This is a genomic window from Exiguobacterium sp. s39, assembly GCF_018618925.1.
In the GTDB taxonomy this organism is placed as follows: Bacteria; Bacillota; Bacilli; order Exiguobacteriales; family Exiguobacteriaceae; genus Exiguobacterium_A; species Exiguobacterium_A abrahamii.
The window spans coordinates 1,376,446-1,491,788 of sequence record NZ_JACSNA010000001.1; the positions used below are offsets into that span (position 1 = coordinate 1,376,446).

Consider the following 115,343-nt stretch of genomic DNA (forward strand, 5'->3'; position numbering starts at 1 on the left):
TTTAATGACCGGAATACCTCACGGATACGCGTCGTATCTTCCGTTAACGGTGCCATCGTCATCAGTCCGATGACACGAATCGCTGGATACTGACCGATTTCATGTAAGAACGACGGTACATCCTCAGGCGCGATGCCTTGCTTCGATTCTTCTCCCGAAACGTTGACTTGAATGAAACAATCAATGATTCGGTCCGTTCGTTTATTGATCTCTTCCGCCAAATGAAGACGGTCAAGAGAATGCAGCACGTCAATGGCATCGATGATCTGACGAACTTTACGCGTTTGTAGCGTACCGATGAAGTGCCATGTACAGGCGGTTCGTCCGAGCTCTGCCTGTTTTTCGAGCAATCCATCCGGACGATTTTCACCGAGATGGGTCACACCTGCTGCTAATAATTCAGAAGCAACTTGACTTGAGACTGATTTCGTCACGCCAATCAACTGTACCTGCTTTTCTGAAGAACTCTTTTCACTCGCTTGTTTCATTCGTTTCGTAACCTCTTGTACATTATCAAGAATTGACATCCAATGACTCCTTTACGATCAAACTTGCAAAGCGACCACCGTGGTCGCCGTGGCGATAAGAGAAGTAATCTTCCGCCTGACAGTGTGTACATAGACCTGAGTCAAGGACATCACCCACTCCACAACGCTCAGCTAGCGCAGCGTTCGTTTTTTGTAGCGATAACATCGCTTTTCCATCTTCCTTGCGTATGTAAGGAGACTCATCGAGTTCAAGCGCATCGATTGCATCGATGACGGGTTGATCGACTTCGTAACAACAATCACGGATCGATGGACCAATGACCATTTGAATCGATGAACGACTCGCACCCGCACGTTCCATTTGCTTGACTGTTTCCTCGACGATATTGCCGACAGTTCCGCGCCAACCGGCGTGCGTATTCGCGATGATTCCTGTCGTCGGGTCACAGAAGACAAGCGGCACACAGTCAGCGAAGAGCATCATCAATAGAACATTCGAATCGGTCGTCACCAATCCATCTGTACCCGGAATCGCTGTTTCGTAATCCAAAGCACCGCGCCCAGAGTCAAGTGTCGTCACCTGTTCAACGTGATTTCCGTGAACTTGCTGTGCCCAAATCGAGTTCTCGAGAGATAGATCAAGCTGACGTGCGATGACTTGTCGGTTCTGGATGACACCATCGCGATCATCGTTGACATGTAACCCTAAATTTCCATTTTCATGAGGGGCAGCGAACTTCGTCGTAAAGGCGGCGCGTACGGTACCTGTCGGTGTATCCCATTTGATCCATTGTCCAAACATGTTCATGCCTCCTTTGATTTTAAAAAAAGAGGCGCCGCTTTCGCGACACCTCATCGTTTAGCAGTCGTGTCACTGGAACATCGATCAACGATTATTCCGGCGAAGGAAAGATGGAATATCCATCGTTTCTTCGACATCTGGCGCTTTAGCCGGTTCAGGATTCGAGCTGACAGGTGTCTCTTCGACTTGTGGTTTAGACTCCTCTGTTGGTGGTGGAGTCGCTTGTTTTTTCTTCAAGAGGTTTTTCATCATCTCTTGTGCAGATGGAATTTCGAAATCGAGTGGTTCGTTTTCGAATTCCGTTGCGATGACTGTGACGATAATTTCATCTTCTAGGTTATCGTTGATGACAGAACCGAAGATCAAGTTGACTTCCTCATCGGCTGCACTCTGAACGATTTGTGCGGCTTCCGTCACTTCGTACAAGCTGAGGTTCGCACTACCCGTGATGTTCATAAGGACACCTTTCGCGCCTTCGATCGATGTCTCAAGCAACGGACTCGAAATCGCTTTTTTCGCTGCTTCCGTCGCGCGGTGTTCGCCTGTTGCGACACCTACACCCATCAAAGCAGAACCTTTTTCCGTCATGATCGTCTTCACATCAGCGAAGTCAAGGTTGATAAGACCAGGTACGGCGATCAAGTCAGTGATACCTTGTACACCTTGACGCAAGACATTATCCGCTTCTTTAAACGCTTCAAGCATTGGTGTGTTTCGATCGACGATTTCAAGTAACTTATCGTTCGGAATGACGATCAACGTATCGACTTTTTCTTTGAAGTTCTGGACACCTGAAACAGCATGTTGCATCCGTTTACGTCCTTCGAACATGAATGGTTTTGTAACGACACCGACTGTCAATGCACCGATCTCTTTTGAAATCTCCGCGATGACAGGAGCTGCTCCTGTACCAGTTCCGCCACCCATCCCCGCTGTGACGAAGACCATGTCAGCGCCAGAAAGGATTTCCGTTAATTGCTCACGGCTCTCTTCCGCCGCTTTTTTACCGATTTCCGGATTGGCACCTGCACCGAGACCACGTGTCAATTTAGCACCGAGTTGTAGTTTTACGTCAGCTTGTGACATGTTCAATGCCTGCGCATCCGTGTTTACTGCGATGAATTCTACGCCTTGGACACCGTGTTCAATCATTCGGTTGACGGCGTTCGAACCGCCACCACCTACACCGATGACCTTGATTTTTGCTACTTGGTCCATCATTTCATCAAAATGCAACATAAAAAGGGCCCCCTAATATTTTTTACTCATTGGATTTTTTGTAGGCATTAACCAAAGAATTTCTCAAAGAAACTGCTGAATGACTTTTTCTCTTTTGGAGGCTGTTCACGTGTCGACCGTTCTTCTCGAACAGGTGTCGCTTGTTCGTTCATGAGCAGTGCATCCTGTTCACGTCCGTGTGCTACGACTTCCTTCTCTTCCGCTCGGTCGAAACCTGATTTCGATACGGCGCTTCTTGAAAGTACATAACGTAACATACCAGCTGCGACGGCATACTTCGGATGACGAATACCAAGACTAGCAGGTTGATAGACATTGACGCTCTGCTTGAAGATTCGTTTCCCGAGCTGGTCGATTCCCGGTAATGAAGAACTTCCGCCACACAAGATTAAACCGCTGTTCATATGAGCATATCCGGCTTGCGTCATTCGTTTTTGAATCATCTCGAAGATTTCCTCAAGTCGCGCTTCTAACACGAAACCGATTTCTGATTGTGGCTCGAAACGATGTTCCCCGTTGATCGTGACGTAAGAAACTTTCTCTTCCGGATCACCGAGTGCTTCAAGGGCAACACCGTATTCTTCTTTTGCGAGCTTCGCATCTTGATATTTACAATTCATCTTATACGTCAAATCACGTGTCAGATGATCGCCACCGTATGGCAACGTCGTCGAGTAGACGAGGTCATTCTTTTCATAAATGGAAAGTGTCGTCGTCTCATGTCCGATGTCGATGATTCCAACACCGAGTTCGAGTTCATCAATCGATGCTGCGATTCTAGATACCGCTAAACTCTCCAGCACATATCCAGCAAGCTCTAAACCAGCCCGTTCAATGGAACGTTTAATGCTATGTAGGATCGTCTTTGCTCCGATGATGAGCTTCCCTGTTACTTCGAGACGATAACCAATCATTCCTCTAGGATCAGTGATCTCCGTTTGCTGATCGACCGTAAACGTCTTTGGCAGAACATCGACAACACTGAGTTCGTTTGGAATTCGCATGACCATCGCAGAATGCAGAACATCTTTCACGTCATCATCCGTGATTTCATTGTCCTCACCTTTGATTGATGTCATCCCCTGGCAATCCTTCACTTGAATGTGTTCGCCAGAGATAGCAACATATACTTCACCAATTGGTTCACCAAGTGTACGTTCCACTTCCGTGACCGCTTGTTTAATGGCATGTACCGTTTGATCGATGTCAACGATGACACCTCGTTTAACACCCGCGGATGGTGCAGAACCTTCAGCAAGAACGTTCAGCGTTCCACCAAGTAGTTCACCGACGATGAGTTTCACCTCCGATGTCCCTATGTCGAGTGCGGCAATCGTACCTTTCGTTTCCATGGGAGTGACACCTCCACTTTCATAATACTAATCCTTTTTATTCCTAATTATATTCTAGGAACAGGACAGGCTTCTTCTCGTTTAAGTCTACACTATATAAATACTTACGAAAAGAAGTTATTGCCCGTCTTAGCGTTTGAATAGATTACGATTTGATGACGATTCGAACAATGGTCGACGAATGAAAACACACGTTTGTTTTTTTGTTCGTCAACCCTTTACGAATCTTCTATTTTTTCCCTTTATATGGTTTGAAATAGATACCGCCATCAATTGTAATTGTTCCCGTCTTTCCTTTCGGTAAGGCAGAAATGACCTTCACGTATTCATTCAAGGAATTTGAAAAGGCAGACGTACTGAGTAATACCGTATTCCCATCCGTCATGAATAACTTCAGACCGCCTTTGTCCGTCTTATCGTTTGCGACGATCTCGGAAATCCGGCTACGTACTTTCGGCTCGATTTTAACAAGTTCCTTCGTCAATCGATTTAATGACTGATCCGTGAATCCTGTCAAGATCGGAGCATCGAATAGTTCTTCCTTCGACTTTCCAGGAATGATCGTCCCGTCCGCAAGCACGATCCGGTCTCCCGGTTTATCCTTCGCGTAAGCAATCTCTTTCTCTTCCGTCACCGTCACGCGATATTGATGCAAAAACTGTTTTTGCATCGTCGCTTCTTGAATACCCGGAACCTTCTCGATTCGCTCAAGAACGTCTTCTTCCGATACATTAAAGGCGTGTGTTTCCTTCACCTTAATCCCGGACGCTTGCAAGATATCAGCAGACTTCACATTGACATTACCCTCGATATCAAATTGAGCAACCCGAGAATAACTCGATTGTAGATAAAAGACGACACCGACCAATAGACCAATCAGAATCAGGACATAAATGAGTCTTCGGTTGGCTTTTTTGCGACGTTGTTCACGGATATAAGGTATCTTATCCTCGAGGCTACGGACGTTCTCGTCCTCTTGTGGTCGTCCGACCGCTCTCCGTTCCCTCACGTCTCATTCCCCCTCTATACGTAACAGTTCATTTCCCTATCGGTCTTTTCCTGCAATAGTTTAGTTTTTTTGTGCCGTCAATCGTAACAATTCATCAACTAAGTCCCGTGAAGCGTTCGGCATACCGAGCGCAAGCGCCGCTTCAGACATCATTTGTTGTTGTGCTAACGCTTTTTCACATGCCTCAAACAACCGATCACCCGTTAGCTCTTGTTCACGAATCAATAGACTCGCACCTGTCTCGACGAGCGATGAGGCATTGACCTCTTGGTGATTTTCCGTCACGTAAGGACTCGGGATGAGCACACTCGGTAAGCCGAGTGTCGTCAGCTCTGCCAATGTGCTTGCTCCCGAACGTGAAATGACGAGTTGACTTGCTTTTAAGATGTTCGGTAAATCATATACGAATGGGCGAAGTTGAATGCGTTCTGGTACGGAACCAACGCGTGACATAATCGTATCGTAATGAATTTGACCAGTAACGAAGAGAAGCGACCAGCCTGCTTGCTCGACCTTTGGCATCATATCGACGACTGCTTCGTTGATTGCAGGTGCGCCACGACTACCGCCATAGATGACGACGAGAGGACGTCCTTCCTCAAAACCGAAACGTTGTCGCTCTTCAAGCGGATTGATGTTGAGCTCTGCCACTTCAGAAGCACGCGGATTTCCGATTAAAACCGTCTTCGCTTCATTCTTACCGAAGTGATGTCCAGACCCTTTAAAAGAGAGTGCAACACGATCCACATACCGAGCTAAAAATTTATTCGTGATACCAGGTAGACTGTTTTGTTCATGAACGAGTGTCTTGAAACCCATTTTTGCAGCCGTATACAATACCGGTCCACAAACGAATCCACCTGTACCGACGACGATATCCGGTTGGAACTGACGCAGTAGTCGACGAACACGCCGGACGCTCTTGACGAACCGGATACCGGTCTTGACGTTTTCGAACGACAAGGAACGACGGATGCCAGAAATCTCAATCGATTCAAATGGAATTCCCGCACGACGGACGATATCCGCCTCGAGACCATTTTCTGTTCCGATATAGAGGACCTCACACGGCATGCGTTGTTCGAGCTCCCGGATCATAGCGAGTGCCGGATAGATATGACCGCCTGTACCGCCTCCAGAGACGACGATTTTCATACTGTTGTTCCTCCTACTTCATGTACGGCACGAACGAAATGATCGCCGCGCTCTTCATATGTCTTGTATTGATCCCAACTTGCAGATGCTGGTGACAGAAGAATGATGTCGCCGGGTTGTGACACTTCAAACGCTACTTTCACGGCTTCATCCATCGCCTCAACGACGGTTGACGCATAGCCATTTTCTGACGCAAGCGTTCCGAATCGATGACCCGTCTCACCAAGTCCGATGACATGTTTGACATGCTTCATTGCATCGAGTAATGGTGTCAAATCCGCTCCACGCTCGAGTCCGCCACACAACCAGATGATGGGTGCCGTAAATCCGGACAACGCCGCTTCTGTTGCAACATTATTCGTTGCTTTTGAGTCGTTGTAAACTTTTCGACCAGCAATTTCACCGACGAACTGTGTCCGGTGCTCTACACCACCAAACGTCCGTAGAACATGTTGAACGTCAGATAATGCTAAGTTAAACGGTTCGACGAGTGTTAAGGCTGCGAGAACGTTCTCGACATTATGTCCACCGCCGAGAGCAAGTTCATCAACAGGTAAGATACTCGTCCCATTGATTGTCAACGTATCGTTCAGGACTTCTGCATACGCCGATTGACGACGAGAGAACAAGAGTGGCGTTACTTCAGCAGTCTTTCCGAGCGCATTGACGGACGCATCATCGGCATTCAAGACAAGACGATCCGTTTCTTTCATGTTCTTAAAGATCCGGGCTTTCGCTTCACCATACGATTCAAAATCACCATGATAATCCAGATGTGCCGGTGATAAATTCAAGAAGGCTGCCGTGTATGGTCGGAACTGCTCGATCCCCATCAATTGAAAACTTGATAATTCAATGACGATGATATCGTCCTGTTTCGCCTGACATGCGATTTCAATTGCCGGGAATCCAATGTTTCCTGCCAAATGTACACGCCGCGTACCGGTTTTCAACAACTCATGGACAAGCGTCGTCGTCGTCGTTTTCCCGTTCGATCCTGTAATGGCAATCCACGTCGCATCTGTTGCTTGATACGCCAGTTCTACCTCTGTCCAAACCGGAATGTCGCGTCGCAAGGCTTCTTGTAGCAGATCGATATGATACGGAATCCCTGGATTCTTGACGATCAAATCGATGTCGTCGAGTAGTGTGAGCGGGTGCTCACCGTAGACCGTCTTAACATCGAGTGATGCAAGCGTCGCTTGATCACTCTCGGACGGCGTTTTCCCGTCATTGACCGTTACCTCTGCACCAACACTCGCTAAATACCGAGCTGCTGCGATTCCACTTTTCGCCGTTCCGAGAACGAGCACTTTTTGATCATTCCATTGTCGTTGTTCCATTGTTGAATCGCTCACTTTCTCTCTTCTTTTTTATTACACGAATAGATAGGCGATGAATGCCATCAAACAGCTGATTCCTGCGAATGTACCGACGATCCGCCATTCGCTCCAACCGACCATTTCGAAGTGGTGGTGAATTGGGCTCATTTTGAAAATTCGTTTTCCTGTCGTCTTAAAGGAGATGACTTGTAGAATGACTGATAATGTCTCGACAACGAAAACGATACCGATTAAGACGAGTAGTAATTCCAGTTTTAAGACAATCGATAGACCTGCTAGTGCAGCTCCAAGTGCAAGTGACCCTGTATCTCCCATGAAGATCTTCGCTGGGTGCGCATTGAATAATAGGAATCCGATCAATGCACCGACCGCTGAGAAAGCAAAACAAGCAGCGCCTACTTCATCCGCGATAAACCAACTGTATAATCCGAAGAACAAGAATGTTGGAATCGCTGTGAACGACACGAGACCATCTAGACCATCCGTCAAGTTGACTGCATTTGAGAAGCCAACTAACCAGAACAAGGCAACAAACGGATAGACGATACCGAAATCAAGCTCAAACTCTGTAAATGGAATCGATAGATACGTCGCATCACTCGTGAATCCACCGCTCAACCAGACGAATAACAATCCGACGACGATTTGTCCAATTAATTTTTGTTTCGAATTCAGACCAAGGTTACGTTTCTTGACGACTTTGATGTAATCATCAATGAAGCCGATAACGCCATAAGCAAGTGTTAAAAACAGTAACGATAATTGTGTCGTCGATAGATCGCCCATGACGACTGCACCGAGAACGCTGACGATCATCGCAACAAGAATGACGATTCCACCCATCGTCGGTGTTCCTGATTTGACCTGATGCCATTGCGGTCCTTCTTCCCGAATTTCCTGACCGAATTTCAATTGGTGTAGAAACGGAATCGCCTTTGGCATAACGAGTAGTACAACAAGAAATGCAAGAATAAGACTGATGAATAATGTGATCATAGCAGACACCCTTTTTTCAAAAATTAGTTTTCGTTCAGATAGGTTAATATCCGTTCAAGCGCCATCCCACGTGACGCTTTCAATAAGACGATTGTTCGTTCTCCGAGCAGCGGACGCAATCGTTTTGCAGCATCTTCGACAGTTGCTGCGAATTGGATTTGAACAGACGGATCGCTGATTCCTTCCGCAATCCACGCGCCTTTCTCCCCTACTAGGATAGCATGCGAGACGGGTAACGCAATCCGCTTTCCGACCGAGGCATGTAATAAGCGTTCTTGGTCCCCTAATTCATACATATCTCCGAGGACGAGAACTCGTGTCGTATACCCTTCCAGCGCAGTAACCGTCTCAATCGCTGCATTCATCGATGTCGGACTCGCGTTATACGCATCATTGATGACCGCAGTCTCTTCAAAGAGTAATCGTTCCATCCGCATCGGTGTCAATTCAACCGCATCGAACCCTTCTTGAATCCGAGCGTCCGTCACGCCAAGTGCACGTGCTGTCGCAATCGCGTATGCTGCATTTCGGACTTGGTGTTTCCCTAGCACTGGTAGATGAAAAGCGGTGCCATCGTAAGTAAAGGCCGTCCCAAAGAGCGTTGCTTCCCTCGTTTCGATCCGGTACGTATTTCCGATCTGATAGCCGATCTTCTCTGCTTGAACTTCTGCGAGAAGTGGTTCGTCACCATCAACGAATAAATGACCACCTGGCTTGAGTCCGGATTGAATCTCGAGCTTCGCTTTGGCGATGCCACTGCGTCCACCGACTTGCTCCGCATGCGATTCGCCGATGTTCGTGACGAGCGCGATATCTGGCTCAGCTAGATTCGATAAGAATTCAATATCGCCAAATCCATTCATTCCCATCTCAAGTACAGCGACTTCCGTATCAGCCGGCATCATGAGGATCGTTAACGGCATTCCGATATCCGAATTGAAGTTTCCTTGAGTCTTATGTGTGTTGAACGTCGTCTTGAGTACGCTTTCGACCATGTCCTTCGTCGACGTCTTCCCATTTGATCCAGTGATGGCGACGACTTTTGGCGCAATCTGCATTAAGTATCGTTTTGCGATTTGTTGCAGGGCAACCAATGGTTCATCGACTTCCAAGAAAACGATATCGATGTCTGGTCGATCAATGCCTTTCTTCCATAAGGTGACGATCGATCCTCGGTTTTTTGCACCTTCAAGGAATCGATGACCATCGACGCGTGCTCCCTGAATCGGAACATAGAGACCGTCTTCTAGTTGTGCGCGTGAATCCGTTGCAAAATGACGAACGATACGATCATCTTTCACATCGAGATGCAACCATTCAGCGAGTTGCGTAATTGTTAACATGATATATACCTCCATTCGATGACAGCAAAAGAGGACGAATGCAAAAGTCAACGAATGACTCCTGTTCGTCCTCGTCTTCCTGTAGAAATCAGGAAACTTGCTCTACCGTTACTCTTTAGGTTCAGCTAGTTCGACCGTCAACTTTCCATTTTCCTTCACTAGTGTACCAGTTCGAGCCGATTGTTTGGTTACAAAACCTTTACCGATGACGTCGAGCTTCAAATCATATAAGCTGACAAGCTTTTTGACGTCTCGTTGCGACCAACCGGTCAAATCCGGCATCTTGAACGTATTTGATGTTTTCAGCAAGACACGTTCTCCGCTGACGAATTCCTGTCCACGGGATGGAATCTGAGAAACGACTTCAGCACCATCGCCCAGGATGATCGCAACTGCCTCTTGTTCTTTTGCTAGATCAGTAGCTTGTCGAGCACTCTTCTTGATATAACTTGGCGTGATCTTCGCTTTGACATCTACCGAATCCTTTTGCGTTTCCGGTTGGATGCTACGATACTGTAGTGCCGTATTCATGACACTTTTGAACACAGGACTCATGATGAGTGGGCCAGAGACGGATGATTCGTTTTTCGATGGACGATCGACCGCGATGTACATGATCAATTCCGGATCATCTTTGGGGGCCATACCGATGAACGAGTGAATGAATTGTCCTTGAATGTACTTTCCATTCTCAGAAATCTGAGCCGTGCCGGTCTTCCCAATGACTCGGTAATCTTTCAACTTATACATTTGACCTGTACCAAGCTTACTATTGACGACACCGTCGAGTGCTTCGCGTGTTGCTTTTGCCGCTTCAGCAGAAATCGGTTTACCGACGACTTCTGTTTTCGCTCGGTAGGGTGCCTTATCCGTATGATCCGCTTTTTGAATGATATGTGGCTTCACCATCTCGCCGTCTCCAGCGATTGCTGTCGCTCCTTGAAGCAATTGCATCGGCGTGACCGCAGTCGATTGCCCCCATGAGGTGATGAGCGCATTCAACGGTTTAGACAAGTCGGATTGACTATTTACTTCTCCCGAGATGTCTATACCCGTTCGTTGGTCAAAATGAAACTTCTTAAAGTAATCTTTATACCGTTCGATCCCAAGTTTTTCTGCTGTCAACTTCGAGAACATGACGTTTGAGGAGTGATAGACCCCTTCAATCATCGGAATGGTTCCCCAACCGACATCGTTATAATCCTTGATGACCGTTCCTTTGTAGTTATAACTACCCGATTTATACATCTCATTCGGACGGAAGACTCCCGCATCGATCGCCGCTGCGAGCGTAAAGATTTTCATCGTCGAACCTGGCTCGAATCGTGACGAGACGGCAAAATTCGTGAAATCTTTCATATCACGTAAATTCGGGTTGAACGATGGGCGATCCGCCATGGCGAGGATTTCACCCGTCTTCGCATCCATGACGATCCCTGTCGCATTTTTCGGTTTGTACGTGTTGTACATTTTTTGCATCTCTTTTTCAAGCGACTGTTGGATTCGATGATCGATCGTCAAATAGAGATTCGATCCATCCTTCGGTTCGTTCGAGATACGTGACGCACCTTGAATCAGCGGATTACCGCTACGATCCTTTTCAAAGACACGGGCTCCGTAGGATTCACTTAAAGCATTATCATACTGCTTCTCGATTCCCATCTGACCTTGTAAAGCGACTCGACCATTTTCCTCGGTGATCTTTTGAACGAATCCAAGTGTATCGGACAGGAAGATGCCGTTCGGATAGTATCGTTTCGGCTCTTCAATCATCCGGATTCCGGGAAGTTTCAACTTGTCGATCTTCTCTTTTTGATCGAGCGTCAAATCATTTCCTTTTTTTCCGAACTCAATTTGAGAACGGTCTTTGTTTTCAATCAGATAGGTCTCCAGTTCCTTCGTCGTCATCCCAAGAATCGGCGCAAGACCTTCAGCCGTCTTTTTAAAGTCGACGATCGTCTCATCTGGATCCTTGACACCACCAAGTCGATAAACGCCAATCAGATGATAGGATGGAATATTGATCGCAATCGGGGAACCGAGACGGTCGAAAATCTCGCCACGTTCTGCTCCAAGCGTTTCTTGAGACTCCCATCGTTTCTTTTCCGCATATGCAATCATATCTTCACCATGGAACTGTTTTGTCGTTGCTAAATACAAAAATCGGCCAATGAACACAAAAAAGAGAGTAGCAAATATCACCATGATAAAGGCTACTCTCCAACGGGATTTTTTCAGTGGATTCATTTAGGAATCACCTTGATGTTCCCTTTACGCATATCAAGACCCTGTTCTTTTGCAATCTTATAAATCCGTTCCGGAGAGCTTAAGTTCGTGACCTCTAGTTGTAAACGTTCATTTTCTTTTTGGAGTGATTGTGTGACTTGGTTCTCTTTTGCTAAATCACGGCTCACGTTATACGCTTCGTTATGCGTACTGATCGTCAAACTCCCAAATAACACAAGACCACCAATCATCGCACTGTATAAGAATTTTTCAAAGGGATACAAGCGATACTTCGGACGGACGGCGACGCGACGCGCGATATCTTCCGTCTTTCGTGGTTCCTGAACAGGTTGTTGACGAACGGGTTGAACCGTTTGGACCGATTTACGAAGTGGTTCTGCCATTGGAATGCTCCTCTCAAGTTTCTTTCATTTTTTCAGCAACTCGTAATTTTGCCGATCGGGCGCGACGGTTATCATCGAGCTCTTCAACACCAGCCGTAATCGGCTTGCGTGTGACGAGTCGGAGTTCCGGCTCCATTTCGACGGGAATCATCGGTAACCCCGGTGGAAGCTCGGGTAGTGATGATTTTTCTTTGATTGCTTGTTTACACATGCGATCTTCAAGTGAATGGAACGTAATGACACATAGACGTCCACCGACCCGTAATAAATCAATGGCTTGGTGTACTGCACGGTCAAAGACATTCAGTTCATCATTGACGGCGATCCGGATTGCTTGGAATGTCCGTTTCGCAGGGTGACCACCTTTACGTCGTGCTGGTGCCGGAATCGCATCCTTGATCAATTCGACGAGTTCGAACGTCGTCTCGATCGGTCGCTCTTCCCGCGCTTTTTCGATTTTGCGCGCAATCTGTTTCGAGAATTTCTCTTCCCCGTATGTAAAGAAGATACGTACGAGATCATTGTACGGCCACTCATTGACGACTTCGTAAGCAGAAAGTGGAGAAGATTGATCCATGCGCATGTCGAGACGTGCGTCGTGATTGTAACTAAATCCTCGTTCCCCTTCGTCTAATTGTGGTGAAGAGACACCGAGATCGAATAAGATGCCGTCCACTTTCTCGACGCCATGTGCTGCTAATTGCTCTTTCAGATAAGCAAAATTACTCTTTATTAAAGTAAAGCGACCTTCATACGCCGCGAGACGTTCTGCTGCATGAGCGAGGGCGACATCATCTTGATCAAATGCGTATAGATGACCTGTCGTCAATTGCTTGACGATCTCTTCGCTGTGTCCTGCTCCACCTAATGTACAATCGACGTAAATACCGTCGGGTTTAATCGCGAGTCCTTCGATCGACTCCCATTTCAATACTGTTTCATGCTCAAACATGTCCTGCCTCACCTTTCACTGTCCTTGAAGGACGTTACTCTTTTTCAATGTATCACATTCTCTCGTGAAAACGTTACGAAAATGAGACAGTTTCCTTGATTTATTTAACTTTTGTGTAATTTTCGCTAAAAAAACGAAAAAACCTGCTAGTTTCAGCAGGTTTAGAGGAAAATCTTCAGTTGATCACTCGTATTCGCTTCATAGGCTGTTCTTAAGTCCCGCACAAAATCAAGACCATGATGATTTAACCACGGTAGGACAGAATGAATCCGCTCTTGTGGCGCTCCATCAGGAAGAAGATGGTAAGCCGTCTCTTTATATTGCCGTGTCTGTCGGTCAAACTGACGTCGATCTTCTACCAGCAAACTAGCCATTGCTTGTTCGAGCTGTCTCTTGACCTTCTCACTCTTACTCGATGTCCGCAGTAGATTCTGTTCGAGCGAAAGGAATTCGGAGACGAAACTGTCTTTTAACATTGCTGCCGTCTGCATACGTCCTGTCATTTTCTCTTCTGAATAAACCGGAATCGGAACGCCTGATCGGACGATTTCTTCGAGCGACACCTCGAGTTTAGCAAGACGTTTTTCATCGCTACGACGCACGAGTAACCCACCCATGCGGGGAATCAATAACGGCATCGTCCAATTCAGATGATGAAAGAGCGGTCGTAAGCGTGTCCAGTATGCTAATTCTCCCGGACCCCCGATATAGGCAAGCGTCGGGAACAGGTAATCCTGCATCAATGGACGTGTGACGACACTGTTGGAGAAACGTTCCGGACTGGCGTACAGCAACGCGATCAATTCAAGCTCCGTATATTGCTTTCCTTGTTTCGTTTCGAATCCGTCTGCTGTCGGATACAGTAACTGACGACCGTGATCATCGACGAAAAGATGCGCCGCTTCCTCGTTCAAGAATGTATCCGGTAACTCTTGCGTCTGTGAAATACCATCCGTCAATGCTCGTCTAAATTCCGCATTGTCTTGAATCAACCGTTCAAAGAACGGAATCTCGAGTTCACGGACAGAATGTGTATCCGCATCAAAGAAGACGACATCAAAATCGATCAATTCACCGATCAATTGTGAGAAAAACATCCCATACGATGTACACGCTTCAACGAGTTGCTTCAGGCGCGCAACTAATTGTTTCGTATGAACCGTTTCTGGCATTGCTCGGAATGTCTCTTCGATGATTTCAAGAAGTGCTGCTTGATCAAAAGAGAGCCGACTGACCGAACGGGCAATCGATTCTGAAGGTGTGACAGCGATTTTACGCGTTTGATAATCCGCTGTCGGAACGTAAACATGGTTAATCTCATCAAAATCGTGATCTTCGGTCGCGAGCCAAAAAATCGGAACGACAGGCCGCCCAAGTGTCGTTTCCGCCTGCTGCGCGACCTTCAGACAGGTCAACAATTTATAGATCGCATATAATGGTCCGCCAAAGATACCCGTTTGTTGCCCTGTAATGACAACTTGAGCTTCACCCGTACGAAGCTTCGCGACACGTTCCCGCAAACGCTCCGTCATGTTCGGATTTTGGCGTTCGAGTTCGTCTGTCAGTGCCGCAAGATGCGGGTAGTGACGTTCTTCAAGCAAACGGCTCCTCGACGCTAAACCACTCTCTCCAAGGTGGTCGACATATGTTAAGAATTCTTCTCGTGAAGCACGATGCATCAACGAGTTATCATCGTATAAGGCTTCAAATGGTTGTACCTTCAAACAAAATCCCTTCTTTCTTACCTAACTGGTCAGCTGATGAACAGTTGACGAATACCGAGTACGAACAGTATGAAATGGACGGGTAATGCCAGCAAGATGATGATCCGCCAACTGTGGCGAATCATTTGTCTCAAATCAACATCAAGTTGACGAATTCGTTGCCAGAGTGCATTCAACGCAAACACCAACAACACGACGATGACGATCCACCCTAAGTAATTTGTTCCGGTCAAGGCAATCAATGCAACATGAATCGCATACAGAACGATGAATGTTCCAAAGTCGAGTGCAAATCGAACAGCCTTCCCATGTTTCCGAAATAGAAGTAGAAAGACGAGATACAACGCAATCAGGCTGAATAAAGGAAAAATGATGAAGACTGTCACTGCGGACCCTCCCTCTGTTTGATCTGTTCATAATAAAAAGATAAACGTGGCGTCGCAGTCGTCGCCTGACGTAATGCGTATCCAAGTATCGGTTCTACTTCCGTTCGTCGTCCATACTCAAGATCTCGTAACATGGAAGAACGATTTTTGCTCGTATTCTTCATGATCCGCTCGATTTCGGAATAAGTAATGTCATGGTGCGGGAAAATCGTCCGCATTTCGTCAAATAATTGACGGGCTTCTTCTCGATAAGGCATCTCTAATAAGGATCCATTCTCAACACCGTAATAAGCCGTCACTGGATTGATGACGACGTTGATGAACAGCTTCGTCAATAAAACGGCTTCCATATCTGACTCAAGTTCAAAGCACAGCTGCTTTGACGACAAGTTCACTACCTCTTGATTTCCGTAGCGGATGCGTCCTTTTCCAGTATGCTGGACTTCAAACGGTGCAGTGCGCATGGCACCATGTTCGACGACACCAAATAAGACATGCGGCAATTGCTCTTTCCATTTCAAATGATCCATTCCATTTTGCAGGAACATGACGGGACACGTCAGCCGTTTAAGGAATGGAATCACACTTTTTATATCATACGACTTTGTCGCGACAAACACCAAGTCTTCTGACTCGAGCCGATCAATCTTCCGGATCCGTACGAGACGACTCGCTTGTCCATCGCGAATGATTGGTCGTTCCTCATCTTGTTCTTGTCGCACATAAAGCGTGACTGCATGATCTTCCGATAAATAAGAGGCAAGCAATAACCCGATGGCACCCGCGCCAATGATTCCAACATTCATCTATTCATATCCCCTTTCATGAAAAAAGCGACCTTAAAACCGATTTCTCGATTCGAAGGTCGCTTTTATACCGATCAATCAGCTTATTTGCTGACGATTTCTTTACCTTTGTACGAGCCACATGCTTTACAAACGCGGTGTGAAAGTTTCATTTCACCACAGTTTGGGCACTCGACCATACCTGGTACACGGAGTTTGAAATGAGTACGGCGAAGACGTTTGCGTGTTTTCGACGTTCTGCGGAATGGTACTGCCATCGTTGTCCACCTCCTTGAAAAAATACACTCGCCTTTACTTCAGAAATCAGGAATCCTGATCTTTTTTAAAGAACTGAGCGAGACCCGCGAGTCGCGGATCGATTTTTGGTTCGGTTTCCTCTGGATCTTCTTCAGAAAGAATCGTCCAGCCTTCCCCCTCAACCAACTGATTCTCTTCATCATCCCCATGCACTTGCACTGGCACATGAAGTAAAATCAATTCTTGCACGAGCGGTCGAAGATCGACCGTATTCCCGATCGGCACGTTGATGTCATCTGCTTCGTTCGAAACAGCATCGACCTCGAGCAGGAATGGCTCGATGGATTCAATCTCGAATGGATAAGCGACGTCATTTAGCGTCCGGGCATCCGGAAGCGTCATTTCGCCGGTAATCCGAAGATTGAATATTAATTGATTCGATGTAAACGATGCATTTGCACGAACGTGCACAGGTTGCACCGCCCGGATATCCGGATGGAGGGCGACTAGCTCATTGAGCTCGATCGTCTCGTTAACCTGAAGTTGACCCAGATTGCGCAATTTATTCAATTGCATCAGGGACCATTTCATCCGAATCACCTCAATTGCAACAATATGAATTATAGAGAGGACATCTTGTTTTGTCAATGTTTTTTCTTTACACTGAAATCGCTAGAGAACGAACACTTTTGGACGTCTTTATCCATATTACCGCACTTAATTCGGTTTGCAAAGGAGAAAGTTTTCATGAGGATGACAGCTATCATTTCAGAGTACAATCCGTTTCATAACGGACACTATTATCAAGCGACGACAGCACGACGAGAAACGGATGCCGACGTCATCGTCGCCATCATGAGCGGGACGTTCATGCAGCGTGGTGAGCCCGCCTTTACGGATAAGTGGACACGTGCTCAGGCAGCCGTCGCGAGCGGTGCCATCGATCTCGTTCTTGAACTTCCCTTCTATTTTGCTGTCCAGCGTGCTGATCGCTTTGCACTCGGTGGTGTAACGATTGCCGAGACAATCGGCTGTCAGTCGCTTTCGTTTGGAAGCGAGTGCGGAGATATCGAACCTTTTCTCCATGCAGCAGCGGAACAGATCGAAGAGACACCTGCATACAAGCAAGCGTTACACGATGGATTATCAGCGGGTCTCTCTTCTGCTCACGCCGCCAGTCAAGCATTCAGGAGCGTCTCACGGACGCTTGATTTGACACAACCGAACAATACGCTTGGCTATTATTACGCTCGCGCCGCAAATACCCTATCGCTTCACACGACGAAACGGATTGGAAGTGGCTACCACGACTTATCCACCGGGGACATCATGAGCGCCACCGCGATACGCGCCCATCATCAGACACACGGTCAGCTGCTCGCACTTCCTGAACAGACCGAAGACGTCTTAGCAAGTGCCTCTTTCGCCAACTTCTCGCATTATTATCCATGGATTCGACAACGTCTACTAACGACTCCAGTAGCCGAGTTGATGCGAATCGCTGGGATCGACGCTTCGTTAGCACCACGACTCATCGAAGGGGCTAAACAAGCAACGACATTCGAGACCTTTCTGAATCACGTCAAAACACGCCGTTATACGCGGACGAGCCTGCAACGTGCCCTGATCTATCTGTTGACCTCAACGACAGCAGAGGAGGTCGCACGGATTGATTACGACCATATTGATTTCGTTCGTCCCCTCGCCTTTTCAGAACGAGGACGACAGGCACTCAAAACCATCAAAACGCGGACTACCGTCTTCAGTACCTTCACGAGTCATCCTTGGCTAACGAAAGAGAGCCAAGTGACAGCTGCATACGCACTGCCCTTGGCTCGCTACGACGCGTTGCTCGAACACCGTCGTTTTCCTTATTTTGCTGGAAGTTCTTCTAAATAATCAATCGCATCTTCGACTGTCTTGATCGGAACGAGCTTCATGTTCGTTCCGAGTTTTTTGATGGATGGTTTTGCTTCTTTGTAGTTCTCTCCTGCTGGCACGAACATGATTTCTGCTCCTGCCTCGTCAGCAGCGACGACCTTTTGCCATGCTCCGCCAATCGGTCCCACCTTGCCGCCTTCTTCAATCGTTCCCGTGCCAGCGATTTTATGCCCTTTCGCCAAATCCCCCGGCGTCAATTGATCATAAATTTCAAGGGTGAACATCATTCCAGCAGATGGTCCACCGACACCTTCGACCTGAAACGCAATATCAGGATCCGTCGTCACGTTTGAGATCGGAAGCGGTTCGTAAATACCTAGTCCGACTCGCTTGACCTCTTTAGATAACTGATCCACTCGAATCGTCGTCTTCTTGTCTTCCGATTTACGCGTGAACTGAATCGGAACAGCTGTTTTGGCTTTTTTCGCTTGAATCGTCTTCATGAAACCTTCAAATGACGTAATCGGTTTTCCGTCAACACTTGTAATCCGATCCCCTGCCTTCAGTTTCCCCTCGGCTGGACCACCGGGAATGACGCCGGAGACGTAGACCCCTTCGAAATCGACATCGACCTTTTGATCCGCCAATTCATACGCTTCGATCGTTGCGTTATGTTGCGCTTCTTCCATATACAGCTTCTGACGCGTTTCATACTGCGCGTCCGACTCGCCGTCGTACAGATAATCACTTACACTCGATGTTTCGGAGAACGGTAGAAATAAGCTTTCAATGAGAAAGTAAGGCGTGGCCCGGCGTTGTGCGATCGTCAGCATCATCAAATCTCCCGGTTCCTTGTCGCCTCCAGACACATCGATCAAATCTTCCGTCGACGTCGCGTCACCCGGATAGGAGATGAAATAGGGAAGCGGTACGAAAAATACGATCAAGGCAGCGATGATTGCTGCTAAGGCAGGTTTCCAAGCTTTCATCACAGTTCTCCTTTCGTATATTTCTGACGTAGCGCTTCTTCGACAGAAGGCGGTACGAGATCGGCAACGGAAGCACCATATTTGGCAGCTTCCTTAACGATCGAAGAACTCAAGAAGGAATACTGATTATTCGTCATCATGAATAGTGTCTCGATTTGATCATTCATCTTCTTGTTGATGGAAGCGACTTGCATTTCGTATTCAAAATCCGAAACTGCTCGTAGACCGCGTACAATCGCGGTTGCTCCGACTTCCGCCGCATAATCGACCAGTAGACCATTAAAGGAATCCACCTTGATTTGAGGTAAGTGCGATGTCACATCGGCAATTAACTCCATCCGTTCCTGGACAGAAAAGAGTGGTTGCTTCGAAGAATTATTCAGTACGGCAACGATGATCTCATCAAAAATCGGAACGGCACGCTCGATGATGTCTAAATGTCCGTTTGTGATCGGATCAAAGCTACCTGGGCAAATGGCGATTCGTTTCATTCGTGGTCTTCCTCCGCTTCCATGAATTCGTACAATGTAATCGAGATGACAGCGGAATAGCGAAGTCGACGCACGACTTCCAGTCGTCCGATCTGGTCCGGCAATTCAACCGCTGAGTCATGTTCACAGACGATGACACCGTTGTCCGTCAGCATATCGTGTTGCTCTATGTACGTGACATGTTCCGTCAATCGCTCTTTTGCATAGGGAGGGTCTAGATAAATCAACTTAAACGGCTCTTCAGATGCGAGTTCCGTTAAAGCGATCGCTACATCTTTTTTTAAAACACGTGCTTGGTCCGTATAGCGCGTCGTTCGTAAATTATCTTGGATCGTTTGGATCGCTTTATGGTGTTGGTCGACGAACACCGCCTCATCGCATCCTCTTGAAAGAGATTCAATCCCAAGACCACCGCTCCCTGCAAACAGATCCAGTGCTCGTCCTCCGTTGAAATAAGGACCGATGACGTTGAATAAGGATTCTTTTACCTTATCCGTCGTCGGTCGTGTTTGATCCCCTGGCACTGCTTTTAATCGTGTACCTTTCCGTTCCCCTGAAATGACTCGCATTTCCTTCATTCCTTTCAACAAAGAAGCGACGAGGATGTCCTCATCGCTCCATGGATTATGCTTCTTCTGGCATTTTACCTTTTTTGTTCGCGAACGTCTCCGTGATGAACGGTCGTTCTGAACGTTTGATCGATTCGACGAACGGGAGAGTCGAAATGACTTCCATCACCTGTTCATGCTGATCTAAATCGACATACAGATGAACGTATCGTTCACGTTTAGACGTAAAGTAGACGTTCCCGTAACGGCGTAATTGACGGGATGCTTTCATCGCATTGACATAGACGATGAGTCCCACTCGTTCCTTGATCACGCCAGCCTACCCCCTTCACCTTCGTTATCCGCTACAGCTACAGCTGCCACCGGTCGAACAACCTCCAGCGCATCCTTGATCGAAGAAAGGATTTCCCGTCGGTACTTTAATTTGCGGTGATACTTCTCCAGCGAGCTTCAGACTGATTTGTCCGAGTAACGTCTCGAGTTGTTTTTCCGCCTTTTTAAACTGCGCGACTTCCTCTTGTAAATCAAGTCGCCGTTTGACTTCATGGACCCTTTTCGTGATCGTCTGATAGTCAGGATGATACCGTCCGAATCGCTGTACGAGTTCGTAGTCCTCCTTGACTTGATGAAAATCGCGAATGACAGCCTGTGCCTCTGTTGACTCTTGCTGTGCTTGTTTCGCACATCTATATGCTTGCCCCGTTTCACTTTGAGCGAGAGATCGAATGAGGTCTTCCGCTGCGTTGATGAGGTCAATCGTCTTATCGGTATATATCACAACGAATCTCCTCCTTAACTTTACCATCTTATCATAACATTTCTCTCCCTCCTAGCCTGTTGAATTGTGTATAATTTGTTCAGAAGGAAGGAATGAACTTTATGCAACTGCTCTCTTTTAATATGTTCCGGACGATTGGAATCAAGACGGAACATGCCAAATCAGATTATCACTTTGATTCCTTGAAAAAAATCGAACAGGCGGATGTCGTCCTGTTCCCGGAATACTGGCAAATCCACTCAATCATCTACGGAATGAAAAAACCGATTTTCCCGTCGGCTGCTACGTTCCACTTAGGTCATGACAAGATCGAGATGACGCGGATTTTTCAAACCGTCATTCCGGATAACATCCCTCGAACCGGCATCTATGGAAAAAATGAATTCACCGTCGAACGTGTCTTACGTGAATTTTCGTTTCCGTTCGTTGCGAAGACAGTCCGTAGCTCCATGGGACAAGGTGTCCATCTCATCAAAAATGAAACAGACTGGAAGAAATACACGGATACACACGAGACGTTCTACATTCAGGAGTACATTCCGAATGAGAAGGACTTACGTGTCGTCGTCGTCGGCGATCAAGTTCTTGCTGCGTACTGGCGCGTCGGTGGTGCTCAGTTCTTAAATAACGTCGCTCAAGGTGGTGTCCTTGATTTTGATGATGTGCCACAAGGAGCAATCGACTTCGTGCTCGCTCTCGCGAAACAGCTCGATATCGATCACGCCGGTTTTGATCTCATCATCCGTGACGGACAGTGGTACGTTCTTGAGTTCAATGTCTTCTTCGGTGGAGAAGGACTGAATCATCTTGGTATCCACGCACCGGATACGATCCTTGAATATGTCGAACGAAAATATGGAAGTTCATGAATTCTTCAAAATGACTTCACATCTTTTACGTCATCGTTTCATTCATTATGGTATGATAGTTTGGAAAGACTAGTATCTACTAGCAAACTAGGGTATAGGGGGATTCAAACATGAAGTTTGAACAATATGGCATCGAAGGCAAGGAACTGAAGTTCGGTCTTCTCGAAACAATCATGGAACATCACCGCTTCGTTCGTGAAGGACAGTGGGATTACGAACGCGCGATGTACGACATGAAATATGAAAAACAATCAACAGGTGAAGTATTCTACCTGCGTGTTCCTGTCTACGCGATCCAAGGCGAGATTGAAGACCGCCATGCTGTCGTTCGTATGATGACACCACTTCTCGGGAAACACTACTATCCACACGGTGTCGAGTATGATGAGACGTTCCCTCCGGAAATCGTCAAAGACTGCGAACGTCGTTTAGCAGCATTGCTCGAAACACTCGAAAAATAAGATCAACACGTAGAGGTTCCAATGAGGAGCCTCTATTTTTTGTTCTTCATTCCAAACAAAAAAGCTAACGACCTCGCATCATCCACGAAATCATTAGCTGTTCTGTCCACCTGATTGTTATTCTTTAATACACGCGAAATCGCTTTTAACGCGCGACGAATTGTACATAAGATACGACATCGTCTCCGAGCTGAATCCCAAGCTGCTCGCGTACATGAAGATAAAGCGCGTGAAGTGACGTTGCTGGTGCATTGACCTTTACGCTAAATGCAATCTCTTCCCGGTCCATCCGTTTGATCCGGGAGTGATGGATTCCATAATCCTCGATCGCACAAGCAAGTAATTCCTCGATGGCTTGAATAGAGACGGTAACATCTCCTTGCATGTACTCTTCATAAGTCATCTGCCTTCACTCCTTTGCTAATTGTGTGACCGAAGACATGACCTCTTCTAAGTCGACCGGTTCATCCGGTGTCTTCGCCATAGACGAAATCGCCCGTACTTTATTCTCACGGTCCAAAATGAACATTTGTGTTCCGTGTGTCACCAAGCCGCTCTCAGCCTTCGAGTAATAGAAATTCAACTGACGTGTCAAACGATCGATGACGACTGGATCTCCCGTCAATACTCTCCACCCTTTGGCATCTGCTTCAAAGTTCGAAGCATACTTTTTCAAGACTTTCGGTGTATCCACTTTTGGATCAACCGTCACTGCGACGAGTTCGACGTCACTTCCGTACAATTCTTCGCTCCGAAGCTTCTTCTCAAGCTTACGGTAATCATTTAACGTCAACGGACAAATATCAGGACAGTTCGAGTAGAAGAACGTCAACACTTTGACTTTTCCGTCTTCCGAATTGAATGATTTTCCGTCTACGGCATTCGTTAATTCAAATGGTGTCGGTTCAGCGATGACAGGTAACTTTTCTTTCATGAAGAAATAATAATATCCCCCGGCTGCCGCAACTAAGATAAGGACGACGGCAGCGACCGTCAAGTAACTATTCTTTTTCAAGTTGGCTCCCCCTTAATGACTCCAGATCGCCCGGAATACGTTCGTCGTCTCACCCGGATCGTAGACGACATATAGTAAGCAATACACGATCACACCGGTAATGGCTGTCAAAAACCAAACGATTGAGGCAACCGGTCCGATTTTACGGTGACGTGCAAAGTTCTTCTTATACGCGTGATAGAGTGCCATCAAACCGAGCACCCCACCAGATGTCGCAAGAAGGATGTGGAAGATCAAGAATCCTGTGTAGTAGGCTTTGACGGACTCTGGACCGCCAAAGGCTGTGTTACCGAGCAGAATCGTACGCAAGGCATACATGATGAAGAATAATAAAGCGAGTGCAGCTGCAATCGTCATCACGGTTTGGTGAGCTTTCATATTACGACGCGTTTGGGCGATTAAAAACCAGCCAATCGCTACGAAAATCGCACTGATGACAATCAGCGACACACAAATCAACGGCAAATAACTCATGTTCCAACTTCCTCCAATTTAATCCGCTTTTGGTGTGAAGGACATGCCTTCATCCACGGCAGTACTTTTTGAACGGCGCACCCATGTAAAGAAGGTCAGTCCGAAGAATAGACCATACACGAGTTCTTGACCGAGCTTCATGAGGACACCACCAAAGCGTTGGTCCTCTAATAAGTCATCTGTCGTTCCGAGCAATCGTTCCAGGTTCAATCCGCTTAAATCATTGTTCGGCATACAGTAAGCGAGTACTTTCGCGAACGTCGCCGGATCCTGATACGCTTGATACTGAAAACTTTGACTGAAGATCATGAAGGCACAGGCTGGTGTCAACAACACACCATTCGCTACGATGTAGACCATCTTCTTCAGGTCAGAAAGGCTGTCCGCCTCATTGACCGGTGCAATGATCGGATACCACATCGTCATACTCAAGAAAATCAATGTTCCGTGGAACAGACGGTGAACGGTATAGTTCGTCAAGACATAATCAAAAATAAATGGCATGTGATAGAACGTAAACAAGGCATTAAAGACGACAAGTGCAATCAGCGGCTTGATGAAGAAGCGAAGAATCCTACCAAGATACGGTGTATCGAACAAGCGCTTATAAAGCCACTCTGGTATCGCAATCAACAAGAGCGGCGGTGCGACCATATAGACGAATACCATCTGCAGCATGTGTGCTGAGAACGTGATATGTGCTAGCAGGTCTAATGGACTTCCAAAACCGATGTAAAAAACGATCAATGCCGCGAGCATCGAAAACTTTTGCCCAAGCGTTGTTTCCGGCTCATCCGGACGACGCAACTTTTCTGTCACGACAGCATATAGGATATACAATCCAACGAGTATCAACGCATAATACGGACTCCATAAGACAGTCCATTCGAATTGCGAAAGTGCTCCCCTTAAATTGCCTAACATATTTTTTCACCCCGTTCCTTTCTCTTACAAACTAAGATTACCGTTCCCCTATTTCATTGTAAAGGTTTCTCATAAAACGATTCCAAAATAAAAGACCATCCTGCTAAACGTTAGCAGAATGGTCACATTTCTTACCAGATCAACAGACGAAGCGTCGCAACGATCGTCAAGGCGACGAAGATGCCAAGACCCATCATGACTTTGATCCATGTGTTGCCTTTGTTGTTCATATGCATGAACATGTAAAGCTGAAGGTAAACCTGAACGATTGCCATGATGATCAAGAAACCACCAGCTGCCCAGTGCGGCATGAGATCAGCCATGACAGCACCGAAAGCGATGAGCGTCAAGAAAATCATGAGTGCGAAACTGATGAGTTGCAGTTGTGTCTCACGACCACGTTCTGCTTTCATCTCAAGCTCGATTTGATTGCGCGTAAGTTGCGGTTCGTGTTTTTCCATCTTATTTCACCATCCCCATGAGGTAGACGACTGAGAAGATAAAGACCCAGACGACGTCAATGAAGTGCCAGTAAAGACTTGAAACATAGTACTTCGGCGCATTCACGACCGTGATGCCACGGTTCCAGTTCCGGATGAGCAATGTCGAGATCCAGAGAAGACCGAACAAGACGTGCGCACCGTGGAAACCGACGAGAGTGTAGAAGGCAGAACCAAATGCACTCGACGTGAATGTATGACCGATGTGGTAGTAATGATTGAACTCATAAATCTCACCCGCTAAGAATGCTAGTCCAAGAACAAGTGTGATAATTAACCACATTTTCATCTTCTTGACATCATTACGTTTCATCGCCATCATCGCAAGAACACTTGTTAATGAACTTGTGAGAAGGAGCATCGTCATGATGAAGACGAGACCCATTTCGAAGATGTCATAACTGCGTAGACCTTCTTTTGCACCGGAGTTATGGAGACCGATGTATGTCCCGAAGAGAGAGGCGAACAAAGTCGTCTCTCCTCCAAGGAAGAACCAGAAGGCTACATATTTATTCTTACCCTCAAGTGTTGCTTTTTCAACATGATCCGGAATACCCGTGATCGGGTTATTCGGTACTGAATGATGACCCATCTTACTTCGCCTCCTTTTCTGCTTCAAGGCGTAGATCTTCTTCGACGACTGATTTCGGGATGTAGTATCCTTCATCATCGATCCAAGAACGGAGGAACATCGCGATCAATGTCATCGCAAGACCAATCAAGGCAACGACAAGACCAACAGTTCCATAGTCTAGGCGAAGAATGAATCCGAGACCTGCGAGGAATAGACCGACTGACATGACGAATGGCAAGATCGTGTTGTTCGGCATGTGGATATCGCCGACTTCTTCCGATACAGAAACTGTTTTGTTTCCTGCCATTTTTTCGAGCCAATACGTATCCAAACCTTTGACGAGTGGGATTTGAGCGAAGTTATACTCTGGAGTTGGAACTGGAAGTGTCCACTCAAGTGTACGTCCATCTCCCCAGACGTCGCGTTTTACATATTCTTTTGACATCAATGCTGCTGCAATCGAAATGACGAGAACGATCGTCGACACACCCATGAAGGCTGCCCCAATTGATGAAAGTAAGTTCATTGTTTCCCAGCCTTGGTTTGGCAAGTACGTGAAGACACGACGTGGCATACCTGTAAGACCAAGAATATGTTGCGGGAAGAACGTCAAGTGGAAGCCGATGAAGAACAACCAGAATTGAATTTTTCCCCAGAATTCGTTGAGCTGTTTCCCGAACATGAGTGGGAACCAGTAGTAAAGACCTGCGAAGAGACCAAAGACAACCCCACCAACGATAACGTAGTGGAAGTGAGCTACTACGAAGTAACTGTCATGGTACTGGTAATCGGCAGGTGCAACAGAAAGCATAACCCCTGTCATACCACCAACAAGGAATGATGGAATGAACGCGACCGAGTAAAGCATTGCGACTGGGAACGTCAACTTACCGCCCCATAGCGTAAAGAGCCAGTTGAAGATCTTGACCCCTGTCGGTACAGCAATCGCCATCGTTGCTACGGCGAAGATCGCGTTTGCGACCGGACCGAGACCAACTGTGAACATGTGGTGGACCCATACCATGAATCCGAGGAAACCGATCAACATCGTCGCAAAGACCATCGTCGTGTAACCGAAGAGACGCTTACGAGCAAATGTAGGAATGATTTCAGAGAAAATACCGAATGCCGGTAAGATCAAGATATAAACTTCCGGGTGACCGAAGATCCAGAAGAGGTGTTCCCAGATGACGATGTTCCCGCCCGCTGCCGGGTCGAAGAAGTGCGCTCCGAAGAGTCGCTCGAACGTCAAGAGGAACAATCCAACCGTAAGTGGTGGGAATGCGAAAACGATCAAGGCAGAAGCAACGAATGCTGTCCATGTGAAGAGCGGCATCCGCATCAGTTTCATACCTGGTGCACGCATGTTCAAAATCGTAACGAGGAAGTTAATTCCCCCCATAAGTGTACCGAAACCAGAAATCTGAAGTCCTAACGCATAGAAGTCTACACCGAGAGACTCAGGTACTGTCGAGAGTGGTGCGTATGCAGTCCACCCTGCGTTCGGTGCAGCGCCGAAGAACCAAGAAAGGTTCAACAAGACTCCACCGAAGAAGAACAACCAGAAACCAAGTGCATTCAAGAATGGGAACGCAACGTCACGTGCCCCGATTTGAAGCGGTACTGCTGCGTTCATGTATCCAATCAACATCGGCATCGCTGCCAAGAAGATCATCGTCGTACCGTGCATCGTGATCAATTGGTTAAAGAGTTCACCGCTGACGAAATCGTTCATCGGTTTAATCAATTGAAAACGAATCATTAGGGCTTCTACGCCACCGACTAGAAGGAAGAACAATCCAGACATGATGTAGAGAATCCCGATTTTCTTATGGTCGACTGTCGTTAGCCAGTCCATGATGCCGCTTTTTTTCTGCGGCATACCCATAGTATGTGTCCCCACTATGATTCCCCCTTAAAAAATTATTGGAGCTTTTTGTCCAATAGATAATCTGCCAATTCGCTCAATTCTTCATCGCTGATCTGATCTTCAGAGAATCCAGGCATTTTCGTACCTTGTTTCTCTTTTTGAGGATCGCGAATCCATTTTTCGAGGTTTTCTTTATCATGGTCGAGGTAACCCGCGATACGTTGACGATCACCGAAGTTCGTCAAGCTAGGTGCGACTTTTCCGCCACCATGACAGCTGAGACAGTTCTGGGCATAGACTTTCTCGCCAGTCGTCCAGTTCTTTTCATTCTTTTTATCAAGCTGCTTCGTCTCTGCTTCTTTCGCAGCTTTCATATCTTTCAACCAGTTGTCGTAGTCGTCTTGTTCAAGTGCAACGACTTTGAAGTCCATCAATGCGTGAGAAGGACCACACAACTCGGCACATTTACCGTAGTAAGTGCCTGCTTCTTTTGCTTGTAACCACATTTCGTTTTCAAGACCTGGGTTCGTATCTGTTTTACCAGAAAGAGCTGGTACCCAGAATGAGTGAATGACGTCTTTAGACGTCAAGTTAACAGCAACACGTTTACCGACTGGAATGACAAGTTCTTGTCCTGTCGAAACACCTTTGTCTGGGTATTCGAACTCCCACCAGTAGAGGTTTGCTGTAACGTTGATTTGTTCGTTTTTCTTCGCTTCTTTTGCATCTGCGAGTTCAACCGTTGTTTTGATCGTCGGAATTGCAAGAACGATCAAAAGAAGAATCGGAATGACTGTCCAGATGATTTCAAGCGTATGGTTCCCTTCGACTTGCTTCGGAACCGTGTTATCACCTGATTTACGACGGAATTTCATAAGTACGTAAATATAAATGACGGCTACGATCGCAAGGACGAACAACATGACCCACAAGCTAAGCTTGATGATCTCAAGTTGCATCTCAGCGCCTTCTCCGCGAGGCTGTAGCGCAGACAATTCCGGAATTCCACAACCTGATAACATAAGTGCCATCAAGCCGATTGGAAGAAGCCGGAAGAGCATTTTTACTGATTTTTTCACAACCATCCCCACTTTCTTTGTCCCCAATTTTGTCTTTCGTAATGGTGTACGTGAATTATGTCAAATCGTTTTAGAGAGAAACGAGTACGACCGTCACGATCCAAGCCGTGAAATAAAACAGTGAGAAGAAGAACATCTTCGACGCCCATTTGATTTCGGCTTGTTCATCTTGGATCTTCAGACCTTTCAGTCCCATATAGAGCCAATATCCACCGAGCAATGCCATGACGATCATGTAGATGATGCCATAGTGTGCTAAGAGGAGTGATGATGGAATGAGTACTGCAATCCACCATACAATTTGTCGTTTCGTGATCGCGAATCCGTTTACGACAGGTAACATCGGGATACCTGCTGCCCGATACTCCTCTGTTCGTCGCATCGCGAGTGCAAGGAAATGTGGTGGTTGCCACACGAACATGATGAGGAATAAAATCCACGCATCAATGTGAAGCGTCGGAGTGACTGCCGCAAATCCAATGATTGGTGGCACAGCTCCTGATATACCACCTACGACTGTATTGATCGTGTGCGTCCGCTTTAACCACATCGTATAAATCACGACGTAAACGAATGATCCGATCAATCCGAACACTGCCGCCACATGGTTGACGATCAACAACAATACCGTACCGGTCGCAAGAATACCGAGTCCTAGTGCGAGTATCCGCTGTCCATCCATCTTCCCAGTAACGCTTGGTCTTCCCATCGTCCGTTCCATCTTGTAATCGATGTCCCGGTCAATGTAGTTATTGAGGTAGCAACTTCCGGCAATGACCAACCCACTCCCAAGAAGCGTCCACAGTAACATCCACTTGGTTTGCCATAGATACAACAGGACATCATCCGTTATGTACGATGCTGCTACGACATACCCCGCGAAGACCGTAATCAGATTGGCACGGACAATCCCCATTTTTGCTAGGGTAATATAGTCCTTGAATGTCGGCTGATCTGCTTGCTCGATCGCCATATCCAGTGCCTCTCCAGTAACTTTCGCCATGCTGTTCCCTCCTTTTCACCGTCTGCTTCCGTTTAGCACCTAGGCTTCACGTAATTTCTTCACAGAAATAACACAGACATGCCACGAAACGCCCTTTTCTCTATAAAAGATACCACATATCGAGGACCGTGACGTATGAAAATACTTTCGACATAATGAACAAAATGTGAAATCTATGTGATTTTCATCACAGTTCACCATATTTACCTAATACTAGAATAGCGTTGTTCTAAAAGATTGCAACCCTTTCAGTACTTTTTATGCGATACTAGACCTATGGAAATCCATGTATTTCGTATTTTTTTAGAAAGGTGGTGTCCAAATCTTGAATCGAAAACTTTCGATGTTTTCAGCCTTCGTCACGTTTACGATGATGATCGTCTTACTGATGGGTGGGACAGTCACAAAAACGGATTCGGGAGATGGTTGCGGAACGGATTGGCCACTCTGTCACGGGGAACTCATTCCGACGAACCCTAGTGTTGAAACGATGATTGAATATAGTCACCGCGCTGTGACTGGAGTCGTTGGACTCTTAATCATCGCCTTATGTCTCTGGACGCTCGTTGCCTTCAAGGATCGATTAGATACGAAGATCTTTGCGTTTCTTGCTTTTATCTTCATGTTGATTCAATCGATCGTCGGTGCTGGAGCAGTCGTTTGGCAACAATCAGACCTCGTCATGGCGTTACATTTCGGAATCTCTTTGATTTCCTTTGCTTCGCTATTGATTTTGACACTGTTGATCATGGAGCGTCCGGGTCAGGAATTCAGGGAATCTGTCCCAGCATTCTTACGGAAGCTCTTGTACGGTCTACTCATCTATACGCTGATCGTCGTTTATACGGGGGCTTACGTGCGCCACGTCGGGGCTACATATGCTTGCGTTGGTTGGCCTGTCTGTTCTCAACCTTCCATGACGTTCGAAGCGTGGGTGCAGATGATTCACCGGATCATGGCAGGATTACTGTTCCTGTTCACCTTATTCGTCCATGTCGTTGCGATACGCTTAAAGCATCGGACGACAACGATTGGTATGGCGTTCGCGACGTTCTTCATCTCGTGCCAAGTCGCCACTGGGGCTTGGATCGTTCTTGGTGGACATGCAACGTATGTGCCGTTACTCCACGCCTTCTTGATCACATGTTACTTCGGGGTCTTATCTTACTTGACGTACCATGCATTCCGAACGCGCAAGGCAAATAGTCGTCTTCAATAAGGTCGTAAAAAAAGGATGTTCCTCAAGCGAGGAACATCCTTTTTTCATTATTTGAATCGAGCAATCGCACGCTTTCGCGCTTCGTCATGTGCGACGATTGGTTCTGGATAGCCATAATCCTTGCGTTGCTCAGCAGTTGGTTCATGAATATACTGCTTTGATAAATCCTTGATTTCCGTGACATACTTTCGAATGAACGCTCCATCCTTATCGAACTTCTTCGATTGAGTCGTCGGATTGAAGACGCGGAAGTACGGGACGGCATCCGTTCCGACTGATGCTGCCCATTGCCAACCCCCGATGTTTGATGCCGCTTCATAATCAACGAGTTTCTGCTGGAAATATCGTTCGCCTTTCTGCCAATCGACCAACAAGTCTTTTGTCAGGAAAGAAGCGACGATCATCCGTAGACGATTATGCATCCACCCCGTTTGATTCAATTGCCGCATCGCTGCATCAACGATCGGATAGCCCGTCTTGCCTTCACACCACGCCTTGAAGCCCGCTTCATCTTCTTCCCATTCGATTTCCCGATATTGCGTATTGACGGCTTGTCGTTTTGATTCCGGGAAATGCATTAAAATCATGTAATAGAATTCACGCCAGATGAGTTCGGTGATGAAGGTCTGTTTCCCTTTTGATTCTTTTGCCTCCTGAACAGCCGCATAGACGGTCCGAATGCCGACTTCTCCAGTCCGTAAATAGCGAGAAAGTAAACTCGTACCGTCGACAGCAGGAAAATCACGATTCTCTTCGTAATCTTCAAGCGATTGTTCGATGAATTTCTTCAAGCGTTGTTTCGCCTGCTTTTCACCAGGATGGAAGACGGCTTCCGACTCTGCCTTTTTAAAATAAGCGTTGATGAAACTATTATCGTGCTGACGCTTTTGATAATGATCCCGCAGCGTTTGCCATTTCACTTCATATGGTGCAGGAATATCTTTTTTCATGAATGCATTCTTATATGGCGTGAATACTTTATAGAACTTTCTATCTTGCTTTTTAATGTCATGTGGGTGAAGAAGATGTCGGTCTAGTAGTCGCTCCGTCTGACGATCTTTACGCTTTTTAATGATTTTTTCATCTCGCGTCTTGAATGGTTCGACATATTCCGCATTAAATAACAAAACGTCCGCATCACCAGTTGCGTCTAAGAAAGCCTGTTCATCGCCTTCGATGAAACGGATTGGCATCTCTTTCTCTTTGCAGGCATCAGAAAACATCTCGAGCGCTTGGAAGAAATATTGTTGCCGTGCTTCATATTCTCCGATGTAATCCGGATTGAGCCAAAAGACGAACTCGACCGTCGCCTTCGGATTTTCATTTAGTAATTCAACAGCACGTGCCAACATGTGGTTATCTTGTAATCGAAAATCACTTCGTACCCAACAAATAATGTTCAATCGTATCCTCTCCCACTACGTATTGAATGAAAAACAGGCAGCCCGCCGAGCGTGCGCCTGTTTTTCGTTGTGACCTTATACGAATTCAATCAGTAAGTCTTGACTTGCGATGGCTTCGCCTTCCTTGACGTGGACGGCTTTGATTTCACCGTCTTCCGGTGCTTGGATCGTCGTTTCCATCTTCATCGCTTCCGTGACGAGGAGTTGCTCTCCTTTACGGACACGTGTACCCGTCTCGACGAGTACCTTCAGCACGCTACCCGGCATTGATGCACCGATTTGTTTCGCATTGCTTCGATCTGCTTTTGGACGACTTGATGAACTTTCCTTAATACTGATGTCTTTGACTTCGACTTCACGAGGAACACCGTTCATCTCATAATAGATCGTCCGCATCCCATGATCGTCTGGCTGACCGATTTGAATCAACTTGAGGTAGAGTGTCTTGCCTCGTTCGATTTCAACCTCGATCGTCTCCCCTAGACGCATTCCATGGAAGAACGTATTCGTATCAAGAACAGAGATATCACCATATCGCGCGACATACGAACTGTAGTCCATGAAGACTTTTGGATAGAGCGCGTAAGCGAGTGCATCAAATTCTGTAACTGGACGTTCAAGTTTTTCGAACAACTCATGTTTGATTGCATCAAAATTGAGTGGTTCCATCATCTTACCTGGACGTTCTGTCAGAGGAGCAGCTCCCTTGAGAATAGCCTGTTGAACGTCTTGCGGGAAACCATCTGGTGGTGTTCCGAGCTCCCCTTTCATCAGTTCGACGACTGAATCCGGGAAATCAAGTCCACTTGCACGGTGCAAGACATCCTCTTCTGTCAGATGATGTTGAACCATGAAGAGTGCCATGTCTCCGACGACTTTTGACGATGGTGTGACTTTGACGATATCGCCAAACAGCATATTGACACGCGCATACATCTCTTTGACTTCAGACCAACGATCCGCAAGTCCAACCGCTTTTGCTTGTTGCTGTAAGTTCGAATACTGTCCACCCGGCATCTCATGGTCGTAGACCGTTGGATTCGGTGCGATCATATCGAGTTCGAATGCTTGATACAGATGACGCACGTCCTGCCAATAATCCGAAATCTGTTCAAACTTCTGTGCTGATACGAGCGGTTGACGTGGATGACCACTTAAGGCATGAATCAAGCTACCACCCGCTGGCTGACTCGTCAGTCCCGACATGCTTGATGCCGCGACGTCTACGACGTCGACACCTGCATCAATCGCACGCGCATACGTATAAATCCCGTTCCCACTCGCATCGTGTGTGTGGAGATGGATCGGTAGCGATACCGCATCTTTAAGTGCTGATACGAGCGCGTAGGCTGCCTCCGGTTTCAAGAGACCCGCCATATCCTTGATGGCAATGATATGAGCGCCGCTTTCTTCCAGTTGTTTCGCTAGATTGACGTAATACGGCAGGTGATATTTCGGTCGATTCGCATCGAATAAATCCCCTGTATAACAGACAGCTGCTTCCGCGATTTTACCTGTCGGCAAGACCGCATCGATGGCAAGTTGAATCGACTCCGGGTTGTTCAGGCTATCAAAAATCCGGAAGACGTCAACTCCAGCTTGTGCTGCTTCCTTGACGAACGTGTGAATGACATTGTCCGGATAGTTTTTGTAACCAACGCCGTTCGCACCACGAAGCAACATTTGAATGAGGACGTTCGGCATCTTTTCACGTAATTTCATCAGACGAACCCATGGATCCTCCGATAAGAATCGGTAGGCGACATCAAATGTCGCGCCTCCCCATGCTTCGACAGAGAACAGTTCAGGTAGCAGTTTCGCTTCCGCCTCTGCAATCGCAACGAGATCCTTCGTCCGCATCCGCGTCGCAAGGAGCGACTGATGGGCATCACGGAATGTCGTATCTGTCAACAAAACATTCTCCTGAGCTGCCAACCATTTTGCGACGGCTTCTGGACCTTCCGCATCGAGAATCGCTTTTGCACCTGGTGTATAGTCTGTCGGGAGATTTTTCGGAATCCGGACGTCACGTGCAAGCGGCTTGTCCAATTTTCCGATTCCCGGGAATCCATTGACGGAAACCTCTCCGATGTACGTCAAAAGTTTCGTTCCACGGTCTTGACGTTTCGGGAAGATGAATAATTCTTGTGTATCATCAATGAACGATGTGTTGTAATCGCCGCTGACGAACGCATGGTGCTTCAAGACGTTGCTTAAGAATGGGATATTCGTCTTGATTCCACGGATTCGGAATTCACTTAAGTTTCGACGCATTTTCGCGACGGCTTGGTCGTATGTCAAACCATGCGTCGAGATTTTTACGAGCAGTGAGTCATAATATGGTGAGATTTCCGCTCCGACATAAGCATTCCCACCATCGAGACGTACACCAAAACCGCCTGGTGAACGATAGGCTTTAATTTTCCCTGTATCCGGCAAGAAACCGTTCTCCGGATCTTCTGACGTGATTCGGCTTTGGATCGCAAAACCAAGCATCTTAATGTCTTCTTGTTGCGGAATACCAACGAGGTCGCTATGTAACGATTCGCCTTCAGCAACACGGATTTGTGTCTGGACGATATCAACGCCTGTGATCATCTCCGTAATCGTGTGCTCGACTTGGACACGTGGGTTGACCTCGATGAAATAGAAAGATTCATCTTGTGTCACGAGAAATTCGACCGTACCCGCATTTTCGTATCCGACATGCTTCATCAATGTGACGGCTGCGTCACAAATCTTTTGTCGACCTTCGTCTGATAGCGTCACACAAGGTGCCACTTCGACGACTTTTTGGTGACGACGCTGTACGGAACAATCACGTTCAAACAAGTGAATGATGTTCCCATGGGCGTCACCGATGATTTGAACTTCAATATGTTTTGGTCGTTCGATTAATTTTTCGACGTAAATCTCATCCGAACCAAATGCTTTCAAGGCTTCAGATTTCGCACGTTCGATCATGTCTGGAAGCTCTTCTTCTGTCCGGACGACACGCATACCGCGTCCACCGCCACCAAGCGATGCTTTGACCATGAGTGGATAGCCTGCTTCTTTTGCGAACGCATATGCTTCATCAATGGATGAGATCGGACCATCCGTTCCCGGAATGACAGGAAGACCGGCTTCAATCGCTGTCGTCCGTGCTCGTACTTTATCCCCGAACTTATACAGATGCTCTTCTTGCGGTCCAATGAAGATGATTCCTTCTTCACGGCAACGTTTGGCTAGCTCAATATTCTCAGAGAGGAATCCATAACCAGGATGGATCGCATCACATTCGGCTTTTTTCGCTGTTGCAATGATATCTTCAATATCGAGATAGGCTTCGATCGGTTTTTTCCCTTCTCCGATCCGGTACGCTTCATCGGCTTTATAGCGATGAAGAGAACCCATATCCTCTCGCGAATAAATGGCAACGGTACGAATACCGAGTTCTGTCGCTGCACGGAAAACGCGAATCGCGATCTCCCCACGGTTTGCTACGAGAATCTTCTGGATTTTAGTCAACTGATGCTCCCCCTTTAGTTAATGAGCTTGTGGCACTCATCGAACGTGCAGTCCGCACTTCTTTCTGATAAGCCACTCGATATTTGTTTTGCATGGAAATGTTCGCCATTACACCAAGCATCGTACTCATGACGAGTAACGATGACCCACCGTAACTGATGAATGGCAAGGTAACACCTGTACCTGGAAACAGACCGGACATGGCCGCGATATTGATACATGTCTGGATGAAGATGATACCGGATATCCCGAGAGCGAGCATGCTCGAGTAAAGCGAGACACACCGATTAGCGATGACCGCACCTTGAATCATCAAGTAGAACAGTAGACCAAGCACGACGAGGACACCGACGAATCCAAGCTCCTCCGAGATGATCGACATGATGTAGTCGGTTTCAGGCTCTGGTAGATAGCCATACTTTTGAAAGCTATTCCCGAGACCTACTCCAAATAATCCCCCGTGGGCAATTGATATGACGGAGTTGATGAGCTGATATCCCTTCCCTTCTGCGTCAAGGAAGGGATTCAAACTTGCTTGAATCCGTTGCATCTGATTATCCGAAAAATTATTCCATGCGTACAAGAAGATGATTGGTACGGTGACGACACATAACATGATGTAACCACTCGGTAATCCAACTGCGAATAAAATCATCGCCGTGATGAGTAACAGAATGAACAATCCGCCGTCATCCGGTTGCATGCGAATGATGATCGCGTAAGGTGCAAGTAATACAACCATCGGAATCAAGATCCAGTCCGAGAAACTAAGTAAAATCCGTCTTCCTGGAGACGTCGCTGGAATTTGACGATGGATGAAGTGATGGACGATCCCAATCACGCCGTCCATTTTCCCTTTGTGCTTTTGATCAAAATAACTCGCAAGTCCGACGACGAGCACGAATTTACAAAGCTCGATTGGTTGAATCAAGAAGATACCGAAGTTCAACCATGCGCGAGCCCCGTTTAGTGGTGCCGAAAACAGCGTCGCCATCAACATCAACCATGTAATCGCGTACAAGAGTAAACGAATCACTGGTCCACGGAACACCTCATGATTGATTTGTGAAACAAAAAGGAACAGCACGATCGCCATCGCATCAAACATCAACTGCTTCTCAAAGAAGGACGTATTCGCATAATCTCCACCGTTCCACACGCTCGCACTATAGACCATGACCGTACTGATCGCCATGAGGATGAGCATCGTAAAGAAGAGACCATAGTCAAAAAATGCTCGTTTTTCTTTAAACTTCGCTAACATATGTACACGTCCTTTTTTCATTTTCTAAAAAAAAATACCCAAACGCCGCATTTCACGTTTGAGTAGAAAATCAGCACGTCTCCGCATCATGTAAATCAGATAATTGCTGTTCAAGTGATTCGAGTAATTGTTTCCCCTCACCCGCATCAATCAGTTCAAGACGTACCGCAAAATCAATTTGACGGGATAATCCGAACATTTGTGTATCCAATACTTCCTCGTAAAGAGGACATTGTGGCATCGTTAAATTCGCAAGCTGGACCTCGATCAACCGGCGGATTTTTTGTGCATCCGCTTCTAGTAGCTCAAGAGCGCGCTGGCGATGAACTGTCTCGATTTCAGTTGACAATCCAATCCCTCCTCATCAAATGACGCGTTCCTGTTATAGCTAAACTTTACCTTACTTTCGCCAACAATTCAACGTTTCGGTATAATGGATTTGTTGGACTTACACATTTAGGGGGTAGAACAAATGATTTTTCCGATTAACGGTAAAGTACGACATCAGTTAACGATTGATCCGACAGTCTGGATCTTTGATGAACGAAAGGTGGAAATCGAGAAAATCGGTCAACCAGCCGACACAAGTGAACAAGAAGCGTACTACGCGAAAATGGGGGCTGCGTGGGATAAAGGCATCATGGAAGGCAGTCGTACGGATCACAATCGTCCGATGACACGTGCTGAAAAAGAAGCTGCGCTTCAAGGGTCATTCGCCATGGCGCTTGCGCCGTTCATCCGGAATGCCGAGCTCTTACCGGACGCGATCGCTATTCGTTTCGAAGGCGAAGAAACGGTTGAACTTCCACTTGAGCAACTCGACGAAGTGTATCTGCAGTTCTCACAAGACGGCAAAGTGTTAGCAGATGGACCCGTTCATCTGTTACACGGACAACGGATCGTCAAATCCGTTCATACGGTTACCGTCATATAAGGAAAACGTGGTGCGCCTGAATAGACGCACCACGTTTTTTCATAGTAAATCGGCTGCGAGGCGTGCCAAGTTCGAGCGCTCCCCTTTGACGAGTTTAACGTGTCCCGTCATCTTCTCATTTTTGAGTCGTTCTACAGCGTAGGATAGACCATTGGAATACTCATCTAGATACGGATGATCAATCTGTTGCGGATCCCCGACTAACACGATTTTCGAGTTTTCACCGACACGTGTCAAAATCGTCTTGACTTCATGTTTCGTCAAATTCTGCGCTTCATCGATGATGATGAATTGTCCCGGCATACTACGTCCCCGGATATACGTTAACGCTTCCAGTTGAATCGTCTTCATTCCGGCGAGAATGTTACCTAGTTCGTCTCCCGATCCCGTATTGAAAAGGTGTTCGAGGTTATCATAGATCGGTTGCATCCACGGACGAAGCTTCTCTTCCATTTCACCCGGCAAGTAGCCGATATCGTTTCCCATCGGTACGACAGGACGAGCAACGACCAATTTTTTATATTTATGCTCGTCTTCCACTTGCAGGAGACCCGCAGCGAGTGCAAGTAACGTTTTTCCGGTACCTGCCTTACCAACGAGTGTCACAAGTGGTACATCGTCACGTAATAATAACTCAAATGCCATCCGTTGTTGGACGTTTCGTGGAATGACGCCCCAGACTTGGTCGACATCGATCGAAAGTGCCCGAATGATCGGCAGGTTCTGATCAACGACGGCGATGGCTGAAGCTTTCGACATGTTACTTTTTAAGATGACGAACTCATTCGGTTGCACTTTTTCTGGCAAGACATCCACCGAAAGCCGTTTGTCCTGATAAAAGGCATCAATATACTCCTGATCGACGGTTACTTCGATGAATCCTGTATAAAGACCGGTCAAATCAGCGATATGATCTGTCATATAATCTTCAGCGACTAATCCATACGCATCCGCTTTGACGCGGACTAAGATATCTTTTGAGACAAGAATGACATCTCGTGGGGTCGCTTCGGTTTGTTGTTCCCGATGAATCGACCACGCCAGTTCAATGATCTTATTATCGTTTGATTCATGCGTAAACGGCGAACCTTCATGAATGGAGTCCCCAATATCGACGCGAAGAATACCGCCGTTTCCGAGTGGCACTCCCGCATGAAGCTGACCAGTTTCCCGTAATTGGTCTAAGATGCGAGCTGTTTCTCGTGCATTACGTCCAACCTCATCCATGTTGCGTTTTTTTCCATCTAGTTCTTCTAGTACGATCGCTGGTATGACGACGTCGTGCTCCTGGAATTGGAAAAGAGAAAGTGGATCGTGAAGCATGACATTAGTATCAAGTACGTATATTTTTTTCATTCCATCGTTCGCCCCTTTAGAGTCGAGTTTGTGATGAATGTTACGCTTTTAGGATGCGATGAACGAGTTGATCCAACCGTTCGGCTGCCTGTTCATCGTATGTTTTTTCGATAGTCGGTCGTTGTGTGACAGCTGCTCCGTAAAACAAGATGTCACGCACCTCCTCAACGCGTCCCTCATAAAAAGCGAGTGGCAACGGAAGGTCTTCTTGCGGCGTAAACGCCTTGACGTCCGTACACGTTAAGCTGTACGTCGACTGATCTGCAAAAAAGATCAACGTGAAGACCGGATGTTCTCGTAATGTTTTAACGAGATGAGAATCTGCTTCGATTGCAAAACGAACCGTTTGCGAATCCGTCGCATGTACCCAACTGATTGCATGTGTGATGGGCCAATGTTTGGATTGATCATGCGTAATCAAAAAAACGAGTGGTAATTGCGATAGTGCTTCTAGTTGACCTGAGTTGAGCTGTTGTTCAACTTTATTTGCCATGACATCACCCCCTCTACGACTTAGTGATGATATTTCGATATATACTTCTCGTTTCCCTTTTTTACATCTGAATAATCTTCTAATATGATATACTAAGAAAAAAAGGGAGGACCTGGCATGCGAGTGAAATGTACGATTTGCGATAAGCGTGAAACGATTGATGATTGGTCCTTCACGGCGAAGCGATTACGCAATAAACCTGTTCGTGTCCACATTTGTGATGAGTGTCGATCACGCGTAGAAGAACGGACACTTGAACGCCACGCTTCTGGACAATTTCATTTATACCCGACTTGGGAAACGAAACGAAAACACTGGTAAACAAAAGGTCTGCGGGGAAATTCCCTGACAGACCTTTTGTTGTTCATCGATTGATTCGAACGAGTCGATCATCATCTGCCGATGGATTCCCTCTTCCGTCCGTATTATTTGTAATATAGTAAATCGATGTCTCGTCAATCCAGACATCTCGAATCCGACCTTGATTTTCGACGATCGTCTTGACTTGCTTCGTCTCTAGATCGATGGTTTGTAATCGTTGTCCGACAAGTGTTGCAAAATAAAGTGTATTCTCTGCCGTTGCAACTCCACTTGGTGCAACAGATTGTTCTCCTACTTCATACCACGGCGTCACCAGTCCATCTGCTTGTTCTTTCCCTTCAATCGTCGGCCATCCATAGTTCTTTTGTTCGATTCGGTTGATTTCATCGTGCCCACTTTGCCCATGTTCGCTTGCATACAGTTGATCATCGACGAAAACAAGTCCTTGTGGATTCCGGTGACCGAGACTGTAGACGTATCCTTCTTGATTCCCCTCGAACGGTTTCCCTTCAGATGTGATACGTAAAATCTTTCCTGCCAACGAATCAATGTCTTGTGCCAGTTCGGGATTCGCTGCGTCTCCTGCTGTGACGTAGAGTGCGCCCTCAGGTCCCCACTCCAGTCGTCCCCCGTTATGAATCGTCGCTCCGGGAATATCATCGAGTAAGACACGTTCTTCCGTCCACTGATCACCCTCTTCTTTTATCGCGATGACGCGATTCGTCGCTTGTCCTTGTTTGGCGTACGTATGGTAGACGTATGCTGTCTTATTGTCCTTAAAATCAGGATCAAGTACCATCCCAAGCAATCCACCTTCTCCTTCAGCGAGGACATCCTCTTTCAGCTGAAGGCGCATCCGTTCATAATCATCTTTTTCTCCTTTGACAATCGTTCCTTCTCGTTCCGTGATGTAAAATACTTCTCCTTCTCGGACAATATTCCACGGAGCGTTTAGCTCTTTAAATATGACGCCTTCTTGCGCTTGAGATGATTGCGTCGCTTCTTGATCACCTGAATCCTGTTGATTGTTTTCTTGTGTCGTCTGATTCGTTTCCTCTGTTGACGATTCTTCTGACGTTTGTGTACACCCCATCAGGATACCCGCTAACAGTAGGGGTATGACATACCTTATTTTCACTGTTTTCTCCCCCTTTTAGTATCATTGTTCCCGCTACGCTTTAAATCATGCATCTGAATTGGCTCAAAAAAAAGAACGAACCTCCGAAGAGATTCGTTCTTTTGATTCATGACATGCTTCCGTCAAGAAGCTGTCCGTTCACGTTCACGCTTGACCATCCACATCCGGAAGCGATAAATACCAAGTACGAAGACCATCGCTAAGAGTACTTCAGGAATCGGCCATGTCCAGAAGACAAGCGTCAATGCTGCCGAGAAGACGGCGAGCAAGAGATAGACGATCAGTGATTTCCACCATGCTAGTTCCTTAGCAAATCCTAACTTAAAGACGACAAGCGTCAAGATGACGACGGTGATCATTAAAGGATAAAATCCCGCTTCGATGTTATTCGGATCACTTCCGATACCGAGAAGTTTCGCGATGAACGGAATATCGTATTTCGAGAAATCAGAAGCAACGGCAGCTTGTGCATTCATTGCCAGTCCCCCTATTCGTTCAAGACTTAATCTTTACCTAGACGACGACGTTTTTCTTGCTTTTCACGTTCGTTTTTGTTCAAGACTTGTTTACGGAGACGAACCGATTGTGGTGTGATTTCACAGTACTCATCTTCGTTCAAGAATGTCAACGACTCTTCGAGTGAGAAGACACGTGGACGTTTAAGAACGTTCGTTGAGTCTTTTGCAGATGCACGCATGTTCGTTAATTGTTTTGCTTTAACGACGTTGACAGCGAGATCGACATCACGGTTACATTCGCCGATGATCATACCTTCGTATACTTCAATACCAGGCTCGATGAAGATCGTTCCGCGGTCTTCAAGAGCTGAGATCGCGTAAGCAGTTGCTTTACCTGTTTCGATTGAGACCATAACACCACTACGACGTCCACCGATATCCGCTTGGATGAACGGACGGTATTCTTCGAATGTGTGGTTCATGATTCCGTATCCGCGTGTAGCAGAAAGGAATTCGTTACGGTAACCGATCAAACCACGTGAAGGAACGATGAATTCCATCTTCGTTTGACCGTTGTCCATTGTTTGCATGTTCGTCAATTCACCTTTACGGAGACCGATCGATTCCATGACAGAACCTGTGTACTCTTCTGGTGTATCGATGACGACGCGTTCGAATGGCTCGACTTTGACGCCTTCTTCTTCTTTGATGATTACTTGCGGTTTCGATACTTGAATTTCGTATCCTTCACGGCGCATGTTTTCGATCAAGATCCCGAGGTGAAGTTCCCCACGACCAGAAACGATCCAGCGGTCCGGTGAATCCGTGTTTTCGATGCGAAGTGAAACGTCTGTTTCGAGTTCTTTTTCAAGACGCTCTTCGATTTTACGTGAAGTAACGAGATCCCCTTCACGACCAGCGAATGGCGAGTTGTTGACGATGAATGTCATTTGAAGCGTTGGCTCATCGATACGTAATAATGGGAGTGGATCAACGTGTGAAGTTGGGCAAACCGTCTCACCGACGTTGATATCTTCCATACCGGCGATCGCGATCAAATCTCCAGCTTTTGCTGTTTCGATTTCGACACGTTTTAGACCGAAGTAACCGAACAACTTCGTAACACGGAAGTTCTTTGTTGAACCATCAAGTTTTGAAAGCGAAACGCTATCGCCAACTTTGATTTCTCCACGGAAGACACGACCGACACCGATCCGTCCGAGGTAGTTATCATAGTCAAGCATCGTCACTTGGAACTGAAGCGGCTCCAACGTGTTATCGACAGGTGCTGGTGTGTGCTCAAGAATTAAATCAAGAACGTTTGTGATTGTATCTTCTTGTTTTTCTAATTCAGGTTCAAATGAACTTGAGCCGTTGACTGCCGATGCATAAACGACTGGGAATTCGAGTTGATCTTCGTCAGCTCCGAGGTCGATCAAGAGATCCACGACTTCATCGACGACTTCAAGAGGACGGACCATCGGTTTGTCGATTTTGTTGACGACGACGATTGGTTGAAGTCCTTGCTCGAGTGCTTTTTTCAAAACGAAACGTGTTTGTGGCATACAGCCTTCACGTGCATCGACGACGAGGATGACGCCATCAACCATACGCATGATCCGCTCAACTTCTCCACCGAAATCGGCGTGTCCTGGCGTATCAACGATATTGATGCGTGTGTTCTTGTAGTCAATTGCAGTGTTTTTTGCAAGAATCGTGATTCCACGTTCCCGCTCGATGTCATTTGAGTCCATTGCGCGTTCTTCGACTTGTTCGTTCGTACGGAACGTTCCAGACTGTTTTAAAAGCTCATCGACTAATGTTGTTTTACCATGGTCAACGTGGGCGATGATCGCAACGTTGCGTAAATCATTTCGTACTAATGTTGTCATAGGTGTGTACCTCTTTCTATTCATTTAAATAAATCTTATCATACTTTCGGTCAACTTTAAGAGTATAGCACAGGTAGAGTCCTAATTGGCAATGACTAAGATTCGACATCACTCCGAAAGCCTTTTCATTATCCTTCATTCACGCTACACTGTTAACGTACTCACGGGTAGAGGGGGAAAAAACATGCGCCTGCTATTTTTATTACTCGCCATGCTTGCCGTAGGATCCATGGCAGCCATCGGCATCTTCATCGCGGAACAAAACGTCCCAATGACGATCGCCTCTGTCATCTTAATGATTGTTACGATGGGTGCCGGGTTCGTTTTAAAGGCACGTTTACGAAAACAAGCATGAACAAAAAGGTTCCTTTCGTTCAAGACGAAAGAAACCTTTTTTCAATCCTCTTGTGTTTGTACGAATGTCAACACATCTTCAACGAACGTCTGGCTCCCTGCTAGCACACTCGTTTGTTCGAGAAATGACATCGATTCACCTGTGATCGTTCCGACACGCCCACCGACCTCTTCAATCAACAACTGACCGGCTGCGTAATCCCAAGGCATATTACGCATCGTGATATACCCGTCAACACGCCCTGCAGCTGTCCATGCGAGTTCAAGTGATGCTGCACCGATTGCTCGTACACCTACTGCGTGTCGTACGAGTGGCGCAAGACGATCCGTATTGATTCGACGATTTGGTGTCACCCAGGTCGCGTTCATACAGATGATTGCTTCTTTAACACTCCGCTCCTCGATTTGTGGTAATCGTATGCCGTTTTGATAAGCACCATGCCCTTTGATGACATGGAACAACTCGTCCGCCATGACATCGTAGACGAATCCATAACGTAACTCACCATCTATCATGATCGCAATCGAGATGGCAAACATTCGTTTTTGACGGATAAAGTTCATCGTTCCATCAATCGGATCAACGAACCAGATCGTGCCTTCGAGTGTATCGGGTCGAGCGATTCGCCCTTCTTCCCCATAAATATGATGATTCGGATAGCGATCTAAAATACCTTGAATCAATAAATCCTCGACGGCTTGATCAATCTCTGTCACTAAATCGCTTTTTCCGGTTTTTTGTTCGACGTGATACGAACCATCAATTTTTTCGCGAATGTACTTTCCCGCTCGTTTGATCAAATCTATCGCATCCAACTCAATCTGCATTTGAGTTCACTCCTTCATCGTTGTTTCCAGCTTCTTCTATAGTAACAAAAAAAGAAAACCAGCGAACAGTTCGCTGGTTGAAGAGTTGATATTTTATTATAAGGTAGAGATCGGAACGTTGAAATCAAGCTTCAAGACGTACCATCTCTTGACGATATTTTTCGAGGCGCTCTTTACTTGCGCCAACAGCTTCTGCGTCACTTGCCACCATCGCATCGTGTAATGTAGCAAGCTCATAATCGATTTCGAGACGCAATACAGGAATGCGTTTTTCTGCATCTTTTCTCTTGTATGCTTCTATCACTTGTTTCACAGTAACCACACTCCTTCGCGGGATAAACAGAGGTTTAATTTGTCAGACAATTGCGACTTATTAGTGGATTGAATCTATAATAGTACGATTCAACTTAGATGTAAAGCATCTAATTTTAAAAAATACAGTTTCACATATTTGTAAGGCCAACGTCTTGTATGTAGTATATAGCCGCTTCCTTTCCACTTTAAACAAATGTTGATCATTTCCCGCACATTTCCAGTCGGATTAAAAGATAAGACTCCTACGCGATCGCATAGGAGTCTTATCTTTTAATCCAATTATTTCTTCATACGAACAATCGGTTCTTCCTGACGTTTCGCTTGTTGCATCGTCCGATAACTCGAGCAACCGGTCTCTTCCATATAAAACTGATCCCACTGTTTTTCCTCGGATTTCGAGGTGACGATTTGCTTGAATTCACGATACGCTTCAAGCAACCGTTGTCTTTCAACACCTGTCTCATACGCTTGCTCGACTAAATTAAAGAAGTCGATGACTTTCACGATTTCTTCAGTCGACCAATCGGAATTGAGCGGATAATTCAATGCCATCATTCCCACTTCCTTTCTGCACTTTTCTATTTTACACGCAAAAGAAGCATAAAACAGTTGCAACCGTCCGAAAACTTGTTATAGTTAGCTTGTTTGATTGTATTTTTATTCGGTTTTAAGGGGGGAAATCTGGTGCAAACAAAAAGCTTAACACAGCTCGATACACCTTTATTCGATGCGCTACTTGCGCATGCGAAACGTCAACCAATTCAATTTCATATTCCCGGTCATAAAAATGGTCAGGGAATGGATCCAGCCTTTCGATCGTTCATCGGTCAGAATGCGCTCGATATCGATTTAATCAATATCGCTCCCCTTGATGATCTCCATCATCCAAAGGCAATCATTAAAGAAGCTCATCAATTGGCAGCTCAAGCCTTCCATGCCGACGAAACGTTTTTTTCCGTACAAGGAACTTCAACGGCCATCATGGCGATGATCATGAGTGTCGTCGGACCTGATGATAAAATTCTCGTTCCTCGGAACGTGCATAAATCGGTGATGTCAGCTATCGTTCTTTCTGGTGCGCATCCGATTTTCATTCACCCTGAATTCGATGAGACATTCGGAATCGCACACGGTATCACACCAAGCGCGGTAGAACGTGCCCTTGCACTTCATCCCGATACAAAAGCAGTTCTCGTCATCAACCCGACCTATTTCGGCGTTGCTGGTGACTTAGAGAGCATCGTCAAGCTTTCCCATAGTAAAGGTATTCCGGTACTCGTCGACGAAGCACACGGCGTCCATATCGCCTTCCACGAAGATATGCCGCTGTCAGCGATGCAAGCAGGAGCTGATCTTGCCGCAACCAGCGTGCATAAACTCGGTGGCTCACTTACAGGAAGCTCTGTCCTGAACGTTCGTCGCGGACTTGTCTCTCCAGATAAAGTTCAAGCAGTGCTCTCGATGTTGACGACGACATCGACATCTTACCTGTTGCTGGCTTCTCTTGACTGCGCTCGGCGTCACCTTGCGATCAACGGTGAAGCGATGAATCGTCGGGCACTTGAACTTGCGACACGGATGCGCTTTGGATTAGCGAAGCTTCCTTATCTCGCTGTTTTCGGTGAATCCGATCTTCATTCGAGTGCGACGTTCGCCTTTGATCCAACGAAAGTGCTTGTTTCCGTCAAAGGGCTTGGCATTTCTGGTCACCTCGTCGAAGAGTTCTTACGTGAAGAACATCGGATCGAAGTTGAACTTTCTGATTTGAACAACATTCTCGTCATCATCACGTCTGGTGACTCAGAAGAGACGATTGATGCCTTTCTACATGCGATGTCGTTACTTGTCGCACGTTATCAAAATAATGGCGCCGAGACGACTGATCATTCGATTGTTCTTCCAGACATTCCAGCGCTCGCTCTCAGTCCTCGTGATGCATTCTATGAAGAGACAGAGACGATTCCGTTGGTCGATGCGGTCGGGCGGATTTCGGCTGAATTCATGATGGTATATCCACCTGGTATTCCTATCTTCATCCCAGGCGAAATGATCACTGCAGACAACCTTGCCTATATTAAAGAAAACATCGAAGCCGGTCTTCCGGTTCAAGGTCTTGAAGATCATTCGCTTGAGACGATCAAAGTCATTCAACAATCGAATGCGATTCGGTGAAGACAAGATAAAGCAGTAATCCTTATTCAATGAGGATTACTGCTTTTTTTGTCATTTCATTCTGCGTATTCATCGTTTGGTGAACAAGGAATGAATGCTGCGAGTGCTTCACCGATTACTTCGACATCCTCTCGTTCAATCGCAAATGTACGAATTAAGACATCTCCATTCAACACATCCTGTTGATCGAGTAACGCTGACTGACCACCGGTTAAACTGACGACAAGTACTTTCCCGAAGAATTGTCCCGTACAGACGACAGCAAAATCATAGCGGGCGAGTGCAGTCGTCCAGCCGACAAAACGAACCTTATCCATTTCCGATACGTAATACAGCTCCTCTAAGGTAGTCACGGATTCCATGTGCGTCCACCCTCTCCGATTTTTACTTTTTCTTTTCCTTTTTTGTATCAAGACCAAACAAAAAAACACCTCATACACGGTCGGCTCCCCGTGTATAAGGTGTTTCGATATTATTTAATGATGTGGATTGGGCTACCGATTGCAACTTCAGCAGTTTCCATTGCGATTTCACCGAGTGATGGGTGTGCATGGATTGTGAGTGCGATATCTTCAGCTGTCATACCAGACTCGATTGCGAGTCCCATTTCAGCGATCATATCAGATGCGCCTGTACCAGCAATTTGTGCGCCGATCAAGAGACCATCTGATTTACGAGTGATCATTTTCAAGAAGCCGTCTGGCTCGTTGAGTGCAAGTGCACGACCATTCGCAGCGTAAGGGAATTTAGACGCGATGTAATCGAGTCCTTCTTCTTTTGCTTGTGCTTCCGTGTAACCGACTGTAGCGAGTTCTGGATCTGTGAAGACGACCGCTGGAATCGCGCTGTAGTCGAGGTATGCAGGGTGTCCTGCAGCTGCTTCAGCAGCAATTTTAGCTTCGAATGAAGCTTTGTGTGCAAGTGGTGGTCCTGGAACGATATCACCGATTGCGTAGATGTTTTCGTTTGAAGTACGGCACTGATCGTCGATTTCGACAAGACCACGGTCGCTGACTTTGACTTCTGCCATTTCAAGACCAAGATCACCAGTGTTCGGACGGCGACCGACAGTAACGAGGACGTAGTCCGCTTCAACTGTTTGTGCTTCACCGTTGACTTCGAATGTTACTTTAACGCCATCTTCCGACTCTTCTACACTTTGAGCAAGTGCTTCGTTGTGGATTGTGATGTTACCTTTTTGTTTGAGCTTTTTCTTAACGACTTGCGTCATAGCAGGCTCGAAACCAGAAAGGATGTCTTTTGTTCCTTCAAGAATGACGACTTCTGTATCGAAGTTCGCATACGCTGTACCAAGCTCCATCCCGATGTATCCGCCACCGATGACGATGAGTTTTTTCGGGATTTCAGGAAGGTTCAATGCGCCTGTTGAAGAAAGGACGCGTTTTGACCATTTGAAAGCTGGAAGTTCGATTGGAGTCGAACCTGTCGCGATGATACATTTCTTGAATTTGTAAGGAGTCGAAGAATCTTCGTTGATGATACGGACTGTATCTTCTGATTGGAAGTAAGCTTCCCCAACGACAGTCTCGACTTTGTTCCCTTTAAGAAGACCACTAACGCCGCCAGTCAATTTGTTGACGACAGATTGTTTCCAAGATTGAACTTTCGAGAAATCGACAGTTGCATTCTCAGAAGTGATCCCCATATCGCTTGCACCTTTAGCATGCTGGAAGTTATGTCCTGCAGTGATCAAGGCTTTTGATGGGATACATCCAACGTTTAAGCAAACACCGCCGACGTTTTCACGTTCAACGATTGTTACTTTCATACCGAGTTGCGCGCCGCGGATTGCAGCAACGTAACCACCAGGGCCAGCCCCGATTACGAGTAAATCTGTTTCTTGTGCGAATTCACCTACTACCATTGCTTATCCCTCCATGATGAGAAGTTGTGGGTCGTTCAATAGGCGTTTAACTAAGTTAAGCGCGTTTTGTGCAGTTGCACCATCGATGAGACGGTGGTCGAAGCTGAATGAAAGTGCAAGAACTGGTGCAGCAACGATTTCGCCGTTTTTAACGACTGCTTTTTCAGCGATACGGCCGATACCGAGGATTGCAACTTCTGGATGGTTGATGACTGGTGTGAACCACTGACCGCCAGCAGAACCGATGTTAGTGATCGTGATTGATCCACCTTTCATCTCGTCGCCAGAAAGTTTTCCTTCGCGTGCTTTACCAGCAAGGTCGTTGATGTCGTCAGCGAGTGAGAAGATCGATTTACGATCTGCATCTTTAACGACTGGTACGACAAGACCGTTGTCTGTATCTGCAGCGATACCGATGTTGAAGTAGTTTTTGTAGACGATTTCTTCGTTTACATCGTCGATTGATGCGTTGATTGCTGGGTATTTTTTAGCAGCAGCAGTCAATGCTTTTACGACGAACGGAAGGTAAGTCAATTTCGTACCTTGAGCAGCCGCAACTTCTTTGAAGTTTTTACGGAGTGCTACGAGGTTCGTAACATCGACTTCGTCCATGAGTGTTACGTGTGGAGCTGTATGTTTCGAGTTAACCATTGCTTTCGAAATCGCTTTACGGATTCCTTTGATTTTCTCGCGTGTTTCAAGTTCAGGTTGAGCAGCAACGTATGGCTTAACTTCTGTTTTTGGTGCAGAAGCAGCTGCAGCTGGTGCTTTTTCTTCTGTTGCTGGTGCTTCAGAAGTTTGACCACCGTTTGCGAATGCATCGATGTCTTCTTTGACGACACGACCGTTGTCTCCAGAACCTTGGACTTCACGGATGTCGACACCTTTTTCACGTGCATATTTACGGACAGATGGCATCGCGATGACGCGTTCTGATTTATGGATTTGAACCTCGTTTGGTTTGTCTTCCACTTTTTGATCCGTATCTTGAACGTCTTTTGCGTTGTCTTCAGCTTTTGGTTGCTCTGCTTCTTCAGAAGGAGCAGAACCTTCGCCTTCGACTTCGAAAGTGATGAGGACGTCGCCAACGACAGCTACGACACCTTCGTCAACTTTTACTTCTTTAACAGTACCATCAACTGGTGATGGGATTTCAACGACTGCTTTATCGTTTTGTACTTCAAGAAGAACGTCGTCTTCCTTGACAGTGTAGCCCGCTTTTACGAACCACTTTACGATTTCACCTTCATGAATACCCTCACCGATATCCGGCAATTTGAATTCAAATAAACCCATTTGAATATGCCTCCTTTTAGTTCACTCTTCTAGTCGATTGTTATCTGTAAAAACGGAAGCAAGGAGAGAATGAACCCCTCTCCTTATTTTCCGAAATGCTCTTAGAAATTGTAGACAGTTTTGACTTTCTCAACGATATCTTTGTGATCTGGGATCCAGACGTCTTCACCTTGTGCGAATGGGAAGATTGTATCTGGAGCAGCAACACGAAGAATTGGCGCTTCGAGGTCAAGGATTGCACGTTCTTGGATTTCAGTTGCAACCATTGCAGCGATACCCGCTTGTTTTTGTGCTTCTTGAACGACGACGACACGGTTTGTTTTCTTGACAGAAGCAAGAATCGTATCGATGTCGATTGGGCTGATTGTCATCAAGTCGATGATTTCGACGCTGATGTTTTCTTTTTCGAGCTCTTCAGCTGCTTTAAGTGAAGCGTGTACCATCGCACCGTAAGTGACGATTGTTACGTCTGTACCTTCACGTTTAACATCAGCTTTTCCGAGTTCGATCGTGTAATCGCCCTCTGGCACTTCACCGCGGAATGAACGGTAGAGTTTCATGTGCTCGAGGAATACGACTGGGTCGTTGTCGCGGATTGACGCGATCAAAAGACCTTTTGCATCGTAAGGTGTTGAAGGAATGACAACTTTAAGTCCTGGTGACTGAGCCATGAGTCCTTCGAGGTTATCTGCGTGAAGTTCCGGTGTTTTAACACCGCCACCGAATGGTGAACGGATTGTAACAGGTGCACTGTATGTGCCGCCTGAACGGTAACGGAGACGCGCAAGTTGTGCTGCGACTGAATCGAATACTTCGAATACGAATCCGAAGAATTGGATTTCCATGATTGGACGGAATCCTGTCAGACTGAATCCAACAGCAAGACCACCAATACCTGATTCCGCAAGTGGTGTATCGAAGACGCGGTCTTCGCCGAGCTCATCTTGAAGACCTTCTGTCGCACGGAATACCCCACCGTTTTTACCGACGTCTTCACCGAACAAGAGAACTTGTTCGTCGCGTTTCATCTCGACGCGCATTGCGTCAGTGATCGCTTGGATCATCGTCATTTGTGCCATGGGTTATTTCGACTCCTTTGCTGTATACTCATCAAGCTGCTCTTGCAGGTTTTGTGGAAGCTTCTCAGCCATCACGTTGATGAAATCTGTAACTTTTTGTTTTGGTTCTTTGTCAGCTTGTGCAAGTGCTTCCTTAACGTCAGCTTTTGCTTGCTCGATGACTTCGTTCTCTTTATCTTCGTTCCAAAGACCTTTTGCTTCCATGAAAGCACGGAAACGGACGAGTGGATCTTGTGCTTGATACTCATCATCCATGTCTTTTGTACGGTAACGTGTTGGATCATCACCAGCGAGTGTGTGTGGTCCATAACGGTAAGTCAATGTTTCGATCAATGTCGGAACACCGTTGAGTGCTTCAACACGTGCTTGTTTCGTAGCTGCGTATACAGCAAGAACGTCCATACCGTCGACTTGGATACCATTGATACCAGCAGCGACAGCTTTTTGAGCGATTGTTTTCGCCATAGATTGTTTTTCGACAGGTGTCGAGATTGCGAAACGGTTGTTTTGAACGACGAAGATTGCAGGTGCTTTGAAAGCTCCAGCGAAGTTCATACCTTCATAGAAGTCACCTTGTGAAGAACCACCATCACCTGTGTAAGTGATTGCGACTTGTTCTTTACCGCTTTTCTTAAGACCGAGAGCAACACCAGCCGCTTGAACGATCTGCGCACCGATGATGATTTGTGGCATTAAGACGTTAACACCTTCAGGGATCTTACCACCTGTGATGTGACCGCGTGAGAACAAGAATGCTTTGTAAAGTGGGAAGCCATGGAAGACCATTTGTGGAATATCACGGTATCCAGGAAGAATCCAGTCATCTTTATCCAAAGCGAATTGCGTACCGATCATTGACGCTTCTTGTCCAGCTACTGGAGCATAGAAACCGAGACGTCCTTGACGGTTAAGTGAGATTGCACGTTGGTCCCAGATACGTGTGTATACGAGACGGCGCATTAATTCCGTAAGCTCTTCATCCGAGAGGTCTGGCATAGCGTCTTTATTGACGACTTCACCTTTCTCGTCAAGAATGCGGAACGTTTCAAAGTTTTCTTCCACGTTTTTAAACATGTTTACGTTCATCTTTTCACCTCATCCTTTCACTGCGTTCAGCGAAATATTCCTCTGACTGATTTGCCCACATGACAATAGTGTCCAAAAAACGAAGTCCCGTGTGACTATCCTTTGAACATGTGTCTGTGTACCTATTCAGTTGAGTAAACTGTATTATCATGAATCGACACGTTATAGTGTCTTGTTCATTACGTTACAAGTATAAATCTGTAACACCTTAAAATCAAAGGAAATGTTTTATTTTTTTCGCGTTTCACATTGTGAATTCAATCACAAAACTAGAATATTCCATCTTCTGTATCATTCGATATTTTCCTACTGTGTTAGTTGTCATCATTCCCCACTTTCCTATGCTATACTTTTTGTAGACGAAAGGAGTGTTGTTCATGATCACCATGAATGAAATCGTACGCGAAGACGTTCCTGCTCTTCACGAACGGTCAGTAGAAGTGACCTTCCCTCTCAGCGATGAGGATAAGGAAACGATGCGACTCATGCGCGAGTTCCTCGCCAACAGTCAAGATGATGAAATTGCGAAGAAATACGATTTACGAAGCGGCATTGGACTTGCAGCACCACAAATCGGTGTCAACAAGCGCATGTTCGCGATCCGCTTACCGGATGGTGATGATTTGCTGGAATTTGGTATCTATAATCCAAAAATCATCAGTCATTCCGTCGAGCAGACCTATTTAACGGGCGGCGAAGGATGTCTGTCCGTCGATCGTGAAGTCGAAGGACATGTACCGCGCTATATGCGTATTACCCTAACTGGCATCGATCATAACGGAAATCCTATAAAATTACGTTTAAAAGGGATGAAAGCAATCGTCTGCCAGCATGAATACGACCATCTAGATGGCGTCATGTTCTATGATCGGATTGATAAAAAAGAACCGTTCAAGGAATACGGTCCTGCCACGTAATTCAAAAATCCTCGTTTCCGTTTCGGAGACGAGGATTTTTTTGAATCAGACTTCCATGATGATCGGCATGACCATTGGATGACGTTGTGTTTTTTCTGTTAAATACGGTGTGAGCGTATCATTGATGACTTGTTTGATGTCCGTCCATTTCGTATTACGGTTCGCAAGCGATTGATCAAGCGAACGCTTGAGTAGACGTTCAGCATCTTTAATCAAATTACCCGACTCACGCATGTAGACGAAACCACGCGAGATGATGTCCGGTCCAGAGACGAGACGATTCGTCTTCGAGTCAAGCGTCACGACGACGACGACGAGTCCCTCTTCTGAGAGAATACGGCGATCGCGTAAGACGATGTTTCCGATGTCTCCGATTCCTTTTCCATCGACATAAACGGCATTCGCTTGAATCTTCCCAGTGATAGCGGCTGCATTCGCATCTAATGCGAGTACTTCACCGTTATCCATGACGAAGCAGTTCTCTTCCGGTACACCAGCATCCATCGCAAGCGACATATGCTTCTTCAGCATCCGGTATTCCCCGTGAATCGGCATGAAGTATTTCGGATTCAATAGACGTAACATGAGCAACTGCTCTTGTTGACTACCGTGACCTGATGTATGGATATCATTCAGTTTACCGTACATGACATCTGCGCCAGCTTTATATAGCTGATTGATCGTCTTTCCGACAGAAACGACGTTTCCTGGGATTGGGGACGAAGAGAAGATGACGAGATCATCCGGAATGATCGAGATTTGACGATGTGTTCCGTTTGCGATACGGCTAAGTGCAGCCATTGGTTCTCCTTGTGAACCGGTACAAAGGATCGTCAACTCATTTGATTTATAACGTTTCATCTCGTTCGGCTCGATGATCGTCCCCTTCGGTGCTTTGATGAAATCAAGTTCTTGACCAATCATCATGACCTTGTCCATGCTACGTCCGAAGACGACGATTTTCCGTCCTGCTTCTACAGAAGCATTGACGACTTGTTGCAGACGATAGATGTTCGACGCAAACGTCGCGAAGATGATCCGTCCTTCCGCTTTACGGAAGATGTCTGAGATCGTTTCCCCAACGACACGTTCACTCATCGTAAACCCTTCCACTTCTGCATTCGTTGAATCCGATAGAAGACACAATACGCCTTCTTTACCGAGTTCAGCCATTTTCGCTAAATCAGCCGGCTCTCCGACTGGCGTGAAATCGAACTTGAAGTCCCCTGTATGCACGATGTTCCCTTGTGGTGTTTTGACGACGACACCGAACGAGTTCGGAATCGAGTGTGTCGTACGGAAAAACGAGATGCTTGTCTTCCGGAACTTGATGACCGAATCTTCATCGATCTCATGCAGTTCCGCGTTGCGAAGCAAACCATGCTCTTCTAACTTCACCTTGATGAGACCCATCGCAATCTTACCAGCGTAAATCGGTAAGTTCACTTGTTTAAGCAAGAAAGGCAGGCCACCAATGTGATCTTCATGACCGTGTGTGATGAAGACGCCTTTGACCTTATCCTTGTTCTTGATCAAGTACGTGTAATCTGGAATGACATAGTCGATTCCAAGTAATTCATCTTCTGGGAACATGACACCCGCGTCAATGACGATGATCTCATCTTGGAATTGAACGACATACGTGTTCTTCCCGATTTCCCCGAGTCCACCGAGTGCGAAAACGGCGGCCTGATGGTTTTTGACGAACTTCATTCGAACGTCGCAACCTTGAAATCAGGATGTTGTTGTTCGTATGTCAAAAATTCTCCGCTGACTTCGCGGATGAACTCGATGTTGATATCTTTGAGGTGGTCAATCGTTGATCGCACGTCACGAATGCTTTCCCCTTCTACATACATTGTTTCTGTCCGTTCACGAACAGGTGCTTCCGAACGAAGCGGTTGGTAAAATACTTTAAAAATCATGCCTAGCAACTCCTTATCAGTACATTGTTTTTTGTCCTTAGTACAGTATACACGATACATGGACTATTTTTCATCCTTATTCGGCATGTTCCCTTCCGGCAACACGCTTTTGGTTATGCTATACTTTCACATGAACAGGTCATTTCGACCAATTAAAAAGAGAAGGTGAAACCATGGCAAATCAGAAAGTCGTCTTTTTCGATATCGACGGAACCTTATTGCATGATGGTCATTTTGTTCCGGAATCAACAAAACAGGCAATTCGTAAGCTTCAAGAAAATGGTGTCTATGTAGCCCTTGCAACTGGACGCGGACCTGCGATGTTGTCTGGAATCCGTGAACTACTCAACATCGATACGATTATCGGCTATAACGGGCAAATCGTCGTTCATCAAAATGAAATCATCTACAAACGTCCACAACCTAAGACGGATTTAACGCATTTAACGCAACAAGCGAAAGAAAACGGGCATACACTCGTTTATCTTGGCGAAACAAAAGGCTTCACGACGAAATCAAATGACACGCATGTCGTAGATTCGCTCGGCGAACTCGACATGCCATTACCGATTCACGATGAAGAAGCTTTCTTATCGCATGATGTTTTCCAAACGCTCGTCTACTGTACGGCCGAAGAAGAAGCGGATTATGTTAAACGGTATGACGCATTCGATTTCATTCGTTGGCATCCACACGCAATGGATGTCATCAATGTCGGTTCCTCGAAAGCAGAAGGGATCAAACAATTCCTGAAATTGACGAATATTCGCCGCGAAGATACCTTTGCATTCGGTGATGCTTTAAACGATTTAGAGATGCTCCGCTACGTTGGAACCGGTATTGCAATGGGCAACGGGCTTCCAGAAACGAAAGCTGCCGCTGACTATGTCACGAAACCAATCCTTGAGGACGGTATCGCACACGGATTAAAAGAATTCCAACTCATTTAATTAAGTAAATGTAAAGCTGAGGCGCGCCTCAGCTTTTTTTTAGTTCTTCACTTTATGAATCGCACGCTCTAGACGGTCGAGATCCTCATTTTCACCAATGACGACGAGATAGTCCCCTTTTTCAATCATTTCATCAGCTTGTAGAGAAATCAGAACGTTTTCTCCACGTTTAATGGCGACGACGTTCGCTCCGTATTTGCTTCGTAGATCAAGGTCGATCAATGTTTGTTTTGCCATCCGGTCACTGACTTTAATTTCAACGATCGAAAATTCTTGAGATAAGTCGAGATAGTCAAGAATATTTGAACTCATTAAACCATTTGCAATCCGGACTCCCATATCCCGTTCGGGGTGAACGATGAAGTCTGCTCCAATTTTTCGTAATACCTTTTCGTGGTAATCGTTCGTCGCTTTAACGGTGATCGATTGTACCCCAAGCTCTTTTAAGATCAATGTCGTCAAGATGGATGCTTGAATATTTTCACCGATGGCAACGATGACATGATCGAAGTTTCGGATTCCTAGACTTTTTAAGACATTCTCATCCGTTGTGTCCGCGATGACGGAATGCGTCGCAATTCCCATGAATTCATTGACGCGCTCCTCGTCGGAGTCAATCGCTAAGACATCGTAGCCATTTTTCGATAATTCACGGACAATCGAGCCACCAAAGCGCCCTAGTCCAATTACTGCAAACTCTCCATTCATTTTCACAACTCTCCTTCACAATCGCTCTTCCTTAGTAGTGTACCCGATTCAATTTAAAAATACTATAAACGCCCCTGCGATTCGCAGAGGCGTTTATTCATCCATTATTTTGAGGATTTCCCACGTACATAATCGTTATCGAACAAGAAGAGTCGTAAAATCAAGTACAACGCCGGAATCAAGAGTAAGAGTCCGAAGATGAAGACAACGACGAGTGCGGAAGCCATTGTTTCGTTAACGACCGCTTTGTTGATATCGATATATGGATACAAGATGTATGGTAGGTGCGTATAACCGTAACCAAACCATGCCACTCCATACTGTAGCATGACCGCGACGAAGGCAATTCCGTAATTCTTCTTCATGTAGACGAGTGTCACCGCAACGAGGAAGAAGATGAAACTAGCAGCGAACCACCACCAGTTCCCGTTTAAGATGTTCTCATAGTGCCATGCCGCTTGATTTTTCAATCCAAAGAAGACGAGTGCACAGACAAGAATCGTCGGACCACTCCAGAAGAGTGCCCATTTACGAATTAGCGGAGTAGCCCCTTCATCCTTCGCTTTATCTGCGTAGAACAAGAGGAACATCGCACTGATATAGAGGACGGATACGATAGCGAGTGCTACGACCGACCAAGAGTAAAAGTTCGTAAATAATTTTGTTCCTAAAAACTCGACTGTTTCATTCGTTTTACGAATGAAACCACCTTGACTGATCGTCAATGTCGTTGACATCGCCGCCGGAATCAATAGACCAGTTGCTCCATATAAGAACGTATAGAACATGCTGTCATTTGATCCATAATTGGCGAATGCATAGAAACTACCACGAATCGCAATCAATACGAGAACGATCGAGGCTGGCACGAGTAGTGCCGTACCGAAATAGTAAGCGGTATCCGGGAAGAACCCGACTAATCCGACGAAGAAGAATACGAAGAAGACATTCGTTACCTCCCACACTGGTGAGAGATAACGAAGAATCAATCGATTCGTTAAATGATCCCGCTTCGTATATTTTGAATAAAAGGCGTAAAATCCAGCACCGAAGTCAATTGAGGCAACGATGAGATATCCGTACAGGAAAGTCCAAAGGACCGTAATTCCTAGTGTTTGAACGTCCAAATCGTTCCCTCCTTACTTATTATCATCCACGAACATAGCTTCCCCACGCGCGTGGTGGTTTTCAGCAAGTTCTTGAAGTTCTTTTCCAACCGGGTTTTTCTTGAACATCCGTAATAATACGACTGTACAAATCGTACCGAGCATCAAGTACAAGGCACTGAATAGAATCAACATCGGACCGACGGCAGTTGATGTCGTCGCCGCATCTGCTGTCCGCATGATGCCGTAAAGTGTCCAAGGTTGGCGACCAATTTCAGCATACATCCAACCTGCTTCAATGGAAATCATCGCCAGAGGTCCACCGATGAAGACACCTCTTAAAATCCATTTGTTATAAGGATTTAATTTTTTCAAACGGAATGCCAAGATGAACAAGGCAGAGATGGCAGCCAAATACATACCAATCGAAACCATGATATCGAAGAAATAGTGAACGATCAGCGGTGCTTGATCTTCTTTTGCGAACTCATTTAGACCAATGACTTCTGTATCTGGAGCTCCACCCGCAAGGATCGAGAGTGCATATGGGATTTTGACGGCTCCCTTGATTTCATAACTGCCGTCTTCTTGCTGATCAAGTATCCCACCAAAGATCAATTCTGCTTCACTTGTCGTTTCAAAATGCCATTCAGCAGCCGCGAGTTTCTCTGGCTGATATTTCGCCAAGTATTTCCCTGAGAAGTCCCCGACAAGTGCAGTCGAGAAGGCAAAAATCAATCCAGCCATAACCGTTAAGCGAAGTGCTTTTTTGTGATACGCTGTTTCCGCTGCTGAGAGTGTTTTTTTGCGGAGTAAGTGGAACGCCGCGATTGCCGCCAAGATGAAGGCGACTGTCAAATAAGCCGATACGATGACGTGTGTTGCTTTTGTAGGTGTTGCTGTATTGAACATTGCTTTTAATGGTTCAATTTGCGTTAGCGTTCCGTTGACGATCTTAAATCCTTCTGGTGAGTTCATGAAGGAGTTGACCGTCGTAATGAAGAATGCTGATGCTGTCGCACCGATGACGACTGGAATCCCGATCAACCAGTGTAACCATGGGTTTTTGAATCGATCCCATGTATACAGGTAAATACCGAGGAAAATCGCTTCAAAGAAGAATGCGAATGTTTCCATGAACAGTGGTAATGCGATCGTTTGACCAGCCACTTGCATGAGTGACGGCCAAAGTAGTGATAATTGCAATCCGATGGCCGTCCCTGTCACGACACCGACTGCGACGGTAACGACGTATCCACGCGTCCACCGTCTTGCTAATAAAATATAATCCGGATCTTTGCGTTTCAGACCGATGAATTCAGCTGCGAGTACCATGAGTGGTACCCCGACGCCAATTGTCGCGAATATAATATGAAACGCTAATGTGAGCCCTGTCAACAATCGACTGAGCAATACGGGATCATTGAACATGTATATAGCCCCCTCTTCCTAAAACATACTTCTCTATATGGTCTATAACCGTATCATAGAGAACATAACCCTTTATGTCTGTTTATAATGTTTGATGTAACAAATTGTTCACATGTGCACGTGATTTTTTTCACAAAATGTTCGAAAACTCCTATTCTTACATATATAAAAAGCTTTCCCATTCTTGATTTCGAAAGGGAAAGCTTAATGTCCTTCATTATTTCATAAAACTTTTTAAACATATTCTCGGAAATAATGATCGAGTAAATCAATCACAAATGGAATCGCGGATTCATCCGGATTCAAGGTTGGTTGATGAAGTCCAGATGTCGGATTGTCGACTCCAAGCCAAAACATCATCCCTGGAATTTCCTTCAACATGAATCCGAAGTCTTCTCCTGTCATTGCTGCATCACATTCAATGTAGTTCGCATTCATCTTGACGAATGATGAAAATTTATCAACGATGTGTCGGTCATTGACGACCTCGTAATAACGATTTCCGAATTGCAGATCAATCTTGACGCCAAAGGAAGCTTCGATTCCTCGAATGATGTCACGAACGCGTCGTTCCAGTTTTTCCATGTCTTCCCCATTGAGCGCGCGCATCGTACCGTCAAGAACTGCTCTACCGGCGATGACGTTTTCCCGAATCCCGGCATCGACCTTTCCGATCGTGATGACGCTACAGTTCATCGGATTGATGGATCGGCTGACGATTGTTTGCAATTGCATGATTAAGGCTGCTTGCGCGACGACCGTATCAATCGTCAAATGAGGAAAGGCCGCGTGACCACTTTGACCATAGATCGTGATATGGACTTCTCGAGCACTCGCGAACAAGACGCCGGGACGGCTTGCAATCGTACCGACTGGATACTCCGGTGCGACGTGAAGACCATACATCTCACTTGGACGATATTTTTCAAACAACGGACTTTTGATCATCGGTTCTGCCCCGCCCGGACCTTCTTCCGCTGGTTGGAATAAAAAGACGACATCATCCATGACCGGCAATTCAATGATTCGTTTCATCAATCCCAACGCAATCGACGTGTGCATATCGTGACCACAGGCATGCATGAAGCCTGGATGTTCCGAGCAAAACGGAAGACCTGTCGCTTCTTCAATCGGTAACCCATCAATATCTGCACGGTACCCAATTGTCCGATTTCCAGTCAATCCTTTCACTCGAACGAAAACTCCCGTTTCAAACGTGTCATACGTGACACGATCTGGTGGATAGGCACGAATTTGTTCCAATATAAAAGCTTGCGTCTTAAACTCCTTGAACCCTGGTTCTGGTATTTTATGAAGCGCGCGCCGCATTTCAATGGCGTATTCCATCTGACTGACTTCCTCCTTCTTCTTTTACGATATCCCAAAATGCTTGAACTTGTTTTAGTTCAAGCATCGATTCCGTAGACAAAATCCATGTATCTCGCTTTAATATTTTTCCAGACGATGTTTTTAACGGAAGCTGCATGACTTCATTTGATTGCTGAATCGTCGACTCGGGTAAAATCGCAAATCCAATTCCATGTAGAGCCATCTGCTTACATGTCTCGATTTGATCGACGACCAGCGTCCGAGATGGTGGACTTGCGAACCGATCTTGCCACCATTCTAAAATTTCCTGATAGTACGTTGAGTCACTCTTGAACTGGATGAATGGTCGATCCGTCACGCGTAACTGTTCGATTGACGTCAACTCACTATCGACTAAATAGAGCGGATCCGAGAAAAGACGTTCTTTAACACCTTTCCAGTCCGGGTTTCCACGAATGATCCCGATATGAAAATGTTCCTCTAACATATGACGCATCATCTCACTGGACCATCCCGTGACAAGCTGAACACGGACATGCGGATAACGCTCAACGAATCGTTTTAAGACACGCGGGAGCCAATATTGCCCCATGATGGAAGCGACGGCAATCCGAAGCGTTCCATAAACGGCACCCTCTTCTGCCGTCAATTCACTTTTTAACTCAAGTTCCTTCCGATTCATCTCTTTTGCGAGACCGATTACTTTTTCTCCTTGTGGTGTGATGCTTAACCCACGCGATGAACGAATGAATAATTTTGTTCCCCAGCGTCTTTCAATCGCAACGAGACGTTGACTAAGCGCAGGTTGCGAGACGAATAATCGTTCAGCAGCGCGCCTCATATTCAATTCTTCCGATAAGGTGATCAACATTTCCATTTCCGACACTTGCAATGTGAGATTCGACTCCTCATGATATAAGATGGCATTAGTTTAACACGTTAGAAAGGACGATACATATGACACGCTATCATTTTATGTTCATCATCTCAACGATTGCAACGCTTGGCAGTCTCTATTTCAGTGAAATTCGCGGATTCATCCCCTGCCCTCTCTGTTGGTGGCAACGACTATTCATGTATACGACTGCCTTTTATTTGCTCATCTCGCTATTCCGGTCGAAAACGATCGATCCGCTCTTCGTTCGCCTGTATGTGCTTGCCGGCTTTGGTGTCGCCTTGTACCACGTCATCCTTGAGCGTTTACCTGATGGCGAAGCGTTATGTACAAGCGGCTGTCTCATCAAGTGGGTCAACTATTTTGGTTTCTTGACAATTCCGATGATGAGTCTCATTGCCTTCACATTACTCTTGATTCTAGCGTTCTATCCAGCACGTTCGAACAATGAAGCATAAGATACAAAAAAGAGAAGTCGATTCGACTTCTCTTTTTTGTCGTTTGACATCACGTCCAGCGATTGAAGACGCTGACGGCACTTGAGAACGCAAGCTCCGAGAGTTGTCCCGTACCTTCACACCAGTCCCCGACGAAAGCGACACCTGCATGATCCGGAATGTGAGTCGCAAGCGGCGTTTGCCCCATTTTCCATTTGATTTCTTGTACGACTGCTCGTTTGATCGTTCGTTCTGCGACGATACGTTGTCGCCAATCTGCAAAATGAGCGTCAAGCATCTGTTCGATTCCTGTTCGGACATGTCCAATATAATCAGGATCCTCAAGTCGATCGTGTTCAAGGTAGGCGATTGCTTGAAGAACTTGACCATCCTTCGGTGCAAGACTTGCATCATAATGCGATAAATCCGTGATGAACGCTCGATGCGAACGGTCGTAGATGTATGAATACGGTGTTTCGATATACGGATGAAGTCCAAGATCATACACGAATACTTCTACCGGTTCATGGCTCGCGTACGGTGTAACAAATCGCTGAATGTCAGTGGGAGTCGCCATTTTTAAGATTTCACGCGGTGGGACGGCAAAGATGATCCGTTCGACGTTCCATTCTTGTTTCTTTCGATCACGTACTAAGAATCCTGTCGTAGTCGATTCGACTGCTGTTATTTTTGTTTTTTTCAGGATCTCTCCGTGGTTCTCTAGGATGATCCGTTCCAACTCCTGTACTAACCCTTGCCATCCACCTTCGATGTATGAGACAGGCTTGCGCGTCCGAAAAAGTTTTTGATAATACTCGAAATAGACGTCTGACGGAATTTTTTCGGGTTCTGCCGTAAAAAAGTTCGTTGATGCCAAATCAAGCATCAACTGTGCCACTTGTTCATCGACTCGTTCTGATTTTAACCACTGCCCGATCGATTGTTGCGGATCCCCTCGTTCGACTCGTAAAATCGTTTTAATGATTTCCCATGTGAAACGTACTTTGTTCGTTCCTTCGATGACTTCTGTTTTCAATAATCCCCAGGCATTCGCAGGAACTGCCGTCAAATGACCTGAAAACTCATATTTCGCACGACTCGCTGAGAAATCCAGCCACGTCACTTCGATACCGAGCTGTTTCGTTAGTTTGCGAAGAATCGATTGATCGCGTCCATAAATCGCATGAGCACCGTAATTAAACGTAAATCCTTTTACGGTTTGAGAGGTGGCACGTCCTCCAAGTAATCCCGCATCCCAAAGCGTGACCGGCGTTCCTTGTTTTGCGAATAATGCAGCTGCCGTCAAGCCGGATAACCCTCCACCTATGATCCCAATCGTCATACTCTCGCCTCCTCAATCATCGTTTCTCTTCTTTTCCCATAACAATTGAAGAAGAATCGAAGAACATGAAAAAAGACGTGATTTCACGATTGAAATCACGTCTCCTTATTTTGGATTAGGCTTTCCACCATTCATCGAGTGGTGAGACCGGCATATGATGCTTATGCCCAACACGTTTATACTGCGTCTCTAACTTTTCTTGACTTGCTTCTGAAATCGTCTTTCCTTCCAAATAATCATCGATTTCTTCATATGTCATACCAAGTGCCACTTCGTCTGGTAGTGCCGGACGATTTTCTTCAAGATCTGCTGTCGGAACTTTTTCAATCAAGACTTCTGGTGCGTTCAAGTAACGTAAGAGTTGTTTCCCTTGCCGTTTATTCAGTCCTGTCAATGGCGTCAAATCACATGCACCATCACCATGTTTCGTGTAGAATCCCGTCACGAATTCAGCTGCATGATCCGTTCCAACGACTAAACAGCCATAATAAGCGGCTAAATCATATTGGCTTTTCATTCGCTCTCGCGCTTTCGTATTTCCTTTACTAAAGTCGGAAAGTTCTGCACCTGTCGCTTCTTTGAACGCCTGCATCGATGCTTCGACTGCTGGTTTAATGTTCACACGAAGCGAATGATCCGGTTGAATGAACGTCAAGGCTGTCTGTGCGTCTGCTTCATCTTGTTGTTCCCCGTAAGGCAAGCGGACCGCATAAAATGCGACATCTTTTCCCTCTTCTTTTCGTAACTCTTCAACTGCCAGTTGGCACAGACGACCGGCGAGCGAAGAATCTTGTCCCCCTGAGATGCCCAGTACGAATCCTTTTGCACTTGTATGCTTGAGATACGCCTTCAAGAAGGATACCCGCTCGTTTACTTCTTGTGCTGGGTCAATGACAGGCTTTACTCCTGTTACTTGGATGATTTCTTGTTGCATGAATCGCTTCACTCCTTCACATTATGTTGATCGTCATTTCGAATCAATCATTTGTTGGTCCGTCGTTTGTTTCGCACTTGCTCCTTTAAACTGACGGATTGTCGATACGCGAACTTCCGTGCTATCACCTAAAGAGGAGATCGGTAATTCAACTGTATACTGTTTCGTTTCACGTTTCGTGAACGTATCCTTTTCAATCGCTTGCGTGAATACTTGCTCTTTCTCAAAATCATACGTTACGTGTTGTTTCGCATCAATCAATTGAGCCTGAAAACGTTGTGAGGAAGGATACGTCACGTTCACACTGTGATCATTTGGATTCGTTAAAGAAATGTTTAATTGCATCATGTCGTCCTGCTTTGTCGTTTTGACTGCAATCTGAATCGGTTCGTTCGTGGTTGTTGTTGCCTGTTGTTTCTTTTCTTGGCAACCTGCTAAACAAACAGTAAGCAGTAGCAGAATGAAAACGAGACGTTTCATCTCATCCCTCCTTTTATCTTTATCAATTTTATCATAAAAAAAAAGCGAGAGAGGATTCTCCTCTCTCGCACGTTTATTCACTTATGCTACAGGTAAAGTCGATGGATTCATCTTGAATGAAAACAATTGCTCTAATCCTGTCGCAAAAAGTTCGTCACAAATATCCTCTGCCGCGTTTGCTGGTGCGACTAATGTAATCGTACGACTGTCGATTGTTTCGATCGTTACATATACCCCTGTTTTTGTCCGTTCCTTGTATCCTACTGCTAAATCAGTTTCAGCGAAAAGTAACATATCCCCGATTCTCCCCTTTTCTCATTCATAATGCCCAGCCAAGAGATGACCTACATGATTCGAATTCGTTATTGTAGATTAACTGTACCAAAGGGCAGGAAAAAGAAGAAAATTGTCATTCGACATTTCATTTCAAAACAATATTTCAATTTCATCAGGGATATTTTGGAATGCTTGATTTAGTTGTTAGATGCAAGCGTTTTAATAAGCATTTCCAACACATTTCATTTCGATTTCAAAAAGATGACAACATAATTTTGATTATTTTACCAGCGTTTTTAGACAACAGGGAAAATATACCTATACAATCAGTGACTCATTTTGTCGAATGATTCTCTCAAGCAATTATTTTTTAAGTTCTTATGAACTTTCATCTATCATTCGATTCATTTGCTGCCAAACCGTTCCTAGTGCTTCTTCCCCACTTTCGATCCGCGTTAATGCGAGTTCGGCTTGTAGAGCCACTTCATATTCCCGGTCTCGGATGGCTTCACGCAGTCTTGGAATTGATTGTTCCGTTCCGACATCAAACAGGAAGCGAGCAGCTCGCCAGCGTACTAATTTATTTTTATCCGCTAACGCTTCCATCATCATTGGTTCAGCTTCTGGCATCGCCCAATCTGAAATCGTATCGCCTGCTGTCCGGCGAACGATCCCTGACGGATCATGCAGTGCACTCGTCAAATACTCTAACAGTTCTTCTCGGTGATCTTCGAACATCCCAAGCTTTACAATCGCTTGACGCCGAATTTGCATCTTCTCATCCTGTAACAGGCGAGCATAAGCTGGAACCCACTCCATCTCAACAGGTAGTTCATCGAGCGCCGCGAATCGTTCTTTCCAATCGGATGATTGAATCGCTTGACCGCTAAACGTAATATCCTCTCCTGCTGCGAGCGACTTGAGACGTTCGATACGTTCGACTGGATAGGCAATCTCAATCTCACTCGCTACTTCACGCAAACTTTCGTCAAGGTCACCGTATCGAGGTGCTTGTTCCACCCAACGTCGATCGCTAATGACATTCTGAACGAATGGTTGAACGAATAGCGCTGCTTCTCGGAAACGTTCCGACAGCCCTTCTCGTTTTTCTTCTAATCCTTTTACACCTTTGATTTGCATCGGTACTCCTAAAATGAACTGCACGAATAGATGGACAGGCTCATACTCAGCATCTGTCTCGTGCTGTTCAACGTCATTCAACGTTTCACCGAACGCACGTCGTATATCGATGACAAGCGAGCGCCAATCATACTTCGGATAACGCTCGATCGATAAAAAGTCACTGACCTGATAAACGAACTTAACGCCAGGTATTTCAAGTAATCGCTGAATGTGTTCCGGTGCGCCAAAGGCATGCTCGAATGTCTGCCCTTTTTCCGAAAAGACCTCATCAACGATGACTTTCATGTTATTTGGACTTGGTGTTGGTTCAATCGCTACGATTTTCATGTGTATCCCCTCCACTTCTATCATTTCAGATATCTTATCTGAAATGCAAAGCAAATGCCCTACAGACGTGACTGTAGGGCAAAAACTTACTTGAATGCCTCTTCGATGATTGCAACGAAAGCATCCGGTGTCTCAAGCATCCCCATGTGTCCACTGTCTGTTGACCGATGTATGAGATGATCATTCTTTGGTGCAAATGCACTTTCCTCTGAAATCAGTTGATCTTTCGTGCCGTGAATGATGACACCCTTCACGTTTGACCTCGTCAAGACCTTCGTCATATCTCGCCGATCTCGCATCGCAGAGAGCGCACGAATGGCTCCTTCGACCGTCATCATGTATCCAATCTCAAGTGCTTCAGCGACAGCGAACTCATCTGCCCCTTCAGCGAATAAGGATGGAACAAGACCATTGACGAATTCTCTGACACCGACTTCTTCAACGCGTGTGATGTTTTGATTTCGTTTTTGTTTCGCTTGTTCATCATCTGCTTTAGCTGTCGAATACACAAGACCGTATCCACTGATTTGATCCGCATACCCTTCAACAATTGCAGCTGTGATGTATCCACCAAAGGAATGTCCGATGATGATCGGCTTGTCGATACCACGTCGATCAAGTTCATGCATGACCCATTCTGCAAAGCCTTCAATCGTATCCGGACCAACATCGAGTCCCTCATGTCCTGGTAAACTTAGTAGTAAGACATCAAAGGAATGTCGTAAATTTGCTTCTACCCGATTAAAATAATCTGTTCCTCCTGTAAATCCATGCAGGAGTACAAGTGTCTGTTTTTCCATTGACTACCTCATCCCTTCCATTCAGATGCGAGCATACGGTACATCGTTAAATCCATGAAACGCCCATGACTGTATGCATAATCTTCTAGTAATCCTTCTGCTTTGAATCCTAATTTTTGAACCAATGCGTTAGAAGCGAGGTTTTCAGGTGCGACGAGGGCGCTGATTCGATGGAGAGCAAATTCTTCAAAACCATATGTCAGAACAGCTCTTGCCGCTTCTGAAGCGACACCACGTTGCCAATAGTCTTGACTAACTTCAAAACCAATTTCAGCCCGATGGTATTGGGACAGCCAGTTATGAAAACCGATAGTACCGATCAATTGATTCGTTTGTGCATCAGCAATTGCCCAGCGAATCGCTTTACCTTGCGTGAACTGTTCTTTAAAGTAACTGATGACATTTTTAGCTTCATAGACCGTCACGAGCGGATCTGATCCGTAATAGTACATGACTTTATCGTCCGATAGGATTTTAAACAATTCGCGTGCGTCACGGTTTTCGAGCTCACGTAATATGAAGCGCTCGGTCCGCAATTCCGGGAAAGGCTTTCGCAAGCCCCACATGCTCCATCACCTCTCTTTATGCTTCTCTATGTAGTATGCCCGTTTTCAGAAGTAAATATCCTTTCAGGCAATTCGAAGTTTTGCTACTATTAAATTATGAAGTAGTTAGTCATGGAAAGGAAGCGAAGTGGTATGTCGAGTGCGTTACTTTACTTATATGAGGACGAGGAAAATCAACGATTAACGATGTCAGGAGTACATTTCTCTGATTTCGCTGCAGCCGTCGATTTGAAACGTCCTTTACTCATTTCAGGAAGTGATTTCAAACAGACGAAACAATCGTTTCGAACGATGCTTCATTACATCGAATCGCATGAGATCCAACAGTTTTCACAATCAACGGATGTCCAGCGTCATCCTTTGACTGCTATTGATATTCGATCTTCCCATTCGCTCGATGTATTGACGGATGTCGAAATCGCAGAATTATTATTTTTAATGCATATGAAACGAGGGACACCTCTTCCTTTCCTTGACTCGATCGAGAATGAACTGGTCTATTTTAGCGAACACGATGGGCTTCATGCTTCTGTTTACTTGAAGGATTGGTCACGAGTAGAACAACTTATCTCCGATCTCGTACAACGGAAATTTCGTCAGCACGCACGATCCGTCGCCTCGATCGCCTTAACAGCTGAAATCATGATTCATATCCGTCATCTCCTCAAAGAAGGAGTATTGATTAATTTCGAAAGTGCAAAACGGTCTGTTTTCTCAAGAAATATCACGATTCCCGTATATGTAGCAGGACGCTACGAAGATATGAGCGTATTACATGAAGATTTTGAAGCGGAGAAAGAATCGATCCTTCGACGAGGAACGCTTGTTTGTCGCAAAAAGAAATGGAGTTTTGAGTTAGATTGACCTTTAGCATCTTTTTCTTTTAGAAAAGGATGCTTTTGTTCTATTTGAATTTTACATGACGATTCCCTCTCAAAAGGTATTCCTATCCATATGACAATATTGTTAAAAAATTTTTCGAATTTTCACATAAAATAAGACTAGCATCTTGTGAAGACTTCGCTATAATGAGGATAACCTTTTCAAGATAGAAGTTAGCCCCGGTTTTTTATAGGGATAGTACTGGAATCAGCAGAAGGAGGAATTCAATATGGATCAGTTAAAAGTGAACGGAATTGGCTCATTCACGAAATTTGCGACAAATGGGAACATCCTGAAATTAAAGGATGCGACACTCGGTGAAGTGAAATTGTCGCTGAATGAGGCGAGTTCAATGACCATCGCCCCTGTCGATGAAGAAAATGGACTTTTCATCATTAAAGGGCAACAGCAGGAATCGCTTGTTGAACTGACGTTACCACGTCAATCCTGTGAGGTCGTTCACGCTTGGCTCCTCCATAAATTGAAACGTCACAAAAAAACGCGCTCGATTGCAACGAGCTGATGTGTAATGTATAACGTCTTGGGTATAGACCTCATCTCTCCTCAAGGCGTTATTTGTTTTCAAAAATTCGGTGGTGAATTTTCAGAAAATATTGTTTTATTAATTTCTTCATGTTATCCTTAGAAAAATTCAAACAGGAGGTTTTAAACATGACACACGCAACGCTCATCCAAGAACGACTGATTGTGATTAAGAGTAGGGACTGAAGATTCATTTCTCGTTTGAGAAAATGAAGATCCAGGCCCTTTTCGTCATTTCGACAAGGCGTCTGAGCAAACGACGCCTATCCACAAACTTAGTGGATGAGGTTTTTTTTATGAAATTAGGATGAATGGAGGACAACACATGTTTAAGACAAAAGATACATTTGCTTTAGGATTTATGATTTTTGCTTTATTTTTCGGTGCGGGTAACCTAATCTTCCCACCGGAACTCGGTGCGCTTGCGGGTTCACAGTTCCTTCCTGCCATCCTTGGTTTTATCGTAACGGGTGTCGGTCTTCCTTTGCTCGGCTTACTTGCAGTTGCCTCTATCGGGGGTGGCATCAAAACACTTGCTGCACCACTCCCTCGTTTTGTAGGTGCTGCCTTGACGTTCGCACTCTATGTTGCAATCGGTCCCTTTTTCGGAATTCCGCGAACATCGGTTGTCACGTATGAGCTCGGAGTCGTACCATTTCTTGGTGCTCCCTCACAAATGACGTTGATCATCTCATCGAGTCTCTTTTTCCTTGCCACACTTTATCTTGTACTACGACCAGGAAAATTACTTGAGATCATCGGGCGTTTCATCACACCATTGTTACTGATTGCTCTTGCTGCATTAAGCATCAGTAGCATCATTTCGCCACTTTCGGGTATCGCTTCACCAAACGAAGCGTATGAGACGACTGGACAGGCATTCATTCAAGGTTTCCTTCAAGGATACTTAACGCTTGATGCACTCGGCGCCTTGGTATTTGGTGTCGTCGTACTGCATACATTGAAAAGCCGAGGCGTTCATGAACGAAAAGCACAATTTAAAGTCGTCACTCGTGCCGGAATTATCGCTGCCACTGCTTTGACTCTCGTCTATGTCGGACTTGGAATGATCGGACGTAACACCTTTGCCGCCATCGGAAAAGTTGATGGTCCAGCACTTCTTCAGCATTATGCAAATACTGCCTTCGGCTCAATCGGTTTAGCTGTACTTGGTCTTGCAATTCTGCTTGCATGTTTGACGACATCAGTTGGTCTCGTCACCGCATTTGCAGAATATATGATGACGATTTCCAACCGTGTATCTTTAAAAGCGGCAAGTATCTTCACGACTGCTCTCGGTCTTACGGTATCGATCGTCGGATTGCAGACATTGTTATCCATCGCCGTTCCGGTATTGATGTTCCTTTATCCAATCGTCATCGTCTTGATCGCTTTGACATTCATGCGTCATCTGTTCCGTCGTAAGTCGGTCGTTTATCAATCAACTCTTGGTGTAACGATTTTCTTCTCATTCTGTAGTGCGTTGAATCAACTTTCGCTTTTCCCGGGAAATCTTAAAACGTTCTATCAATCCTTGCCTTTAGTGGATCAAAGTTTAGAATGGTTATTCCCAACACTCATCGCCTTCGGTATCAGTTCATGGTTTGGACACGTTTCCAGTGCTTCTATCACACAAAAACGCGCTAGCTAGTGATTCCGCTTTCATCGCTATGGTATGATGAACAAAATGGTTCTATTAATGGAGGCGTCATATACATGGATAAGATTGCTTGGATTACCGACAGCATGGCTTTTTTTGAGCCAGGAGAGGCTGAAAAAATCGGAGTCCATGTGATACCGACTTTACTCATCTTAAACGGAGAGTCTTACCGGGAGTATGTCGATATCTCGATTGAACAGCTTGATCAAAAAATGCGAGAAGATTCCCACGCTTCACCGACGACTTCTCAACCATCATTCGGTGATTTCGTAACCTTGTATGAACAATTGCTTGAAGATGGTTATGATTATGGGTATGCGATTCATATCACGAGTGGACTGAGCGGCACATATTCGAGTTCTGTCGCTGCAGCTGAAGCCGTCGGTTTCCCCTTATACGCGATTGATTCGTATACAGGTGCTGCGAATCAGCAAGAACTTGTCCGGATCGCACAACGACTCGTTGCTGCTGGTAAAGGTCCCGATGAAGTCATGTCTACGCTTGAGACATTCAAACACAAATCGCATTTTTATCTGATCATCGGAAATATGGAGACGATGCGACGGAGCGGACGTGTCTCAGGAAGTCAATTTTTACTAGCAAACATGCTCAATATTAAACCAATCGCTCAATTTAATGAGGAAGGACGACTTGTCCCATTTAAAAAAGTTCGTTCCATCAAAAAAGCTTTTAAAGAAATGGTCAGTGAAATTTCATCAAAAATCAGTGCTCATGGTGTATATGATCGGACGCTTTATGTCAGTCATACGCTTGCTCATGCCGCTGCTGAAGAATTACGGCGCTTGATTTCTACAGAACATCCGGAGCTTCAAGTACGCATTACCCAATTTGGTCCTTCCATCTTGGCACATGCTGGCGCTGAGACGGTCGGTGTGTACTGGTTCGATGAGATTCCTTTACCAACAACTTGACATCTTGCACGAAACGATGAAAACCGGACGGTCTGCTTGAGACCGTCCGGTTTTTTCATGTCGTTTCATACTTACGAAATAGTTCTTCTAATAATGCGGCTTCGTCCGTCGTCCGTTGAATCGGCTCATGCGGAAGCGTGATTACACTGGATAACGTCTCAGAAGGATATACATCAATCGAAACTTGTTCCATTTCGATGAGATACTCAAGGATGGAATCAAGTGATGTCTCCTTATTGAATTGACGAAGCCAATTTTCATATCGACGATCCACTTTTCCTTCTTTAATCAAAATCTTTCCACCGTCAATGATTGCCCACTTCGGTGGCGCATCGATTTGAAAGAGTTCCAACTGCTGGTACTCTTCCATCGTTCGTTTCGTCACCGGAACAACACCGTTAATCGATACTAACCGTTTTAATCTAAGATGCGCTCGCATCGTCATGAAACGAGGTCGCCCAGCGACTCGCTCGACAAGCAACGTCGGCTTGTCGATGGAGCGCATCGTCTCTTCATCAAATAATAAACTATGATCAACATCTAACAGTAACATCAAGCCACTCCTTTTTTTCTACGGGAGACGATGAATGCATAGGAGCTACATAAAAGAATCGCGGCAAAACAATATCCACCGATGACATCTGAGAAATAGTGAACGTTTAAAATGATTCGAGAACCTCCCATGGCGAGGAATAATCCAATCGTCACGATCGATACAAGTACCTTCCCACCTGTTTTCAAATGACGAAACGCAACGACGAGAAATCCGGTATAGACGGCAAAAGCCATCGCTGAGTGACCACTCGGAAAACTGTATCCTACGCCACCAACCAATTCATTTAATGAGGGGCGCTCTCGGACAAAGGCAAATTTAACGACTTGATTCAATACACCTACTGATATTGCCATGATTACATACCAGATACTTGCAATGCGATCCCGCCACAAAACATAACTCAGTATTCCAAGTAACACCGTCATCGTCATCGCCCCTGGACCTGACCCAAGTTGAGTGAACCAAGAAACGTAATCCCCTGGGACGTGTTGCGACATATATGACGATAATTGAGCATCAAATAAAAAATAGCCTGTTGTCCGAATGGAGACAGCGATGATCACAAATAAGACGACAGCAATGGATGCACCAATCCACGCCGCTCTTGCACCCCGCATCAGTATGTCCCCTTACGTTCTTCTAATTCTTCTGCTGAATAGTCTTCCTTATCTCGCAAACGATGCGCTAGTCGTCCGGATGCATTTGCTGCGATGGCCGCGACGATATCATCCATGAACGTATTGACTTTTCCGTCCCCAAGTTTCGTATCGAGTTCTTTGATGATACCGACCTTTGCTTTATCCAAATAGCCAAACGTCGTAACCGCAATCGAACCATACGTGTTGACGGCACCAATCGCAATCGTCTCATCTACGCCAAATAGCCCTTCATCGCTTTGGATGATGGACAGCAGAGGTTCTGATAATAACCCTTTTTCCGCCAGGATGTCTAGTTCTGCTCCGACGAGAATCGCATGTTGTAATTCACGTTTTTCAAGAACACGTTCTACTGAACTGACACATGTTTCAATTGTCAGATCCACCGTGTAGGGAGCCTGCATTTGGTACACGATCTCAGCGATCGCATGAATCGTCACCCCTCGTTCGTGTAACTTATCGATAGCTGCCTGTTTGACCTCTTTTGAATGTGTTTTCTTCATGACTATATCCACCTCTCCAACAAAGTACTTCATTAGTATACACGGATTCTGAACCTCCTCTCAAACTTCTTTGACATCGACGCCAGAATCCGTCATGATTATTTTGTAAAGCGTTATCATTTCAGGGGAAAGTAGGGGATTTTCGATGAACATCGGGGTTGTATTGTTTCCATCGAAACGCGTTCAAGATTTTGCCAATTCATACCGAAAGAGATATGACTCGAAGTATTCACTGATCACACCTCATATCACGCTACGGGAGCGAACAGAGGTCGATGAGTCAGAACTTGATCGAATCGTTAGTGAATTAAATCAGATTGCATCTGAAACTAAGCCAGTTAATCTACACATTCAAGGAGCTCGTTCGTTCCATCCGACGAACAATGTCTTGTTCCTTAAAGTAATGCCGACGGATGAGTTAGAACAATTACATCGCGCTTTGCATACGGGACCACTCGAACATAAGCCGAAATACGATTTCTTGCCACATATCACAATCGGTCAAGAACTGTCGGATGTCGAACTGTTCGATGTACTAGAACGTCTCAAGATGGAAGATATCCGTTTCCAAGAGGACGTCACGAAAATGGCTTTATTGTATGAACTGGAGAACGGTGCTTGGAGTGTCTATGAGACATTCCGCTTCACAGGTCAATGAATGATTAAACTTCCCGGTCGAAGCTTCGACCGGGAAGTTTTAGTTCTGGTAATACACCGTATGCATTTGCCTGTTCTTCTAAAAAGTCGTCTGCTTCGTGTTCGCGGTAAGGATCAGTTGGGCGAATTGGTTGAACTCGAGCGACTGGTTCAGTCTTTAGCTGTGGATCGACACGTACTTGACGATTGACATATTGTACGACTGTAAAATCGATTGCGTTCATCCTCTGCACTTCCTCTCTCCTTCTAATGACACTTATATTTGATAGTTCCCCGATCGAGCACAAAAAAAACCAAGCCTCCCGCATGGGAAAGCCCGGCTTAATCGATCGTTTATTAAAGAATGTGGAATCCGCTATCGACGTGAAGAATTTCTCCTGTCACCCCACTCGACATTTGTGAAAGCAAGAACAGTCCACTTTGACCAATTTGTTCTGTCGTCACGTTACGATGAAGTGGCGCACGTTCTTCGATGCTATCAAGAATGGAATTGAAGTCGCCGACACCTTTTGCGGATACTGTCCGAATTGGACCAGCTGAGATTGCATTGACACGAACGCCTTGCTGACCGTATTCAGCAGCGAGATAACGAACGCTTGCATCTAATGCGGCTTTCGCAACACCCATGACGTTGTAGTTCGGAACCATCTTCTCACCACCGAGGTACGTCAACGTGATGACGGATGCATCTTCCGTAAAGAAATCTTTCGCCGCTTTAACGACTGCTGTTAAGCTGTAGGCAGAGATATCAAGTGCTTGCGCGAACTGTTCACGCGTTACACCTGAAAACTCACCACGAAGCGCTTCTTTATCCGCGAATGCGATCGAGTGAGCGATTCCTGAAATTTTACCGTGATCTGCATGGATCGTTTGGAAGACCTGTTCGATCTCTTCATCACTCGTGACATCACACGTATAATAAGAAGCCGGTCGTGATAACTCTTGTCCTAATTTTTCAAGTGGTGCCTTAAAACGCTCCCCGACATATGTAAATGCCAGGCTTGCTCCAGCAGCGTCGAGCGCACGTGCGATGCCCCATGCAATCGAACGTTGGTTGATGACGCCCATGACGACGTACGTCTTGCCTTCGAGTGAAGGATAAATATTCATGATAAAGTCCCCCTTGAATTAGTACCTGGTAATAAAACCTATCTTCAGGTTACAAAAACGTAACGCTTCTGTCAACCATCGCTCTTGATATTGCGGATTTGATAAATTACGGTAATATAGAAAGAGATAGAAAGTAGGGATGAAATGAATCGATTCAAATCATTTACACAACGTTATGATCATACGTTGCTTTTTTTACTCGCCTGTCTGATGGTCATCAGTATCATCGCCATCTATACAGCACAACCTTCGCTTAAAGGTGCGATCAGTGCCATTAACTTCTCTGCCAAACAAATTCAATGGTATGTCATCGGCTTCATGGCGTTATCCGTCGTCATTTTCATCGATTATGAACAGTTGAAGCGATTCCACTGGTTTTTATATGGAGCAGGTATCGTATCGTTAATCGGTCTTGTCATTTTCCGTGGTACACCAATCGTCACTGAAATCAAAGGGGCATACGGTTGGTATCAATTCCCCGTTATCGGTACGGTTCAACCGGCTGAGTTCATGAAGTTCTTTTTGATCGTTACGCTCGCTGCCGTCATTACCGAGCACAATGCGCGTTATGTTCAACATGAAAGAGATCTCTTGTTACTTATCAAGTTAGTCGCGGTTACAGCCTTGCCGCTCGGTCTTATCATCATTCAGCCCGATTTAGGGATCGGTTTGATTCTATGCGTCATCTTAGCATGTGCGATGTTATTATCAGGACTGAATTGGAAATGGCTTTTGACGATGTTCGGTCTGTTCGCAGGAGCTGTCATCATCTTCTTTTACCTGTTCTTTTTCCAAAATGATTTACTCGCAACCTTTTTCCCAGGTCACGCGATGAACCGGATCATGGCTTGGTTGCAACCGTTCGAATATGCGGATGATTTGTCGTACCAGCTCGTCCAAGCAATCAACGCGACAGGTTCAGGTCAAATGTTCGGCGTTGGATACGGGAAACTGCAAGTGTTCGTTCCGGAATTGCATACAGACTTCATCTTTACGACGATTGCCTCACACTACGGTTTCATCGGGGCTGCCATCGTCTTGATCGTCTTGTTCCTGTTCGTCTATCGCTTGATTCAGATTGCTCTCGAGACAGCGGATCCATTTGGTACCTATATCGTGACAGGATATGTCGCGATGTTTACGTTCCAAATCTTCCAAAACATCGGGATGACGATTGGTGTCTTACCGATCACAGGTCTTCCCTTACCGTTCATCAGTTATGGGGGATCAACGATGATCGTAAACCTCGTCGGTCTAGGATTGATCATGGCAATCGCCTCTCAATCTCGGATTTCCATGTTCGATGAAGACTAAACACAAATAAAAGGCAGTGGACCGAGTCCATTGCCTTTTATTTGTGTACTTTATCCTTCCAGTCGGAGATCCTCAGGAAGTGGTGCTTCAAAACGAACCCGTTCTCCCGTCGCAGGATGAAGGAACGTTGCTGACGCACTATGAAGCGCCTGACGCGGAAGTAACGGGTTCCCTTGATACATCGTATCGCCAATCAAAGGATGCCCAAGAAAAGCAAGATGGACACGAATTTGGTGTGTCCGACCTGTCTCTAGTCGGATATCGAGTAATGAGATTTCTTGGTCAAAGGCTCGAACTAGACGGCTATTTAAGATATGCGTAATGGCTCGTTGACCATCTGGTCGTACCATCCGTTCCATGAAGGAATGATCGGTTTGACCAATCGGTTGATCAATTGTTTGTACCGGTACGTTTCCGGGTGCATACGCTAAATAATGTCGTTCTAATTCATTGGATCGTTGCATGAGACTCATCCGGTGATGGGCAAGCCCATGTTTCGCGAACAAGACAAGACCACTCGTATCACGATCGAGCCGATTAACGATATGGATTGCATACGGAATTCCTTGTTTTCGGTAATAACCAAGGACATAGTTCGATAATGAGCGTTCTGGATGCAGTCGAGACGGAATCGATGCCATGCCCGGCGGTTTATTGACGACGAGCAACCAATCATCTTCAAACAAAATATCAAGTTCCCCTTCTGTCGCCACCATATCCGGTGCTGGTGTCTCTTCCGGGAAGAAGACATGGACATGATCACCCGCGTGTAAGACGTCGTGGACGTTAACATGGTGACCATTACGCGTGATATCCCCATGATTTTTAATCGATACTAACATTTTTCGCGAAATCCCTAAGCGGGTCGTACAAAAATGACTGACACGCCAGCCATCCTCGTTGTCAGTCACCATCTGTTGTAGCTGAAATCCATTCATGTTTCCATTTCCTTTACTTTAACGTCTTTCGTCTGCCAGGAAAGATTCCCGCACCCGTTGCCAGAACGGGAAAGAACGAAAACGAGCAAATTTCACTTTTTTATCAGAGACCCGGCATCGAATCGATGTCACGTTTTGATGAATGATTGAAGCATAGTGGTCATAGGTCATCTGAAAATCAATCGGATTAACGGGACGAATTTCGACATCATGATGTTTCGGTAACAACATCGGTGAGCCGATCGTCCGGTAAACACGATTGTTGATGGAAGCCATCTCTGTAATTTGAATTGCTTCGAGCGCCGGGTGAACGATCGCTCCGCCGAGTGCCTTATTGTAAGCTGTCGAACCAGACGGTGTTGATACACACAACCCGTCCCCTCGGAATGTTTCGAAGTAGTCGCCTCGAATCGATAAATCGCAAACGAGCGTCTGATTAAAACTTTTAATCGTACATTCATTCAAGGCAAGCAGTTGGTTGTGTGAACCGTCCGCATAATCAATCGAGAGTTCAAGCAACGGGTATTGAACCGTCGCTAAATCCTGCTTCGCGATATGATCAATCAGTTCATCCATTTCTTCAGGGCGCCAATCCGCATAAAAACCAAGATGCCCCGTATGAATCCCAACAAGCGTAATTGTCTCTACTTGATCGAGATACGAATGAAACGCCTGTAACATCGTTCCGTCTCCACCGATCGAGACGACGATTTCCGGCTGGCTGACATCAAGAATACATCCCCGATCCGTCAATGCCTGCTCGAGTTGCTGTTTCAGCGCATGAGATCGCTCATCATCACGAGCCGTGATTGCAAAATGCATGGTCATCCCCCTACTCTTTTAATCGTTCAGACGCCTTAGCGTCGCGTTGAAAGACGAGTTGTGCATCTTGGATTTCTACTTTCAGCTGGCTCATCTCCGCATCAAGCAAAAATGCTGCCTCTGCTGCACGACGCAGACGCTCACGCGTCTCTTCCGGAATATTTCCTTGGTACTTATAATTCAACGAGTGTTCAATCGTTGCCCAGAAGTTCATCGCAAGCGTTCGAATTTGGATCTCGACTAACGTCGGAACTTCACCTTCGATCGTCTGTACCGGATAGGCAATGATGACGTGATACGATCGATAGCCACTATCCTTTTTTTGCGTAATGTAGTTTCGTTCTTCGACGATTTTAAAATCTCCGCGCGAGCGCAACAGCTCAAGGACATGAATGATATCATCGACGAATTGACACATGATACGTAATCCGGCGATATCCTGCATATCTTGTTCTAATGACTCGCGCGCAATTGCTTTTCGTTCCGCTTTTTGAAGAATGCTCTTTACAGGTTTGACCCGTCCTGTGACAAATTCAATCGGTGAATGTTCTCCCCGTTGCTGAAATTGTTTACGAATCGCTTTTAGCTTAACTTTCAACTCATCGACCGCGATTTGATACGGCGCAAGAAATAAATCCCAATTTTCTTTTGTCATCTGATTTGTCACCACTTTTAATCGAATAGTATTGGTTCACTGCCTGTTCCTACCTCATTCATGTTATCATATTTTCAGACATTCAACTAGAAAGGCGTGATTCCGATTAGACAAGAATTGGAAATCGAATTTAAGAACTTATTGTCTGAACAAGAATATCTATCGTTATTTACCCATTATGCGTCAACAAAACAACCCATTTGGCAAGCAAATGATTATTTTGATACTCCTGATTTTGAACTTCGAAAAAAAGGTGCTGCTTTACGGATTCGTGAGAAAAAACAAGGGCTCGTACTGACTTTAAAACAACCTCATGAGGAGGGGTTGCTTGAAACGCATGTTACGTTATCATCAACTGAAGCAGAAGATCTATTCAAATACGGTCTAATTCATTCCGAAGAGATGAACGAACAGCTAAAGTCATTTGATTTACAGGGATCTTTAGAACATTTAGGTCGATTAGAGACAGAACGAATCGAAACCGTGCTCCCGGAAGGATTGCTTGTCCTTGATAAAAGTCGCTATCTCGGACATACCGATTATGAGTTAGAGTTTGAGGTCAGTAACTTCGAACAAGGGCAAAAGGATTTCGAGCGAATTCTTTCAGAACACGACATTCCACAACGCAAAACAAAAAATAAAATCGTTCGCTTTATGGAACGTAAAGCGCTTTCTTGATTTTTCGTGTAGAAATGAACAAGCAAAACCTTTGCTCTTTCTTTTTTTTCGTTGCTAAAATAGGGTAACGATAACAACAGGAAGGGGTGAACGGATGGAACACGCACAATGTAACGGATCTTATTGTTCATTGGACGAACCATCGATTCAACAACCGACGAAACCTCTGGAAATCTATCATTTTCTAGATGTGACACAAACGGATGGTTTACGGTTGATACCCGTTCTCAAGAAGTTAGAACTAGAATATGGCCATCTGTTCCGTCTTCGGACGATTGCAACGATTCCATGTGCTCCATCACGATCCGCATGCGACATGTCACCACTCGTCATTCTAAAAGCAATTGAGCTTCAAGGAAAAACGTTTGGTATGCGATTCATGCGACGCCTTCGAATGCTTCATAACGTCGAAGGAGAAAGTGCTTATAGTCGACCATCATTGATGCGGCTAGCAGAGGCATTAACGGAGTATGGTTTGGATTTAGATGAGTTCCATCGTGATGTCTCGTCGGATACGATTCAGCAAATGCTCGAGAAAGAAACCGAACTAGTCACCGAATGGGATGTTCGGATTCTTCCAACACTCGCTTTCGTTGGAGACGAAGAAGCGATCAAAGCAGAAGGACCTTATGAGTATTTGGTGTATGTCTCGATCTTAAGTGAATTGCTAGATCATACGATCGAAAAACAACCGAAGCCACCACTCGAACAATTCTTGAGACGGTATGAAACAGCAACAACGGCTGAAATCGCCTTTATTTATGACGCTCCTGAATCCCAGATTGAACACGAATTAAAAAAATTGGTCTTGCAACAAAAATGTGCTTCTCTATCGTACTGTGATGGAAAAGTATGGCGTCATTTAAAAGATTCGGCACATGCATGATAAAAACAACAAAAAGGACAGTGAAGCACGCTTCACTGTCCTTTTTGTGTTCAATCATAGATAAAAGAAAAAGTCCCTCATGACGAGAAGGACTTTTTCTTTTGACCATTGGATGGGGGAAAAAGAGAATCGACTGGGGAATGTGACCCTCTTCACAATATAAGTATATCGTGGTTCTCTTTTCTTTTCCACCCTTTGTTCACTTTGTCACAAAGATGTCACTCTGCTAACAAAGCTTCAAATTCATCTAGGACACGTTCAAATTGACGCAGTGCTGCTTCAACTGGTGCTTTTGTTGTCATATCAACACCCGCAGCTTTTAATACTTCGATTGGATAATCACTTGATCCCGCTTTTAAGAAATTGTTGATGTATCGCTCTACAGCAGGTTGTCCTTCTTCTAGAATCTGATCCGTCAAGGCAGCAGCAGCAGAAATGCCCGTTGCATACTGATAGACATAATAATTGTAATAGAAGTGTGGAATCCGAGCCCATTCTAGACCGATTTCTTCATCCAATACAATTTCTTCTCCGAAGTATTTTTGATTCAACGCATAATACGTTGACGTTAAGAATTCCGGTGTCAGCGATTGTCCAAGACGAGCCGCATCATGAATTGCATGTTCGAATTCAGCGAACATCGTTTGTCGGAACAATGTTCCACGGAATGTTTCGAGTTGATTGTTTAATAGATAGAGTTTTTCTTTACGATCCGTTACTTTCTTCAATAGATAGTCGTTCAACAATGCTTCATTCGTCGTTGAGGCAACTTCTGCGACGAAGATTGAATAATCACCGTATGGATATGGTTGAGACTTCCGCGTGTAATAACTATGGACAGAATGTCCGAATTCATGTGCGAGTGTAAAGAGGTTGTTGATGTTGTCTTGCCAGTTCATCAAAATGAACGGCTGTGTATCATAAGCACCAGAAGAGTAGGCTCCACTCCGTTTACCACGCGTCTCTCGGACATCAACCCAACGTTCAGACAACCCTTCTTCGAGGATGTGCTTGTACTCTGCTCCGAGCGGTGCGAGCCCTTCGACCATCAATTGTTTCGCTTCCTCGTAAGAGACTTTCATCTCCACCTCAGAAACGAGCGGTGTGTACATATCATACACGTGTAGTTCATCGAGTCCGAGCACTCGCTTACGTAGGGCGACGTAACGATGGAGCAATGGTAAATGCTCATGTACCGCTTCAACTAATCCATCATAGACGGACTCAGGAATCGCATTACCGTGTAAAGCTGCTGCGCGTGCCGATGGGAACTTCCGGACATCTGCATAGAAGTTGTCTTTCTTAACTGACCCAGCAAGTGTCGAAGCGAGCGTATTCGTGTATTTCGCATATGTTCCATACATCGCTTTAAATGTTGCTTCACGGACCGAACGATCAGATGATTCCAGGAATGTGATGAAGCGACCATGTGTCAACTCTGTTTCTTCTCCGTCTTCCCCTTTGATTTTCGGGAATGTCAGATCTGCATTGTTCAACATACCGAACGTCGTACCGGATTGACCGAGTACTTCTCCTGCCTTTGCAAGAATCGCTTCTTCCGCTTCCGTCAGGACGTGTTCACGCTCTTGATTCAATTCATCAAATGCATGACGATACATCGCAAGATCTGGATTCTCATTAAGATACGTCTCAATCGTTGACTCAGGTACAGCTAATAGTTCTGGTGTCATGAAAGCAAGTGTTGCTCCGATTTGCGACGCGAGTGTTCGAGCACGGTCGTTCATTGCTTGGTAGAAACTATCTGCTGTATTTTCGTCATAACGCATGTGCGCGTATGTATAAAGCTTATAAAGACGTCTTGAGACTTCGTCGCGTAACTGTAACCCTTCATAGAGCGTTTCTGCACTCTGTCCAAGACGACCCTTATACTCGACGAGTAATGGGAGCATTGCTTTCACCGATTCGAATTCTTCTTCCCACGCTTCGTTCGTTGCGTAAATCGACTCTAGATTCCATGTTTCTGTAACGTCAACATCTTGACGTGTTAATACTTCTGCCATTTCCCTCACTCCTTTAATTCAGTTATACCTGTTTTCTTTTCGACAAACAATCGAAGTGCTCCTGCTAAAGCAGCTTATTCGCCTCCTCAATCCGCTCCATCCATTCCCTGACGAGAGCACCAATCAAATCTCTTTCAATCGATAGATTCAATTGGTGAAGCAGTTGATTTATGACATATTCCAGACGGCTCAAAGTGTACCGCCCTTTTATCTCTAAAAAGACGACGATTTGAAATTCAAAGGGATGGACGGGGAGAAATAATAGACGTGTGATGGGGAGAAAGGCAAAAGAGGGAAGATTTTGTAGATGGAAACCTGATTGATACAGTGGGATCTTGAGGATGCGTGGAGGTAATGAAGGATAAAAAGGACGTCGCCGATAGCGATGAACGATTCCTTGCCATCGAGCGATTGAAAATTTCCGAGGAAATGATGAAGGTTCTTTCGAAAGAAAATCAGATAATGAGAGCGGTTGAACCGTACAATAGACATGATGTTTTGCAAAAGGAACCGGATGTCGAAATCTCCGGATTTGATTCTCGACGATCAGATCCAAGTAATCATGTTGTAAAAATGCTTGTCGCATCCAACCTTGCAATCGCAACGTGACACCATGTGAAGGATGAAATCCGATCCACCGAACCGTTTGTTCTTGTTTCGCATCAAGTAAGGCTCGTCTAATCCATTCCTCTGCCGACATCGGAGAACGTTGAATCTCAATTCCAAGTTTCTGTTCTGGTATCCACAGGTCAAAACGTCTCTCTCCAGTCACCCATTCAATTTCGACTTGGATACCTGCGTTTATTAAAGAATCGGCAATGCGCTTTTTCCAGGACATATGCAAACTACTTTCTCCTGAACAAGCTGAGATATGTGCAAAATGTGGTCGTCGTCCTTGCCTGACGCGCAAGGGCTTCAGGCAATACGGACAACGTAAGGACATCGCTTTTAATTCATGGATGGGAAATCTGTGAATCATGATGCGTTTACCAGAAGCATCAATGGCTTCAAACATCTGAATCGTCCCCTTTTTCTAGAGTAACGGTGAGAATAAACGTGAAATCGATTCAATCAATCGACGGCGTAATGGACGCCGATGGAACATATCAGCATCAACTTGTGTCGAATGGCTAAAATCTTCATAAAAATCACGTGTTAGTTCATGGACAGAGTTCGTTCCATATAAGAAAGCATTCACTTCGAAATTCAAATGAAAACTACGTAAATCCATGTTCGCTGTCCCAATCGTTGCGATGGCGTCGTCCACAACGATGACTTTCGAGTGCATGAATCCCTTATTGTACTCGTAAATTTTCACACCAGCTCGTAGCAAATCATCAAAATAAGAACGGCTCGCATAAAATACGATTTTATGGTCTGGAAAGCTCGGTAGCAAAATACGGACATCAATCCCTGCCATAGCAGCTGTCTTCAGTGCTGTCATCAGGTCTTCATCCGGTATCAAATACGGAGAAGCAATATAGACTGATTCACGCGCTTCCGTTATGAGCCCGAAGTAAAGTGATTTCATTGCCTCATGTGGCTCATCAGGACCGCTCGCAATGATTTGAACACCCCCTGTTGCTTCTTCAACGTACTCAAGTGGCTCCATGTAAAACGGTGTAAACAGCCGTTCACCGGTCATGTAATACCAGTCTTGGAGAAAAATCAGTTGGAGTTCAGAGACAGCCTCTCCCCTTACGAGAAGATGGGTATCACGCCAAAAACCAAAATGTTGATCACGACCGATATACTCATCCCCAATGTTGATTCCGCCTGTAAATGCAACCGTTCCATCGATGACGACGATTTTCCGATGATTCCGGTAGTTCGATTTACTCGAAATAAACGGTAAGACGACAGGGAAAAACGCGCGAACCTCAACGCCAGCCGCCTGCATCTTCTTGAAATAATGCTTATCCGTCGAAAAACATCCGACGGCATCATAAAGAAAACGGACCTCGATTCCTTGCTCGGCCTTTTCAATCAACGCTTCCTGTAACTGAAGCGCAAGTTGATCATCCCGTACGATATAGTACTCCAAATGAATATGATGCTGTGCTTGACGAATCTCTTCTAAAAGAATCGGAAACTTTTCCTGACCATTCGTCAAGATTCTTGTATGTGTATTATACGAAATCGGAAGACGACTGATTGAATCGATAAGTGTCACAACTTTTCCATAACGCCCTTCTTGGAACACTGATTGGTGTACCCCTGCCTTAAACTGGGTACGATATTTAATGTAAGACTCCTCATCAAGCATTGCCTTCAGTCGAAACATTCGTTTTCGGCGGTAGTTCTGACCAAATGTGAAATACACGAATACGCCAACGACAGGCAATGCCATCATGACGAGTGCCCAGACGAGCGTTCGTTCTGGGTTTCGATTTTCGAGTAGAATGATGACGAACACGCTCATGACGACCAAAATGATGACGATGGACAGCCATCCTACCATATAGACACTCCAATAGTAGGATAAAAAGGCAATCAAGCCGATGGTCAAGATGAGGGTCATGAGAAGTTGTACACGTCGTAGCATGAATCCCCCTCCTTTTATGTAAGTAGTACAAATCGTATTTAAACTGATGACAGAAAGGAAGCGTTTAAATGGGTACGTATATCATTACTGGTGCAACAAGTGGAATTGGTGAGGCAACTGCCCTTCAACTCATCCGGGAGGGACATACTGTCCTTGCGATTGGTCGTAATGAAGAAAAAGGATCCTCGCTTGAATCAAATGGAGAAGGACGTTTATATTTCTTCCCTGTCGACTTAACTGATTCCTCTGCAATCGATGCGTTCTTTGAAGAAACACAAGAAGATTTCCCAGAAATCGATGGTATTTTCAACAATGCAGGTACTTTCGGTAAACCCTTTGCACCTGAACGTGTCTCCGATCAACAAAAAGAAGTATTCCAAGTGAACTATCACGCACCCGAACGAATCATCCAGCTCGCGACGAAACGCTTTTCAAAAGGTGCTTCCATCGTCAATAATAGCGCCATCGTAGGTCATGTTAAGTTTCCAGCAATGCTACTGCCTTACGCTTCGTCTAAAAGTGCTTTACTGACGCTAACAAAGACATACGCCGCCCGCTTCCATGGTAAGTACCGATTTAATGCTATTTGCCCGGGACCAGTCGATACGGCGCTCAGTCATGCGTTATATGGCGGGAAAGATAAATTTGACCTCGCAATGAAACATCACCTTCGAGGTGAGCCTGCACAACCTTCTGAAATCGCTGAGGTCGTTTGTTTCTTACTATCAAACAAAGCGAGTTACATCAACGGTCAAGCGCTCATCGTAGATGGAGGCTATACCCTCACTTAATACCAGAACAAAAGGAGGTATCACGATATGTGATCCTCCTTTTCCTCGCACTTTTTCTGACCTTAGTTCGGAAAATGTTTCCGAATGAACGGAAAGACATCTGAAGCAATGATCTGTTTCCCGTATTCAGCTACAGGATGTATCATTTGTTCGCTGAACTGGAGATACTCTGCGATTAAACTCATGACGTTTTCTTGCGCTTCTACGTTCACATCATCCTCGAAATGAACATGCAGTAAATAGAGTCCATCTTTTTGATAAAGCGCTGTTTCAAGTTCTGCGAATACAGGAGCATTCGCATATTGGCTGAGCGCGATGATATGTTCGAAATCGCGAGTTTCAAATAAAACATCTTGGCTTAACTCTGTATCTTTATCTTCTGTCTCAGACATCGCTGATCGTAAAAGTGAATCGAGTTCGTCTTCATCGACTTGCTCACCATCAACTGCATTTTTCGCGATCGTTACAGTGACTTCAAGACCTTTTTCAAATGCTTGCACTTGTATCCATAGTGGACCTTCGAAGGAGATGGACTCTTTTTCATTCGCTTCGTCCATCATCTGCCAGAATAACTGTTCTCCCCGTTCCCGGTTATACCAAATCTCATCTCGGGCAAAACCACGGCGTTCGATGTCGGTGTACGTGATGAAGAACTTGACCGTATTGTCATTGACGCGTTCGATTTTCAAACTGTCCACTCCTTTCTTCTCGTTCCTTATCTAGAATACGAACGAGGACATGACTTGGATTCATAGTTTTGAATCCGAAGGATATATTTCTATTCCTTTGTTATCTTTATTTTAACCTTTTTTATCGGTAACAAAAAGCACACTGCTCACGAAGCAGCGTGCTTTTTAAAATTACTCGTTGACAAGACGCTGTGCTTCCAAAAGTTGGAACGTACGCACCTTGCGCGGTAAGAATCGACGGATTTCATCCTCGTTGTACCCAACTTGAAGGCGTTTTTCATCAATCAAGATTGGGCGACGCAATAATCCCGGATATTCTTGAATCAAATCGTATAGATGCTGCAACGATAAGTTTTCAACGGAAACATCGAGTTTCGAGAAGACTTTTGAACGTGTTGAGATGATCTCGTCCGTTCCATCTTCCGTCATACGAAGAATCTGTTTGATTTCATCGAGCGATAATGGTTCTGAAAAGATATTACGTTCAACGAACGGGATTTCATGTTCTTCAAGCCACGCGCGTGCTTTCCGACAAGAAGTACAACTTGGTGAAGTATAGAGTGTTACCATTGAAAAACATCCTCCCCCTGATTTAACATCATTCGATACCTATGTGAATAAGCAGATATTGATGATGGTTCTATTACTTGACAGTTTACATCTAATAAAGCAGAAAACCTAGCTTTTTTATAAAGATGAAAGAACTTTTCGTAAAAAAGCTTGTTAAAGCCACCACGTGGCTTTAACAAGCTGGCGTGTGATCAAATAGCTGAGAAATCGTCTCTTTTGCTTTAGGAAGTTTCATTTCTTTCAGTTTTTTCTCTAAAATATCCCGCAAAAGGCGCTTCTTCAGCTTTTTCTTCTTGTCACGTTCTTTCATATTCCGACACCCCAATCGGCCCGAAACAGAACTAACAACCATACGAAAGCAAAATAATCATCTTCTACATTAGTAAGTATACCACGTATCTTAAAAATCTATTCCTACTTTAAGCAATTAAATATGTGAGATTGTCGATTGAGGAATGAAAAACAGTTGCAATTTCTTTCAAATTTCTGTAGAGTGTATAGAAATATCAACGCTCAGAAAGGAGTTTTTCATTCATGGCATTAACACTCGTTACGATTCTCGATCATCCGATCGCTCAAAAATATTTATCTCGTTCTGGCTTGAATCATGCGATTTCAGTAGCGGAACGCGCACTGACGCTTGCTACGAAACGCGGCTTAGATGCTGACACTGCTACGAAGGCAGCACTCTTACATGATATCGGTCATTACGAATGGTATACCGATGGCACTTGGAACTATGATTTATATCGCCAAAATGATATTCATGCTATTAAAGGAGCTGAACGTGCTCACAAACTACTGATTCGCCTTGGTGAAGAACCAGCACGCGCAAAAGAAATTGCTCTCGCCGTTCTTTTGCACACGGATTCTTATCTTCCACCAGGTGCGATCAATCGAACACCTCTTCAACAACTTGTCCATGATGCGGATACGCTGGAGGAACAGCCGGGCGGACTTCATCATTACGAAAAAATTGACTTTGAAGAAGCTATGCGTCGTCTTGATGCAATCGATGCAGTCGTCCATCGATTTGCTCATCTACCGCGTATCGCATCAGAAAATTAAAAGGCATTTCCACGATCAACGTGGAAATGCCTTTTTGCTTTAACAATTATACGAGTTGCGCTTGGTACGCTTCAAGTTCTGCATCCGTCATCGAAACGAAGTGACCAGGCTCGATTTCACGAAGAGGTGGAATGCTCGAATCTTCATCCGATTTACCAACCGGTCCACTCGTCGGACGATCGAAGATGATCCGTTTACGTGTCCGCTCGTGCTCTGGATCCGGAAGTGGAATCGCAGATAAAAGTGACTTCGTATAAGCATGAACAGGATTCTCATACAGACGATCCGCATCACACAATTCAACGAGGTGACCCTGATACATAACACCAATCCGGTCTGAGATATACTTGACCATCGATAAATCGTGGGCGATGAACAAGTATGTCAAACTGCGATCACGTTGTAGTTTTTTCATCAAGTTGACAACTTGGGCTTGAATCGATACGTCGAGTGCTGAAATCGGCTCATCCGCAATGATGAAGTCCGGCTCTACAGCAAGTGCACGTGCGATACCAATCCGTTGACGCTGACCACCTGAGAACTCGTGCGGGTAACGACTCGCGTGTTCTTTCGTCAAACCAACAGTTTCAAGCAAATCATATACACGGTTATTGCGCTCTTCTTTTGAGTTCGCTAAACCATGGATATCGATTCCTTCAGCGATGATATCGCCAACCGTCATCCGTGGATTTAACGATGCATACGGATCTTGGAAGATCATTTGCATTGCACGGTTGAATTTCAATTTGTCTTTACGTGACTTCTTACCATGAACGTTTTCACCTTTAAAGATGACTTCGCCGTCTGTCGCTTCGTATAAACCAATGATCGAGCGACCAGTCGTAGACTTACCACAGCCTGACTCTCCAACGAGGCCAAGTACTTCGCCTTCGTAGATATCAAATGAAAGTCCATCAACCGCTTTAACGACGCGTCCACGTCCAATATTGAAATGTTGCTTCAAGTTTTTTACTTCAAGTAATTTATTACGGTTTTCCATTATTTCAGACCGCCTTTCAGAAGCGATTTTGAGAACACGCTGTCCGGACGGTATTTTAACGCCAAGTCACGGATTGCAGCAGGTGGTTCGACGTATGGAGCTTGTGGATGTAGCAACCACGTCGCCGCTTCGTGTGTATCTGAGATTTTGAAGAAAGGTGGTTCTTTCTCGAAATCAATCTTCATCGCATATTTGTTACGCGGTGCAAACGCATCACCGACTGGTGGATGCATCAAGTTTGGTGGAGTTCCTGGAATCGCAGGAAGATCTTGTGAACGGTCATCAGATGGACGTGGCATTGAACCTAGTAGTCCCCAAGTATATGGATGACGCGGCTCATAGAAGATCTCATCTACTGTACCTTTTTCAATCAATTTACCAGCATACATGACGGCTACACGGTCAGCCATGTTCGCTACGACACCTAAGTCGTGCGTAATGAAGATGATTGCTGTACCCGTTTTTTGCTGAATGTCTTTCAATAACTCAAGGATCTGAGCTTGAATCGTAACATCGAGTGCAGTCGTCGGCTCATCGGCAATCAACACTTTCGGATTACATGCAAGCGCGATTGCGATGACGATCCGTTGACGCATCCCACCCGATAATTGGTGCGGATATTGTTTCAGACGCGCTTCTGGATTCGGAATTCCTACGAGTGTCAAAAGTTCGAGTGTACGCTTTTTCGCTGCGTCGCCTGTTAAGCCTTGGTGACGTTTTAATCCTTCAGCGATTTGTTTATAAATCGTCATCGTCGGGTTAAGTGATGTCATCGGATCTTGGAAAATCATTGCGATATCACGACCGCGGACTTTTTGCATTTCTTTATCCGAAAGCTTAACGAGGTCACGACCTTCAAATAAGATTTCACCTTGTGTGATTTCACCTGGTGGGTTTGGAATCAAACGCATGATCGCTTTTGAAGTAACCGATTTACCAGAACCAGACTCACCAACGATTGCGAGTGTCTCGCCTTTTTTCAAATCAAACGATACACCGCGGACGGCTTGTACCGTCCCGGCATACGTATGGAAAGCGACATTCAGGTCGCGAACAGATAAAATAGTTTCCATTGTGAATGAGCTCCTCTCTAGTTTCCGTTAGCGTCGTAAACGTGGGTCGAACGCATCACGCAGTCCATCTGCCAACATATTGAAGCTGACCATGAGGAGTACGATGACCGTCGATGGAACAACGAGCAAGAATGGGAACGTTTTGAGTTCTTTGTACCCTTCGTTGATCAATGTACCGAGTGACGGTTGTGGTGGTGCAAGTCCTAAACCGATGAAGCTTAAGAATGCTTCGAAGAAGATCGCACTTGGAATCGTGAACATGAGTGAGATGATGATCGTTCCCAAGGTATTTGGAATCAAATGTTTAAAGATCAATCGTGCGCTAGAAGCACCAAGTGTCCGTGCTGCAAGAACGAATTCTTGGTTCTTTAGTTTCAGGATTTGACCACGAACAAGTCGGCTCATCCCGATCCAGCCGGTAATCGTCATCGCAAGGATGATCGTCGTGATCCCTGGTTCAAGAATCAAGATGAACAAGATGATCAAGATCAAGTTTGGTACACCTGTTAAAATTTCAGCAATACGTTGCATGATGTTATCGACACGTCCACCATAATAAGCAGAAATTCCGCCGTATGTGACACCAACGAGAACATCGATGAGTGCTGCCATCAAACCGATGAATAACGAAATCTTCGTTCCTTCCCAGACGCGTGACCAAAGATCACGACCAAGGTGGTCTGTTCCGAACCAGAAGTTCTCCGTCACCTGTTTTTGTTTATAAAAATCAATCGGCGTATCACCAAGTGTTGCCATACCGTCAAAACCAGCCCACTCTAAACCAGTAACTTTAGGTGGAAGTTTAGCTTGCGTGATTGTTTGGGTATAAGGGTCATTACCAGATAAAGTAGGTCCGACTAATGACATGATTGCGATGATGATGATGACAGCAAGTGAGAGAATTGCCGCTTTGTTCTTGCGTAGACGCATCCAAGCATCTTGCCAGAAGTTTAAGCTTTTACCAGCAAGGCGTTCACCTGCTTGTTCATTGAACTCAACGTGTTGGAACAGCGATGAATCAAACTGTTCTGCTTTTGCATTTGAATTTTGTTCAGCCATTATTTGTTACCCCCCAAACGAATCCGTGGATCAACGACACCGTACAGCAAATCGACGATCAAAATCATGAGAATGAAGACTGCTGAGAAGAACAATGTCGTACCCATGATGACTGTGTAGTCATTTTGTGTGATTGATGATACGAAGAGTTCACCAAGTCCAGGTACAGAGAAAATACGCTCAATGACGAGTGTTCCTGTAATCAATGCGGCTGTCATTGGTCCAAGAATCGTGATCGCCGGAATCAAGGCGTTCCGAACCATGTGTTTCCAAGTAATCGACTGACCATCTAGGCCTTTTGCTTTAGCTAACGTGACATAATCCTGGTTCGTAACTTCTAGCATCTCTGTTCGGACGAATCGAGCAATTGAGGCTGTAACCCCAAGTGATAACGATATGGTCGGCAAGATGGTATGCGCCGGGCTTTCCCAGAACGCGACTGGCAAAACGCCCCATTTCACGCCAACATAGTATTGAAGGAGTGAGGCGAATACGAAGGACGGTACCGAGATTCCGATAACCGATACGAACATTGCACCGTAATCGATCACTGTGTTGTGACGAAGCGCCGCGACAACACCTAAGACGAGTCCTAAAAATACTCCAAGTACTAATGCTTGAACTCCTAATTGAGCCGATGGTCCAATTCGTTCAGAGATTAAATCCGTTACCGGACGGCTATCATATTTGAATGAAATACCGAGATCTCCTTGGAACAAGTTAACCATATACGCTGCATAGCGTTGTGGCAGTGGATCATTCAAGTTGTACTTATCCCGAAGGATGTTCAACTGTTCAGGAGAAAGTTTCTCCTGGTTTTGGAACGGTGAACCTGGTAGCAGATCCATCAGGAAGAAAGTGAACGAAGCGATGAGTAAAAACGTCAGTACGCCGTAAACCAGGCGTTGAGCTAAATAACGGCCCATAAGATGGCACCCCCTATAAAGATTTTCTGTTTTTTTCGAAACATCAATAAAATCAGTATGACCCACAATTGTCGGAACATTCAAGAATTTTGTCATAAAAATTTAAAAATTCTTTTTTTATTGTGCTTTGATTTGATGTTCGCTTGGATGTTTTTCTAATTTCATCCAATAGTCAGAATTTTTCGTTTGATTCCATTATACTTTGCTAACAAAGTAATTAGAACTACTTTTTTACGAAACTTTCACATTTTCGATAAAAATGAGTTTCCATTCATAAAAAGTAGTATAAAACAGGAGCGTACCCGAACTGATCAGGGGACGCTCCCATTCTCGATTACTTAATATCAACGTATTTGTATTGGAAATCTGCTCCGAACACTTGACGGTTGAAATCTTTGACCGTCGGACGGCTCAAGTATGCAGAACCAGCTTGATAGATTGGCGCGATGGCTTGATCTTTCTCAATCAATTGCGCTTCCGCTTGTTTGAAGAGATCGAGACGTTTGTTTAAGTCAGACTCTTCATTCGCTGCGTTCAACAATTTATCATAAGCTGCAGACTTGTACTTGACGTCGTTTTGGCTATTCGTTGATTCGAAGATAGAAAGGTTAGACATTGGATCCTGATAATCCGGGCCCCAAAGTGAGTATGAAACCTGGTAGTCGCCTTTTGTTTCAAGGTCGAGTTTATTCTTGAACGGTTGTTGTTTGATTGAAACAGTGACGTTCGGAAGATTTTTCTCGATTTGACCTTTCATGTACTCACTGATCTTCTTCGCATCTTCATTGTCGAATGAAAGAAGTTCAATCGTCGTTTTCTTATCGCCGTTTGCTTTTTTCCAAAGATCAGCTGCTTCTTTTCCATCACGGTCGAACCAGTTGATGTCGCTCGTATAGTCTTTACCAGACGCATCTTTGATGAATTCTTTTGGAATGAAGCTTGTTGTTGGAATCGAACCGTTCGCAAGAAGCGTATCTGTGATTCCTTTTGGATCGATGGCACGAGCAATTGCTTTACGTGCATCAACATTTTTCATCGTTGCATCTTCGTTATTGAACTTCAAATAAGCGATTGAAGAACGAAGAGCTGTCTTGAATTCAGGCTTCGATTTGTAAGCTTCAACTTGCTCTGAAGTCAAACCAGCGTAATCGATATCATTTGAATCATAGAGGTTTACTACTGTTGACGTATCCTTGACGACACTGACCGTAACTTCGTCGAGTTTGACAGCGTCTTTATCCCAGTAGTTATCGTTTTTCTTCAGCACTCGTTTTGAATCCGTTTTCCAAGATTCCCAAACGAAAGGACCGTTATAGAGTAATTTATCTGGTTTAAGCGAGAAGTCTTTTTCATTCTTTTTGTAGAAGTCTTCACTGATCGGTGAGTACGTACCAAACGATGTCAGTGAAAGGAAATACGGCGCTGGACGCTCAAGTTTGACTTCTAACGTTTTGTCGTCAAGTGCTTTAACACCGAGTTCGTCGACAGCTTTTTTACCCTGTGTAACATCAGCGCCGTTTTTTAACGTGTCAAAGATGTACGAGTAACTAGATGCTGTTTTCGGATCAGCAGCACGTTTCCAAGCGAATTCGAAATCTTGTGCTTTGACGGGTGAACCATCAGACCATTTTGAATCACGAAGTGTGAACGTATACGTCAAGTTATCACTTGAGATATCTGTTTTTTCTGCAAGTGCTGGAATCGCTTTGCCGTCTTTATCGAGACGATAAAGACCTTCCATCGTGTTCCCGATCATGTTGAAAGCGACAGAATCCGTAGCTTTCGCTGGATCCACTGTCGTGATATCCGAAGAGTCTGTTAAGCGTAGATTTTTCTTTCCGTCTGTAGACCCTGAATCACTGTCTCCGCCACCTGTCGAACATCCAGCAAGCACTGCGCTTCCTGCAAGCATGACTGATAATGCGAGACCGACTGTTTTTTTCTTCATCGGTAAGTCATCTCCTTTTCAATTTCCAAGTTGCCATAATGCCTATGACATCAATAACGTCCCGTCGAAACTGCAATGTATTCCCCAAAATGCATTGACCTAGTTTCAAAAACTTAAACGAAGTGATAAATTGATTTTATGTGAGAATAGCATTAACGTCAAGTAAATAGTCACACTATTTGCTATTTTGCATCATTCGTTTGTTACCGATTCGTAACAGGATTAAAAATTTCGTATACTAAGATTATCAATGCATTTAAGGGGGATTTTCATGCGATCGACCTATTTCCGACCGGTCATCATTGCGGTCATTCTAGTCTTACTTTATACGATATGGGCGACTATCACCGATTCGACGCACGGTATTTTATACCATCTATCTGGTGGGTTGTTCATTGGAGGCTTTTTGCTTATGGCAATCGGATTCTTTTCCAATATGTCGGCTAACGGCTTCTTCCGTGGCGTGACAGCTGGATTTAAAAAACAACGGGAGGCGAAGCTTCGAGAGATTGATGGCGATTACTACGAAGATGATGACGAAGAGGAAGAAGTCCTTCGTAAAAAGCAAAATCGAGCTTCTGCCCGAGCGAAACCCTATGTCTCTAGTGGTGTTATCTTTATCATCGTATCGCTGATCATCTCTTACTTTTAATCGAAATCACCGTGACGTGCCTTCTATCGTATGGTAAACTTAAGTGAATTAAACAAGAAAACACGACGACAAAGAGTAGTAACTTAGGTACATCCCTTTCAGAGAGTCCATGGTGCTGGAAATGGACAGGTGATGCCTACGTGAATGGACTTTCGAGTGGCTGATTCGAATCAAGTAGAGTCAGATGGGTGTGCCCATTACAGCAAATTGAGCGGCTATGTAAATAGCAACTTGGGTGGCAACGCGATGAATCGTCCCTTGATTTTCAAGGGGCGTTTTTTATTTTGATTTTATTATTTGGAGGGATTTCATTATGAAAACGATTTTCTCAGGTATCAAACCAACGGGAACAGTAACACTCGGAAATTACTTAGGTGCGATGAAACACTTCGTTAACTTACAAGATGGTCATGATGCGTATTATTGTGTCGTCGACTTGCACTCGATCACGGTCGATATCGATCGTGTCGAACTGATGAACAATACACGCGCCCTTGCTGCACTTTATATCGCAAGTGGTCTGAATCCAGAAAAATCAACAATCTTTGTTCAATCAGAAGTCAAAGCGCATGCACAACTCGGCTGGATGTTGACGTGTCTCTCCGGGATGGGTGAGCTCGAGCGTATGACACAATATAAAGATAAATCACAAGGAAAAGACCGAATCGGTGCAGGATTGTTCGTCTACCCAACACTCATGGCAGCTGATATCCTACTCTATGATGCGGAACTCGTTCCAGTCGGTGATGATCAAAAACAACATATTGAGTTAACGCGTGACTTGGCTCAACGTTTTAATAGTCGTTACTATGAGACGTTCACATTACCAGAACCAATCATAGCTGAGTCAGGAGCTCGAATCATGAGTCTGACGACGCCAGATAAAAAGATGTCAAAATCTGATCAGAATCCGAAAGGCTTCATCTCGATGCTTGACGCACCAGATGTCATTCGTAAAAAAGTGAAGTCAGCCGTCACGGACTCGGAAGGTATCGTCAAATTCGATCGCGAAAACAAACCAGGTGTATCGAATTTGCTTGAGATCTACTCTTTACTCGCTGGCATCTCGATTCCTGATCTCGAAACCAAATACGAAGGTTCAAACTACGGAACATTTAAAGCAGATGTCGCGGAAGCTATTATTTCGGAACTTGAACCGATTCAACAACGCTACTATGAATTGATTGATTCTGAAGAACTCGATCAGATTCTTGACGCTGGGCGTGACCGTGCTGAAGCCGTTGCTGCTAAAAAGATCGCGAAAATCGAGAAGGCAATGGGGTTACAACGGAAACGTGCTAAGGTAAAAAAATAAGACTTCCTCCAAAAGAGATCGGAATGCTCCGGTCTTTTTTGATATTTTCAAACAAAAAACTGCTTCCGAATTAAATCGGAAGCAGTTTTTATTTTGCTTATTTTCCTTCGATCGAAGCCCATTTGTACGAGAAGTCTGCGCCGAAGTTATGCTCGACGACACCTTTGACGTATGGTTTAACGAGGAATGCACGTCCACGCTGATAAACAGGTGAGATCGCTGCAGAGTCGAGAAGGATTTTCTCAGCTTCTTGCAATTCAGACCAGCGTTTTGCTGCATCTGTTTGTGTTTGAGCATCTTTGATGAGTTTATCATACTCTTCATTTGACCACTTACCACGGTTGTATGGTCCGTCTGTCAAGAAGAGATCGAGGAACGTCATTGGATCTTGGTAGTCAGGTCCCCAGCCCGCGAATGAAAACTGGAAGTCCCCTTTGTTTTCAAGATCAAGTTTGTTTTTGAATGGTTGTTGTTTGATTGTGACCTTCATACCTGGAAGGTTTTTCTCAAGTTCACCTTTCAAGAACTCACCGATTTTCTTAGCATCGTCGCTATCGTAGTTCAAGAGTTCAAGATCAACCGATTTTTGACCGATTTCCTTTAAGCCCTCTTCCCAGAGTTTTTTCGCTTCGTCTGCATTGTATTCGTTGAATGCTGGATACTTATCACGGAAGTCTTTTCCGTCAGCATCTTTCGCGAAATCTTTTGGTACGAGATAGTTCGCTGGAAGTGATCCGTTTGCGAGGATGACATCTGTGATCCCTTTTTTATCGTAACCCATGTCGATTGCGCGACGGATTTTTTCGTTATCAAGCGCTTTTACCTTCGTGTTGAGGTAGAGGTAGAAGATTGTTGATTCGCCTTTTGTTTTGAATTCTTTATTATCTTTGAACTGGGCAACGAACTCAGATGTTAAACCTGTGCGATCGATGTCACCTTTTTCGTAAAGGTTAACACCAGTTGCAACTTCTTTAACGACCTTAACGTTGATCGTTTTAAGTTTAACGGCATCTTTATCCCAGTAGTTATCGTTTTTGACCATTTTCCAGCCTTGCTCACGTGTCCACTCTGTTAATTTGAATGGTCCGTTATAGAGCGCTTTGTCTGCAGTCGAACCGAAGTCTTTCCCGATTTTCTTCGAGAGTTCTTCTGATTTTGGCATGAATGGTCCGAATCCAGTGAGTCCGAGGAAGTAATCTGCAGGTGCTTTTAACTTAACTTCGAACGTTTTGTCGTCGATTGCTTTGACGCCGACGGCATCACGCTCGCCTTTTTTCGTATTGTACTCTTCTGCACCTTCGATGTTGTAGAAGACGTATGCATACTGTGAAGCGTTCTCTGGATTAAGAACTTCTTTCCATGCATATTCGAAGTCTTTAGCTGTGATTGGAGTACCGTCAGACCACTTCGCATCACGTAATTTGAACGTGTATGTCTTTTTGTCTTCTGATACTTCATGACTCTCAGCGATACCTGGTGTTGGCTGCTGCTTGTCATCAAGACGGTAAAGACCTTCCATCGTGTTGTTTAACACGTTGAATGAAACTGCATCTGTAGAAGTCGTCGGGTTAAGTGTCGGGATATCCGAACCTTCGATCAAGTTAAGTGTTTGATCACTAGATTTTTTGTCTGAACCAGTGTCGCCCGATTTGTCGCCTGAATCCGTTGTCGAACAAGCTGCGAGGAACGCACTTGATACGAGAGCTACTGAAGTAGCTAAAGCAAAACTTTTCTTCTTCATGTTACGATGACCCCCCTAGGTTTCTAAAAAATGATACTGTCAGGTTTTTGACCGAAAAAAAAAGAATTACTATATTCGAATCAAACCCTTCGTTACAAATAGTTTACAATGTTCTGATAATTTTGCAAACCTTTTATCCGATTTTTCTAAATATTTTTTCAAAAAAGACTGGGACCTCACGAAAAAATGGTCCCAGCTCAGTGATTATTTTAGAATTTTCATTGCGCGAAGTAGGTATTCCGGTCCATAAATCGGTACTTCGATTCCTTGAATCGTATCAGAAACATATAATTTCTCTGTCGTCTGATACAAAGGAACGATGACGGCATCTTGATTGATCAACTGTCTTTCAGCTTGATGATATAACGCCTGTTTTTTCTTTATATCTCGTACCTGCCGTGCTTTTTCGATCAATTGATCGTACGTGTCTGATTGATAGTTTACGGAATTCAACGGATTATCTGATACGAACTGATTCAAATATGCAAGTGGACCTGGATAATCCGGCATCCATCCCGTTAACGTCATCGCGTACTGAGCTGACTGTTCTTTATCAATCTTCTCTTCAATCGAAGCTGGTTTAAGAACGATATCAATATCAGGCAACTGTTTCTCAAGATACGTCTCGAGCTGTTTCCCGATCCGTTTTGCCTGTGGATCATCAAAATTAAGCATCTCGATTCGTTGTTTCTTCTGTTGTTTACCATTTTCTTTTTTTACTTGTACCGGTTCTGTCATTAATACATTCGTATCTGTGACGACGAATCGATTCGTCGGAATGCCTGCATATCCTAAAGGAAGTTGAACGGACTCTTTTTCCATCAAGGCGTAAGCAATTCGTTTTCGGAGTGTCTTTTCGCGGAAGGCTTCATTTTTTTGATTAAATGCGATATAAAAGACACCGCTCCGCTTTTTTTGATAGGTTGGTCGAGAGACTTGATCTTCTTGTGTCTCGACACTCTCTTGTAACGGAAGAATCGCTGCTTTACTGTTCTCATACGTACTCCATTGCGTCTGATGATCAGAGATGATGCGGCTTTTCACTTCCTCGACTGTGACAACATTTTGTTGATGATACTGGTTGTTTTTCTTAAGCGTATATCCGTTTTTAGACATCTGTTCTAGTGTAAACGCACCATTACCCGTGAGGTCTTGCCACTTCTTGGATTCGGGTTGTGGATAAAAGACGGACATCGCGAGTAATTCTTTTAGATTCGAAACCGGCTGATTCAGCGTGATGACAAGTTGATCGCGTCCTCTCGCCTTTACACCTAAACGCTCTGGCTTCATTTTTCCGTCATTGACGGCACGTCCATTTTCAAACACTTCAAATAAAAAACCATAAGGAGAATTCGTTTTATTAGCTGCGACACGTCGGAAACTATCGACAAAGTCTTGTGCCGTGATCGGCTGACCCTGCGCATTTTTCGCTTGTTTGAGTTGAATCGTATACGTCAGACGATCCTTTGAGACTGACATATCCTGTGCTAATCCTCTACGGACGGATGTCCCAGAAGTAAAGACATATAATCCTTCATACAGTTGTGCTAACAGTGTCTGAGAACGACTATCTGTCGCTAACGCAATATCGGATGTCTTCGGGAGTGATGATTCAATTAATTCAACCTTCACTGCTTGGGTCTCCTGATCTGTTTTCGTCTTTTGAGATGATGATAGACGGTATATGAGCGTACCACTGAGACCAATCAATAAAAATAAGATCAATATCAGGATTGATGTTTTTCTTGTGATGTTAGTCATAAACGACTCCTTTCTGCGTCAAACACGCATTTCTCTATTGAATCAGAAAATCAGCAAAAAAGCGACCCCCTCGTTTTTTCAAGGGAATCGCTTAAGCTTAAGCTTCGTAACGTTTGAAGACGAGTGATGCGTTGTGTCCACCGAACCCGAGCGAGTTGCTCAGGGCGTAATTCAATTCGACGCTCCGTGCACCTTCCGTCACGTAATCAAGATCGCAGCCTTCACTCGGCTGTTTGAGATGAATCGTCGGGTGAACGGTTTGTTCTTGTAACGATTTGATCGTCGCAATCGCCTCGACGCCACCAGCGCCACCAAGTAAGTGACCAATCATCGATTTCGTTGAGTTGACGACAAGTTGTTTTGCCTGTTCACCGAAAACACTGTGAATCGCTTTTGTTTCAAGAATGTCGTTCATCGGTGTGCTCGTTCCGTGTGCATTAATGTATCCGACTGCTTCTGGTGCGATACCTGCATCTTGGATTGCCATTGCCATCGCACGCGCGCCACCGTCTCCATCTGGATCTGGAGCTGTGATGTGGTAGGCGTCAGCTGTTAATCCATACCCACTGACTTCAGCATAGATTTTTGCGCCACGTGCTACCGCATGCTCGTACTCTTCAAGAATCAAGATGCCTGCCCCTTCTCCCATGACGAATCCATCACGCCCTTCGTCAAACGGACGGCTTGCTGTCTCAGGATCGTGATTCGTTGACATCGCTTTGTTGGAACAAAAACCAGCAAACGCTAAGTTCGTGATTGGTGCTTCCGCTCCACCAGCGATCATGACATCTGCATCGCCCCGTTCGATGACACGAAGTGCTTCCCCGATGGCATTCGTTCCTGAAGCACATGCTGTGACAGAACAGTTATTCGGCCCCTTGGCTCCGGTATAGATCGATACCTGACCGCTTGCCATGTTCGGAATCATCATCGGAATAAAGAACGGGCTGACACGACGGTGTCCACGCTCGAAGTAAATTTTTGCTTGTTTCTCGATTGTCTCCACGCCACCGATTCCTGATCCAATCCAGACACCTGCACGTTCAGCAATCGACTTGATATCAATTCCAGCATCTTTTACAGCTTCCATGCTTGCGACAAGTGAGTAATGAACGAAGCGGTCCATCTTGCGTGCTTCTTTCGCCTCGATGAATTCTGTCACGTCGAAGTTCTGCAATTCGCCAGTGACCTTTGTTGGATATTCATCGATATCGAGACGCTCCATCGGTCGAATCCCGTTCGTTCCTTCTTTTAATGCTTCCCAGAATGTATTGGCATCGTTCCCGATTGGTGTCAGTGCTCCGATTCCTGTGACTACAACGCGTTTTCTCATCATCTTATGTGTTCTCTCCTTTAGTCCAAGTAATGTATGCTGCTCCCCAAGTCAATCCGGCACCGAATCCAGCAAGTACGAGCTTCGTACCAGGTGTCAGGCGTCCTTGTTGACGTGCTTCTTCGAGTGCGAGTGGGATTGAAGCAGCCGATGTATTCGCATGCTCATCGATGGTGACGATGACTTTCTCTTGCGGTATATGCAGCCGTTCGCACGCTGCATCAATGATGCGTAGGTTTGCTTGGTGCGGGATCAAGATATCGATATCTTCGAGCGTACTATCCGCTTTTTGAATGACTTTTTCAACGATTTCCGGTAATTTGCGAACAGCGAACTTAAAGACTTCACGACCATTCATCTCGATCGGTCCATCAATGTCCTTAAATAATAAATGTGCTCCGCGTCCATCTGTTCCAAGTTCAAAGGCATTAAGCCCCGCTTGCTCAGTTGGTCCGATGACGACTGCCCCTGCACCGTCTCCAAATAAGATGGCAGTTGACCGGTCTGACCAGTCGACGATACTCGACATTTTTTCAGCACCGATGACGAGCGCATGTTTTCCTTCGACTGTTGCTAACATGCTAGCAGCTGTTTGTAATGCAAAGATGAAACCACTACATGCCGCACTAATATCGAATGCAGTCGCTCCTCGTGCTCCAAGACGCTCTTGAACGATACAGGCAGTAGATGGAAACGCCCGTCCTGTTGCCGTTCCGACGACGATCAACCCGATGTCCTCTACTGTCAATCCAGCATCATCAAGCGCTTTCTGAGCAGCTTCTGTCGCTAAGTCAGTGACATCCACATCATCGGCTGCAATCCGTCGTGCCCCGATTCCTGTCCGTGTCCGAATCCATTCATCGCTCGTATCGAGCGTCGTTGCTAATTCATCGTTCGTCACGCGGCGTGACGGCAAAGACGTTCCTAATCCTACAATCCCGATCTTCATAAGGCATCCCCTTTTGTTATTAGTATCTGGTACTAATATAAAGCGTTAATATGCTTTTGTCAAAGAAAAAAGGAAGAGCATGGTCTCCCGTGCCCTTCCCCATACCTCATTCTGCTAACGTCCGTACGACTTCCATGACCATTTTAGCGGAATTGATTGACGCAATCTCGAGGAACTCATCAAACGAGAGTGACGCTTCTTCATTGGCGCTATCTGAAATCGAACGTGTTACGACGAACGGAACACCGAACTGATGACAGACTTGTGCGATTGGTGCTGCTTCCATCTCGACGGCTGCGACTTCTGGGAAGTGCGCCTTGATTTGAGCAGATCGCTCTGAATCGTGGATGAATGAATCGCCTGTCGCAATCAATCCATGGACGACGCGAATCGCATCCATCCGCTCGATGACGGCTTCTGCTGTCGCAACAAGCTTCGGATCTGCTTGATAGGCAGCTGGCATTCCAGGTACCTGACCATATTCGTATCCAAATGCCGTCACGTCGACGTCGTGGTGACGTACTTCTGTTGAGACGACGACATCCCCGACCGTTAAGCCTTCCTTGAATCCACCTGCTGAGCCCGTATTGATGACAGCACTTGGTTTGTAGTGGTCTAGCAATAATGTCGTCCCGATCGCAGCGTTCACTTTCCCGATTCCTGACTTCAAGATGACGACAGGAACGCTATTTAAAAGCCCTTCATAAAAATGATAGTTTGCGATGACTGTATCTTTACGTTCTGATAACTCATTACGCAATAAGTTGACTTCCTCTTCCATTGCGCCGATGATTGCGATTGGCATAATTCATTCCTCCATCAAACAGAAAGCCGGATTGCTCCGGCTCCTGTGTTCTTTATTTGATCGATGTAATTTTTACTGCGTATTCGCCGCCTGGTGCTGGTACAGAGACTTGATCTCCGACTTGGTGCCCCATTAAACTTTTCGCGATTGGTGATTCGTTCGAGATTTTACCCGTGAACGGATCTGCTTCGGCACTACCGACGATCGTATACGTATCTTCTTCGTTATCTTCGACACTTAAGAAAGTGACCGTCGTTCCGATACCGACGACCGAGATATCCTTCTCTTCTTCTGAGATGATGGCAACATTACGAAGCATCTCTTCAAGTTGAGCGATCCGGCCTTCGACCATCGCTTGCTCTTCTTTTGCTGAATCGTACTCTGCGTTCTCTGAAAGGTCACCGAACGAACGGGCAATCTTGATGTTCTCGACGACTTCTTTCCGGCGGACTGACTTCAATTCATTCAATTCATTTTCAATGTTCGCTTTACCTTCAAGCGTCATGTAGTATTGCTTTTCTGCCATTTTTGTCACGCTCCTTTTTATTCCACTAGTATAGTATATTCACATCTTTTTTGGAATCAATATCCTCTTTGATCGAGTGCTGAACGATAATCAAGAATCGCTCGAATCTTCGTCACGAGTAAATCGATAGCGACATGATTCTCTCCGCCTTCCGGTACGATGATGTCCGCATACCGTTTTGTTGGTTCACAGAACTGCAGATGCATCGGACGAACGACATTCGTGTACTGCTCAACGACTGAGTCGATTGAACGTCCACGTTCGTTGATATCGCGTTGCATCCGACGCAGAATGCGAACGTCCGCATCCGTATCGACGAACACCTTGATATCCATTAGTTCCCGTAACCGTTCGTCTTCAAGCGCTAAAATTCCTTCTACGATGATGACATCGCGTGGTTCGAGACGAATCGTTTCTTGTGCCCGCGTGTGGGCGACATAGTCATATACCGGTTTTTCAACGGCAATGTTTTCACGGAGCGACTGAATGTGCTCAATCAACAGACCATTATCAAAAGCGAACGGGTGATCATAGTTTGTCTGATACCGCTCCTCCATTGATAAATCACTTTGATCTTTATAATACGCGTCCTGCTCAATCATGACGATTGATTCACTTGGGAACGCATCGACGAGTGAACGTGCCACCGTCGTCTTCCCTGAACCCGTTCCGCCCGCTACACCAATTACTACCGGTTTTTGCATGTCATTCGTTCCTCCATCATTTCGACTTTTTCCGACTGACGGATACACCGTCACCGAGCGGAAAAATCGTCGTATCGTATTGTTCTTGTTCCATCATCCAGACCGTGAATTCCTTGACGAGACGCACGAGTCGACGTCTTCTTCGATCGAATGTCTTCGGATCAGACTCGAGGACATCTCCGTGTAAGAAGAGATTATCCGTATAGAGCACGCCGCCCTCAGGAATGAGTCGCCCATATCCTGCAAAGAATTTTTTATACTGTCCTTTAGCTGCATCAATGAAGACCGCATCGAACTGGTCTTCAAGCGTTTCGGCTAATTCTACTGCATCACCAAAAATGATGTCAATCCGGTCCGCCACATCTGACCGGGCGATGAAGGTTTTTGCTTCTTCATACCGCTTTGCATTCCGTTCAATCGTCGTAATGCGCGCATCCGGTAGCGCACGGGCCATCCGAATCGCACTATATCCGATTGCGGTTCCAACTTCTAGAATGCGCTTCGGTTGTTGTAATCGCAATAGCGATAACAAGACTTCGGAACCTGTCAGTTCGATGATTGGTATATGATGTTCTTCCGCATAACGCTCCATTTCTTCTAACAGAGCATCTCGAGGATGAATCATTGATTCGACATAGGTCGTGAAATCATTCACGCCATTCACTCCCTCTTCCGCATAAACAGGTTGACTTGAAGCGAACTTCCCGCTTCAACCCAACCCGTTGCTCATTGCTCTTTACTCGCTTCGTATTCCACCCATTCCGGCTTATACTTAACGACGTTTCGTTGATGTTCTTCATATGTCTCTTCGTATAGAATCTGTCCTCGTGGATGTTTATCACTTGGTGGACGGGCGAAGAAATAGACATATTTCGTTTTATTCGGATTTAACACGGCAAGTACCGAATCTTTACTGACCGTTGAAATCGGACCGATCGGAATCCCTTCGTACTTATACGTATTGTACTTCGAATTGTTCTCGAGATCCTTCAGCGTTGTTAAGGCCGTATTTTCACCTGTGCCATACCAAACCGTTGGATCCGACTGTAACTTCATACCGTCATCCAATCGATTTTTGAAGACACCAGCGATTTCACGACGATCATCTGCTGTCGCCGCTTCACGCTCGACCATGGAACCGAGACTGAGTACTTCATGGAAGGTCATGCCAGACTTTTGAATAGCATCCTCATTCTCATCGTAGACTTTTTCTGTTTCATCGAGCATCGTCTCGACGATTTGATCAATGCTTTTTCCTTTATCAAACTCATACGTTGCTGGGAAGAGGTACCCTTCAAGTGCATACAGGACACCATTCTTCTTCACTTCATCCGTCAACATCGGATATTTTTCAATCATGCTGTCGATGAATGTCGCATCCGTCAATTCTTTACGGACCGTCTCTTCCTTGAAGTTCGTTGCTTTCGCGATCAAAGCAATTTGACGATCCATCGTGATGCCTTCAGGTAACGTGATTTTCACATCCGCTGCCTTCATGACCGTTCCCGTCTTTAATTCATTGATGATTTCATCCGGGGACATGGCTTGTGACAGTGTATACGTACCCGCCTGGAATGACGATTCATTCTTGTAACGGACGTAGTAACGGAAAATCGTCTCGTTTGCGATTAAGTCTTTTTCCTTTAGTAAAGAAGCAATCGAACTCGTCCCTGCTCCTAAAGGAATTTCGACTTTGACGGATTTCGTCGCTGTTTCATCGACTGGTTCAAGCGCATTTTTCAAAAAGACATAGACGACCGCACTGGCAACTAGAAAAATCGTCAACAATACAGAAAGGATGATTAGCGTAATCCGGCGTGATGTCCGGCGTCGCCTTTTTTCGATTTCAGCATTTTGCTTCCATTCGTTCTCCATCGGTTCCTCCTTCTTCTCTTAAAACAAGGTGACATCGTAAGAGAAAGTCTCTTACGACGTCACCTGTCATGAGTCGGGTTAGTCTAACTGGTCTTCGAGCGTGTTAAAGACTTCTTCGATTTCATCCCAAGTCGCTGTATCGTCTTCATCGATTGGTACGAGGTTGAAGTCGTTGTCTCCATCACCGTATTCATCGAGTTCGTAAACGAAGATGTCGACTTCTTCTGCTTCGTCATAGTCTGCTCCGATTGGCTCGAGGAAGATGTATGTCTTGCTCGAACGTGGGCTTTCATAACGCAGACGTTCTACGAATTCGAAATCATTTCCTTCGCCGTCCGGAATTACGTAACGTGTTGGTTCATTCTGTTGCATCAGTGATCCGCTCCTTTAACGCAAGCTCGAGTTCATCCCAAGTTTGCTCATCATTTTCATCGATCAGGCTCAATTCGAAATCATCTTCGCCTTCTCCATATTCATCGATCTCACAGATGATCAGATCATCTGCTCCTTCGTCAGGGTTACCGATCATTTCAAGAAACAGATAGGTTTTTCCTGTACGTTCACTCGAGTAACGGTACCATTCTTCGAAAAGATGTTCGCCGCCCTCTTCATCTGGAAAGAGATACTGACGTTTTTCTTCAGCCATCGGTTTCTCCCCCTTCATCGGTTCGTCCGATCCAAGTACGATTGCAGGATCATGACGGCAGCCATCTTATCGATGACTTGTTTACGCTTTTTACGGCTGACATCGGCATCGATCAGCATCCGTTCTGCTTGCATCGTCGTCAACCGTTCATCCATGAAGACGACTTCAAGCCCGGTATGCTGTTCGATTTCCTTCGCAAAAGCTTCACTTGCTTCTGCGCGGGGACCGATGGAACCGTTCATGTTTTTCGGAAGACCAATGACTAGGATTTCGACATTGTATGTCTTCATGATGACATCGAGCCGTTTGAAGGCTTCTGGGTAATCCGGTTCCGTCCACTTGACCGTCTCGACGCCTTGCGCCGTCCAGCCCATCAAGTCACTGACCGCTACCCCAATCGTCTTCGAACCGACATCTAGTCCCATTGCACGTTTCATTTTGAATTTCCACTCTCCGCCAAATAAGATTTCACGAGTTCTTCGAGCAATTCGTCGCGTTCAATCTTACGAATTAAATTACGTGCGTCATTATGACGAGGAATGTAAGCAGGATCTCCTGAAAGGAGATAGCCGACGATTTGGTTGATCGGATGATATCCTTTTTCTTCTAAAGCATGATAGACCGTCAACAACACATCACGTGTCGCTGCTTTGTTATCGTCTTCCGGAAAGTTGAATTTCATCGTTTGATCCATCTGACTCACGTTCATCACCTCTTTCATATACACTACGTTTCTATTATGCCAGTGATTGCACGTATTGTGAAGCGTACGCGAGTGCTTCTTCTAATTTCGACGCATCTTTTCCACCAGCTTGAGCCATGTCAGGGCGACCGCCACCGCCACCACCGCAGCGTGTTGCGACTTCCTTGATCAATTTACCAGCATGATAGCCTTGGTCGATTAAATCTTTTGAGACGCTTGCGACGAGATTGACTTTCTCACCTTGCGCACTTCCGAGAACGATGATTGCTGATCCGAGCGAGCTCTTCAACTCGTCCATCATACCGCGAAGAGCATCCATATCTGAGACGTCGACGCGTTTCGCAAGCACACGCACACCGTTGATTTCCTCAACATCGTCCTTCAATGAAGCAGCTTCGATGTTCGCAAGTTTTGCTTGCAACGATTCATTCGCCCGTTCCGTCTCACGGAGCTGTTGTTGCAGTGCTTCGATGCGAACAGGAACTTCTGTCGTCTTCGTCTTCAAGACAGCTGCTGCTTGTTCGAGTGTTTCCAAGTGTTGATTCATGACACGATATGCGCCTGCACCCGTTACCGCTTCGATTCGGCGTGTACCTGCACCGATCCCAGACTCTGAAACGATCTTGAACAAGCCGATTTCTGCTGTGTTCCCGACGTGGATACCGCCACACAACTCGATCGAGTATGTGCCTGCTGAGACGACACGGACCGTTTCGCCGTACTTCTCACCGAACAACGCCATTGCGCCTTTTGCTTTTGCATCAGCGATGTTCATCTCTTCGATATCAACCGGTAGCGATGCCCAAATTGCTTGGTTGACGTCTTGTTCAATCTTCGTCAACTCTTCTTGTGTCACTGCACCGAAGTGTGAGAAGTCGAAACGAAGACGATCTGGAGAAACGAGTGATCCCGCTTGGTTGACGTGTGTTCCGAGCGTATCTTTCAATGCTTTATGAAGCAAGTGTGTTGCCGTATGGTTTTTCGTGACGGCTTTACGCTCTGCTGCTTCGACGTTTGCAACGACGTCTGCAGCTTCCGTTGCGATCCCTGTACGAACGATGACCGTATGCAAGTTTTGACCGTTTGGTGCTTTTTGAACATCTTTGACATCAAGAACGAAGTCTTTGCCTTCGATTGTTCCTGTATCCGCGACTTCACCACCACTTTCAGCGTAGAACGGCGTGATGTCGAGAATGACTTGTGCTTCTTCACCAGCAGCGACTTCTGTGACTCGTTCTCCATCATGCAACAATGCGATGATTTTCGCATCCGCCTTAAGGTCGGTATAGCCGACGAACGTACTTTTATCTTTTAGCGTCGAGAGGACTTCCGATTGCTGTTGCATCGAACCACTCTCTTCACGCGCTGCACGTGCCCGCTGACGTTGTGCATCCATAGCTAGTTTGAAGCCTTCTTCATCAACAGACATCTGATGATCTTCCGCATACTCGACTGTCAATTCGAGTGGGAAACCATACGTGTCATACAGACGGAACGCATCTTCACCACTGATGACATGCTCACCGTTTGCCTTAGACGTCTGAGCGACCGTGTTCAAGATTGCAAGACCGTCATGCAGTGTCTCGTGGAAACGTTCTTCTTCGTTTTTGATGACGCGTTTGATGAAGTCCGCTTTTTCTGGCACTTGTGGGTAGAAGTCGACCATGACGTTTCCGACCGTATCGACGAGTTCATACATGAACGGACGCTCGATTCCAAGCATCTTCGCATAACGAACCGCACGGCGTAGTAAACGACGAAGGACATATCCGCGTCCTTCATTCGAAGGAAGCGCACCATCACCGATTGCGAATGACACAGTACGGATGTGGTCTGCGATGACTTTGAATGCTACATCAAGTTTTGAATCGTCACGGTAGATTTTACCGCTGATCTCTTCTGTTTTGTGAATGATCGGCATGAACAGATCCGTATCGAAGTTCGTCGGCACGTCCTGCATGACACACGCCATCCGCTCAAGTCCCATTCCTGTATCGATGTTTTTACGCGGAAGTTCCGTGTAGTTGCCGTGTCCATCGTGGTTATACTGACTGAAGACGATATTCCAGATCTCGAGATAGCGTTCGTTTTCGCCACCTGGATAGAGTTCTGAATCGTTCGGATCGTCTCCAAAAGCAGGTCCACGGTCGAAGAAGATTTCCGTGTTCGGACCAGATGGACCTTCACCGATTTCCCAGAAGTTATCTTCAAGTGGAATGATCCGCTCAGCCGGTACACCGAGTTCAAGCCAGATTTGACGCGCTGCGTCATCTTCTGGGTGAATCGTGACCGAGAGACGTTCTGGGTCAAGACCGTACCAGTCATCACTCGTCAAGAGTTCCCAGCCCCATTTGATCGCATCTTCACGGAAGTAATCACCGACAGAGAAGTTTCCGAGCATCTCGAAGAACGTATGGTGACGTGCTGTTTTCCCGACGTTTTCGATATCATTCGTCCGGATTGATTTTTGTGCGTTGACGATACGTGGATTATCAGGAATGACACGACCATCGAAATACTTCTTGAGTGTCGCAACCCCTGAGTTGATCCACAAGAGCGATGGATCCTCGACCGGTACGAGTGAAGCACTCGGTTCGATCGCATGCCCTTTGCTTTGGAAGAAATCAAGATACATCTGACGGATTTGTGCACCCGTTAATGGTTTTAGAGCTTTCATGAACAGTTACCCCCATTGGTTTTATTTGGACGCAAAAAAGCGATGCCTTCATCCCTGAAAAGGGACGAAAGCATCGCTTCCGTGGTACCACCCTCGTTCGTAAGCAATCCATTGCTTACCTCGAACATCTGATAACGGGGATGACCCGCAGGTGTTTACACCCGACTCCGGAAGGAGCTTCAAAGGAACTCGAGAAAGTGATTGCAGCAGACTCACTTCTCTCTGGACTCGAGTTTTCCTTTTACTTATCTTCCATCAACGTGTTACGTCCATTCATCTATCGTGATTATTACCTATCGCACAGCATCCGTCAAGTCTTTGTCACACCACCGAGTCGTTCAATCAATCGTGTTCGGCGCCGAGGCTCCTCTTCTTGCGACGCTTTATGAAACGCTCGTGGGTCGCCGAACAATAATAAACTCGACTTCGCACGGGTGACCGCCGTATAAATCAAGTTTCGGGAATGCTTGAATGCTCCCGTGAAATAGACCGGCATCAAGACGATCGGAAACTCGGACCCTTGTGCCTTGTGAATCGTAATCGCGTAGGCATGCGTGAATTGATCCCAGTCACTCCGGTTGTACTCGACTTCCGTCTGGTCGAAGCGGGCGATGATCTTATCCACCTTGTCGACGTTTTCTTTGGCGAAGAAAATATTGACGATTTCGCCGATATCTCCGTTATAGACGTTTTCTTCCGCATTGTTGACGAGCTGAAGAATCTTGTCCCCGGTCCGGTAAATCCGGGTGCCTTGTTTGACTTCACGTTTCTTCGGTTCCTCCGGATTGTAGACGCGTTGCAAGGCGACATTCAGTTCGTCGATTCCGACCTGACCACGGTAAGTCGGTGCAAGAACCTGAACATCGAATTTCGAATACCCTTTTGCAAGTGCTTTTTCCGCGAAGGCTGAGATGCCGCGTAACGTCTCTTGCGGAGACGCGGTGTAAAAGCGACGATCCGCAAGTGGTGATAACAAATCAGCTGACGTCGTCCGGTTCTTCAAATCGTGCGCGAGCCGTAAAATCGAAGAATCTTCCGCTTGGCGATGGACGACGTTCAAACGAACGACGGGAATCCCTTCCGTATCCATCAAATCTGCCAGCACCTGCCCAGGACCGACGGATGGTAACTGATCGCGGTCACCGACGAACAAGATTTTCATGCCGTTCGGCACAGCACGGAGCAGACTCGATAACAAGTAGATATCAATCATCGACGACTCATCGATGATCAGTACTTTCCCCGTGATCGGCTGATCTTCATTTAGCTGAAAGTTCGTTCCGTCATACTTCAATAGACGATGAATCGTCATCGCTGGGACGTCCGTTGCTTCCGATAGACGTTTAGCGGCGCGTCCGGTTGGTGCGACAAGAACGTACGGATAGACATCCCCCGTCTTGACGCGACTTTTCTCAAGCGGCCAATCATGAATTTCTTGCAGGGCATGTAAAATTCCCTTGATGACAGTCGTCTTACCGGTACCGGGTCCACCGGTCAGGACCATCAGCGGTGCTTTGACCGCTAACTCGATCGCTTCCCGCTGTTGCGCCGCATATTCCATGCCAAACTGTTCTTCGAGGTGCCCGATTGCTTCAAGAATCGTCGCGACATCGACTTCCTGTTCGGCACCGTTCGCCATGACCCGCGCGAGTTCCTTCGCCGCCCGAACTTCGGCATAAAAGATCGTCGGTAAATACAGACAGCCTTCTTCGAGCTTGACCTTATCTTCAGCGAGCAACAGTTCAATCGCTTGTTCTAGCCGTTCCCCTGGGTCTTCACCAAGCAACCGGGGCGCCCGTTGCAATAGCGAGTCGACTGTCGCAAAGGCATGTCCCTCTCCTGCTTCTTGTTCTAATATGTGCATGATCGAAGCAGCGACGCGCTCCGGGTGTAATCCGACGAGTCCAAGATGTGATGCGATATGATCGGCTGTCTTAAAACCAATCCCATTCACTTCATACATCAAGGAATATGGATTCTCTCGTATTCGCGCCATGGCGTCCCCTTCGTAAGCAGCATAAATCTTTGCCGCTAGCTTCGGTGTGACATCAAACGGTGCTAAGAACAGCATCAACTGATCGACACCGTATAACGTGGCGAGTCGACTCAAGATGATGTCAGCTTGTTTTTGTTTTAACCCAGGCACCTGATTCAGTACCCGTTCATCCTTCAAAATGAGATCCACTGCCTCTTCTCCGAGAGCATCGACGATATTTTTCGCTGTCTTCGGACCAATGCCGGTGAACGAACCATTCGTCAAGAAGCGGATCGTCGCATGTTTTGTCATCGGAACCGATCGTCGAATCAGCTCCGCCTTCAGTTGTTTTCCGAACCGGGGATGATCGACGAGACGTCCGAATGCTTGATACGTTCCTCCGAGTTCGATCCCAACCCCAGTACCCGTGATGACGAGCTCGGTTTCTTTCAGTTCAAAGTTCTTTTCTTTGACGGCGACCAATACAATGGAGTGTGCTTCTTCTTCAGAAGAAAAGAGCACACGTTTGACGCGCCCGACGACTTGATGGGGGTGCTCCATCACTCCACCTTCTTTCTCTCTTTTTCATTCGCTGCTTTCATCATAGCATTCGTTTACCGGATTTTAAATCAGGGAAAGATACCCTGAAACATTTCGTTAAGAGGAGGAGTTTAAGGATGGCACGTTTACCGATTGCAGGATTGTGTGAATTAGTACTTGAAGTCGAGGATATGGATCGTGCGGTCGGCTTTTGGAATGGGACACTAGGCATTCCAGTCGTCGAGCAATGGGCTCCTGAGGACGCTGAACCGAGCAAAGAACAATCTAAGCAAGATGGGGTTTGGGCAACGTGGCTCTACATTGGCGGTAACACTCGACTCGGTCTGTGGCTGAAACGGGACTTTACGATGGAAGAACGGACCGTCAAACACTTACCAGTGTCCGAATGGGACACGTTGTACGATGAAGGTGGTGTCCATGTCCACTGTGCTTTTTACGTTGAGAAGGACGAGTTCCAGCAAGCCTTGAATCAATTGCGGGAAGCATCGATCACCGTGAAGCTCAGAGAATGGGACGAACAGGAGACCTCGAATCAAAAAGAGCATTCTGCTTATTTCAAGGATACGGAAAATAACGTCATCGAACTGTACACGAAAAACATGGATGAAGCCTATGAAGACTTTTCCGGTCCACCACTTCGTGTCATCCGTGAAGTTGGGAATTAAATAGCATAAAAAAAGACGACTCCAGGCGGAATCGTCTTTTTTATATCAGTCTGCTTGTTTTAATAACGCATCCATCTTCGCTTTCGCGTCCCGCGCAAGGGCGTGTTCCGGCTGGTAGGCAAGAACGGCTTCGAGTTCTGCATAACAGGCTTCCTGTTGACCAAGGAAAGCAAGGGCAATCGCATAATTGTATCGTGCATCTGTATGCGTTTCGTCAAGCATCAAGACGTGCTCGAACATCTCGACCGCTTCTTCCAACTTCTCGTTTTGCGCTAAGGCAAGTCCGTATTGGAATGCGATCTCGATATCGACACCGTTTAGTTCTGACGCACGCTGTAAACGGGGCAACCCGCGGACTGGATCACCGAGTTTTTGATACGTCATCCCCAGCATGAAATGGAGATCCGCGTCGTCAAGTCCATATAATAACGCTGCCCGCAATGATTCCTCTGCTTCGACGAGTTTGTCGGCAGCAAAGAACAAGGCACCTTTCGCATAATAGGCACTCGCAAACGTATTATCGATCATCAGTGCCCGGTCATAAAAACGAAGCGCACGATCAGCGTCGTTCATCGATTGGAGTAATGTTCCAAGATTGACGTACGCTGTCGGATCTTTTGGATTTTCTTCGATCGCGTCGTTAAACGCTTGCGCTGCTAATTCATAATTTCCAGCTTCTAGATGCCGGAATCCTACTTCATTATAGTTCATCTTCTTTTGCTCCTTACGCTAGATAAGCGAGGCGTTCGCCTGCTTTATAGGCTGCATCGATCGTCGCACCACCAAGACAGATGTCTCCATCATAGAACACGACCGCTTGTCCTGGTGTGATTGCTCGTTGACGCTCGTCAAACGAAACATCGAGTCCATCTTCGAGGACACGAACCGTGACGGCTGTATCTTGTTGACGGTAACGGAATTTCGCCGTACAACGGAATGTCTCACCGACCGGACGCTCAGATGTCCAGCTGACATCTGAAGCAAGTAATCCTTCCGAATACAACAATTCGTTATGGAATCCTTGATCGACATAGAGGATGTTCTCCTCTAAATTTTTCCCGACGACGAACCAAGGCTCTCCGTCGCCACCGATACCGAGTCCATGACGTTGCCCCATCGTATAGTACATCAATCCATCGTGACGTCCCATGACGTTGCCGTCAAGTGTCCGCATCTCACCGGGTTGCGCCGGCAGATATTGACCGAGGAACTGTTTGAAATTCCGCTCGCCAATGAAGCAAATGCCTGTCGAGTCTTTTTTCTTCGCCGTTGCGAGGTTCGCTTCTTCTGCGATCCGGCGCACTTCTGATTTTTCCATGTGCCCGATCGGGAACATCGCCTTCGCGATTTGCTCTTGCGACAATTGATTCAAGAAATATGTTTGATCCTTGTTTGCATCAACGCCTCGAAGCAATTTATGTTCTCCATCCTCATAGACGGCACGCGCATAGTGCCCTGTCGCGAC

122 protein-coding genes and 2 other annotated features (2 of these 124 only partly in view) are annotated in these 115,343 nt (G+C 45.6%); of the genes, 24 read left to right on the forward strand and 98 right to left on the reverse strand.

Annotated features, from left to right (window positions below):
• The 17 genes from KNQ11_RS07325 to KNQ11_RS07405 all read right to left on the reverse strand — a co-directional run.
• Positions 1-527 carry the 5' portion of a YggS family pyridoxal phosphate-dependent enzyme gene (locus tag KNQ11_RS07325; protein ID WP_050677528.1) on the reverse strand. The gene continues 145 nt to the left of window position 1, outside the view, so the window shows 527 of its 672 coding nt (coding positions 1-527); it begins with the start codon at positions 525-527; its stop codon lies off the left edge, out of view.
• The gene (gene pgeF, locus KNQ11_RS07330) at positions 514-1,290 is read right to left on the reverse strand and encodes a peptidoglycan editing factor PgeF (protein ID WP_023468799.1); all 777 of its coding nucleotides are present in this window, start codon (positions 1,288-1,290) and stop codon (positions 514-516) included. The genes KNQ11_RS07325 and pgeF overlap by 14 nt, the downstream gene beginning before the upstream one ends.
• A gap of 84 nt (positions 1,291-1,374) precedes the next feature.
• Positions 1,375-2,529 (reverse strand): cell division protein FtsZ, encoded by a 1,155-nt coding sequence (gene ftsZ / locus KNQ11_RS07335; protein WP_029342137.1) that lies wholly within the window; start codon positions 2,527-2,529, stop codon positions 1,375-1,377.
• A 47-nt stretch (positions 2,530-2,576) separates the two neighbouring features.
• Positions 2,577-3,881, reverse strand: coding sequence for a cell division protein FtsA (gene ftsA / locus KNQ11_RS07340; RefSeq protein ID WP_029342138.1), 1,305 nt, complete (start codon positions 3,879-3,881; stop codon positions 2,577-2,579).
• Between the two features lie 229 nt (positions 3,882-4,110).
• Positions 4,111-4,890 (reverse strand): cell division protein FtsQ/DivIB, encoded by a 780-nt coding sequence (locus tag KNQ11_RS07345; protein ID WP_050677530.1) that lies wholly within the window; start codon positions 4,888-4,890, stop codon positions 4,111-4,113.
• A gap of 60 nt (positions 4,891-4,950) precedes the next feature.
• Complete coding sequence (murG, locus tag KNQ11_RS07350; RefSeq protein WP_064299616.1) at positions 4,951-6,045, reverse strand: undecaprenyldiphospho-muramoylpentapeptide beta-N-acetylglucosaminyltransferase; 1,095 nt, start codon at positions 6,043-6,045, stop codon at positions 4,951-4,953.
• Positions 6,042-7,388 carry a UDP-N-acetylmuramoyl-L-alanine--D-glutamate ligase gene (gene murD, locus KNQ11_RS07355; RefSeq protein WP_064299915.1) on the reverse strand — a complete coding sequence of 449 codons (1,347 nt, stop codon included), beginning with the start codon at positions 7,386-7,388 and terminating at the stop codon, positions 6,042-6,044. The genes murG and murD overlap by 4 nt, the downstream gene beginning before the upstream one ends.
• 33 nt (positions 7,389-7,421) lie before the next feature.
• Positions 7,422-8,384: a phospho-N-acetylmuramoyl-pentapeptide-transferase gene (gene mraY / locus KNQ11_RS07360; RefSeq protein ID WP_133207537.1), complete on the reverse strand. Its 963-nt coding sequence runs from the start codon at positions 8,382-8,384 to the stop codon at positions 7,422-7,424.
• 23 nt (positions 8,385-8,407) lie between these two features.
• Positions 8,408-9,727 (reverse strand): UDP-N-acetylmuramoyl-tripeptide--D-alanyl-D-alanine ligase, encoded by a 1,320-nt coding sequence (locus KNQ11_RS07365; RefSeq protein WP_251139643.1) that lies wholly within the window; start codon positions 9,725-9,727, stop codon positions 8,408-8,410.
• 108 nt (positions 9,728-9,835) lie between these two features.
• Positions 9,836-11,905, reverse strand: a complete 2,070-nt coding sequence (locus KNQ11_RS07370; protein WP_323678757.1) for a penicillin-binding protein — start codon at positions 11,903-11,905, stop codon at positions 9,836-9,838.
• Between the two features lie 65 nt (positions 11,906-11,970).
• Positions 11,971-12,357, reverse strand: coding sequence for a cell division protein FtsL (ftsL, locus tag KNQ11_RS07375; protein ID WP_029342145.1), 387 nt, complete (start codon positions 12,355-12,357; stop codon positions 11,971-11,973).
• 13 nt (positions 12,358-12,370) lie between these two features.
• Complete coding sequence (gene rsmH, locus KNQ11_RS07380) at positions 12,371-13,309, reverse strand: 16S rRNA (cytosine(1402)-N(4))-methyltransferase RsmH (RefSeq protein WP_029342146.1); 939 nt, start codon at positions 13,307-13,309, stop codon at positions 12,371-12,373.
• Between the two features lie 161 nt (positions 13,310-13,470).
• Entirely contained in the window at positions 13,471-15,033 is a 1,563-nt protein-coding gene (gene bshC / locus KNQ11_RS07385; RefSeq protein WP_214770904.1) for a bacillithiol biosynthesis cysteine-adding enzyme BshC, read from the reverse strand.
• A gap of 29 nt (positions 15,034-15,062) precedes the next feature.
• Entirely contained in the window at positions 15,063-15,419 is a 357-nt protein-coding gene (locus tag KNQ11_RS07390; RefSeq protein ID WP_023468811.1) for a DUF3397 domain-containing protein, read from the reverse strand.
• A complete protein-coding gene (locus KNQ11_RS07395) occupies positions 15,416-16,225 on the reverse strand; it encodes a ketopantoate reductase family protein (protein WP_035396708.1) in 810 nt (269 codons plus the stop codon). The genes KNQ11_RS07390 and KNQ11_RS07395 overlap by 4 nt, the downstream gene beginning before the upstream one ends.
• Positions 16,226-16,308: 83 nt before the next feature.
• Complete coding sequence (gene rpmF / locus KNQ11_RS07400) at positions 16,309-16,482, reverse strand: 50S ribosomal protein L32 (protein ID WP_012370841.1); 174 nt, start codon at positions 16,480-16,482, stop codon at positions 16,309-16,311.
• A 46-nt stretch (positions 16,483-16,528) separates the two neighbouring features.
• Complete coding sequence (locus KNQ11_RS07405) at positions 16,529-17,038, reverse strand: YceD family protein (protein WP_230088521.1); 510 nt, start codon at positions 17,036-17,038, stop codon at positions 16,529-16,531.
• Between the two features lie 171 nt (positions 17,039-17,209).
• Here KNQ11_RS07405 and KNQ11_RS07410 point away from each other — a divergent pair, with 171 nt between their 5' ends.
• Positions 17,210-18,361, forward strand: coding sequence for a tRNA(Met) cytidine acetate ligase (locus tag KNQ11_RS07410; protein WP_214723661.1), 1,152 nt, complete (start codon positions 17,210-17,212; stop codon positions 18,359-18,361).
• Here KNQ11_RS07410 and KNQ11_RS07415 read toward each other — a convergent pair.
• The 5 genes from KNQ11_RS07415 to KNQ11_RS07435 are packed head-to-tail and all read right to left on the reverse strand — an operon-like array spanning position 18,334 to position 21,197.
• Complete coding sequence (locus KNQ11_RS07415) at positions 18,334-19,332, reverse strand: SepM family pheromone-processing serine protease (RefSeq protein WP_064299609.1); 999 nt, start codon at positions 19,330-19,332, stop codon at positions 18,334-18,336. The two genes, KNQ11_RS07410 and KNQ11_RS07415, sit on opposite strands and share 28 nt — an antisense overlap.
• Positions 19,332-19,823: a pantetheine-phosphate adenylyltransferase gene (gene coaD / locus KNQ11_RS07420; protein WP_029342153.1), complete on the reverse strand. Its 492-nt coding sequence runs from the start codon at positions 19,821-19,823 to the stop codon at positions 19,332-19,334. The genes KNQ11_RS07415 and coaD overlap by 1 nt, the downstream gene beginning before the upstream one ends.
• The gene (rsmD, locus tag KNQ11_RS07425; protein ID WP_149427632.1) at positions 19,820-20,401 is read right to left on the reverse strand and encodes a 16S rRNA (guanine(966)-N(2))-methyltransferase RsmD; all 582 of its coding nucleotides are present in this window, start codon (positions 20,399-20,401) and stop codon (positions 19,820-19,822) included. Before rsmD ends, coaD begins: the two co-directional genes overlap by 4 nt.
• Positions 20,402-20,447: 46 nt before the next feature.
• On the reverse strand, positions 20,448-20,705 hold the full coding sequence (locus KNQ11_RS07430; protein WP_023468818.1) for a YlbG family protein: 258 nt from the start codon (positions 20,703-20,705) through the stop codon (positions 20,448-20,450).
• A gap of 24 nt (positions 20,706-20,729) precedes the next feature.
• A complete protein-coding gene (locus KNQ11_RS07435) occupies positions 20,730-21,197 on the reverse strand; it encodes a YlbF/YmcA family competence regulator (protein WP_217448912.1) in 468 nt (155 codons plus the stop codon).
• 95 nt (positions 21,198-21,292) lie between these two features.
• Here KNQ11_RS07435 and KNQ11_RS07440 point away from each other — a divergent pair, with 95 nt between their 5' ends.
• Together KNQ11_RS07440 and KNQ11_RS07445 are read left to right on the forward strand one after the other, a co-directional pair.
• Positions 21,293-22,039, forward strand: coding sequence for an ATP-grasp domain-containing protein (locus tag KNQ11_RS07440; RefSeq protein ID WP_241492307.1), 747 nt, complete (start codon positions 21,293-21,295; stop codon positions 22,037-22,039).
• Positions 22,040-22,149: 110 nt separating this feature from the next.
• Entirely contained in the window at positions 22,150-22,500 is a 351-nt protein-coding gene (locus KNQ11_RS07445) for a YugN family protein (RefSeq protein WP_023468821.1), read from the forward strand.
• Positions 22,501-22,645: 145 nt separating this feature from the next.
• Here the strand turns inward: KNQ11_RS07445 and KNQ11_RS07450 are convergent, their stop codons facing one another.
• The 9 genes from KNQ11_RS07450 to cyoE form a co-directional block, all read right to left on the reverse strand.
• The gene (locus KNQ11_RS07450; RefSeq protein ID WP_023468822.1) at positions 22,646-22,903 is read right to left on the reverse strand and encodes a hypothetical protein; all 258 of its coding nucleotides are present in this window, start codon (positions 22,901-22,903) and stop codon (positions 22,646-22,648) included.
• A 6-nt stretch (positions 22,904-22,909) separates the two neighbouring features.
• Positions 22,910-23,515 carry an SCO family protein gene (locus KNQ11_RS07455; protein WP_023468823.1) on the reverse strand — a complete coding sequence of 202 codons (606 nt, stop codon included), beginning with the start codon at positions 23,513-23,515 and terminating at the stop codon, positions 22,910-22,912.
• 12 nt (positions 23,516-23,527) lie between these two features.
• Positions 23,528-23,989, reverse strand: coding sequence for a DUF420 domain-containing protein (locus KNQ11_RS07460; protein WP_023468824.1), 462 nt, complete (start codon positions 23,987-23,989; stop codon positions 23,528-23,530).
• Positions 23,990-24,007: 18 nt separating this feature from the next.
• On the reverse strand, positions 24,008-24,913 hold the full coding sequence (ctaG, locus tag KNQ11_RS07465) for a cytochrome c oxidase assembly factor CtaG (RefSeq protein WP_023468825.1): 906 nt from the start codon (positions 24,911-24,913) through the stop codon (positions 24,008-24,010).
• Between the two features lie 131 nt (positions 24,914-25,044).
• A complete protein-coding gene (locus KNQ11_RS07470) occupies positions 25,045-25,374 on the reverse strand; it encodes a cytochrome C oxidase subunit IV family protein (RefSeq protein ID WP_029342160.1) in 330 nt (109 codons plus the stop codon).
• Between the two features lies 1 nt (position 25,375).
• Entirely contained in the window at positions 25,376-26,005 is a 630-nt protein-coding gene (locus KNQ11_RS07475) for a cytochrome (ubi)quinol oxidase subunit III (RefSeq protein ID WP_029342161.1), read from the reverse strand.
• 1 nt (position 26,006) lies between these two features.
• A complete protein-coding gene (gene ctaD / locus KNQ11_RS07480; RefSeq protein ID WP_174514739.1) occupies positions 26,007-27,875 on the reverse strand; it encodes a cytochrome c oxidase subunit I in 1,869 nt (622 codons plus the stop codon).
• A gap of 35 nt (positions 27,876-27,910) precedes the next feature.
• Positions 27,911-28,942 carry a cytochrome c oxidase subunit II gene (gene coxB / locus KNQ11_RS07485; RefSeq protein ID WP_081637364.1) on the reverse strand — a complete coding sequence of 344 codons (1,032 nt, stop codon included), beginning with the start codon at positions 28,940-28,942 and terminating at the stop codon, positions 27,911-27,913.
• A gap of 64 nt (positions 28,943-29,006) precedes the next feature.
• Positions 29,007-29,939, reverse strand: coding sequence for a heme o synthase (gene cyoE, locus KNQ11_RS07490; protein ID WP_023468830.1), 933 nt, complete (start codon positions 29,937-29,939; stop codon positions 29,007-29,009).
• Positions 29,940-30,264: 325 nt separating this feature from the next.
• Here cyoE and KNQ11_RS07495 point away from each other — a divergent pair, with 325 nt between their 5' ends.
• Positions 30,265-31,158, forward strand: coding sequence for a COX15/CtaA family protein (locus tag KNQ11_RS07495; protein WP_023468831.1), 894 nt, complete (start codon positions 30,265-30,267; stop codon positions 31,156-31,158).
• A gap of 47 nt (positions 31,159-31,205) precedes the next feature.
• Here KNQ11_RS07495 and KNQ11_RS07500 read toward each other — a convergent pair whose 3' ends face one another.
• The 4 genes from KNQ11_RS07500 to KNQ11_RS07515 all read right to left on the reverse strand — a co-directional run bounded on the left by KNQ11_RS07500 (position 31,206) and on the right by KNQ11_RS07515 (position 37,684).
• Positions 31,206-32,561, reverse strand: a complete 1,356-nt coding sequence (locus KNQ11_RS07500; RefSeq protein ID WP_214770907.1) for a cryptochrome/photolyase family protein — start codon at positions 32,559-32,561, stop codon at positions 31,206-31,208.
• 75 nt (positions 32,562-32,636) lie between these two features.
• A complete protein-coding gene (locus KNQ11_RS07505; protein WP_035396703.1) occupies positions 32,637-36,071 on the reverse strand; it encodes a pyruvate carboxylase in 3,435 nt (1,144 codons plus the stop codon).
• Positions 36,064-37,335: an FtsW/RodA/SpoVE family cell cycle protein gene (locus tag KNQ11_RS07510; RefSeq protein WP_149427635.1), complete on the reverse strand. Its 1,272-nt coding sequence runs from the start codon at positions 37,333-37,335 to the stop codon at positions 36,064-36,066. The genes KNQ11_RS07505 and KNQ11_RS07510 overlap by 8 nt, the downstream gene beginning before the upstream one ends.
• A 70-nt stretch (positions 37,336-37,405) precedes the next feature.
• Positions 37,406-37,684: an Fpa/YlaN family protein gene (locus KNQ11_RS07515; RefSeq protein ID WP_023468835.1), complete on the reverse strand. Its 279-nt coding sequence runs from the start codon at positions 37,682-37,684 to the stop codon at positions 37,406-37,408.
• 123 nt (positions 37,685-37,807) lie between these two features.
• On the opposite strand from KNQ11_RS07515, the gene KNQ11_RS07520 reads away from it, so the two are divergent.
• Complete coding sequence (locus KNQ11_RS07520; protein WP_023468836.1) at positions 37,808-38,269, forward strand: hypothetical protein; 462 nt, start codon at positions 37,808-37,810, stop codon at positions 38,267-38,269.
• A 39-nt stretch (positions 38,270-38,308) separates the two neighbouring features.
• Here KNQ11_RS07520 and KNQ11_RS07525 read toward each other — a convergent pair whose 3' ends face one another.
• Complete coding sequence (locus tag KNQ11_RS07525) at positions 38,309-39,625, reverse strand: PhoH family protein (RefSeq protein ID WP_029342169.1); 1,317 nt, start codon at positions 39,623-39,625, stop codon at positions 38,309-38,311.
• 40 nt (positions 39,626-39,665) lie between these two features.
• On the reverse strand, positions 39,666-40,118 hold the full coding sequence (locus tag KNQ11_RS07530; RefSeq protein WP_050677546.1) for a PNPOx family protein: 453 nt from the start codon (positions 40,116-40,118) through the stop codon (positions 39,666-39,668).
• A 117-nt stretch (positions 40,119-40,235) separates the two neighbouring features.
• Between KNQ11_RS07530 and KNQ11_RS07535 the strand changes: the two genes are divergently transcribed.
• Positions 40,236-40,439 carry a YlaI family protein gene (locus KNQ11_RS07535; protein WP_029342171.1) on the forward strand — a complete coding sequence of 68 codons (204 nt, stop codon included), beginning with the start codon at positions 40,236-40,238 and terminating at the stop codon, positions 40,437-40,439.
• Positions 40,440-40,482: 43 nt separating this feature from the next.
• Here the strand turns inward: KNQ11_RS07535 and KNQ11_RS07540 are convergent, their stop codons facing one another.
• The 3 genes from KNQ11_RS07540 to typA all read right to left on the reverse strand — a co-directional run bounded on the left by KNQ11_RS07540 (position 40,483) and on the right by typA (position 43,927).
• Positions 40,483-41,577, reverse strand: a complete 1,095-nt coding sequence (locus KNQ11_RS07540) for a PQQ-dependent sugar dehydrogenase (RefSeq protein ID WP_214770910.1) — start codon at positions 41,575-41,577, stop codon at positions 40,483-40,485.
• 122 nt (positions 41,578-41,699) lie between these two features.
• Positions 41,700-42,053 carry a YlaH-like family protein gene (locus KNQ11_RS07545; RefSeq protein WP_023468841.1) on the reverse strand — a complete coding sequence of 118 codons (354 nt, stop codon included), beginning with the start codon at positions 42,051-42,053 and terminating at the stop codon, positions 41,700-41,702.
• A 26-nt stretch (positions 42,054-42,079) separates the two neighbouring features.
• On the reverse strand, positions 42,080-43,927 hold the full coding sequence (gene typA / locus KNQ11_RS07550; RefSeq protein ID WP_195864716.1) for a translational GTPase TypA: 1,848 nt from the start codon (positions 43,925-43,927) through the stop codon (positions 42,080-42,082).
• A 184-nt stretch (positions 43,928-44,111) separates the two neighbouring features.
• Here typA and KNQ11_RS07555 point away from each other — a divergent pair, with 184 nt between their 5' ends.
• Positions 44,112-44,282: a DUF5325 family protein gene (locus tag KNQ11_RS07555; protein WP_158581850.1), complete on the forward strand. Its 171-nt coding sequence runs from the start codon at positions 44,112-44,114 to the stop codon at positions 44,280-44,282.
• Positions 44,283-44,323: 41 nt separating this feature from the next.
• Here the strand turns inward: KNQ11_RS07555 and KNQ11_RS07560 are convergent, their stop codons facing one another.
• The 3 genes from KNQ11_RS07560 to KNQ11_RS07570 form a co-directional block, all read right to left on the reverse strand.
• On the reverse strand, positions 44,324-45,109 hold the full coding sequence (locus tag KNQ11_RS07560; RefSeq protein WP_023468844.1) for an inositol monophosphatase family protein: 786 nt from the start codon (positions 45,107-45,109) through the stop codon (positions 44,324-44,326).
• A 124-nt stretch (positions 45,110-45,233) separates the two neighbouring features.
• Positions 45,234-45,422 carry a hypothetical protein gene (locus KNQ11_RS07565; RefSeq protein WP_023468845.1) on the reverse strand — a complete coding sequence of 63 codons (189 nt, stop codon included), beginning with the start codon at positions 45,420-45,422 and terminating at the stop codon, positions 45,234-45,236.
• 281 nt (positions 45,423-45,703) lie between these two features.
• Positions 45,704-45,976 carry a UPF0223 family protein gene (locus KNQ11_RS07570; protein ID WP_023468846.1) on the reverse strand — a complete coding sequence of 91 codons (273 nt, stop codon included), beginning with the start codon at positions 45,974-45,976 and terminating at the stop codon, positions 45,704-45,706.
• 132 nt (positions 45,977-46,108) lie between these two features.
• Between KNQ11_RS07570 and KNQ11_RS07575 the strand changes: the two genes are divergently transcribed.
• A complete protein-coding gene (locus KNQ11_RS07575; protein WP_035406702.1) occupies positions 46,109-47,596 on the forward strand; it encodes an aminotransferase class I/II-fold pyridoxal phosphate-dependent enzyme in 1,488 nt (495 codons plus the stop codon).
• 56 nt (positions 47,597-47,652) lie between these two features.
• Here KNQ11_RS07575 and KNQ11_RS07580 read toward each other — a convergent pair whose 3' ends face one another.
• The 5 genes from KNQ11_RS07580 to pdhA all read right to left on the reverse strand — a co-directional run bounded on the left by KNQ11_RS07580 (position 47,653) and on the right by pdhA (position 52,942).
• A complete protein-coding gene (locus KNQ11_RS07580) occupies positions 47,653-47,958 on the reverse strand; it encodes an SAV0927 family protein (protein WP_023468848.1) in 306 nt (101 codons plus the stop codon).
• A gap of 110 nt (positions 47,959-48,068) precedes the next feature.
• Positions 48,069-49,481 carry a dihydrolipoyl dehydrogenase gene (gene lpdA, locus KNQ11_RS07585; RefSeq protein ID WP_064299598.1) on the reverse strand — a complete coding sequence of 471 codons (1,413 nt, stop codon included), beginning with the start codon at positions 49,479-49,481 and terminating at the stop codon, positions 48,069-48,071.
• A 3-nt stretch (positions 49,482-49,484) separates the two neighbouring features.
• Positions 49,485-50,777 (reverse strand): dihydrolipoamide acetyltransferase family protein, encoded by a 1,293-nt coding sequence (locus KNQ11_RS07590; RefSeq protein ID WP_214770913.1) that lies wholly within the window; start codon positions 50,775-50,777, stop codon positions 49,485-49,487.
• 101 nt (positions 50,778-50,878) lie between these two features.
• Positions 50,879-51,856, reverse strand: a complete 978-nt coding sequence (locus KNQ11_RS07595) for an alpha-ketoacid dehydrogenase subunit beta (protein ID WP_023468851.1) — start codon at positions 51,854-51,856, stop codon at positions 50,879-50,881.
• Positions 51,857-51,859: 3 nt separating this feature from the next.
• On the reverse strand, positions 51,860-52,942 hold the full coding sequence (gene pdhA, locus KNQ11_RS07600; protein ID WP_023468852.1) for a pyruvate dehydrogenase (acetyl-transferring) E1 component subunit alpha: 1,083 nt from the start codon (positions 52,940-52,942) through the stop codon (positions 51,860-51,862).
• 377 nt (positions 52,943-53,319) lie between these two features.
• On the opposite strand from pdhA, the gene def reads away from it, so the two are divergent.
• Complete coding sequence (gene def / locus KNQ11_RS07605) at positions 53,320-53,859, forward strand: peptide deformylase (RefSeq protein WP_029342180.1); 540 nt, start codon at positions 53,320-53,322, stop codon at positions 53,857-53,859.
• Between the two features lie 45 nt (positions 53,860-53,904).
• Here def and rnjA read toward each other — a convergent pair whose 3' ends face one another.
• Together rnjA and KNQ11_RS07615 are read right to left on the reverse strand one after the other, a co-directional pair.
• A complete protein-coding gene (rnjA, locus tag KNQ11_RS07610) occupies positions 53,905-55,572 on the reverse strand; it encodes a ribonuclease J1 (protein WP_035396693.1) in 1,668 nt (555 codons plus the stop codon).
• Positions 55,569-55,784 carry a DNA-dependent RNA polymerase subunit epsilon gene (locus KNQ11_RS07615; RefSeq protein WP_023468855.1) on the reverse strand — a complete coding sequence of 72 codons (216 nt, stop codon included), beginning with the start codon at positions 55,782-55,784 and terminating at the stop codon, positions 55,569-55,571. The genes rnjA and KNQ11_RS07615 overlap by 4 nt, the downstream gene beginning before the upstream one ends.
• Positions 55,785-55,957: 173 nt before the next feature.
• On the opposite strand from KNQ11_RS07615, the gene KNQ11_RS07620 reads away from it, so the two are divergent.
• Complete coding sequence (locus tag KNQ11_RS07620) at positions 55,958-56,734, forward strand: Cof-type HAD-IIB family hydrolase (RefSeq protein WP_064299596.1); 777 nt, start codon at positions 55,958-55,960, stop codon at positions 56,732-56,734.
• A gap of 39 nt (positions 56,735-56,773) precedes the next feature.
• On the opposite strand, the gene KNQ11_RS07625 is transcribed toward KNQ11_RS07620, so the two are convergent.
• The 5 genes from KNQ11_RS07625 to KNQ11_RS07645 all read right to left on the reverse strand — a co-directional run bounded on the left by KNQ11_RS07625 (position 56,774) and on the right by KNQ11_RS07645 (position 62,200).
• Positions 56,774-57,442 carry a potassium channel family protein gene (locus KNQ11_RS07625; protein WP_023468857.1) on the reverse strand — a complete coding sequence of 223 codons (669 nt, stop codon included), beginning with the start codon at positions 57,440-57,442 and terminating at the stop codon, positions 56,774-56,776.
• A gap of 104 nt (positions 57,443-57,546) precedes the next feature.
• Positions 57,547-58,569: a cytochrome d ubiquinol oxidase subunit II gene (locus KNQ11_RS07630; RefSeq protein WP_023468858.1), complete on the reverse strand. Its 1,023-nt coding sequence runs from the start codon at positions 58,567-58,569 to the stop codon at positions 57,547-57,549.
• 12 nt (positions 58,570-58,581) lie between these two features.
• A complete protein-coding gene (locus tag KNQ11_RS07635; protein WP_023468859.1) occupies positions 58,582-59,979 on the reverse strand; it encodes a cytochrome ubiquinol oxidase subunit I in 1,398 nt (465 codons plus the stop codon).
• Between the two features lie 234 nt (positions 59,980-60,213).
• Entirely contained in the window at positions 60,214-61,326 is a 1,113-nt protein-coding gene (locus KNQ11_RS07640) for an N-acetyldiaminopimelate deacetylase (protein ID WP_023468860.1), read from the reverse strand.
• Positions 61,310-62,200: a transcriptional regulator CcpC gene (locus KNQ11_RS07645; protein WP_029342184.1), complete on the reverse strand. Its 891-nt coding sequence runs from the start codon at positions 62,198-62,200 to the stop codon at positions 61,310-61,312. The genes KNQ11_RS07640 and KNQ11_RS07645 overlap by 17 nt, the downstream gene beginning before the upstream one ends.
• Positions 62,201-62,265: 65 nt before the next feature.
• Here KNQ11_RS07645 and KNQ11_RS07650 point away from each other — a divergent pair, with 65 nt between their 5' ends.
• Positions 62,266-62,661: a disulfide bond formation protein B gene (locus KNQ11_RS07650; RefSeq protein ID WP_023468862.1), complete on the forward strand. Its 396-nt coding sequence runs from the start codon at positions 62,266-62,268 to the stop codon at positions 62,659-62,661.
• Between the two features lie 49 nt (positions 62,662-62,710).
• Here the strand turns inward: KNQ11_RS07650 and KNQ11_RS07655 are convergent, their stop codons facing one another.
• The 7 genes from KNQ11_RS07655 to KNQ11_RS07685 all read right to left on the reverse strand — a co-directional run bounded on the left by KNQ11_RS07655 (position 62,711) and on the right by KNQ11_RS07685 (position 68,508).
• Complete coding sequence (locus KNQ11_RS07655) at positions 62,711-63,982, reverse strand: FAD-dependent oxidoreductase (RefSeq protein ID WP_214770916.1); 1,272 nt, start codon at positions 63,980-63,982, stop codon at positions 62,711-62,713.
• Between the two features lie 115 nt (positions 63,983-64,097).
• Complete coding sequence (nadE, locus tag KNQ11_RS07660; protein WP_214770929.1) at positions 64,098-64,916, reverse strand: ammonia-dependent NAD(+) synthetase; 819 nt, start codon at positions 64,914-64,916, stop codon at positions 64,098-64,100.
• A gap of 33 nt (positions 64,917-64,949) precedes the next feature.
• Positions 64,950-65,396: a BsuPI-related putative proteinase inhibitor gene (locus KNQ11_RS07665; RefSeq protein ID WP_149427640.1), complete on the reverse strand. Its 447-nt coding sequence runs from the start codon at positions 65,394-65,396 to the stop codon at positions 64,950-64,952.
• Positions 65,397-65,477: 81 nt separating this feature from the next.
• On the reverse strand, positions 65,478-65,690 hold the full coding sequence (locus KNQ11_RS07670) for a hypothetical protein (RefSeq protein WP_023468866.1): 213 nt from the start codon (positions 65,688-65,690) through the stop codon (positions 65,478-65,480).
• 360 nt (positions 65,691-66,050) lie between these two features.
• The gene (locus KNQ11_RS07675; protein ID WP_214770943.1) at positions 66,051-67,142 is read right to left on the reverse strand and encodes a conserved virulence factor C family protein; all 1,092 of its coding nucleotides are present in this window, start codon (positions 67,140-67,142) and stop codon (positions 66,051-66,053) included.
• A gap of 86 nt (positions 67,143-67,228) precedes the next feature.
• Positions 67,229-67,942 (reverse strand): alpha/beta fold hydrolase, encoded by a 714-nt coding sequence (locus KNQ11_RS07680; RefSeq protein WP_214770944.1) that lies wholly within the window; start codon positions 67,940-67,942, stop codon positions 67,229-67,231.
• An 8-nt stretch (positions 67,943-67,950) separates the two neighbouring features.
• Positions 67,951-68,508 carry a GNAT family N-acetyltransferase gene (locus KNQ11_RS07685; RefSeq protein WP_023468869.1) on the reverse strand — a complete coding sequence of 186 codons (558 nt, stop codon included), beginning with the start codon at positions 68,506-68,508 and terminating at the stop codon, positions 67,951-67,953.
• Between the two features lie 111 nt (positions 68,509-68,619).
• Here KNQ11_RS07685 and KNQ11_RS07690 point away from each other — a divergent pair, with 111 nt between their 5' ends.
• From KNQ11_RS07690 to KNQ11_RS07705, 4 genes are all read left to right on the forward strand, one after another.
• Complete coding sequence (locus tag KNQ11_RS07690; RefSeq protein ID WP_251133634.1) at positions 68,620-69,372, forward strand: hypothetical protein; 753 nt, start codon at positions 68,620-68,622, stop codon at positions 69,370-69,372.
• 247 nt (positions 69,373-69,619) lie between these two features.
• On the forward strand, positions 69,620-69,913 hold the full coding sequence (locus KNQ11_RS07695; RefSeq protein WP_050677561.1) for a hypothetical protein: 294 nt from the start codon (positions 69,620-69,622) through the stop codon (positions 69,911-69,913).
• A 345-nt stretch (positions 69,914-70,258) separates the two neighbouring features.
• On the forward strand, positions 70,259-71,584 hold the full coding sequence (brnQ, locus tag KNQ11_RS07700) for a branched-chain amino acid transport system II carrier protein (protein WP_214770947.1): 1,326 nt from the start codon (positions 70,259-70,261) through the stop codon (positions 71,582-71,584).
• A gap of 65 nt (positions 71,585-71,649) precedes the next feature.
• Positions 71,650-72,525 carry a DegV family protein gene (locus KNQ11_RS07705; protein WP_149427645.1) on the forward strand — a complete coding sequence of 292 codons (876 nt, stop codon included), beginning with the start codon at positions 71,650-71,652 and terminating at the stop codon, positions 72,523-72,525.
• A gap of 55 nt (positions 72,526-72,580) precedes the next feature.
• Here KNQ11_RS07705 and KNQ11_RS07710 read toward each other — a convergent pair whose 3' ends face one another.
• From KNQ11_RS07710 to KNQ11_RS07720, 3 genes are read right to left on the reverse strand one after another with little or no spacing between them, the layout of a single operon-like run.
• Complete coding sequence (locus tag KNQ11_RS07710; protein WP_149427646.1) at positions 72,581-73,078, reverse strand: HAD family hydrolase; 498 nt, start codon at positions 73,076-73,078, stop codon at positions 72,581-72,583.
• Positions 73,078-73,698: a phosphatase PAP2 family protein gene (locus KNQ11_RS07715; RefSeq protein ID WP_149427647.1), complete on the reverse strand. Its 621-nt coding sequence runs from the start codon at positions 73,696-73,698 to the stop codon at positions 73,078-73,080. Before KNQ11_RS07715 ends, KNQ11_RS07710 begins: the two co-directional genes overlap by 1 nt.
• Positions 73,698-74,240 (reverse strand): phosphatidylglycerophosphatase A family protein, encoded by a 543-nt coding sequence (locus KNQ11_RS07720; protein ID WP_034786059.1) that lies wholly within the window; start codon positions 74,238-74,240, stop codon positions 73,698-73,700. The genes KNQ11_RS07715 and KNQ11_RS07720 overlap by 1 nt, the downstream gene beginning before the upstream one ends.
• A gap of 145 nt (positions 74,241-74,385) precedes the next feature.
• Between KNQ11_RS07720 and KNQ11_RS07725 the strand changes: the two genes are divergently transcribed.
• A complete protein-coding gene (locus tag KNQ11_RS07725; RefSeq protein WP_149427648.1) occupies positions 74,386-74,898 on the forward strand; it encodes a YjcG family protein in 513 nt (170 codons plus the stop codon).
• 4 nt (positions 74,899-74,902) lie between these two features.
• Here KNQ11_RS07725 and KNQ11_RS07730 read toward each other — a convergent pair whose 3' ends face one another.
• Both KNQ11_RS07730 and fabI read right to left on the reverse strand, forming a co-directional pair.
• Positions 74,903-75,121, reverse strand: coding sequence for a hypothetical protein (locus tag KNQ11_RS07730; protein ID WP_023468878.1), 219 nt, complete (start codon positions 75,119-75,121; stop codon positions 74,903-74,905).
• 112 nt (positions 75,122-75,233) lie between these two features.
• Positions 75,234-76,007: an enoyl-ACP reductase FabI gene (fabI, locus tag KNQ11_RS07735; RefSeq protein WP_029342212.1), complete on the reverse strand. Its 774-nt coding sequence runs from the start codon at positions 76,005-76,007 to the stop codon at positions 75,234-75,236.
• A gap of 144 nt (positions 76,008-76,151) precedes the next feature.
• Here fabI and KNQ11_RS07740 point away from each other — a divergent pair, with 144 nt between their 5' ends.
• Positions 76,152-77,321 (forward strand): FtsW/RodA/SpoVE family cell cycle protein, encoded by a 1,170-nt coding sequence (locus KNQ11_RS07740; RefSeq protein WP_029342211.1) that lies wholly within the window; start codon positions 76,152-76,154, stop codon positions 77,319-77,321.
• A gap of 50 nt (positions 77,322-77,371) precedes the next feature.
• On the opposite strand, the gene KNQ11_RS07745 is transcribed toward KNQ11_RS07740, so the two are convergent.
• Genes KNQ11_RS07745 through yjbM form a run of 3 tightly spaced genes read right to left on the reverse strand, consistent with a single transcriptional unit; the run spans position 77,372 to position 79,736 of the window.
• Positions 77,372-78,259, reverse strand: coding sequence for an RluA family pseudouridine synthase (locus tag KNQ11_RS07745; protein ID WP_149427649.1), 888 nt, complete (start codon positions 78,257-78,259; stop codon positions 77,372-77,374).
• An 18-nt stretch (positions 78,260-78,277) separates the two neighbouring features.
• Entirely contained in the window at positions 78,278-79,081 is an 804-nt protein-coding gene (locus KNQ11_RS07750; RefSeq protein ID WP_149427650.1) for an NAD kinase, read from the reverse strand.
• 10 nt (positions 79,082-79,091) lie between these two features.
• Positions 79,092-79,736 carry a GTP diphosphokinase gene (gene yjbM / locus KNQ11_RS07755; protein WP_035396676.1) on the reverse strand — a complete coding sequence of 215 codons (645 nt, stop codon included), beginning with the start codon at positions 79,734-79,736 and terminating at the stop codon, positions 79,092-79,094.
• 117 nt (positions 79,737-79,853) lie between these two features.
• On the opposite strand from yjbM, the gene KNQ11_RS07760 reads away from it, so the two are divergent.
• Both KNQ11_RS07760 and KNQ11_RS07765 read left to right on the forward strand, forming a co-directional pair.
• Complete coding sequence (locus tag KNQ11_RS07760) at positions 79,854-80,414, forward strand: CYTH domain-containing protein (RefSeq protein ID WP_149428148.1); 561 nt, start codon at positions 79,854-79,856, stop codon at positions 80,412-80,414.
• A 94-nt stretch (positions 80,415-80,508) separates the two neighbouring features.
• Positions 80,509-81,300, forward strand: coding sequence for a DsbA family protein (locus tag KNQ11_RS07765; protein ID WP_050677567.1), 792 nt, complete (start codon positions 80,509-80,511; stop codon positions 81,298-81,300).
• 218 nt (positions 81,301-81,518) lie between these two features.
• Here KNQ11_RS07765 and pepF read toward each other — a convergent pair whose 3' ends face one another.
• The 3 genes from pepF to cls all read right to left on the reverse strand — a co-directional run bounded on the left by pepF (position 81,519) and on the right by cls (position 85,866).
• The gene (gene pepF / locus KNQ11_RS07770; protein ID WP_214770963.1) at positions 81,519-83,321 is read right to left on the reverse strand and encodes an oligoendopeptidase F; all 1,803 of its coding nucleotides are present in this window, start codon (positions 83,319-83,321) and stop codon (positions 81,519-81,521) included.
• Between the two features lie 64 nt (positions 83,322-83,385).
• Positions 83,386-84,336, reverse strand: coding sequence for a competence protein CoiA family protein (locus KNQ11_RS07775; protein ID WP_149427651.1), 951 nt, complete (start codon positions 84,334-84,336; stop codon positions 83,386-83,388).
• An 18-nt stretch (positions 84,337-84,354) separates the two neighbouring features.
• A complete protein-coding gene (gene cls, locus KNQ11_RS07780) occupies positions 84,355-85,866 on the reverse strand; it encodes a cardiolipin synthase (RefSeq protein WP_149427652.1) in 1,512 nt (503 codons plus the stop codon).
• A gap of 68 nt (positions 85,867-85,934) precedes the next feature.
• Here cls and KNQ11_RS07785 point away from each other — a divergent pair, with 68 nt between their 5' ends.
• Positions 85,935-86,657, forward strand: a complete 723-nt coding sequence (locus KNQ11_RS07785; RefSeq protein ID WP_149427653.1) for an SDR family NAD(P)-dependent oxidoreductase — start codon at positions 85,935-85,937, stop codon at positions 86,655-86,657.
• 62 nt (positions 86,658-86,719) lie between these two features.
• On the opposite strand, the gene mecA is transcribed toward KNQ11_RS07785, so the two are convergent.
• The 3 genes from mecA to KNQ11_RS07800 all read right to left on the reverse strand — a co-directional run bounded on the left by mecA (position 86,720) and on the right by KNQ11_RS07800 (position 88,226).
• Positions 86,720-87,346: an adaptor protein MecA gene (gene mecA, locus KNQ11_RS07790; RefSeq protein WP_149427654.1), complete on the reverse strand. Its 627-nt coding sequence runs from the start codon at positions 87,344-87,346 to the stop codon at positions 86,720-86,722.
• Between the two features lie 171 nt (positions 87,347-87,517).
• On the reverse strand, positions 87,518-87,916 hold the full coding sequence (spxA, locus tag KNQ11_RS07795; RefSeq protein ID WP_012370920.1) for a transcriptional regulator SpxA: 399 nt from the start codon (positions 87,914-87,916) through the stop codon (positions 87,518-87,520).
• Between the two features lie 172 nt (positions 87,917-88,088).
• Entirely contained in the window at positions 88,089-88,226 is a 138-nt protein-coding gene (locus KNQ11_RS07800) for a hypothetical protein (protein WP_214770966.1), read from the reverse strand.
• 224 nt (positions 88,227-88,450) lie between these two features.
• On the opposite strand from KNQ11_RS07800, the gene KNQ11_RS07805 reads away from it, so the two are divergent.
• On the forward strand, positions 88,451-88,984 hold the full coding sequence (locus KNQ11_RS07805) for an HD domain-containing protein (RefSeq protein ID WP_029342203.1): 534 nt from the start codon (positions 88,451-88,453) through the stop codon (positions 88,982-88,984).
• A gap of 46 nt (positions 88,985-89,030) precedes the next feature.
• On the opposite strand, the gene KNQ11_RS07810 is transcribed toward KNQ11_RS07805, so the two are convergent.
• The 5 genes from KNQ11_RS07810 to KNQ11_RS07830 form a co-directional block, all read right to left on the reverse strand.
• Positions 89,031-89,984 (reverse strand): ABC transporter ATP-binding protein, encoded by a 954-nt coding sequence (locus KNQ11_RS07810; RefSeq protein ID WP_029342202.1) that lies wholly within the window; start codon positions 89,982-89,984, stop codon positions 89,031-89,033.
• Positions 89,984-91,057, reverse strand: coding sequence for an ABC transporter ATP-binding protein (locus KNQ11_RS07815; RefSeq protein WP_029342201.1), 1,074 nt, complete (start codon positions 91,055-91,057; stop codon positions 89,984-89,986). The genes KNQ11_RS07810 and KNQ11_RS07815 overlap by 1 nt, the downstream gene beginning before the upstream one ends.
• Before the next feature lie 27 nt (positions 91,058-91,084).
• A complete protein-coding gene (opp3C, locus tag KNQ11_RS07820) occupies positions 91,085-92,116 on the reverse strand; it encodes an oligopeptide ABC transporter permease (protein WP_050677572.1) in 1,032 nt (343 codons plus the stop codon).
• Complete coding sequence (gene opp3b / locus KNQ11_RS07825; RefSeq protein ID WP_058703812.1) at positions 92,116-93,042, reverse strand: oligopeptide ABC transporter permease; 927 nt, start codon at positions 93,040-93,042, stop codon at positions 92,116-92,118. Before opp3b ends, opp3C begins: the two co-directional genes overlap by 1 nt.
• 334 nt (positions 93,043-93,376) lie before the next feature.
• Positions 93,377-94,990, reverse strand: coding sequence for a peptide ABC transporter substrate-binding protein (locus tag KNQ11_RS07830; protein WP_214723694.1), 1,614 nt, complete (start codon positions 94,988-94,990; stop codon positions 93,377-93,379).
• Between the two features lie 271 nt (positions 94,991-95,261).
• Here KNQ11_RS07830 and KNQ11_RS07835 point away from each other — a divergent pair, with 271 nt between their 5' ends.
• Positions 95,262-95,642 (forward strand): DUF3899 domain-containing protein, encoded by a 381-nt coding sequence (locus KNQ11_RS07835; RefSeq protein WP_214770969.1) that lies wholly within the window; start codon positions 95,262-95,264, stop codon positions 95,640-95,642.
• Positions 95,643-95,698: 56 nt separating this feature from the next.
• Positions 95,699-95,904, forward strand: a binding site (T-box leader).
• Between the two features lie 51 nt (positions 95,905-95,955).
• Complete coding sequence (trpS, locus tag KNQ11_RS07840; RefSeq protein ID WP_149427655.1) at positions 95,956-96,957, forward strand: tryptophan--tRNA ligase; 1,002 nt, start codon at positions 95,956-95,958, stop codon at positions 96,955-96,957.
• 97 nt (positions 96,958-97,054) lie between these two features.
• Here trpS and KNQ11_RS07845 read toward each other — a convergent pair whose 3' ends face one another.
• The 15 genes from KNQ11_RS07845 to recD2 form a co-directional block, all read right to left on the reverse strand.
• The gene (locus tag KNQ11_RS07845) at positions 97,055-98,698 is read right to left on the reverse strand and encodes a peptide ABC transporter substrate-binding protein (RefSeq protein ID WP_029342219.1); all 1,644 of its coding nucleotides are present in this window, start codon (positions 98,696-98,698) and stop codon (positions 97,055-97,057) included.
• Positions 98,699-98,902: 204 nt separating this feature from the next.
• Positions 98,903-100,330: a peptide ABC transporter substrate-binding protein gene (locus KNQ11_RS07850; protein ID WP_214770972.1), complete on the reverse strand. Its 1,428-nt coding sequence runs from the start codon at positions 100,328-100,330 to the stop codon at positions 98,903-98,905.
• Positions 100,331-100,556: 226 nt separating this feature from the next.
• Positions 100,557-101,795 carry a beta-ketoacyl-ACP synthase II gene (gene fabF, locus KNQ11_RS07855; protein ID WP_133207561.1) on the reverse strand — a complete coding sequence of 413 codons (1,239 nt, stop codon included), beginning with the start codon at positions 101,793-101,795 and terminating at the stop codon, positions 100,557-100,559.
• Between the two features lies 1 nt (position 101,796).
• The gene (locus KNQ11_RS07860) at positions 101,797-102,741 is read right to left on the reverse strand and encodes a beta-ketoacyl-ACP synthase III (protein ID WP_050677578.1); all 945 of its coding nucleotides are present in this window, start codon (positions 102,739-102,741) and stop codon (positions 101,797-101,799) included.
• A 106-nt stretch (positions 102,742-102,847) separates the two neighbouring features.
• On the reverse strand, positions 102,848-103,546 hold the full coding sequence (mtnN, locus tag KNQ11_RS07865; protein ID WP_023468903.1) for a 5'-methylthioadenosine/S-adenosylhomocysteine nucleosidase: 699 nt from the start codon (positions 103,544-103,546) through the stop codon (positions 102,848-102,850).
• A 52-nt stretch (positions 103,547-103,598) separates the two neighbouring features.
• Complete coding sequence (greA, locus tag KNQ11_RS07870) at positions 103,599-104,072, reverse strand: transcription elongation factor GreA (protein WP_029342224.1); 474 nt, start codon at positions 104,070-104,072, stop codon at positions 103,599-103,601.
• A 56-nt stretch (positions 104,073-104,128) separates the two neighbouring features.
• Positions 104,129-104,776 carry a uridine kinase gene (gene udk, locus KNQ11_RS07875; protein WP_023468905.1) on the reverse strand — a complete coding sequence of 216 codons (648 nt, stop codon included), beginning with the start codon at positions 104,774-104,776 and terminating at the stop codon, positions 104,129-104,131.
• Positions 104,777-104,792: 16 nt separating this feature from the next.
• On the reverse strand, positions 104,793-105,431 hold the full coding sequence (locus KNQ11_RS07880; protein ID WP_023468906.1) for an O-methyltransferase: 639 nt from the start codon (positions 105,429-105,431) through the stop codon (positions 104,793-104,795).
• A gap of 71 nt (positions 105,432-105,502) precedes the next feature.
• Entirely contained in the window at positions 105,503-106,651 is a 1,149-nt protein-coding gene (gene mltG, locus KNQ11_RS07885; RefSeq protein ID WP_149427657.1) for an endolytic transglycosylase MltG, read from the reverse strand.
• Between the two features lie 78 nt (positions 106,652-106,729).
• Entirely contained in the window at positions 106,730-107,023 is a 294-nt protein-coding gene (locus tag KNQ11_RS07890) for a DUF1292 domain-containing protein (RefSeq protein ID WP_023468908.1), read from the reverse strand.
• Positions 107,010-107,297, reverse strand: a complete 288-nt coding sequence (locus KNQ11_RS07895) for a DUF1292 domain-containing protein (protein WP_023468909.1) — start codon at positions 107,295-107,297, stop codon at positions 107,010-107,012. Before KNQ11_RS07895 ends, KNQ11_RS07890 begins: the two co-directional genes overlap by 14 nt.
• A gap of 14 nt (positions 107,298-107,311) precedes the next feature.
• A complete protein-coding gene (gene ruvX, locus KNQ11_RS07900) occupies positions 107,312-107,734 on the reverse strand; it encodes a Holliday junction resolvase RuvX (RefSeq protein WP_023468910.1) in 423 nt (140 codons plus the stop codon).
• Entirely contained in the window at positions 107,731-108,000 is a 270-nt protein-coding gene (locus tag KNQ11_RS07905; RefSeq protein WP_029342229.1) for an IreB family regulatory phosphoprotein, read from the reverse strand. The genes ruvX and KNQ11_RS07905 overlap by 4 nt, the downstream gene beginning before the upstream one ends.
• Before the next feature lie 34 nt (positions 108,001-108,034).
• Positions 108,035-110,677 (reverse strand): alanine--tRNA ligase, encoded by a 2,643-nt coding sequence (alaS, locus tag KNQ11_RS07910; RefSeq protein ID WP_214770975.1) that lies wholly within the window; start codon positions 110,675-110,677, stop codon positions 108,035-108,037.
• 57 nt (positions 110,678-110,734) lie between these two features.
• Positions 110,735-110,945: a binding site (T-box leader), on the reverse strand.
• Between the two features lie 42 nt (positions 110,946-110,987).
• Positions 110,988-113,213, reverse strand: coding sequence for an SF1B family DNA helicase RecD2 (recD2, locus tag KNQ11_RS07915; RefSeq protein WP_023468913.1), 2,226 nt, complete (start codon positions 113,211-113,213; stop codon positions 110,988-110,990).
• 116 nt (positions 113,214-113,329) lie between these two features.
• On the opposite strand from recD2, the gene KNQ11_RS07920 reads away from it, so the two are divergent.
• Positions 113,330-113,878, forward strand: coding sequence for a VOC family protein (locus tag KNQ11_RS07920; protein ID WP_023468914.1), 549 nt, complete (start codon positions 113,330-113,332; stop codon positions 113,876-113,878).
• A gap of 45 nt (positions 113,879-113,923) precedes the next feature.
• On the opposite strand, the gene KNQ11_RS07925 is transcribed toward KNQ11_RS07920, so the two are convergent.
• Entirely contained in the window at positions 113,924-114,589 is a 666-nt protein-coding gene (locus KNQ11_RS07925; protein WP_064299569.1) for a tetratricopeptide repeat protein, read from the reverse strand.
• Between the two features lie 13 nt (positions 114,590-114,602).
• Positions 114,603-115,343: the 3' portion of a tRNA 2-thiouridine(34) synthase MnmA gene (mnmA, locus tag KNQ11_RS07930; protein ID WP_064299568.1), read on the reverse strand. 381 nt of this gene lie beyond the right edge of the window; only the last 741 of its 1,122 coding nucleotides appear in the window; its start codon lies off the right edge, out of view; it ends in the stop codon at positions 114,603-114,605.

Coding starts and splice junctions, on each gene's coding strand:
- recD2 (WP_023468913.1), bottom strand. CDS start 113,213: ATGGAGCACCCCCATCAAGTCGTCGGGCGCGTCAAACGTGTGCTCTTT.
- KNQ11_RS07405 (WP_230088521.1), bottom strand. CDS start 17,038: ATGCAATTGAATAAATTGCGCAATCTGGGTCAACTTCAGGTTAACGAG.
- pgeF (WP_023468799.1), bottom strand. CDS start 1,290: ATGTTTGGACAATGGATCAAATGGGATACACCGACAGGTACCGTACGC.
- KNQ11_RS07620 (WP_064299596.1), top strand. CDS start 55,958: ATGGCAAATCAGAAAGTCGTCTTTTTCGATATCGACGGAACCTTATTG.
- ctaD (WP_174514739.1), bottom strand. CDS start 27,875: ATGGGTATGCCGCAGAAAAAAAGCGGCATCATGGACTGGCTAACGACA.
- KNQ11_RS07410 (WP_214723661.1), top strand. CDS start 17,210: ATGAGGATGACAGCTATCATTTCAGAGTACAATCCGTTTCATAACGGA.
- KNQ11_RS07395 (WP_035396708.1), bottom strand. CDS start 16,225: ATGAATGTTGGAATCATTGGCGCGGGTGCCATCGGGTTATTGCTTGCC.
- KNQ11_RS07710 (WP_149427646.1), bottom strand. CDS start 73,078: ATGTTACTGTTAGATGTTGATCATAGTTTATTATTTGATGAAGAGACG.
- trpS (WP_149427655.1), top strand. CDS start 95,956: ATGAAAACGATTTTCTCAGGTATCAAACCAACGGGAACAGTAACACTC.
- rnjA (WP_035396693.1), bottom strand. CDS start 55,572: ATGAAGTTCGTCAAAAACCATCAGGCCGCCGTTTTCGCACTCGGTGGA.
- KNQ11_RS07450 (WP_023468822.1), bottom strand. CDS start 22,903: ATGACTTATGAAGAGTACATGCAAGGAGATGTTACCGTCTCTATTCAA.
- KNQ11_RS07595 (WP_023468851.1), bottom strand. CDS start 51,856: ATGGCACAAATGACGATGATCCAAGCGATCACTGACGCAATGCGCGTC.
- KNQ11_RS07740 (WP_029342211.1), top strand. CDS start 76,152: ATGAATCGATTCAAATCATTTACACAACGTTATGATCATACGTTGCTT.
- alaS (WP_214770975.1), bottom strand. CDS start 110,677: ATGAAAGCTCTAAAACCATTAACGGGTGCACAAATCCGTCAGATGTAT.
- KNQ11_RS07570 (WP_023468846.1), bottom strand. CDS start 45,976: ATGGCATTGAATTATCCGCTCAATTCCGATTGGTCGACTGAAGAAATC.
- KNQ11_RS07675 (WP_214770943.1), bottom strand. CDS start 67,142: ATGAAAATCGTAGCGATTGAACCAACACCAAGTCCAAATAACATGAAA.
- rsmD (WP_149427632.1), bottom strand. CDS start 20,401: ATGAAGGAAATGCGAGTCATTTCAGGGGAACGGAAAGGTACACGATTA.
- KNQ11_RS07830 (WP_214723694.1), bottom strand. CDS start 94,990: ATGAAGAAAAAAACAGTCGGTCTCGCATTATCAGTCATGCTTGCAGGA.
- opp3b (WP_058703812.1), bottom strand. CDS start 93,042: ATGGGCCGTTATTTAGCTCAACGCCTGGTTTACGGCGTACTGACGTTT.
- KNQ11_RS07615 (WP_023468855.1), bottom strand. CDS start 55,784: ATGATTTTTAAAGTATTTTACCAACCGCTTCGTTCGGAAGCACCTGTT.
- ftsA (WP_029342138.1), bottom strand. CDS start 3,881: ATGGAAACGAAAGGTACGATTGCCGCACTCGACATAGGGACATCGGAG.
- KNQ11_RS07530 (WP_050677546.1), bottom strand. CDS start 40,118: ATGGCAAATAAAGTTGAACAACAGCTCAACTCAGGTCAACTAGAAGCA.
- spxA (WP_012370920.1), bottom strand. CDS start 87,916: ATGGTAACACTCTATACTTCACCAAGTTGTACTTCTTGTCGGAAAGCA.
- KNQ11_RS07765 (WP_050677567.1), top strand. CDS start 80,509: ATGGAACACGCACAATGTAACGGATCTTATTGTTCATTGGACGAACCA.
- KNQ11_RS07580 (WP_023468848.1), bottom strand. CDS start 47,958: ATGGAATCCGTGACTACCTTAGAGGAGCTGTATTACGTATCGGAAATG.
- KNQ11_RS07655 (WP_214770916.1), bottom strand. CDS start 63,982: ATGACGATTGGGATCATAGGTGGAGGGTTATCCGGCTTGACGGCAGCT.
- mraY (WP_133207537.1), bottom strand. CDS start 8,384: ATGATCACATTATTCATCAGTCTTATTCTTGCATTTCTTGTTGTACTA.
- greA (WP_029342224.1), bottom strand. CDS start 104,072: ATGGCAGAAAAGCAATACTACATGACGCTTGAAGGTAAAGCGAACATT.
- KNQ11_RS07920 (WP_023468914.1), top strand. CDS start 113,330: ATGGCACGTTTACCGATTGCAGGATTGTGTGAATTAGTACTTGAAGTC.
- pepF (WP_214770963.1), bottom strand. CDS start 83,321: ATGGCAGAAGTATTAACACGTCAAGATGTTGACGTTACAGAAACATGG.
- KNQ11_RS07535 (WP_029342171.1), top strand. CDS start 40,236: ATGCGAGTGAAATGTACGATTTGCGATAAGCGTGAAACGATTGATGAT.
- KNQ11_RS07810 (WP_029342202.1), bottom strand. CDS start 89,984: ATGGAAAACCGTAATAAATTACTTGAAGTAAAAAACTTGAAGCAACAT.
- KNQ11_RS07475 (WP_029342161.1), bottom strand. CDS start 26,005: ATGGGTCATCATTCAGTACCGAATAACCCGATCACGGGTATTCCGGAT.
- KNQ11_RS07415 (WP_064299609.1), bottom strand. CDS start 19,332: ATGAAAGCTTGGAAACCTGCCTTAGCAGCAATCATCGCTGCCTTGATC.
- yjbM (WP_035396676.1), bottom strand. CDS start 79,736: ATGACAAAAGAAAATTGGGATTTATTTCTTGCGCCGTATCAAATCGCG.
- KNQ11_RS07545 (WP_023468841.1), bottom strand. CDS start 42,053: ATGAATGCACAAGCTGCCGTTGCTTCTGATTTCTCGAAATACGATATT.
- mltG (WP_149427657.1), bottom strand. CDS start 106,651: ATGGAGAACGAATGGAAGCAAAATGCTGAAATCGAAAAAAGGCGACGC.
- KNQ11_RS07510 (WP_149427635.1), bottom strand. CDS start 37,335: ATGTTAGCGAAGTTTAAAGAAAAACGAGCATTTTTTGACTATGGTCTC.
- fabF (WP_133207561.1), bottom strand. CDS start 101,795: ATGATGAGAAAACGCGTTGTAGTCACAGGAATCGGAGCACTGACACCA.
- opp3C (WP_050677572.1), bottom strand. CDS start 92,116: ATGGCTGAACAAAATTCAAATGCAAAAGCAGAACAGTTTGATTCATCG.
- KNQ11_RS07560 (WP_023468844.1), bottom strand. CDS start 45,109: ATGCAGATTGAGTTGGATGCGATAGATTTGATCAAACGAGCGGGAAAG.
- KNQ11_RS07650 (WP_023468862.1), top strand. CDS start 62,266: ATGACACGCTATCATTTTATGTTCATCATCTCAACGATTGCAACGCTT.
- typA (WP_195864716.1), bottom strand. CDS start 43,927: ATGACAACATTAGTACGAAATGATTTACGCAACGTTGCGATCATCGCC.
- KNQ11_RS07625 (WP_023468857.1), bottom strand. CDS start 57,442: ATGAATGGAGAGTTTGCAGTAATTGGACTAGGGCGCTTTGGTGGCTCG.
- KNQ11_RS07845 (WP_029342219.1), bottom strand. CDS start 98,698: ATGAAGAAGAAAAGTTTTGCTTTAGCTACTTCAGTAGCTCTCGTATCA.
- brnQ (WP_214770947.1), top strand. CDS start 70,259: ATGTTTAAGACAAAAGATACATTTGCTTTAGGATTTATGATTTTTGCT.
- KNQ11_RS07670 (WP_023468866.1), bottom strand. CDS start 65,690: ATGTTACTTTTCGCTGAAACTGATTTAGCAGTAGGATACAAGGAACGG.
- pdhA (WP_023468852.1), bottom strand. CDS start 52,942: ATGAACGTAAACATGTTTAAAAACGTGGAAGAAAACTTTGAAACGTTC.
- KNQ11_RS07680 (WP_214770944.1), bottom strand. CDS start 67,942: ATGGAAAAACAGACACTTGTACTCCTGCATGGATTTACAGGAGGAACA.
- KNQ11_RS07525 (WP_029342169.1), bottom strand. CDS start 39,625: ATGAAAAAAATATACGTACTTGATACTAATGTCATGCTTCACGATCCA.
- KNQ11_RS07715 (WP_149427647.1), bottom strand. CDS start 73,698: ATGCGGGGTGCAAGAGCGGCGTGGATTGGTGCATCCATTGCTGTCGTC.
- KNQ11_RS07555 (WP_158581850.1), top strand. CDS start 44,112: ATGCGCCTGCTATTTTTATTACTCGCCATGCTTGCCGTAGGATCCATG.
- KNQ11_RS07725 (WP_149427648.1), top strand. CDS start 74,386: ATGAACATCGGGGTTGTATTGTTTCCATCGAAACGCGTTCAAGATTTT.
- KNQ11_RS07750 (WP_149427650.1), bottom strand. CDS start 79,081: ATGCATTTTGCAATCACGGCTCGTGATGATGAGCGATCTCATGCGCTG.
- rpmF (WP_012370841.1), bottom strand. CDS start 16,482: ATGGCAGTACCATTCCGCAGAACGTCGAAAACACGCAAACGTCTTCGC.
- KNQ11_RS07785 (WP_149427653.1), top strand. CDS start 85,935: ATGGGTACGTATATCATTACTGGTGCAACAAGTGGAATTGGTGAGGCA.
- lpdA (WP_064299598.1), bottom strand. CDS start 49,481: ATGGTAGTAGGTGAATTCGCACAAGAAACAGATTTACTCGTAATCGGG.
- KNQ11_RS07440 (WP_241492307.1), top strand. CDS start 21,293: ATGTTCCGGACGATTGGAATCAAGACGGAACATGCCAAATCAGATTAT.
- KNQ11_RS07435 (WP_217448912.1), bottom strand. CDS start 21,197: ATGGTAAAGTTAAGGAGGAGATTCGTTGTGATATATACCGATAAGACG.
- coxB (WP_081637364.1), bottom strand. CDS start 28,942: ATGGTTGTGAAAAAATCAGTAAAAATGCTCTTCCGGCTTCTTCCAATC.
- KNQ11_RS07460 (WP_023468824.1), bottom strand. CDS start 23,989: ATGAGTTATTTGCCGTTGATTTGTGTGTCGCTGATTGTCATCAGTGCG.
- ftsL (WP_029342145.1), bottom strand. CDS start 12,357: ATGGCAGAACCACTTCGTAAATCGGTCCAAACGGTTCAACCCGTTCGT.
- coaD (WP_029342153.1), bottom strand. CDS start 19,823: ATGAAACGAATCGCCATTTGCCCAGGTAGCTTTGATCCGATCACAAAC.
- KNQ11_RS07925 (WP_064299569.1), bottom strand. CDS start 114,589: ATGAACTATAATGAAGTAGGATTCCGGCATCTAGAAGCTGGAAATTAT.
- fabI (WP_029342212.1), bottom strand. CDS start 76,007: ATGAATATTTATCCTTCACTCGAAGGCAAGACGTACGTCGTCATGGGC.
- KNQ11_RS07730 (WP_023468878.1), bottom strand. CDS start 75,121: ATGAACGCAATCGATTTTACAGTCGTACAATATGTCAATCGTCAAGTA.
- KNQ11_RS07805 (WP_029342203.1), top strand. CDS start 88,451: ATGGCATTAACACTCGTTACGATTCTCGATCATCCGATCGCTCAAAAA.
- KNQ11_RS07365 (WP_251139643.1), bottom strand. CDS start 9,727: ATGTTAACAATTACGCAACTCGCTGAATGGTTGCATCTCGATGTGAAA.
- KNQ11_RS07520 (WP_023468836.1), top strand. CDS start 37,808: ATGATTTTTCCGATTAACGGTAAAGTACGACATCAGTTAACGATTGAT.
- KNQ11_RS07695 (WP_050677561.1), top strand. CDS start 69,620: ATGGATCAGTTAAAAGTGAACGGAATTGGCTCATTCACGAAATTTGCG.
- KNQ11_RS07690 (WP_251133634.1), top strand. CDS start 68,620: ATGGAAAGGAAGCGAAGTGGTATGTCGAGTGCGTTACTTTACTTATAT.
- KNQ11_RS07640 (WP_023468860.1), bottom strand. CDS start 61,326: ATGGAATACGCCATTGAAATGCGGCGCGCGCTTCATAAAATACCAGAA.
- cls (WP_149427652.1), bottom strand. CDS start 85,866: ATGCTACGACGTGTACAACTTCTCATGACCCTCATCTTGACCATCGGC.
- murD (WP_064299915.1), bottom strand. CDS start 7,388: ATGGAACAACGACAATGGAATGATCAAAAAGTGCTCGTTCTCGGAACG.
- udk (WP_023468905.1), bottom strand. CDS start 104,776: ATGCAAAAACCGGTAGTAATTGGTGTAGCGGGCGGAACGGGTTCAGGG.
- KNQ11_RS07800 (WP_214770966.1), bottom strand. CDS start 88,226: ATGAAAGAACGTGACAAGAAGAAAAAGCTGAAGAAGCGCCTTTTGCGG.
- KNQ11_RS07445 (WP_023468821.1), top strand. CDS start 22,150: ATGAAGTTTGAACAATATGGCATCGAAGGCAAGGAACTGAAGTTCGGT.
- KNQ11_RS07665 (WP_149427640.1), bottom strand. CDS start 65,396: ATGAAACGTCTCGTTTTCATTCTGCTACTGCTTACTGTTTGTTTAGCA.
- KNQ11_RS07815 (WP_029342201.1), bottom strand. CDS start 91,057: ATGGAAACTATTTTATCTGTTCGCGACCTGAATGTCGCTTTCCATACG.
- KNQ11_RS07590 (WP_214770913.1), bottom strand. CDS start 50,777: ATGGGTTTATTTGAATTCAAATTGCCGGATATCGGTGAGGGTATTCAT.
- murG (WP_064299616.1), bottom strand. CDS start 6,045: ATGAAAATCGTCGTCTCTGGAGGCGGTACAGGCGGTCATATCTATCCG.
- cyoE (WP_023468830.1), bottom strand. CDS start 29,939: ATGGCGAAAGTTACTGGAGAGGCACTGGATATGGCGATCGAGCAAGCA.
- rsmH (WP_029342146.1), bottom strand. CDS start 13,309: ATGTTTGAGCATGAAACAGTATTGAAATGGGAGTCGATCGAAGGACTC.
- KNQ11_RS07745 (WP_149427649.1), bottom strand. CDS start 78,259: ATGAATGGATTTCAGCTACAACAGATGGTGACTGACAACGAGGATGGC.
- mtnN (WP_023468903.1), bottom strand. CDS start 103,546: ATGCCAATCGCAATCATCGGCGCAATGGAAGAGGAAGTCAACTTATTG.
- def (WP_029342180.1), top strand. CDS start 53,320: ATGATCACCATGAATGAAATCGTACGCGAAGACGTTCCTGCTCTTCAC.
- KNQ11_RS07705 (WP_149427645.1), top strand. CDS start 71,650: ATGGATAAGATTGCTTGGATTACCGACAGCATGGCTTTTTTTGAGCCA.
- KNQ11_RS07635 (WP_023468859.1), bottom strand. CDS start 59,979: ATGTTCAATGATCCCGTATTGCTCAGTCGATTGTTGACAGGGCTCACA.
- ctaG (WP_023468825.1), bottom strand. CDS start 24,913: ATGTTAGGCAATTTAAGGGGAGCACTTTCGCAATTCGAATGGACTGTC.
- KNQ11_RS07685 (WP_023468869.1), bottom strand. CDS start 68,508: ATGTGGGGCTTGCGAAAGCCTTTCCCGGAATTGCGGACCGAGCGCTTC.
- KNQ11_RS07835 (WP_214770969.1), top strand. CDS start 95,262: ATGCGATCGACCTATTTCCGACCGGTCATCATTGCGGTCATTCTAGTC.
- KNQ11_RS07775 (WP_149427651.1), bottom strand. CDS start 84,336: ATGTTTGAAGCCATTGATGCTTCTGGTAAACGCATCATGATTCACAGA.
- nadE (WP_214770929.1), bottom strand. CDS start 64,916: ATGCAACAAGAAATCATCCAAGTAACAGGAGTAAAGCCTGTCATTGAC.
- ftsZ (WP_029342137.1), bottom strand. CDS start 2,529: ATGTTGCATTTTGATGAAATGATGGACCAAGTAGCAAAAATCAAGGTC.
- KNQ11_RS07895 (WP_023468909.1), bottom strand. CDS start 107,297: ATGGCTGAAGAAAAACGTCAGTATCTCTTTCCAGATGAAGAGGGCGGC.
- KNQ11_RS07720 (WP_034786059.1), bottom strand. CDS start 74,240: ATGAAGAAAACACATTCAAAAGAGGTCAAACAGGCAGCTATCGATAAG.
- KNQ11_RS07890 (WP_023468908.1), bottom strand. CDS start 107,023: ATGCAACAGAATGAACCAACACGTTACGTAATTCCGGACGGCGAAGGA.
- ruvX (WP_023468910.1), bottom strand. CDS start 107,734: ATGAAACGTGCAATGGGACTAGATGTCGGTTCGAAGACGATTGGGGTA.
- KNQ11_RS07470 (WP_029342160.1), bottom strand. CDS start 25,374: ATGGAAAAACACGAACCGCAACTTACGCGCAATCAAATCGAGCTTGAG.
- KNQ11_RS07860 (WP_050677578.1), bottom strand. CDS start 102,741: ATGAAGATCGGGATTGTAGGATTAGGAACGTCTTTGCCGTCACGCCGC.